This window comes from Wolbachia endosymbiont (group A) of Sphaerophoria taeniata, from assembly GCF_947250735.1.
GTDB lineage: Bacteria > Pseudomonadota > Alphaproteobacteria > Rickettsiales > Anaplasmataceae > Wolbachia.
Window position 1 is genome coordinate 346,029 of sequence record NZ_OX366344.1, and the last position, 115,343, is coordinate 461,371.

107 protein-coding genes, 4 tRNA genes and 11 pseudogenes (2 of these 122 cut by a window edge) are annotated in these 115,343 nt (G+C 35.0%); 81 read left to right on the forward strand and 41 right to left on the reverse strand.

Annotation, left to right across the window (positions count from 1 at the left end; translation table 11 throughout):
- Positions 1 to 499, forward strand: the 3' portion of a protein-coding gene (locus OOK84_RS01675) for a cell division protein FtsQ/DivIB (RefSeq protein WP_264732118.1). 260 nt of this gene lie to the left of the window's left edge; 499 of the gene's 759 nt are visible here — the last part of the coding sequence; its start codon lies beyond the left edge, outside the window; the stop codon is at positions 497 to 499.
- A gap of 581 nt (positions 500 to 1,080) precedes the next feature.
- On the opposite strand, the gene murB is transcribed toward OOK84_RS01675, so the two are convergent.
- From murB to OOK84_RS01690, 3 genes are read right to left on the reverse strand one after another with little or no spacing between them, the layout of a single operon-like run.
- The gene (murB, locus tag OOK84_RS01680) at positions 1,081 to 1,968 is read right to left on the reverse strand and encodes a UDP-N-acetylmuramate dehydrogenase (protein ID WP_253309144.1); all 888 of its coding nucleotides are present in this window, start codon (positions 1,966 to 1,968) and stop codon (positions 1,081 to 1,083) included.
- Complete coding sequence (gene hemC / locus OOK84_RS01685; RefSeq protein WP_264688058.1) at positions 1,959 to 2,837, reverse strand: hydroxymethylbilane synthase; 879 nt, start codon at positions 2,835 to 2,837, stop codon at positions 1,959 to 1,961. Before hemC ends, murB begins: the two co-directional genes overlap by 10 nt.
- A 39-nt stretch (positions 2,838 to 2,876) precedes the next feature.
- A complete protein-coding gene (locus tag OOK84_RS01690; RefSeq protein ID WP_253309142.1) occupies positions 2,877 to 3,089 on the reverse strand; it encodes a hypothetical protein in 213 nt (70 codons plus the stop codon).
- Between the two features lie 1,104 nt (positions 3,090 to 4,193).
- On the opposite strand from OOK84_RS01690, the gene secD reads away from it, so the two are divergent.
- Positions 4,194 to 5,711, forward strand: a complete 1,518-nt coding sequence (secD, locus tag OOK84_RS01700) for a protein translocase subunit SecD (RefSeq protein WP_264732539.1) — start codon at positions 4,194 to 4,196, stop codon at positions 5,709 to 5,711.
- Here secD and OOK84_RS01705 read toward each other — a convergent pair.
- Complete coding sequence (locus OOK84_RS01705) at positions 5,708 to 6,493, reverse strand: enoyl-ACP reductase FabI (protein WP_264732120.1); 786 nt, start codon at positions 6,491 to 6,493, stop codon at positions 5,708 to 5,710. The two genes, secD and OOK84_RS01705, sit on opposite strands and share 4 nt — an antisense overlap.
- 259 nt (positions 6,494 to 6,752) lie before the next feature.
- Here OOK84_RS01705 and OOK84_RS01710 point away from each other — a divergent pair, with 259 nt between their 5' ends.
- The 3 genes from OOK84_RS01710 (at position 6,753) to OOK84_RS01720 (ending at position 10,291) form a co-directional block, all read left to right on the forward strand.
- Positions 6,753 to 7,190 carry a hypothetical protein gene (locus tag OOK84_RS01710; protein ID WP_264732122.1) on the forward strand — a complete coding sequence of 146 codons (438 nt, stop codon included), beginning with the start codon at positions 6,753 to 6,755 and terminating at the stop codon, positions 7,188 to 7,190.
- A complete protein-coding gene (locus OOK84_RS01715) occupies positions 7,142 to 7,948 on the forward strand; it encodes a hypothetical protein (RefSeq protein ID WP_264732124.1) in 807 nt (268 codons plus the stop codon). The genes OOK84_RS01710 and OOK84_RS01715 overlap by 49 nt, the downstream gene beginning before the upstream one ends.
- Positions 7,949 to 9,103: 1,155 nt before the next feature.
- Positions 9,104 to 10,291, forward strand: a complete 1,188-nt coding sequence (locus OOK84_RS01720) for a hypothetical protein (RefSeq protein WP_264732126.1) — start codon at positions 9,104 to 9,106, stop codon at positions 10,289 to 10,291.
- 252 nt (positions 10,292 to 10,543) lie between these two features.
- Here OOK84_RS01720 and OOK84_RS01725 read toward each other — a convergent pair.
- From OOK84_RS01725 to mnmG, 5 genes and pseudogenes are all read right to left on the reverse strand, one after another.
- Positions 10,544 to 10,690 (reverse strand): annotated as a pseudogene (locus OOK84_RS01725) (transposase); the annotation flags it as partial.
- Between the two features lie 49 nt (positions 10,691 to 10,739).
- Positions 10,740 to 11,808, reverse strand: a pseudogene (locus OOK84_RS06815) (IS3 family transposase).
- 126 nt (positions 11,809 to 11,934) lie between these two features.
- On the reverse strand, positions 11,935 to 12,300 hold the full coding sequence (locus OOK84_RS01745; protein WP_264732132.1) for a hypothetical protein: 366 nt from the start codon (positions 12,298 to 12,300) through the stop codon (positions 11,935 to 11,937).
- 119 nt (positions 12,301 to 12,419) lie between these two features.
- Complete coding sequence (locus OOK84_RS01750; RefSeq protein WP_264732134.1) at positions 12,420 to 14,087, reverse strand: aminopeptidase P family protein; 1,668 nt, start codon at positions 14,085 to 14,087, stop codon at positions 12,420 to 12,422.
- A 5-nt stretch (positions 14,088 to 14,092) separates the two neighbouring features.
- Positions 14,093 to 16,114 (reverse strand): tRNA uridine-5-carboxymethylaminomethyl(34) synthesis enzyme MnmG, encoded by a 2,022-nt coding sequence (gene mnmG / locus OOK84_RS01755; protein ID WP_264732136.1) that lies wholly within the window; start codon positions 16,112 to 16,114, stop codon positions 14,093 to 14,095.
- Positions 16,115 to 16,522: 408 nt separating this feature from the next.
- On the opposite strand from mnmG, the gene OOK84_RS01760 reads away from it, so the two are divergent.
- From OOK84_RS01760 to OOK84_RS01790, 9 genes and pseudogenes are all read left to right on the forward strand, one after another.
- A complete protein-coding gene (locus OOK84_RS01760; RefSeq protein ID WP_264732138.1) occupies positions 16,523 to 17,611 on the forward strand; it encodes a Fic family protein in 1,089 nt (362 codons plus the stop codon).
- Between the two features lie 329 nt (positions 17,612 to 17,940).
- Positions 17,941 to 18,405, forward strand: a pseudogene (locus OOK84_RS06820) (RDD family protein); the annotation flags it as partial.
- A gap of 93 nt (positions 18,406 to 18,498) precedes the next feature.
- Positions 18,499 to 18,942 (forward strand): annotated as a pseudogene (locus OOK84_RS06825) (RDD family protein); the annotation flags it as partial.
- Positions 18,943 to 19,140: 198 nt separating this feature from the next.
- The gene (locus tag OOK84_RS01770; RefSeq protein ID WP_264732141.1) at positions 19,141 to 19,305 is read left to right on the forward strand and encodes a hypothetical protein; all 165 of its coding nucleotides are present in this window, start codon (positions 19,141 to 19,143) and stop codon (positions 19,303 to 19,305) included.
- 176 nt (positions 19,306 to 19,481) lie between these two features.
- A pseudogene (locus OOK84_RS06730) lies at positions 19,482 to 19,589 on the forward strand (hypothetical protein); the annotation flags it as partial.
- 45 nt (positions 19,590 to 19,634) lie between these two features.
- A pseudogene (locus tag OOK84_RS01775) lies at positions 19,635 to 19,856 on the forward strand (PD-(D/E)XK nuclease family transposase); the annotation flags it as partial.
- Between the two features lie 302 nt (positions 19,857 to 20,158).
- Positions 20,159 to 20,626 (forward strand): thioredoxin-dependent thiol peroxidase, encoded by a 468-nt coding sequence (bcp, locus tag OOK84_RS01780; RefSeq protein ID WP_264688477.1) that lies wholly within the window; start codon positions 20,159 to 20,161, stop codon positions 20,624 to 20,626.
- 16 nt (positions 20,627 to 20,642) lie between these two features.
- Positions 20,643 to 21,722: a DNA replication/repair protein RecF gene (gene recF, locus OOK84_RS01785; protein ID WP_264732143.1), complete on the forward strand. Its 1,080-nt coding sequence runs from the start codon at positions 20,643 to 20,645 to the stop codon at positions 21,720 to 21,722.
- Between the two features lie 301 nt (positions 21,723 to 22,023).
- Positions 22,024 to 22,371 (forward strand): annotated as a pseudogene (locus tag OOK84_RS01790) (IS110 family transposase); the annotation flags it as partial.
- A gap of 18 nt (positions 22,372 to 22,389) precedes the next feature.
- Here OOK84_RS01790 and OOK84_RS06735 read toward each other — a convergent pair.
- From OOK84_RS06735 to OOK84_RS01825, 8 genes and pseudogenes are all read right to left on the reverse strand, one after another.
- Positions 22,390 to 22,774: pseudogene (locus tag OOK84_RS06735) on the reverse strand (transposase).
- A gap of 217 nt (positions 22,775 to 22,991) precedes the next feature.
- Complete coding sequence (leuS, locus tag OOK84_RS01795; RefSeq protein WP_264732145.1) at positions 22,992 to 25,499, reverse strand: leucine--tRNA ligase; 2,508 nt, start codon at positions 25,497 to 25,499, stop codon at positions 22,992 to 22,994.
- A 12-nt stretch (positions 25,500 to 25,511) separates the two neighbouring features.
- A complete protein-coding gene (locus tag OOK84_RS01800; RefSeq protein WP_253310003.1) occupies positions 25,512 to 26,117 on the reverse strand; it encodes a murein hydrolase activator EnvC family protein in 606 nt (201 codons plus the stop codon).
- 53 nt (positions 26,118 to 26,170) lie between these two features.
- Complete coding sequence (locus OOK84_RS01805; RefSeq protein WP_264732147.1) at positions 26,171 to 26,506, reverse strand: MerR family transcriptional regulator; 336 nt, start codon at positions 26,504 to 26,506, stop codon at positions 26,171 to 26,173.
- Positions 26,506 to 26,811, reverse strand: coding sequence for an integration host factor subunit alpha (locus OOK84_RS01810; RefSeq protein ID WP_253307244.1), 306 nt, complete (start codon positions 26,809 to 26,811; stop codon positions 26,506 to 26,508). The genes OOK84_RS01805 and OOK84_RS01810 overlap by 1 nt, the downstream gene beginning before the upstream one ends.
- A 60-nt stretch (positions 26,812 to 26,871) precedes the next feature.
- Positions 26,872 to 28,053 carry an MFS transporter gene (locus OOK84_RS01815; protein WP_264732149.1) on the reverse strand — a complete coding sequence of 394 codons (1,182 nt, stop codon included), beginning with the start codon at positions 28,051 to 28,053 and terminating at the stop codon, positions 26,872 to 26,874.
- Positions 28,054 to 28,522: 469 nt separating this feature from the next.
- Positions 28,523 to 29,103 (reverse strand): annotated as a pseudogene (locus OOK84_RS01820) (winged helix-turn-helix domain-containing protein); the annotation flags it as partial.
- Positions 29,104 to 29,383: 280 nt separating this feature from the next.
- Entirely contained in the window at positions 29,384 to 30,811 is a 1,428-nt protein-coding gene (locus OOK84_RS01825; RefSeq protein WP_264688069.1) for a sensor histidine kinase, read from the reverse strand.
- A 65-nt stretch (positions 30,812 to 30,876) separates the two neighbouring features.
- On the opposite strand from OOK84_RS01825, the gene OOK84_RS01830 reads away from it, so the two are divergent.
- Complete coding sequence (locus OOK84_RS01830; protein WP_264732151.1) at positions 30,877 to 32,052, forward strand: aspartate aminotransferase family protein; 1,176 nt, start codon at positions 30,877 to 30,879, stop codon at positions 32,050 to 32,052.
- Between the two features lie 10 nt (positions 32,053 to 32,062).
- Here OOK84_RS01830 and OOK84_RS01835 read toward each other — a convergent pair whose 3' ends face one another.
- Positions 32,063 to 35,764 carry a DEAD/DEAH box helicase family protein gene (locus OOK84_RS01835; RefSeq protein ID WP_264732153.1) on the reverse strand — a complete coding sequence of 1,234 codons (3,702 nt, stop codon included), beginning with the start codon at positions 35,762 to 35,764 and terminating at the stop codon, positions 32,063 to 32,065.
- A gap of 120 nt (positions 35,765 to 35,884) precedes the next feature.
- On the opposite strand from OOK84_RS01835, the gene rimM reads away from it, so the two are divergent.
- The 3 genes from rimM to OOK84_RS01850 all read left to right on the forward strand — a co-directional run bounded on the left by rimM (position 35,885) and on the right by OOK84_RS01850 (position 37,724).
- The gene (gene rimM, locus OOK84_RS01840) at positions 35,885 to 36,391 is read left to right on the forward strand and encodes a ribosome maturation factor RimM (RefSeq protein ID WP_253307237.1); all 507 of its coding nucleotides are present in this window, start codon (positions 35,885 to 35,887) and stop codon (positions 36,389 to 36,391) included.
- A 62-nt stretch (positions 36,392 to 36,453) separates the two neighbouring features.
- Positions 36,454 to 37,020, forward strand: a complete 567-nt coding sequence (efp, locus tag OOK84_RS01845) for an elongation factor P (protein ID WP_264732155.1) — start codon at positions 36,454 to 36,456, stop codon at positions 37,018 to 37,020.
- 8 nt (positions 37,021 to 37,028) lie between these two features.
- A complete protein-coding gene (locus OOK84_RS01850) occupies positions 37,029 to 37,724 on the forward strand; it encodes an inositol monophosphatase family protein (RefSeq protein ID WP_264732157.1) in 696 nt (231 codons plus the stop codon).
- A gap of 118 nt (positions 37,725 to 37,842) precedes the next feature.
- Here the strand turns inward: OOK84_RS01850 and hemA are convergent, their stop codons facing one another.
- The 3 genes from hemA to htpG form a co-directional block, all read right to left on the reverse strand.
- Positions 37,843 to 39,051: a 5-aminolevulinate synthase gene (gene hemA / locus OOK84_RS01855; RefSeq protein ID WP_264732540.1), complete on the reverse strand. Its 1,209-nt coding sequence runs from the start codon at positions 39,049 to 39,051 to the stop codon at positions 37,843 to 37,845.
- Positions 39,052 to 39,122: 71 nt separating this feature from the next.
- Entirely contained in the window at positions 39,123 to 42,125 is a 3,003-nt protein-coding gene (locus OOK84_RS01860; RefSeq protein WP_264732158.1) for a lipase family protein, read from the reverse strand.
- Between the two features lie 37 nt (positions 42,126 to 42,162).
- On the reverse strand, positions 42,163 to 44,067 hold the full coding sequence (gene htpG / locus OOK84_RS01865) for a molecular chaperone HtpG (RefSeq protein WP_264732160.1): 1,905 nt from the start codon (positions 44,065 to 44,067) through the stop codon (positions 42,163 to 42,165).
- Positions 44,068 to 44,615: 548 nt separating this feature from the next.
- Between htpG and OOK84_RS01870 the strand changes: the two genes are divergently transcribed.
- Together OOK84_RS01870 and OOK84_RS06830 are read left to right on the forward strand one after the other, a co-directional pair.
- The gene (locus tag OOK84_RS01870) at positions 44,616 to 44,768 is read left to right on the forward strand and encodes a hypothetical protein (protein ID WP_264732162.1); all 153 of its coding nucleotides are present in this window, start codon (positions 44,616 to 44,618) and stop codon (positions 44,766 to 44,768) included.
- A 43-nt stretch (positions 44,769 to 44,811) separates the two neighbouring features.
- Positions 44,812 to 45,752 (forward strand): annotated as a pseudogene (locus tag OOK84_RS06830) (IS5 family transposase).
- 321 nt (positions 45,753 to 46,073) lie between these two features.
- On the opposite strand, the gene OOK84_RS01890 reads toward OOK84_RS06830, so the two are convergent.
- Positions 46,074 to 47,096 (reverse strand): IS110 family RNA-guided transposase, encoded by a 1,023-nt coding sequence (locus tag OOK84_RS01890; protein WP_264731025.1) that lies wholly within the window; start codon positions 47,094 to 47,096, stop codon positions 46,074 to 46,076.
- A 383-nt stretch (positions 47,097 to 47,479) separates the two neighbouring features.
- Here OOK84_RS01890 and OOK84_RS01895 point away from each other — a divergent pair, with 383 nt between their 5' ends.
- Both OOK84_RS01895 and ubiH read left to right on the forward strand, forming a co-directional pair.
- Positions 47,480 to 48,490: an Mrp/NBP35 family ATP-binding protein gene (locus OOK84_RS01895; RefSeq protein WP_264732164.1), complete on the forward strand. Its 1,011-nt coding sequence runs from the start codon at positions 47,480 to 47,482 to the stop codon at positions 48,488 to 48,490.
- Positions 48,491 to 49,050: 560 nt separating this feature from the next.
- On the forward strand, positions 49,051 to 50,199 hold the full coding sequence (gene ubiH, locus OOK84_RS01900) for a 2-octaprenyl-6-methoxyphenyl hydroxylase (RefSeq protein WP_264732541.1): 1,149 nt from the start codon (positions 49,051 to 49,053) through the stop codon (positions 50,197 to 50,199).
- Between the two features lie 120 nt (positions 50,200 to 50,319).
- Here the strand turns inward: ubiH and OOK84_RS01905 are convergent, their stop codons facing one another.
- Both OOK84_RS01905 and OOK84_RS01910 read right to left on the reverse strand, forming a co-directional pair.
- Positions 50,320 to 51,321 (reverse strand): gamma-glutamyl-gamma-aminobutyrate hydrolase family protein, encoded by a 1,002-nt coding sequence (locus OOK84_RS01905; RefSeq protein ID WP_264732166.1) that lies wholly within the window; start codon positions 51,319 to 51,321, stop codon positions 50,320 to 50,322.
- A gap of 90 nt (positions 51,322 to 51,411) precedes the next feature.
- A tRNA-Phe gene (locus tag OOK84_RS01910) sits at positions 51,412 to 51,484 on the reverse strand.
- Between the two features lie 79 nt (positions 51,485 to 51,563).
- Between OOK84_RS01910 and coaD the strand changes: the two genes are divergently transcribed.
- Together coaD and OOK84_RS01920 are read left to right on the forward strand one after the other, a co-directional pair.
- Positions 51,564 to 52,070, forward strand: a complete 507-nt coding sequence (coaD, locus tag OOK84_RS01915; RefSeq protein ID WP_264732168.1) for a pantetheine-phosphate adenylyltransferase — start codon at positions 51,564 to 51,566, stop codon at positions 52,068 to 52,070.
- Between the two features lie 68 nt (positions 52,071 to 52,138).
- Positions 52,139 to 52,330, forward strand: coding sequence for a zinc-finger domain-containing protein (locus OOK84_RS01920; RefSeq protein ID WP_006279326.1), 192 nt, complete (start codon positions 52,139 to 52,141; stop codon positions 52,328 to 52,330).
- Positions 52,331 to 52,354: 24 nt separating this feature from the next.
- Here OOK84_RS01920 and OOK84_RS01925 read toward each other — a convergent pair whose 3' ends face one another.
- Positions 52,355 to 52,981, reverse strand: coding sequence for a phosphatidate cytidylyltransferase (locus OOK84_RS01925; protein ID WP_264732170.1), 627 nt, complete (start codon positions 52,979 to 52,981; stop codon positions 52,355 to 52,357).
- Complete coding sequence (uppS, locus tag OOK84_RS01930) at positions 52,971 to 53,666, reverse strand: polyprenyl diphosphate synthase (RefSeq protein ID WP_015589050.1); 696 nt, start codon at positions 53,664 to 53,666, stop codon at positions 52,971 to 52,973. Before uppS ends, OOK84_RS01925 begins: the two co-directional genes overlap by 11 nt.
- Positions 53,667 to 53,872: 206 nt before the next feature.
- Here uppS and OOK84_RS01935 point away from each other — a divergent pair, with 206 nt between their 5' ends.
- Positions 53,873 to 54,052 carry a hypothetical protein gene (locus tag OOK84_RS01935; protein WP_264732172.1) on the forward strand — a complete coding sequence of 60 codons (180 nt, stop codon included), beginning with the start codon at positions 53,873 to 53,875 and terminating at the stop codon, positions 54,050 to 54,052.
- Between the two features lie 124 nt (positions 54,053 to 54,176).
- Here the strand turns inward: OOK84_RS01935 and frr are convergent, their stop codons facing one another.
- The 4 genes from frr to rpsB are packed head-to-tail and all read right to left on the reverse strand — an operon-like array spanning position 54,177 to position 57,176.
- Positions 54,177 to 54,734 carry a ribosome recycling factor gene (frr, locus tag OOK84_RS01940; protein ID WP_264732173.1) on the reverse strand — a complete coding sequence of 186 codons (558 nt, stop codon included), beginning with the start codon at positions 54,732 to 54,734 and terminating at the stop codon, positions 54,177 to 54,179.
- 7 nt (positions 54,735 to 54,741) lie between these two features.
- Positions 54,742 to 55,476: a UMP kinase gene (gene pyrH, locus OOK84_RS01945; protein ID WP_182182811.1), complete on the reverse strand. Its 735-nt coding sequence runs from the start codon at positions 55,474 to 55,476 to the stop codon at positions 54,742 to 54,744.
- A gap of 10 nt (positions 55,477 to 55,486) precedes the next feature.
- Positions 55,487 to 56,347 carry a translation elongation factor Ts gene (tsf, locus tag OOK84_RS01950; RefSeq protein ID WP_264732175.1) on the reverse strand — a complete coding sequence of 287 codons (861 nt, stop codon included), beginning with the start codon at positions 56,345 to 56,347 and terminating at the stop codon, positions 55,487 to 55,489.
- Positions 56,328 to 57,176, reverse strand: coding sequence for a 30S ribosomal protein S2 (gene rpsB / locus OOK84_RS01955; protein ID WP_264732177.1), 849 nt, complete (start codon positions 57,174 to 57,176; stop codon positions 56,328 to 56,330). Before rpsB ends, tsf begins: the two co-directional genes overlap by 20 nt.
- Positions 57,177 to 57,368: 192 nt before the next feature.
- On the opposite strand from rpsB, the gene OOK84_RS01960 reads away from it, so the two are divergent.
- The 4 genes and pseudogenes from OOK84_RS01960 to OOK84_RS06740 all read left to right on the forward strand — a co-directional run.
- A tRNA-Asp gene (locus tag OOK84_RS01960) sits at positions 57,369 to 57,445 on the forward strand.
- A gap of 137 nt (positions 57,446 to 57,582) precedes the next feature.
- The gene (gene yajC, locus OOK84_RS01965; RefSeq protein ID WP_264732179.1) at positions 57,583 to 58,029 is read left to right on the forward strand and encodes a preprotein translocase subunit YajC; all 447 of its coding nucleotides are present in this window, start codon (positions 57,583 to 57,585) and stop codon (positions 58,027 to 58,029) included.
- Positions 58,030 to 58,061: 32 nt separating this feature from the next.
- Positions 58,062 to 59,873, forward strand: coding sequence for a glutamine--fructose-6-phosphate transaminase (isomerizing) (gene glmS / locus OOK84_RS01970; protein WP_264732181.1), 1,812 nt, complete (start codon positions 58,062 to 58,064; stop codon positions 59,871 to 59,873).
- Positions 59,874 to 60,077: 204 nt separating this feature from the next.
- Positions 60,078 to 60,214 (forward strand): annotated as a pseudogene (locus tag OOK84_RS06740) (IS4-like element ISWosp8 family transposase); the annotation flags it as partial.
- 648 nt (positions 60,215 to 60,862) lie between these two features.
- Here the strand turns inward: OOK84_RS06740 and OOK84_RS01975 are convergent.
- Positions 60,863 to 62,761 (reverse strand): ankyrin repeat domain-containing protein, encoded by a 1,899-nt coding sequence (locus OOK84_RS01975; RefSeq protein ID WP_264732183.1) that lies wholly within the window; start codon positions 62,759 to 62,761, stop codon positions 60,863 to 60,865.
- Between the two features lie 117 nt (positions 62,762 to 62,878).
- On the opposite strand from OOK84_RS01975, the gene glpX reads away from it, so the two are divergent.
- Positions 62,879 to 63,796: a class II fructose-bisphosphatase gene (glpX, locus tag OOK84_RS01980; RefSeq protein ID WP_264732542.1), complete on the forward strand. Its 918-nt coding sequence runs from the start codon at positions 62,879 to 62,881 to the stop codon at positions 63,794 to 63,796.
- A 181-nt stretch (positions 63,797 to 63,977) separates the two neighbouring features.
- Here the strand turns inward: glpX and OOK84_RS01985 are convergent, their stop codons facing one another.
- Positions 63,978 to 64,478: a hypothetical protein gene (locus tag OOK84_RS01985; protein ID WP_253309092.1), complete on the reverse strand. Its 501-nt coding sequence runs from the start codon at positions 64,476 to 64,478 to the stop codon at positions 63,978 to 63,980.
- A gap of 183 nt (positions 64,479 to 64,661) precedes the next feature.
- Between OOK84_RS01985 and carA the strand changes: the two genes are divergently transcribed.
- The 36 genes from carA (at position 64,662) to OOK84_RS02165 (ending at position 85,501) form a co-directional block, all read left to right on the forward strand.
- A complete protein-coding gene (gene carA / locus OOK84_RS01990) occupies positions 64,662 to 65,753 on the forward strand; it encodes a glutamine-hydrolyzing carbamoyl-phosphate synthase small subunit (RefSeq protein ID WP_253309091.1) in 1,092 nt (363 codons plus the stop codon).
- A 114-nt stretch (positions 65,754 to 65,867) separates the two neighbouring features.
- Positions 65,868 to 65,949 (forward strand) — tRNA-Tyr (locus OOK84_RS01995).
- A gap of 4 nt (positions 65,950 to 65,953) precedes the next feature.
- Positions 65,954 to 66,024 (forward strand) — tRNA-Gly (locus OOK84_RS02000).
- A 78-nt stretch (positions 66,025 to 66,102) separates the two neighbouring features.
- Complete coding sequence (gene tuf, locus OOK84_RS02005) at positions 66,103 to 67,275, forward strand: elongation factor Tu (protein WP_264329094.1); 1,173 nt, start codon at positions 66,103 to 66,105, stop codon at positions 67,273 to 67,275.
- Between the two features lie 14 nt (positions 67,276 to 67,289).
- Positions 67,290 to 67,610 carry a 30S ribosomal protein S10 gene (rpsJ, locus tag OOK84_RS02010; RefSeq protein ID WP_096616846.1) on the forward strand — a complete coding sequence of 107 codons (321 nt, stop codon included), beginning with the start codon at positions 67,290 to 67,292 and terminating at the stop codon, positions 67,608 to 67,610.
- A 9-nt stretch (positions 67,611 to 67,619) separates the two neighbouring features.
- Positions 67,620 to 68,342, forward strand: coding sequence for a 50S ribosomal protein L3 (rplC, locus tag OOK84_RS02015; RefSeq protein WP_264732188.1), 723 nt, complete (start codon positions 67,620 to 67,622; stop codon positions 68,340 to 68,342).
- A gap of 2 nt (positions 68,343 to 68,344) precedes the next feature.
- Positions 68,345 to 68,959 (forward strand): 50S ribosomal protein L4, encoded by a 615-nt coding sequence (rplD, locus tag OOK84_RS02020; RefSeq protein WP_064124641.1) that lies wholly within the window; start codon positions 68,345 to 68,347, stop codon positions 68,957 to 68,959.
- Positions 68,956 to 69,243 carry a 50S ribosomal protein L23 gene (locus tag OOK84_RS02025; protein WP_264732190.1) on the forward strand — a complete coding sequence of 96 codons (288 nt, stop codon included), beginning with the start codon at positions 68,956 to 68,958 and terminating at the stop codon, positions 69,241 to 69,243. The genes rplD and OOK84_RS02025 overlap by 4 nt, the downstream gene beginning before the upstream one ends.
- Position 69,244: 1 nt before the next feature.
- A complete protein-coding gene (rplB, locus tag OOK84_RS02030) occupies positions 69,245 to 70,069 on the forward strand; it encodes a 50S ribosomal protein L2 (RefSeq protein ID WP_253309089.1) in 825 nt (274 codons plus the stop codon).
- 3 nt (positions 70,070 to 70,072) lie between these two features.
- A complete protein-coding gene (gene rpsS / locus OOK84_RS02035; RefSeq protein WP_006279181.1) occupies positions 70,073 to 70,357 on the forward strand; it encodes a 30S ribosomal protein S19 in 285 nt (94 codons plus the stop codon).
- 5 nt (positions 70,358 to 70,362) lie between these two features.
- Positions 70,363 to 70,713 carry a 50S ribosomal protein L22 gene (gene rplV, locus OOK84_RS02040; RefSeq protein ID WP_096616838.1) on the forward strand — a complete coding sequence of 117 codons (351 nt, stop codon included), beginning with the start codon at positions 70,363 to 70,365 and terminating at the stop codon, positions 70,711 to 70,713.
- Positions 70,714 to 70,752: 39 nt separating this feature from the next.
- Positions 70,753 to 71,367 carry a 30S ribosomal protein S3 gene (gene rpsC / locus OOK84_RS02045; protein ID WP_253309088.1) on the forward strand — a complete coding sequence of 205 codons (615 nt, stop codon included), beginning with the start codon at positions 70,753 to 70,755 and terminating at the stop codon, positions 71,365 to 71,367.
- A gap of 11 nt (positions 71,368 to 71,378) precedes the next feature.
- Positions 71,379 to 71,792: a 50S ribosomal protein L16 gene (gene rplP / locus OOK84_RS02050; RefSeq protein ID WP_250294844.1), complete on the forward strand. Its 414-nt coding sequence runs from the start codon at positions 71,379 to 71,381 to the stop codon at positions 71,790 to 71,792.
- A gap of 11 nt (positions 71,793 to 71,803) precedes the next feature.
- Positions 71,804 to 72,007: a 50S ribosomal protein L29 gene (gene rpmC / locus OOK84_RS02055; protein WP_006279350.1), complete on the forward strand. Its 204-nt coding sequence runs from the start codon at positions 71,804 to 71,806 to the stop codon at positions 72,005 to 72,007.
- Entirely contained in the window at positions 72,000 to 72,236 is a 237-nt protein-coding gene (gene rpsQ, locus OOK84_RS02060; protein ID WP_264732192.1) for a 30S ribosomal protein S17, read from the forward strand. Before rpmC ends, rpsQ begins: the two co-directional genes overlap by 8 nt.
- 13 nt (positions 72,237 to 72,249) lie before the next feature.
- Complete coding sequence (gene rplN, locus OOK84_RS02065; protein ID WP_006279348.1) at positions 72,250 to 72,609, forward strand: 50S ribosomal protein L14; 360 nt, start codon at positions 72,250 to 72,252, stop codon at positions 72,607 to 72,609.
- Positions 72,609 to 72,926 (forward strand): 50S ribosomal protein L24, encoded by a 318-nt coding sequence (gene rplX / locus OOK84_RS02070; protein WP_182182782.1) that lies wholly within the window; start codon positions 72,609 to 72,611, stop codon positions 72,924 to 72,926. Before rplN ends, rplX begins: the two co-directional genes overlap by 1 nt.
- A gap of 6 nt (positions 72,927 to 72,932) precedes the next feature.
- Positions 72,933 to 73,466 (forward strand): 50S ribosomal protein L5, encoded by a 534-nt coding sequence (rplE, locus tag OOK84_RS02075; protein WP_010962750.1) that lies wholly within the window; start codon positions 72,933 to 72,935, stop codon positions 73,464 to 73,466.
- Positions 73,467 to 73,482: 16 nt separating this feature from the next.
- Positions 73,483 to 73,791 (forward strand): 30S ribosomal protein S14, encoded by a 309-nt coding sequence (gene rpsN, locus OOK84_RS02080; RefSeq protein ID WP_264732194.1) that lies wholly within the window; start codon positions 73,483 to 73,485, stop codon positions 73,789 to 73,791.
- A gap of 21 nt (positions 73,792 to 73,812) precedes the next feature.
- Positions 73,813 to 74,208: a 30S ribosomal protein S8 gene (rpsH, locus tag OOK84_RS02085; RefSeq protein WP_064124654.1), complete on the forward strand. Its 396-nt coding sequence runs from the start codon at positions 73,813 to 73,815 to the stop codon at positions 74,206 to 74,208.
- A gap of 16 nt (positions 74,209 to 74,224) precedes the next feature.
- Positions 74,225 to 74,770, forward strand: coding sequence for a 50S ribosomal protein L6 (gene rplF, locus OOK84_RS02090; protein ID WP_264732196.1), 546 nt, complete (start codon positions 74,225 to 74,227; stop codon positions 74,768 to 74,770).
- 5 nt (positions 74,771 to 74,775) lie between these two features.
- Complete coding sequence (rplR, locus tag OOK84_RS02095) at positions 74,776 to 75,147, forward strand: 50S ribosomal protein L18 (RefSeq protein WP_264732198.1); 372 nt, start codon at positions 74,776 to 74,778, stop codon at positions 75,145 to 75,147.
- A gap of 12 nt (positions 75,148 to 75,159) precedes the next feature.
- Complete coding sequence (rpsE, locus tag OOK84_RS02100) at positions 75,160 to 75,672, forward strand: 30S ribosomal protein S5 (RefSeq protein WP_253309082.1); 513 nt, start codon at positions 75,160 to 75,162, stop codon at positions 75,670 to 75,672.
- Between the two features lie 3 nt (positions 75,673 to 75,675).
- The gene (gene rplO / locus OOK84_RS02105; protein ID WP_096616812.1) at positions 75,676 to 76,146 is read left to right on the forward strand and encodes a 50S ribosomal protein L15; all 471 of its coding nucleotides are present in this window, start codon (positions 75,676 to 75,678) and stop codon (positions 76,144 to 76,146) included.
- 3 nt (positions 76,147 to 76,149) lie between these two features.
- Positions 76,150 to 77,478, forward strand: coding sequence for a preprotein translocase subunit SecY (gene secY, locus OOK84_RS02110; protein ID WP_253309081.1), 1,329 nt, complete (start codon positions 76,150 to 76,152; stop codon positions 77,476 to 77,478).
- Entirely contained in the window at positions 77,475 to 78,116 is a 642-nt protein-coding gene (locus OOK84_RS02115; RefSeq protein WP_264732200.1) for an adenylate kinase family protein, read from the forward strand. Before secY ends, OOK84_RS02115 begins: the two co-directional genes overlap by 4 nt.
- A 59-nt stretch (positions 78,117 to 78,175) precedes the next feature.
- A complete protein-coding gene (rpsM, locus tag OOK84_RS02120; protein ID WP_264732202.1) occupies positions 78,176 to 78,544 on the forward strand; it encodes a 30S ribosomal protein S13 in 369 nt (122 codons plus the stop codon).
- A gap of 24 nt (positions 78,545 to 78,568) precedes the next feature.
- The gene (gene rpsK / locus OOK84_RS02125; protein ID WP_264732204.1) at positions 78,569 to 78,955 is read left to right on the forward strand and encodes a 30S ribosomal protein S11; all 387 of its coding nucleotides are present in this window, start codon (positions 78,569 to 78,571) and stop codon (positions 78,953 to 78,955) included.
- A 21-nt stretch (positions 78,956 to 78,976) separates the two neighbouring features.
- Positions 78,977 to 80,044 carry a DNA-directed RNA polymerase subunit alpha gene (locus OOK84_RS02130; RefSeq protein WP_253309078.1) on the forward strand — a complete coding sequence of 356 codons (1,068 nt, stop codon included), beginning with the start codon at positions 78,977 to 78,979 and terminating at the stop codon, positions 80,042 to 80,044.
- Positions 80,045 to 80,051: 7 nt separating this feature from the next.
- Entirely contained in the window at positions 80,052 to 80,480 is a 429-nt protein-coding gene (gene rplQ / locus OOK84_RS02135) for a 50S ribosomal protein L17 (protein ID WP_264732207.1), read from the forward strand.
- A 23-nt stretch (positions 80,481 to 80,503) separates the two neighbouring features.
- The gene (locus tag OOK84_RS02140) at positions 80,504 to 80,869 is read left to right on the forward strand and encodes a YraN family protein (RefSeq protein WP_264732208.1); all 366 of its coding nucleotides are present in this window, start codon (positions 80,504 to 80,506) and stop codon (positions 80,867 to 80,869) included.
- Positions 80,870 to 80,895: 26 nt separating this feature from the next.
- Positions 80,896 to 81,456: an ATP synthase F1 subunit delta gene (atpH, locus tag OOK84_RS02145; protein WP_253309075.1), complete on the forward strand. Its 561-nt coding sequence runs from the start codon at positions 80,896 to 80,898 to the stop codon at positions 81,454 to 81,456.
- Positions 81,453 to 82,994: a F0F1 ATP synthase subunit alpha gene (atpA, locus tag OOK84_RS02150; protein WP_264732210.1), complete on the forward strand. Its 1,542-nt coding sequence runs from the start codon at positions 81,453 to 81,455 to the stop codon at positions 82,992 to 82,994. Before atpH ends, atpA begins: the two co-directional genes overlap by 4 nt.
- Positions 82,995 to 83,003: 9 nt before the next feature.
- On the forward strand, positions 83,004 to 83,498 hold the full coding sequence (gene greA / locus OOK84_RS02155; RefSeq protein WP_264732212.1) for a transcription elongation factor GreA: 495 nt from the start codon (positions 83,004 to 83,006) through the stop codon (positions 83,496 to 83,498).
- A 6-nt stretch (positions 83,499 to 83,504) separates the two neighbouring features.
- The gene (ribB, locus tag OOK84_RS02160; RefSeq protein WP_182182755.1) at positions 83,505 to 84,149 is read left to right on the forward strand and encodes a 3,4-dihydroxy-2-butanone-4-phosphate synthase; all 645 of its coding nucleotides are present in this window, start codon (positions 83,505 to 83,507) and stop codon (positions 84,147 to 84,149) included.
- A 71-nt stretch (positions 84,150 to 84,220) separates the two neighbouring features.
- Positions 84,221 to 85,501: a M48 family metalloprotease gene (locus OOK84_RS02165; RefSeq protein ID WP_264732214.1), complete on the forward strand. Its 1,281-nt coding sequence runs from the start codon at positions 84,221 to 84,223 to the stop codon at positions 85,499 to 85,501.
- A 28-nt stretch (positions 85,502 to 85,529) separates the two neighbouring features.
- On the opposite strand, the gene OOK84_RS02170 is transcribed toward OOK84_RS02165, so the two are convergent.
- Together OOK84_RS02170 and fabG are read right to left on the reverse strand one after the other, a co-directional pair.
- The gene (locus tag OOK84_RS02170) at positions 85,530 to 85,865 is read right to left on the reverse strand and encodes a TrbC/VirB2 family protein (RefSeq protein ID WP_264732216.1); all 336 of its coding nucleotides are present in this window, start codon (positions 85,863 to 85,865) and stop codon (positions 85,530 to 85,532) included.
- 95 nt (positions 85,866 to 85,960) lie between these two features.
- Entirely contained in the window at positions 85,961 to 86,695 is a 735-nt protein-coding gene (fabG, locus tag OOK84_RS02175; RefSeq protein WP_253309071.1) for a 3-oxoacyl-[acyl-carrier-protein] reductase, read from the reverse strand.
- 266 nt (positions 86,696 to 86,961) lie between these two features.
- Between fabG and OOK84_RS02180 the strand changes: the two genes are divergently transcribed.
- The 6 genes from OOK84_RS02180 to OOK84_RS02205 all read left to right on the forward strand — a co-directional run bounded on the left by OOK84_RS02180 (position 86,962) and on the right by OOK84_RS02205 (position 95,966).
- On the forward strand, positions 86,962 to 88,482 hold the full coding sequence (locus OOK84_RS02180; protein WP_264732218.1) for an HlyD family type I secretion periplasmic adaptor subunit: 1,521 nt from the start codon (positions 86,962 to 86,964) through the stop codon (positions 88,480 to 88,482).
- A gap of 542 nt (positions 88,483 to 89,024) precedes the next feature.
- Positions 89,025 to 89,789, forward strand: coding sequence for a cytochrome c oxidase subunit II (gene coxB / locus OOK84_RS02185; RefSeq protein WP_264732220.1), 765 nt, complete (start codon positions 89,025 to 89,027; stop codon positions 89,787 to 89,789).
- A gap of 15 nt (positions 89,790 to 89,804) precedes the next feature.
- Positions 89,805 to 91,355 (forward strand): cytochrome c oxidase subunit I, encoded by a 1,551-nt coding sequence (gene ctaD, locus OOK84_RS02190; RefSeq protein ID WP_253309068.1) that lies wholly within the window; start codon positions 89,805 to 89,807, stop codon positions 91,353 to 91,355.
- A gap of 1 nt (position 91,356) precedes the next feature.
- Positions 91,357 to 92,244: a heme o synthase gene (locus OOK84_RS02195; protein ID WP_264732222.1), complete on the forward strand. Its 888-nt coding sequence runs from the start codon at positions 91,357 to 91,359 to the stop codon at positions 92,242 to 92,244.
- Positions 92,245 to 92,419: 175 nt separating this feature from the next.
- Positions 92,420 to 92,857 carry a ribonuclease HI gene (gene rnhA, locus OOK84_RS02200; RefSeq protein WP_253309066.1) on the forward strand — a complete coding sequence of 146 codons (438 nt, stop codon included), beginning with the start codon at positions 92,420 to 92,422 and terminating at the stop codon, positions 92,855 to 92,857.
- Positions 92,850 to 95,966, forward strand: a complete 3,117-nt coding sequence (locus OOK84_RS02205; RefSeq protein ID WP_264732225.1) for a YhdP family protein — start codon at positions 92,850 to 92,852, stop codon at positions 95,964 to 95,966. Before rnhA ends, OOK84_RS02205 begins: the two co-directional genes overlap by 8 nt.
- A 163-nt stretch (positions 95,967 to 96,129) precedes the next feature.
- Here the strand turns inward: OOK84_RS02205 and OOK84_RS02210 are convergent, their stop codons facing one another.
- From OOK84_RS02210 to OOK84_RS02225, 4 genes are all read right to left on the reverse strand, one after another.
- Positions 96,130 to 97,833, reverse strand: coding sequence for a hypothetical protein (locus OOK84_RS02210; RefSeq protein ID WP_264732227.1), 1,704 nt, complete (start codon positions 97,831 to 97,833; stop codon positions 96,130 to 96,132).
- A gap of 794 nt (positions 97,834 to 98,627) precedes the next feature.
- Positions 98,628 to 99,245: a hypothetical protein gene (locus OOK84_RS02215; RefSeq protein WP_264732228.1), complete on the reverse strand. Its 618-nt coding sequence runs from the start codon at positions 99,243 to 99,245 to the stop codon at positions 98,628 to 98,630.
- 150 nt (positions 99,246 to 99,395) lie between these two features.
- Positions 99,396 to 100,154, reverse strand: coding sequence for a twin-arginine translocase subunit TatC (tatC, locus tag OOK84_RS02220; RefSeq protein ID WP_264732230.1), 759 nt, complete (start codon positions 100,152 to 100,154; stop codon positions 99,396 to 99,398).
- Positions 100,151 to 101,248: a type I glyceraldehyde-3-phosphate dehydrogenase gene (locus OOK84_RS02225; protein ID WP_264732543.1), complete on the reverse strand. Its 1,098-nt coding sequence runs from the start codon at positions 101,246 to 101,248 to the stop codon at positions 100,151 to 100,153. Before OOK84_RS02225 ends, tatC begins: the two co-directional genes overlap by 4 nt.
- 446 nt (positions 101,249 to 101,694) lie before the next feature.
- On the opposite strand from OOK84_RS02225, the gene OOK84_RS02230 reads away from it, so the two are divergent.
- Positions 101,695 to 101,874: a hypothetical protein gene (locus OOK84_RS02230; RefSeq protein ID WP_264732231.1), complete on the forward strand. Its 180-nt coding sequence runs from the start codon at positions 101,695 to 101,697 to the stop codon at positions 101,872 to 101,874.
- A 480-nt stretch (positions 101,875 to 102,354) separates the two neighbouring features.
- Here OOK84_RS02230 and OOK84_RS02235 read toward each other — a convergent pair whose 3' ends face one another.
- Positions 102,355 to 103,377 carry an IS110 family RNA-guided transposase gene (locus OOK84_RS02235; protein WP_264731025.1) on the reverse strand — a complete coding sequence of 341 codons (1,023 nt, stop codon included), beginning with the start codon at positions 103,375 to 103,377 and terminating at the stop codon, positions 102,355 to 102,357.
- Positions 103,378 to 104,004: 627 nt separating this feature from the next.
- Between OOK84_RS02235 and OOK84_RS02240 the strand changes: the two genes are divergently transcribed.
- Complete coding sequence (locus tag OOK84_RS02240) at positions 104,005 to 104,538, forward strand: HK97 family phage prohead protease (RefSeq protein WP_264732233.1); 534 nt, start codon at positions 104,005 to 104,007, stop codon at positions 104,536 to 104,538.
- A gap of 163 nt (positions 104,539 to 104,701) precedes the next feature.
- Positions 104,702 to 106,225: a coiled-coil domain-containing protein gene (locus OOK84_RS02245; protein WP_264732234.1), complete on the forward strand. Its 1,524-nt coding sequence runs from the start codon at positions 104,702 to 104,704 to the stop codon at positions 106,223 to 106,225.
- Here OOK84_RS02245 and OOK84_RS02250 read toward each other — a convergent pair.
- On the reverse strand, positions 106,209 to 107,381 hold the full coding sequence (locus OOK84_RS02250; protein WP_264732236.1) for a CCA tRNA nucleotidyltransferase: 1,173 nt from the start codon (positions 107,379 to 107,381) through the stop codon (positions 106,209 to 106,211). The genes OOK84_RS02245 and OOK84_RS02250 overlap by 17 nt on opposite strands.
- Before the next feature lie 82 nt (positions 107,382 to 107,463).
- A complete protein-coding gene (locus tag OOK84_RS02255) occupies positions 107,464 to 108,417 on the reverse strand; it encodes an OTU domain-containing protein (protein ID WP_264732238.1) in 954 nt (317 codons plus the stop codon).
- Between the two features lie 118 nt (positions 108,418 to 108,535).
- Between OOK84_RS02255 and ychF the strand changes: the two genes are divergently transcribed.
- The 6 genes from ychF to OOK84_RS02280 form a co-directional block, all read left to right on the forward strand.
- On the forward strand, positions 108,536 to 109,630 hold the full coding sequence (gene ychF, locus OOK84_RS02260) for a redox-regulated ATPase YchF (RefSeq protein WP_264732240.1): 1,095 nt from the start codon (positions 108,536 to 108,538) through the stop codon (positions 109,628 to 109,630).
- Positions 109,623 to 109,817: a hypothetical protein gene (locus OOK84_RS06780; protein ID WP_410529701.1), complete on the forward strand. Its 195-nt coding sequence runs from the start codon at positions 109,623 to 109,625 to the stop codon at positions 109,815 to 109,817. The genes ychF and OOK84_RS06780 overlap by 8 nt, the downstream gene beginning before the upstream one ends.
- A gap of 488 nt (positions 109,818 to 110,305) precedes the next feature.
- Complete coding sequence (locus OOK84_RS02265) at positions 110,306 to 111,499, forward strand: ankyrin repeat domain-containing protein (RefSeq protein ID WP_264732242.1); 1,194 nt, start codon at positions 110,306 to 110,308, stop codon at positions 111,497 to 111,499.
- Positions 111,492 to 113,297, forward strand: coding sequence for a pentapeptide repeat-containing protein (locus tag OOK84_RS02270; RefSeq protein WP_264732545.1), 1,806 nt, complete (start codon positions 111,492 to 111,494; stop codon positions 113,295 to 113,297). Before OOK84_RS02265 ends, OOK84_RS02270 begins: the two co-directional genes overlap by 8 nt.
- Positions 113,281 to 113,889, forward strand: a complete 609-nt coding sequence (gmk, locus tag OOK84_RS02275; RefSeq protein WP_253308926.1) for a guanylate kinase — start codon at positions 113,281 to 113,283, stop codon at positions 113,887 to 113,889. Before OOK84_RS02270 ends, gmk begins: the two co-directional genes overlap by 17 nt.
- Positions 113,890 to 114,333: 444 nt before the next feature.
- On the forward strand, positions 114,334 to 115,343 hold the 5' portion of the coding sequence (locus OOK84_RS02280) for an ankyrin repeat domain-containing protein (RefSeq protein ID WP_264732243.1). Its footprint extends 1,504 nt past the window's final position; only the first 1,010 of its 2,514 coding nucleotides appear in the window; it begins with the start codon at positions 114,334 to 114,336; the stop codon falls past the right edge of the window.

The window sequence follows — 115,343 nt, forward strand, 5'->3', positions numbered from 1 at the left end:
ACCTATCCTGTATATATCACTTTCAAAACTTGCCGGTAGCATACAATCCGTAAGCAGATGGATAAAATACGTAGGAGTTCACAGAATTTTGCCCAATACCCTACATATTAATATAGATGAGCATAAACCTTTTGCTCTCTGGAAAGATAATAACAAAACCTCGGTAATTGATTTCGAAGGCAAAGTGATCGTAGATGACTATCCAGTAGATGATCTTGTTGCAATTACAGGACAAAACTCGTTATCAAACCTAGAATTTGTTAGAGATGTGTTAGAGAGTAAAACTCAATTAAGTGACCACATTTCTTCTTTTGCTTATATAGGGAATAGAAGATGGAATATCATACTTGATAACGATTCCACAGTGAAACTGCCTGAAGATAACCCTTCTAGTGCATGGGACTATTTAAACCACTTACACAATACAACTGATTTTACTTTCAGCGATTGGAGTATTATTGATATGCGTATTACTGATAAAATTTTTGTGAAGAGGTGATCTGCTGTCATCCAAGTAGCGGGATGACGAGCTTATCGTCATGCTGCCGCGAACCTTCATACCGCCGCGGTATCTCTTAGCCGCTAACACGTAGCGGGATGACGGTTGTCGTTTAGCTACAAACATTAAGAAACTTACCAAATGGAAAAAAAGGCAAAAGAAGCCCCGGTTAATATCTATTTTAAAACATTGGCGTTTTTTTTATGTTTTAAACACTTAATAACCGCGACTCAGCTTATATAGGTAAAAACCTAGAAATGTTGTGAAGACATAAGGTGCACATAGTGCAAAAAATTAAAAATAAGACGCCAACTACGTTGTTTTCTTGCTGTTTAATCTGCACAGATGAAGATAACTGAATACCTTCATTATCATAATAAGGGGGCCGGCGAAACTTGTCAAGCAAGTTTTTTCGTTTCTATAAATCTGGATTTCAGCGTTATGCGCTGGAATAACAACGTAAGGTAAATTTTTCAACATCCCAAAATTACAGAATTTAGTCTGTTTAATTAAGTGTGAAAGGTTACGATCATGCTGAGTCATTAGGAAAGATTAGAATATACAGCAGCTATAAAAACTGTTTAATAGCCACCCAAAACCCTTATTTCCCACTCAAGTTCAACATTAAATTTATCCTTCACTGCATCTTTTACTCTGTTGCCAAGGTTTTCCAAGTCAGATGCAGTTGCATTATCGTAATTGAGCAAGAAGTTACAATGTTTCTTAGAGATTCTAGCTCCACCAATATTTAACCCTAGGCAGCCAGATTTATCAATTAACTCCCATGCTCGGTAGTTTTTTGGATTTTTGAATATGCACCCAGCAGTTTTTCCTCTTATTGGCTGGCTTTTATTTTTTTTCTCAACAATTTCTTTTAACCTTTGCAATATAAGCTCATGCTCTGAGTTTACTCCTTTAAACTCAGCTTCAACAAAAATCCAATTTCCTTTTAAGCTATGTCCACGATAAAAATATCCCATTTCTTTGCTGGAGAACTCATATAGGTTTCCATCCTCTAGGTTCACTGCTTTTATGGATTGTACAACGCTTGCGATGTCACTACCATACGCACCTGCATTCATTTCTATTCCGCCACCAACTGTTCCTGGAATTCCAACTAGAAACTCGAGTCCACTAATTTGTTGCTCTCCTGCAAAGTAAGCAAGGTTCCTGAGCAGCGCAGCACCACCTGCAACAATGGAGTTGTTACCCTTACTTTTAATATATGCAAACTCCTTACCTAATTTTATTGTTATTCCTCGAATGCCACTATCTCGTACTATTATGTTGGATGTTGCACCAATAACGCTAACTGGCAGTTCAGTATTTTTAATCAAGTATGTTAAATCTTCAATATCACATGGTTTAAATAACACATCAGCTCGTCCACCGACGTTTAACCACGTCGCTTTAGACATTAAGATGTCATAACGATAGATTCCACGTACTTTAGGTAAGCTTATAAGCATTTTGATTTCAACTCTAGTCCTGCATCCATACCCATTTTCTCCGCATCTTCTATAAATGAAGTGCGCTCAGTGAAGTATATATTTTTTCCACTTGCTAACATACAACAAAGGTGTAGCATATTTTCGTTCACATATTCAGCCAAAGCTGCAAGTGGTGTAAAACATGAACCATTCACTGTCTTCATAAAACTGCGCTCTGATTTCACTCTTATAAAAGACATATTATTATTAATTTTCTCTACAAGATCGATAATTTTTACATCATTCCTTCTACATTGAATACAAATCGCTCCCTGTCCCACTGCACTTAACATAACTTTTGGTGGCAATACCTCTGTAATTAAGTGATTCTTTTCTAATCTTATGAGTCCTGCTTCAGCTAGAATTATTCCATCAAAACTTTGATTTTGCAATCTAGTTGTTACATTTCCACGTAGCGATATTATATTTAGATCTGGTCTAACATTTAACAACTGAACTTTTCTTCTTATTGAAGAAGTGGCAATAGTAGCCTGCTGTGGCAAAGACTCAAGGCTATTGTGTTTATGAGAAATAAACGCATCGCATGGACTTAGCCTTTCTAAAACACAAGGAATTGTTAAACCCCCTGAGAAAAACGCAGGCACATCCTTTAGCGAATGAACTGCCATATCTATATTATTTTCGAGCAATTCAGCCTCAATTTCTTTAATGAATAATCCTTTACCTCCTATTTCAGCAAGATTTGCGTTTGCATACTTATCTCCAGAAGTTTTTATCTTAACAATTTCAATAGATAAGTTAGGAAAAGAGTCCAGCAACTTTTGTTTTGCTTCCAAAGCCTGGGCAACTGCAAGCTTGCTTCCTCTGGTACCTATTTTGACTAGCATATGTATGACTGTTTGAATACCAAACCTTAACCTAATTAATTATTTAAACACTTTGGTAGCGTGTATTGCATGAACTTCGGTTACCATCTCTCTGATGTCATCCGAGTAGCTGACTACTTGGATCGAGTTTAATTCATCATATGAGCCTTTGCATTTATTGTACTTTAACTTAAAACCAAAAGCAACTTTGCCTTTACAAAATAATAACCTTTTATATGCATAAATAAGCTTACTGGATTCTAGTACTTGCATGACAGCAGTCCTACGTCATACCGCCGCGGTATCTCACATAGATCCCGCTAACAAGCAGCGGGATGACGGTTGTCAGGGTGTCATCCAAGTAGCCTCTTTCTTGTCATCCCAGTGCCCAGACACTGGGATCCAGAAAACTTAATTTTAACCAAGTGGCTGCATAATAAAGACTGGATCCCAGACTGGAATGACACCCTACTTAACCGTCATACCGCGATTCATTCGCGGTATCTCAGCCGCTAACAAGAGATCCCGCTAACACGTAGCGGGATGACGAATTACTATCTACACCGTCATACCGCCGCGGTATCTCTTAGCCGCTAACACGCAGCGGGATACTTAACCGTCATACCGCGATTCATTCGCGGTATCTCAGCCGCTAACAAGAGATCCCGCTAACACGTAGCGGGATGACGAATTACTATCTACACCGTCATACCGCTGCGGTATCTCTTAGCCGCTAACACGTAGCGGGATACTTAACCGTCATACCGCGATTCATTCGCGGTATCTCAGCCGCTAACAAGAGATCCCGCTAACACGTAGCGGGATGACGGTTGTCGTTTAGCCATAAATATTTAAGAAATTTACCAAACGAAAAAAAAGGCAAAAGAAGCCCTAGTCATTGTCTACTTTCAGTATTGGCCTTTTTTAAGTCTTAAACACTGCAATTTAGCTGCTTTTAAGTGCAGCTTACCTTAGTTCAAATGTTTAAGAAATTTACTAAGCAGAAAAAAAGGCAAAAGAAATCCCGTGTTAGCTAGTTGTCACTCTCTAATCCTGCAAATTGGCGTACTATACTGTCTTAAATGACTTATAAGCGCGTTTCAGCTTGTGTGGGTAAAAACCCAGAAATGTTGTGAAGACATAAGGTGCACATAGTGCAAAAAATTAAAAATAAGACGCCAACTACGTTGTTTTCTTGCTGTTTAATCTGCATAGATGAAGATAACTGAATACCTTCAGTTTCGTGATAAGGGGTCTGGCGGAGTTTGTCAAGGAAGTTTTTTTGTTTCTATAGCTACTTGGATAGGTTATTTGGGCAATAGAGAATTTTACAAAAATCTATTTTTAACTTACACTGCAATTTTAAACCTACAACTTATGTACAATAAGCTTATAGTCAAATCTTTTTCAGTGTTATGCATCTGTTTACTTGCTTTATACATAACACTGCCAAATTTCTTTGATAATAAGCTTTTTATTTCGAAAAAAAGAATAAACTTAGGCCTTGACCTGAAAGGAGGGGCATCTTTGCTTCTAAACATAGACTTAGACTTCTATTTTAAGGAAAAGCTAGGCATGCTAGCAGGTGAGATAAAAGAGACATTGCTAACAAAAAATATTGAATCTAACGTACAAAATAGCGAACAAGTAATTGTAACTTTAAATAATATTGATGATTATAAAAAAGCATCTGTGTTGATTAATGCGATAAATCCAAATTTAGAGCTAAATAGAAAAGATTCTTCAATTCTCATTTCGTATAAACCCCATTATAAAAATTCTTTGATCAGTGAAGTAGCTGCAGAATCAATAAACAATGTCCAGCGCCGTTTGGACAAACTTGGCACAAAGGAAGTCAGCGTTCAAAAACAAGGGCAGAATAAAATATTAGTGCAGGTGCCTGGAGTAGAAGACACCGAGCAGATAAAATCTCTGCTTGGCAAAACTGCTAAGCTAGCTTTTCATTTGGCAAACACTAACATAGCCAAGGTGCAGGATATAGATCACGAAACTACTGTCATGCTCAAGGATTCTTTAGGTAATTCTTATCCAATATTCCGCAAAACTGAAATAGGTGGCGATTCGCTGGTTAACGCATCAGTTAGATTTGGTCACTTAGGTAAACCAACAGTGCATTTTAAATTTGACAGCATAGCGAGTAAAAGATTCGCGAAAATCACTAAAGAAAATGTGGGAAAACCTTTTGCAATTGTTCTGGATAACACAGTCTTAACAGTACCTACAATACGTGAGCCAATTTTAAATGGAGAGGGAGAAATTAGCGGTAATTTCACTGAAAAACAAGCAAGCGAACTTGCAATACTTTTAAAATCTGGAGCACTGCCAGCACCACTTAAAATAATTGAAGAAAAAAACATTGGCCCAAGCCTTGGAGAAGAATCAATAAAGGCAGGGGAAATGGCAGCAACAATCTCTATTATAGCCGTGGCTTTATTTATAATTATCACTTACGGCAAATTAGGTATATTAGCTTCTGTTGCGCTTTTTTCTAATGTAATTCTTATATTATCAATTCTCACTCTGCTTGAAGCAACTCTAACTTTACCTGGAATTGCAGGTATTGCACTCACTGTCGGTATGGCGGTGGATGCAAATGTTTTAATATTTGAGCGAATTCGCGAGGAAATCAAATCTGGCAAGAGAGTGGAACGTGCTATTGAAGAAGGGTTTAAAAACGCTATAAAGACAATACTGGATTCAAATATCACAACACTCATTGCTGCAGGAATAATGTTCATTATTGGCAGCGGAGCAATTAGAGGCTTTTCTGTCACTTTATCAATAGGAATTTTATGTTCGATGTTTTCTGCAATCACATTCACAAAACTCCTGATAGAGTTGTGTATGAACCCGAAGGAACTAGTGCTTTGTTAGTCAACCACCTTCATTCCCACAACGTTATATCCTGAATCGACGTGCAAAATTTCTCCAGTAGTGCCACTACTTAAGTCGCTTAATAAGTATAACGCTGCCTTGCCAACATCCTCTATTGTAACATTGCGTCTAAGCGGAGAATTATTTCTATTCCATTCTGATATGAAGTGAAAATCGCTTATTCCAGAAGATGCTAAAGTTCTGATTGGACCAGCGGAAATTGCATTTACTCTGATATTTTGTGGCCCGAGATCACATGCTATATATTTTACACTTGCTTCAAGTGCTGCTTTACATAAACCCATAACGTTATAATTTGGCATAACTTTTTCAGCGCCATAATAAGATAAAGTAAGTAAACTACCACCACCTGACATCATTTTTTCAGCTCTTTGCGCTAAAGCAGTGAAAGAATAGCACGATATATGCATTGCATTGAGGAAGTTATTCAGTGAAGTATTGACATATTTACCATCTAACTCATTTTTATCGGAGAATGCTATTGCATGTACCAAAAAGTCAAGAGTACCCCATTTTTTCTCTATTATTTCAAAAGCGTTATCTATGATTTTTTCATTTGAAACGTCACAGTGTAATATTAGCTCCACATTTAATTCATCTACTATCGGTAATAATTTTTCTTTTACTATTTCGTTCTGGTAGGTGATTGCAAGTTCTGCCCCGTGCTCTGAGAGAGCTTTTGCTATACCGCATGCTATTGATCTCTTATTTATTATTCCAGTTATTAACCCCTTTTTGCCTTGTAATAGACTTGTCATCATAGAACTATCTGTTTTTTTATAATTTGGAGTATTAACTAGATAAAGTCAAGATATCAACTATGTTTTAAAACATTTTTTGCAGTAACTTGAAGTCTAATACCACTGTTAACAAAAAGGCAGCGATGAGAGTTTCTTAGATTGCTTTTTATTAAAAAAACAAAGCTTTATTAATTAAATATTATAGTTAATAATTACACTTTCTTGACAAGTAATTAAAATAGTGTTAAACTGCGTGCATAAAATAATTAATGAGGTTACGATGTTAAATGATATTATAAAACAAGCTAGTGGCTGGGATACGAAAGCACTAGCTAAGATATTTAGTAACAAAGAATTTCTTAAGTCAGTTGATGGTGATAAAGAAAAGTACCTAGCAGATCTGATTTCAGGATACGCTGTAACTCTGCCAAGAGAAATAATACCTGATATTGTTACTCTGGATGCTTTGTGTTTTACTTATAAAAAAGATCCTTCAATTTTACCGATTTTATTAAAATACCTTACTCATAAAAATTTACTTCAAGAAGCCAAAGATGATTTGGATAAACTAAATCAAAAGTTGCAAGGTGTAATGGATGAGGAGCTAAAAAAGCTACAGGACGAGCGGAAGCTATTGTGTGAAGAGACAGCTGAGTTATCTGGTAAGAAGTGGATGTTGAACAGGGTGAAGTGCTTGTTAAAAAGAGTGAAAAAATAACTGAAACTGCATCTAAGATCGAGGAAATTAAGTTATATAAAGAAGACATCAAAAACCTTTTTAACGGTAGTAAAACAAAATCAAATTCTTATCCATCCAAATATTTCTCTATACTAAATAGTGGGCTTATAGAGATAATGGAAAAAAAGCTAACAGCTTATGTTAAGGATAATACTGATATTGGAGAAACATATTCAAGTCTGAATAGTAAAGCGAAAAAAATTGAAATGTTAAACAATGTAAAAATTGTATTACTGTGTTCTTCCGCTATGGTTTGTGGAATGGCATGCATGCCATTTATTGCAGTTTTTTGTCAATCATGTGCAGGGCCTAGTGAATTCCACTACTCTATGCTTTATTTCTTCATTCATTACTCATTACCAATTCTATTTCCAATCGCTGCTACACTACTTGCACTGGCAGGTGCGGTTTACCTAGTGCAGAGGCACTATGAGCAAAGTTTTGAAAAGGAAATGCAAGACTTCATGGAAGGACCAAAGCGTGCAGAGAAAGCAACTAATGAAGATGTGAAGAAATTAGAACAAGAAGGAACAAAAGTAGGCGATGTAATAGATCTTTCTGGCAATTGTGAGATGAATGATAAGGTAGAACCTTCGGCACCACCTAAGCGGTCAGGATTGTACCCAGATCTTTCAGAAGAACTTTTAGCATCGTCATGCAATAAGAAAGATTCACAACCAAACAGTAATCTTGATTCTCCTCTACTTCCATCCAATACAATGCAGCAAGTGGTATAACTCAAAGCCAGAGGTTGCGATTGTAATAAAGACATAAAAAAAACGGACAAGTCAAGTAAAGTTACAAATGTAATTTTGCTTGACTATCCATTTATCACCACCTAAAGCAGCTAACAAAGCCATCTCATATGACATTTTGTCTATACCTAATTAAGCATATCAATAAGTAAGTAAATTTTAATATAATCTTATTATACTTATAAATATGCTGTATATAGGGAGAGTAGACCAGCGGACCTTCCCCACCAGCCTCTCACAGAACTGTGCATGAACCTCTCGACTCACACAGCTCCCATTATTCGGCCCTTGCTACTAATTATAGCATAATCAAGGACTCTGTTTTAATCAATTGCTCATCCCATTTCTGGTTGACAAATAATTAAAACTGAATAACTCAGCCCCTTCGCTCCATTTCCATTACAGAAACTTCTTCACTACTACGAGCTGATCCGCCCCTGTTTCTCGCGTCGGTACTCTCATCCTTAGAGATCAGCTCTTTGGACTTCTCCCTTATCATCGAAACGACAGGTTCCCGCAGTTCCACGCAATAGCCCAAAATAGATTCACGCCACCTCTATGCCGTACGCCACCTATCCGGTAAACAAGCTCCCGATAGATTTATCCCAGGTTACAAACAACCCCCTGGTTTTGAAGTCATTTAAAAGGTTTCGACACTTCATCAGTGGTTCACTTTCGTTCATCTCTCCATTCCTTACATGACATATAATTATGCCTTTTCCATAACGCTCACTACCTTGCCAAAGCAGCTTATAGTTGTTTGAAGCCTGCTCTTGTAAACCGGCTCCGAGGGGCCCACCCTCATCTATTGCGTAGCTTTTGCACTTAGTTTGCTCTTACTTGAACATTCTTTGTGTCTCTACGGCACACCTAACCCAAGAAAGGTTTTCCCACGTCATACCGCCGCGGTATCTCAACATAGATTCCGCTAACGAGTAGCGGAATGACGAATTTGTTGTTTTTCAAATCGTTGGTAAACCTAAGTCACTTTAGCTATAGCAGCCGTCTATCTTAGATTGCTTCTTATTAAAAAAACAAAGCCTTATTAATTAAATATTATAGTTAATAATTACACTCTTTTGACAAGTAATTAAAATAGTGTTAAACTGTGTGCATAAAATAATTAGTGAGGTTGCAATGTTAAGCAGTATTATAAAAGTAAAATTAGAGAAAAACTGTTGTCCTTTTGAGAAATTAGAAAACTTCTTTGCTAAAAGGGTATTTCATATAGATGATCGAAAAGGATTCAAAGATTCTTCAGTAAAGTTAGTTATCGAGTATCCCTACGATTCAACTTTAACTTTAACTCTACCAAGAGAAGCAATACCTAATTCTTTCGCTTTGCAGCTTTTATCTTCACTTTATAGAGGAAATGCACTAGCTTTACCTATTATATTAAAATACCTTGTTCACAGGAATTTATCTAAAGATTTTGATGAGATCAGTAAAAAATTACAGGCCAAAATGGATCAAGATATACAAGAAGCTCAGCTACAACACAATTCTGAAATTTCTAAAGAAATTGAGTTATGCAAAAAAGATATTTTAAATGTTCTGGATGGTGGTAAATCAGTATTGAGTGTTCAATTGAAGCAAAAATACTATTCTATACTAAAAAATGATGTTAAAGAATTAGAGGCTGAGATTTCAGAAGAACTAGAAGAGTATGTTAACAACACTAACATTCACGAAATATATCAAAGCCTTAACAGTAAAATAAAGAAAATAAAGCATTATAATAAAATAGTATATCGTACACTTTGTACTTCTGGTTTTGTCGCAATGTCTTTATTGATTGCTCCATTGATAGCATTTGATGTAACGACTAAAGGTGGTGGTTTTTTAGAGGCTCTTATGTATACAGCAACTCCATTTTTGGTTGTTGCAACGTTAGCACTTATAATAGCAGGTGTAGCTTACTTAGCAAGTTGTTATCTAGAGCATAGTTTTGCAAAAGAAATGCAAGACTTTATAGAAGGACCAAAATATGTAGATAAAGCAACTAATACTGAAGATGTGAAGAAATTAGAACAAGAAGAAACAGAAGTAGGCGATTATGGTAAAAAACCTTCGGCACCACCATACGATGGACCTAAGCAGCCAAGATTGTACCCAAATCTTTCAGAAGTACAACAACCACCATCATACGAAGAAGCTTGCTCTACCGTGCAACCGAAAGATTCACAACCAAGCAGTAATCTTGATTCTGCTGAGCCTGAGCAGCCAAAACTAGTTATGGATCTTTTAGAAAGTCTTCCAGAACAACTAAACGCAAAATTGGGTCCTGTTCTACGTCCATCTAATACAGCAAGAGGTGTAATTTAGGGCTAGAGGTTATGATTGTAATAAAGATATAAAAAAACGGACAAGTCAAGTAAAGTTACAAATGTAATTTTGCTTGACTATCCATTTATCACCACCTAAAGCAGCTAACAAAGCCATCCCATATGACATTTTACTTATATCTAATCAAGCATATTAATAAGTAAGTAAATTTTAATATAATCTTATTATACTTATAAATATGCTGTATATAGCTAACCTAAGTAAGGTTTCCCCGAGTGCTGAAAAACAAAATCAATAGCCGAATTGATATCGGGCCAAAAGCTTGGCAGCGCTTTTTTTTATGGCATGCTTGATGGCAAACCAGAACTTCTCAATTGGATTTAAATCAGGCGAGTATGGCGGCAAAAATAAAACTTTACATCCAACACTTTCTATTAATTTTCTCGTTCTTTCAGACTGACCTTACCCAGAAAAAGTAGAGAGAAAGTTAAGACGTTTTTGTCATGAGAATAAATTGTGCAGGAATGCAATAATTAATAGTAGAATGCCTACGTTGTTTGTTATAAAAGATTTCTATGTATTCAAATATGGCAGTTCTGTTTTGTTGAGCGAAAAGTATCAATAAGCAGCTCCCTTTTGAGTGAACTTTTCTGCAACAGAGTTATCGTAACAACAGCTCTTATGGCTCATGCTGGAAATGATGTTTTTTGTATTCAATAGAAATTGGTAATTTTGAGAGGTATACTGTGACCCTTGATCGCTATGTAACAGCAGATTTTTATCGGGTTTGCGCTTATTAACGGCCATCAATAAAGAGTCAATAACCAATTGTTTATTTATTGAGCTACTCATTAACTACCATACGTGAATATAGGTCAATTATTGCTGCCAACAACCTTCCTTAGTTTTTATATAAGTAATATCGTTTACCCAAACTTTATTTGGCTGATCAGTGGTGAATTTTTGATCCAATGTGTTCGGAGCCACAACTCGGTTGCTTATTTGCTGTTTTTTATTTTTGAACCTTCGTCTAAGTTTGGCTTTAATGCCATTTTCTTGCATAACACTTTGTACTGTTTTAATTTTTGCCTAAAGCTTTTAATTCAGCGTGAATTTTAGGGATCTGCATTTGGATGCTTTTTTTGAATATCTGCTAGAAGCCCATCTCTTGCTAATTCCTTACTGCTTTTTCCCTTAGCAACCCATTTATAATAACCACCAGCAGATATGTCTAAAACCCTACATAGTTCCTGTATTTTATAGCAATTTCTATATAAAAGAATACTTTACTCTTTTTGTTTGGTCAGGGCTTTTTTTTTAATGTCTCTTTCTCTTGTTACTCTTGCTAGTTCTTTTTTTAGATCAAATCTTTCTTTGTCATAAGGAGCCTTTGTCTGGAAATGCGTATGCTTCTGACATTTTTCCATCATATTTTCTTACCCATTTACTTAACATACTGCCATCTATGCCTAGATCTTTTGCTATTTTTTTACTTCTGTTTCTTTAACCAGCTTAACAGCTTCTAATTCGAATCCTGCTGCTTCTATTTGCCATATTTTGAAAAAACGTTTTATTTTACTCCAAAAACGTCTTAACTTTCTCTCTACTTTTTCTGGGTAAGGTCACTAGACACTTATGCAGCTGTGCATAGAATGACAGAAGAGACTTGCGTTAGATATTGTTTATTTACTTTCGATCTTTTCTATCAATTTTTTAACTAAGCCTCTTAGCTTTTTACTGGATTCATCAAGCTCTTGAATCTGCGAGCTATGCTCTTTCATTAGTTCCTTATAGTTACCTCTTATGTAGTCAATCATTTCCTTCATCTGAGCAATCATCTTGTTAACATCCATACTACCCAAATCAGGTACCATGCCAGGCATAGCCCCTTCTAACATACCGCCAGACATAAGCTGCTGGGACATTTGCATAAATGGTTTTAAAGTCTGATTAAGCAATTCAGGATCCTTGGCTAATTTTTCTATTTGCTCTTTGCAAGTATCCATATACTGCTTCATAAATTCATCTTCTTGTCCTTTGTCTATCATAATATGTCTACCTAAAAACACGTATTCTTTATTATATATCGTTTTTAAATTAAAAACAATACAAAATACCTATCACAATTGCATTAATACTTTTTAAACAATAAAAAATGCTCCTTTGCTTACAAATGGTCACATACCTTCTTTAACCATTCCTTATCTTTTACGCTATTTTCTAAGTTTTCATAGACAAATTGATGATAGCTATTTATCCATTCAATTTCATCTTTAGTAAGCATTTGCACATCTATTAGCCTTCTATCATATGGAATGAAGGTCAGTTGTTTGAAATGTAAAAAGCTATTTTCTTGTCTGTCGACATACATCAGATTTTCAATTCTTATTCCATACTCTCCCGGAATGTAATAACCAGGTTCGTTGGAAAGTATCATTCCTGGCGTGAGTTTCACTTTATTGCCCTTTGATATTGCTTGTGGTCCTTCGTGTACTGATAGGTAACTTCCTACTCCATGCCCTGTACCATGCATATAGTCCATTCCAAATTTCCATAAATGCGTACGTGCCAATATATCCAATTCTCCACCAGTAGTGCCAGAAGGAAAGATGACACTTGCTATAGCAATGTGAGCTTTCAATACTATTGTATAGTGGGTTATTTGCTCACTAGTCGGATTACCAACCACTACAGTTCTTGTCACATCAGTTGTGCCATTAAGGTATTGGCCACCAGAGTCAATCAAATATAGTCCACTTTTCTGAATTACCTTATTCGTCTTACTGCTTGCACGATAGTGAATTATTGCACCATTTTCATTAAATGCGGAAATTGTCGGAAAACTTGATTGCTTAAACAAATTCTGTTCTTTTCTGTATTCTAAAATCTTTTCTTCAGCTTCAAGTTCTGTACCAACATTACTTTCAAGCCAATGTAGAAAGTTTGTAACTGCCACTCCATCTCTGATATGCGCATTTATAGCCCCAGCTATTTCAGTTTGGTTTTTTACTGCTTTATAAATTAGACAAGGATCTTCTCTTTCAGCTACCTGTTTATCTTTTGTTACAGCCATGATACTCATTGGAGTTGTGTTTGGATCTATAACTATTGAATTTAGCTTGTGCAGCGAATTTTCTAGCTTACTAATATCAAAAATATTTATATGATTGCCTAAATTTGCTTCTATAGTTGAATGTTCTTTATCTTGAATAAACAAATCAACATTACCGCTTTTATACAATATAGCACGGCCCAATATACATGGAGTATATTTGGCATTTTCATTTCTTAAATTTAATAGCCATGAAATTGAATTTGGATCAGTTAAAAGCACTGCTTCAGCTTCTTTATCTATGCTTTTAGCGACTTTTTCACATTTATTCTTGCTACTTTCACCAGCATATTTAATAGAATGTAAAACCACTGCTTGTTTTCGATAGTCACTTTTTTTTCCAGCTAAACAGGGTATTAATTTACAGATATTCTCATACTTTCTTATATCTTCTATGGTAAAATATTGCAAATAGTAACCTAGTGAGGTGGTCAATGTTAAGTTTGCTTTTACCCATTCGCGTGGATCCTCTTCTTGTATATTATATACTTGAAAATTGCCCCGATCGAGCTGATTGCGAGCTTGTGTGATATAGCGTCCATCCGTAAAAAATGGGCACTTGTTGTCTTTTGTAACGATAAGTAGCCCATTTGTTCCTGTAAAGCCACACAGCTTTGTTAGCTCCTCTGAATACTCATTTAAATATTCATCTTTAGTATGCAACATAAATGCGTCAACATTTGTTTCACACATAAAAGAACGAAATTCTTCGATTTTTGACATATACCTCACGCAAAACTAGCAGCTACTTTCGTTTTCTTATTCCTAAGGTACACTAATATGCTCACTATCGCTGCGGGAGTGATGCCTTGTATTTGCTTTGCAATGCCAATCGTCGCTGGTTTTATCGTCTGCAACTTTTCTATTACTTCACTTGACAGGCCTTTAACTTGTGAATAGTTAAAATCAATTGGAATTTGAGTGTTAATTTCCTCTCGTAAAAACTTCATATCTGCTTCTTGTCTTATTAGATAAGGTTTGTATTTTGCTTCAATTTCAACTGCTTCGCATATTTCATTCTTAGTTATGCTACCCATTGCGGCGTCATTCCAGCGCGTAACGCTGCTTTTTTCCTGGATCCTAGTGTCAGCTACTCGGATGATATGAGAGTGTCCTGAGATGACGGAAGAGGATCCAGTATCCGTTGTGCAGCGCGTGATGCTGCTTAACTCCGGCCATATTTCTTGTAATTTATTCCAGTCGATGTTTGGATAGCTGAGTAAATCTAGTGCCGTTTTTCTTATCCCATCATAAGATATTTTAATACCATAAGACCTAAGCTGCTCAGGAGTAATCGTCAGACTCCCTAACTTCTCTTCAAGCTGCTTAATGGATTTAAGTTTATTCTGTAAAACAGAGTATCTCTCATGCGAAACAAGGGAAATATCATAACCTTTTTGTGTTAATCTTCTATCCGCATTGTCTGACCTGATAGCTAGCCTATATTCTGCACGTGAGGTAAATAATCTATAAGGCTCGATCACCCCTTTGGTGACCAAATCATCTATCATTACACCGATATATGAATCTGTGCGGTGAAGAACAAAGCTTTCTTTTTTTTCAGATGCAGAGAGTGCTGCATTAATTCCGGCGATAATTCCTTGCCCTGCTGCTTCTTCATATCCAGTGGTGCCATTAATTTGGCCAGCAAAATATAGACCTTTAATTTTCTTAGTTTCAAGAGTATGGCTTAGTTCTCGTGGATCAATATAGTCATACTCAACTGCATATCCAGACCTCAATATTTCTGCGTTTTCAAGTCCTTTGATACTCTTTATCATTTCATTTTGCACTTCAACAGGCAATGAATTTGAAATTCCGTTTGGGTATACAGTATCATCATCCAGCCCTTCTGGTTCTAAAAATATTTGGTGACTACTTTTTTCTGCAAATTTATTAACTTTAACTTCAATGGATGGGCAGTATCTTGGTGCAACAATGTCATCCAAATACGAAGAAGCTGACCTATGAAGATTTTCTCTAATTATTTTATGCGTATTTTCATTAGTATGGGTAATAAAGCATGATACCTGAGGTTGGTTAATTTTTTCTGTGAGATAAGAAAACGGCACAGGTGGGTTATCACCCACTTGTTCTTGCAATATTGACCAGTTTATAGTATTACGATCAAGCCTTGGTGGAGTTCCGGTACGCAGTCTACCTAATCTAAAATCATACTTCTTCAACGTATTTGCAAGTTCTACTGCAGACTTATCTCCCATTCTTCCTGAAGGAGTTGTTTGCTCTCCTATATGAATCACACCCCGCAGAAAAGTCCCTGTAGTTAGAACGACTTTACTTGTTGATATACGTTCACCTGAGCTTATCATTACAGCTTTAATGCACGGTTCTCCATTGCCATTACTTTCTATAAGAAAATTGTCAACTGACTCTTCTTTTACCGTCAAATTGTTATAATTTAGAATAATTTCCTGTATTGCCTGCTTATATAATTTTCGGTCTGCCTGTGCACGTGGTCCCCATACTGCTGCACCTCTGCTGCTATTTAAAATGACTGAGTGTATGCTTGCTTGATCGATTGCTCTTCCCATTATTCCATCAAGAGCGTCAACTTCCCTGACTACAACACCCTTTGCAACTCCTCCAATTGCTGGATTGCAGGACATTTCTCCTATAGTTGAAATTTTATGAGTTATAAGCAGCGTGTTTGCACCAAGGCGAGCTGCCGCAGCAGCAGCTTCGCACCCTGCATGACCACCACCTACTACTACTACGTCATATTTATGCATGCTTTTTTGAGTAATTCTACTCTACTAATATTCCGATTATCAACGGTTAATGTCAAATCTTGTTATTCCAATGTTACACACTGGAATAACAGAAACCTTACTTGATTAGCTTAAACTTTCTTCCTTCCCTTTTGAAGAAAAGTGCTCAAATTTATTAGCAGAATGGGGTGGATGCTATTGAAATTAAGCACGCTTCAGAGTGATTTTTTTTAAAATGTACAGTATTTCTGTGAACTCTCTCAAACAGCTAAGGGGTTATACAGGTCAGCAGACACGCAAAAGTTAAACTTGTGCCAATAAATGAAATAGATCAACTATCCAGAAAGTAATCTACAGTATTTAGATTTGCAAATGTTGCATTATCTGCATTTTATCAGCATAATATAGAAGTAATGTAATGCAGATATTATGCCGATAAAATTTACACCAAATTATACAATTACCTCCAAAATCGCTGGTTGTCTTATGAGGATTGAAGCAGCAAAGGAAAAAGTGTTACATTTACCACTCACTGTATCAATGCTTTCATCTCTTCGTGAAACTGCAAGGCTCTATACAACACACTACTCTACTATGATTGAAGGAAATCGACTTGAACCTAAACAGATTGAAGAGATTTTAAAGCATAAAGGTCACTTCCCAAGGTATAAGAGAGATGAAAATGAGGTTAAAGGATATTATGCAGCCTTAACTCGAATTGAACAATGGGCAGCAAGGAGAATACCCATTACTGAGAAAGCTGTTCAAACACTACATGCTCTAGTAATAGCAAGTGGAAAATCTAAAATAAAACCAACACCTTATCGTGATGGTCAAAACGTTATTCGTGATAGCCGTACACGTGCAATAATTTATATGCCACCTGAAGCAAAGGATGTACCAAAGCTCATGAGCAGTATGATTGATTGGATTCGTGACAGTGAGCAAGTGCCTTGCCCAATTATTGCAGGTATTGCGCATTATCAATTTGTAACAATTCACCCTTACTATGACGGTAATGGTCGTACTGCAAGATTGTTGACTACATTAATTTTACACCTTGGTGGATATGACCTAAAAGGACTTTATTCATTGGAAGAATATTATGCCAAGAATCTAGGAGCGTATTATGAAGCAATCAGTATAGGTCCATCGCACAACTATTACATGGGAAGAGCTGAAGCAGATATTACCAAGTGGATAGATTATTTTGTGGAAGGTGTGGCAATTGCATTTGAGAATGTTTTACAGCGTATAAACGAGGAAGGGCACAGAACTGACCAGACTGATCTTATACGTAAACTTGATCCTAAACAGCGTAGGGCTCTTGAGCTCTTTGGGGAATTTTCCATGATTACAGCTAGTCAAGTAGGCAAATTATTTAATTTTAAGCCTCGCACCAGTGCTCAGCTTTGTAAAAAGTGGGTAGAAATGGGATTTATTGAGGTTGTAGACTTTTCCAACAGAGGAAGAAAATACAAGCTTAGCAAGCAATATGAGGATCTGATTTCAAACTAAAAACTGTTTCTAATCTAGAATTCGGGTTAAAAGCACGCACTCAAGGCAAGTAGGTCATCGTAGGACATGAGTACTAGCAGAATGGGGTGGATGCTATTGAAATTAAGCACGCTTCAGAGTGATTTCTTTAAAAATATACGATATTTCTGTGAACTCTCTCAAACAGCTAAGCATACACGCAAAAGTTAAACTTATGCCAATAAATGACCTTACCCAGGTTGCTCGGTTGTAAGCAAGAGAAGACAAGGAAAGGAGCAGGTTAATCCAAACAATTTTACTATTATTTAATTGCTAGTCTGATATGTTAGGCAATCATGTTGGATACAAAAATGGATAACTATGCGGGAATTAATAAACGTGTTATAGCGTTTATAGTTGATCAAATAATATTTCCAGTCTTTTTTCTATTCATTTTGTCCATATCATCAGGTGAGCCCTTTACTGAACTTGTTAATGTTGTCTTCAGTTATACTGATACAGACTTTTCAGTGCAAGAAGGAGTATTAGGAATATTACTGCTTATAGTATTGGAAACATTAATGATAGCAAAACTTGGCTGGACTCCAGGAAAGTTATTATGTGGCATATACATAAAAGATGCAAATACACTTGAAAATATTGCTTTAATGCAAGTAGTGATAAGAAGCTCTCTTAAGATGCTTGTGTTCGCACCTTTCTGTATTTCTGAGTGGTTTTTAATATTACCAGTCTTGGTTTTAATATTCGCAGTATTTGATAAACGCAAGCAGTTCTTCCACGATAAAGTTGCAAAAACAGTAGTAATAGATTACAGACCTGAAAAATGCCACTTAAATTTAAACTGCGTGGGAATAACTAGGCGTGTTATAGCATATATTATTGATCGTTTTATTATTATTGGAGCCTCTTTGTTTTGTGTTTCTCTTGTAAAAACAACTTTCCACCCTGATAAATCTCAAATATTAATCATATACTTTTATTTATTTTTTTTCCTACCAATAGTGTTAGGAATATTTATAACAAGAAGACTTAGTGGCACTTTAGGGCAATTGTTGTGCTATATTTGCATTAAAGATATAAATACACTTAAAAATCCTACTCTAATACAAACAATAATTAGGTGTGTTTTGTTTGAAGTTATTAACTTCATATTGATTTCTATATTAATTATGAATACATTTTTTGATGCTCTTGATAAGTATACTTCTGAGTGGTGGTTTGACCCTTTATCAAGCTTAACCTTTATAGCTATAATACTAATTTTTACATCTGCAATATTCGATAGACGTAAGCAGTTTTTTCATGATAAAATTGCAAAGACAGTGGCAATAGATTATAAGCCTTCAAGCTGATTTCTTCTCCAGTTGTGGGTTTATACTTACTTTTTTTCTATTCAAATTCTAATCTGCATAAAATTTATTAAAAAGACTATTGACACTAAAAATATTCGTGTTATAGGTAAGGTCATATTTGGTATTTACATAAATTGTCTACGACCATTTAGTTTTACAGTGAGGGTAATTTTTTAGTTACACTTAAGGGAGGGTGAAATGGGTATAGGTCAACAACAACCAATTCGTGATACAGTTGATGAAGTTTGCACAGCGGCAAATAGCTTCATATATGATATTATCGCCGCAAATCAGAAGGATGATGCATGTAAACTTCTTAGTTTAGCGCTAAAAGTAAGGAAATTTTTGTTAAATGCTATTTAGGTGGGTTTGTAAATGCTCTTCGCAAGTATATTACTGGGGAACTTATAGATAAGTTTATAGAGCAGCTTATTGAGGAATATACAACTGAAGAACAACGCAAGGCTTTTATAAAAGAGGTTTGTGAGATTGTTTTAGATTCTCTTCCCACGTTCAATATTGAAGAGAGGTTTTTTCGGATATTAAATAAAAAGTATGACACAGAGGAGCATAGAAATAAATTTTTACACTTAGCCGCTGAGCAAGGTAATTTAGATGCAGCGAAATATTTTGTAGAAAAAGGGGCTGATATTAGTGCTAAGACCAATGGTGATGATACTCCTCTCTACAAGGCTGCATTTGTGGTCGAAATGCAGCTCGCTCGCGACAAGGGCTTTGAAAAACGCGCACAAGCATATGCTGGTAAAGTTTACTCAAGACAGTCTGGCAGATACACTAATTTAAAGAAGGTCTTCTTTATTGCGATTTCAAATTGTATTTTGTTTCCTAAGAAATCCAATTATATATCTAGCCATACTATAAGAGATGAGGAAACTAATGAGCATGACTTACAATGCTTAAGCTTAAAGCATTAGATGCTTTTTACAAGATACAAGGCAGAAACTTATCAATAAGCCCCCATCAAGAATCTTATCTGTTAGCTATATATAAAATTTGATACTCTGACTACAATATACTACTATAGATAAAAGTGTTATCAATGGAGCAAAGTATGGAATTAACAGTAGGAAATAATGTACCATACTACTATAATACCACGGAAGTGGTATTAATGGAGAGAGGTATGGAATTAGCAGTAGAAAATAATGCACCATATTACTATAATACCATAAAAGTGTTATTAATGGAGCAAGGTATGGAATTAGCAGTAGGAAATAATGCACCTGATTTTAGCTTACCAACAGATTCTGGTGAAAATTTATCATTGAGTGAATTTTTTGATAAAAAAAATGTAGTTCTTTATTTTTATCCTAAAGACGATACTCCGGGTTGTAGGATGGAGGCAAAAGGCTTTAGAGATAAAATAGATGATTTTTCTTCCCTTGACACAGTGATAATTGGTGTATCAAAAGATAGTGTTAAGCGCCACGCTAACTTCAAAGCAAAATATTCTCTGCCATTTTCCTTAGTTTCTGATGAGAATGCTGAAATGTTGGAAAAATATGGTGTTTGGGTAGAGAAAAGTATGTTTGGCAAAAAGTATATGGGAATAGAGCGCACTACTTTTTTAATAGATAAAAAAGGTAAAGTAGTGAAGATCTGGAAAAATGTAAAAGTTAGTGGGCATGTTGATGAGGTTCTGGAAGAAGTAAGGAGAATGTAAACTAAAGAATAGGTTAATGGCTACCCATTGCTACATAAAAAAGCTGAAATTACATAATTTTCGTAGCCACTCAAACTTTGAACTGGATTCAGATGATAGCTCAGTTGTAATAACTGGCGAAAATGGTATTGGTAAAACTAATATACTTGAAGCAATCTCGTTGCTTGCTAAAAGCAATGGAATGAAAAAAGCAAAAGCCAGTGAGATACAAAATAGATTCAGTAATGAAGATTGGGTAGTGCACTATGATTTTTTTAATGGAACGGATTTTAATTCAATTGGTATCGCAAAGAGTTTTGATAAGAAACTAATACAAATTGATGGAAAAACGCAATCAAGTTATTCATCTCTGTATAAGATATCCAATGTAATATGGCTGATTCCACAAATGGACTATGTTCTTCTTAATTCTCCAAGTGACAGATTAAAATTTTTAGACCGTATAGTTTCACTGTTTGAAGAAAAGTACACTTGCTGCTACATGAAATATAGAAAAGCTAAACATGAGCGAAGTAAACTATTGAGGGAGAACATTTTGAACAAAAACTGGTTCTCTAGTCTTGAAAACATAATGGCCGTTAATGCAGTTAGTATTTTACATATGCGATCGTCTGTTTTAAAAATATTACAAGATACAATTGATAACCATTCCAGTAAGCTTTTTCCGAAGGCAAGTTTGAAATTCAGCAGCCAGCTAACTTTGGACGATACTGCAGAATATTTTCAGAATCGTCTAAAGGAAAACAGAGAAAAAGATTCATTGACTGGTAGAGTAACCCTTGGTGTGCATAACGATAATTTTCGGGTTTTTTGTCAAAAAAGAAACGTACCAATAAATCTGTGCTCCACTGGAGAACAAAAGTTATTACTGCTTTCTATTATTTTATCCAGTGTAAAAGCAAGGTGTATTCATTACAATAAGGCACCACTTCTTCTACTTGATGATATAATGTCTCATCTGGATAAACATTACAGAAAGGCGTTAATAGAGGAAGTGTTAAGTATTCAATGTCAAACTTGGATAACTGATGTAAATCAAGATAATTTCAATAGCTATCTTTATTCTTTCAAGTTTTTTGAATTGTTAAGTAAATAAGTGACAATATTCTTCTGCAAAAGGAAAGAAATACTTACGTCCTTGGTCTTTTATTATATGACTGTGACCTTACCCAGATGATATGAATAAGTATTGCTTGGTTGAAAGCAAGAGAAGATAATAACTTTTCAGAGTGGATAGGTGGCAGGTTGGTACTTCTTTTGAGGCACTTTCTGCTCTTACATGGAGTGTAGGAAGAAGACCTCGTGACCCAGATTCTGCCACCGGCGAGGCTCACAAAATGTGATGACCTCGTATAGGAGTTTGGAACAACCGGTACTCTGATATATTGAAATATGCAATTGGAGGAAAAAATGCGTCACATTGGAGTTATACTAATAGCTTTACTGCTTGTTATCTGCAAGAAGGGAAGCCAGAGTATATTCAAACGTTTTGCTTAAAAGACTTGGATAATTTTATCGAAAATCTTCAAGAAACAGATAAAGTGGCTATAGAAGCAACAGGCAATAGCTGTTTCTTTTATGATGCAGTTTCACCTTACGTTAAGCGTGTGGTAATAGTCGCTCCCGGACAGTTTGAAGTTGTGCGCCGCTCTATACACAAAACAGACAAGCATGATGCAAGAGCTATTGCTTTCTTTCTAAGCAAAGATATGTTGCCTGAGGCAAGGCATAAAAGCAAACAATGTTAGCAGTTATAGTATTTTCTAAAACGAATGATAAACGTCTAAAATGGTATTACCAACTAAAAGGTGTAAGTCTGTACATTGATGCATTAGAGGTCTGAGGCGACTTTTGATGGTGTGCCAACAATGCTCTATCGGATTTAGATCAGGTGAATATGTTGGAAGATAAAGCAAATGACAGCCAAAAGACTCTATTAATGACTTTGTTTTGGGAGTTTTATGGAATGTAGCATTATCCATAACTATGGTTGTATTACGCTGCAATTGTGGTTCGCTCTAACCATACATTAAATACATCTTTATTACACCCTCCTGTGAAGGTCATTGGTGCAATAAACTTCTTTTCAATCCATCCACCTATTATACTCACTCTTTCCCGCTTTTTTCCTGGAACATCAGCATATATTTTTTCTCCTCTTGGAGCTCGTGCATATTCTCAGTATAGAATATATTATACCTTTATCATTCGCTTTTGAAAATACTATAAAACAGAAACAAAAGTGCTGTTTATTGCAGCTTTTGGGTAATTTAATGGTAAAAATTTTAGAGAGAAATTTTATACACTATCACTGATATTTTCCCTTAAGTTGACGCCATTGCCTGAACAGATACACTCGGATTTTTTATATAACTATATTTACTATCTTATTTGGTACAGCATATACAGTGCGAACTTTGCTTTGACCGATCTTACTGGACACAGAGTCTATCGCTATTTTCTTCAATTCTTCTTGAGGTAAGTTAATTGCTACCTTTATTGTTGTGCGTAATTTTCCATTGATTTGCACTGCTATAGTTACCGTATCGTCAACTAATAATGATTCATCAGCTTTTGGCCAAGGTTGACCTCCTATTTCTTGCCATAGGCTTTCAGCTAGATGTGGTATGAATGGTTCGATTACTCTGATTAATATACATATACCTTCATCAATAAGAGATTTTCCAGTTTTTACATCTATTTCAGCTATTAAATTCGTCATCTCACGAAATTTTGCCACTACACAGTTTAATCTGCAGTTTTCCAAGTCATCTGTAAGTCCGTGTAAGAGTTTATGAATTTTTTTTCTGTACTCTAGAAGTCCACCCGTAATACTTTCATTATCATAGTGTATATTTACAGGTCTCAGCTGCATGACCATACGCCACAATTTATTTACATAACGAGAACAACCTTCCACGCCATCATCGGACCATTCCATATCTTTTTCTGGAGGAGTGTCGGACAACACAAACAAGCGAGCAGTATCAGCACCATACTTTTCTATGATAAAATTTGGATCAACTGTGTTCTTTTTCGACTTGCTCATTTTTTCAACTTTGCCCACTTGAACCTTAGCTCCTTGTGCAATCAACTCTTTTGCTTCTGCGGGAAATAGCCACTTACCATTTTCGTCTTTATAAGTTGCATGGCAGACCATTCCTTGAGTGATTAAAGTAGAGAAAGGCTCTTTAATAGCAAAATAGCCACATTTGGTTAAAGCACGGCAGAAAAATCGTGAGTAAAGCAAATGCAGAATTGCATGTTCTATCCCACCTATATAATAATCAACAGGCATAAAACGATTACATGCATCTTTGTCTATTGATTTATCTTCACTACAGAATGCAGCAAAATACCAGGAAGACTCAAAAAAGGTGTCGAATGTATCAGTTTCACGCTCTGCTTGCTTTCCACATTTTGGGCAATCAACGAACTTCCAAGTTGGGTGCTTATCCAGCGGATTGCCACCACTTGTAAATTCTACATCTGCAGGTAGAACCACAGGAAGGTCTTTTTCTGGCACTTGCACAGTTCCACAATCTTTACAATATATTATAGGTATAGGGCATCCCCAATAACGTTGTCTCGAAATTCCCCAATCATGTAAACGATAGTTTGTTGTTTTCTCACCTATCCCTTTTTCTTTGAGCTTTTTAATGATTACTTCCTTTGCTCTACTTACCGTTAATCCGTTTAAGAATTCAGAATTGAACATTACCCCATCGCCAGTATACGCCTCCTTTGTCATCCCAGTGCTTCGACACTGGGATCCATTGTAAGAATTCTGGATTCCAGCGTCACGCGCTGGAATGACACCTAAGTGGGCTGAAGAAATAACGGGAATAATCGGCAAATTATATTTCTGTGCAAATTCAAAATCACGCTGATCATGTGCAGGGCAACCAAAAATCGCGCCTTCCCCATATTCCATCAACACAAAATTCGCTATGTAAAGCGGCAATTCCTTATCAAGAAATGGATGCTTGACGTTTAATCCGGTGTAAACTCCTATTTTTTCATCATTCTCCCCATTTGTTTTTATGTTATCGATAAAGTCCTGTATTTCTTTATTTTTTAAATCCTGCACAATAGGGTGCTCTGCTGCCACTGCACAAAAAGAAGCCCCAAATAAAGTATGAGGATAAGTTGTAAAAACCTTCAATTTCTTATTTAAGCCAACTACTTCAAACTCTATAGTTGCTCCTTCAGATTTTCCTATCCAACGCTCCTGCATTGTTTTGACTTTTTCTGGCCAATTTTTCAAACTTTGCAGGCACTTGAGTAAGTCTTCAGCGAAATCAGTAATCTTTAAAAACCATTGGGACAACTTACGTTTTTCAACAACTGCACCTGATCGCCACCCTTTTCCATCAACCACCTGTTCATTTGCAAGCACTGTTTGGTCCACTGGATCCCAGTTAACCCATGACTCTTTTCGATAGGCAAGCCCATGCTTTAAAAAATCCAGGAAAAATTTTTGTTCGTGTTTGTAGTAATCAGGCTCACATGTGGAGAGTTCACGCTCCCAATTATAAGAAAGACCTATAGATTTCAACTGTGTACGCATATTATCTATATTCTCTTTTGTCCATGTTTCAGGGCTAATATTATTGTCCCTTGCTGCATTTTCAGCTGGTAATCCAAACGCATCCCAGCCAATTGGATGCAAAACCTCAAATCCACGAGCTCTCTTGTAACGCGCTATCACATCCCCTATTGCATAGTTACGTAAGTGCCCCATATGAATTTTACCGGATGGATATGGAAACATCTCCAATACGTAACATTTCTCTTGTTCACTATTCTTGCTTACAGAAAAATCCCATTTATCTTGATAAAATTTTTCAACACTTTTAAAATCATATTTCATATAAATCCAAATTCAATTACAGTTCACATGCATCAAAGGATCAACCGCTTGGCCATTATGCCGTATTGTGAAACACATCTGTGGATCTTTATCTTGTGTGCTTGATTTACCTGCAGATCCAATCACTTGACCTTGCTTTACTTTATCACCAATTTCAACATGTATGTTTTTTAAATAGGAGTACACAGTCATGTAATTATCTTTGTGTTCTACTATAATTAAATTTCCATACCATCTCAGCCCTTTGCCTACATATACCACTTTGCCGGGTGCAGAGGCAACTACATTCGTTCCATTTTGAGCAGCAATTTTTATGCCATCCTTACACATTTCATCAGAAGAGGTAGCTGAAATAACTGTACCTTTAACTGGCATTACAAATTTGCAATTTACCCCCACGTTTTGTGCATTATTGTTATCTTTGTATATCCTGTTTATGATGGCTTTTCTATTTTCTTTTTTTATTAAAGGCTCCCTAATTAAATGGTACTCTCTTGTATATTCCAGCTCTCTTTTTCCGTAAAATTCTTCGCCTTTAAGCAGCACAGGTGCAGGTTTTTGCAGGCCACAGCCTATTAATATTGCTAATAATATAAGAAATGAAGCTATATGCCACATTTTAGATATATCAACTCTCACAAAACTCCAAAATTTTAGCGAGACGTAGTGTTTCACGCCTGTTCGTTACTTTCCTCGTTATTTATTTTACTAGTTAAATAATCCCTCAAATCGGTAAGTTCTTGCAACAAATTCTTTGGATCACGATTGACTTTTATATCATTACCAAATTCTTTTTGCACTCCTTTTATTGTATATCCTTTATCATATAGCATGTATTTTACTTTCTTTATGGCCTCTATACACTTAAGATCATATAGCCTTCTTCCTTTACGCTTTGTAGGCTTAATTTGATGAAATTGACCTTCCCAAAATCTTAAAACATGCTGTTCCAAATGTAGCTCTTCAGCTACTTCCCCAATCGTATAAAATAATTTTTCCTTATTCATTAATTATTGATTAATTTTTTTATAATTTTTGAAGGCCTAAAAGAAATTGAATTTCTTGCCTGAATCATCACTTTCTCTGATGTATTTGGTATATTTCCTGGTCTTTCCTTCTTTTTCTTAACCAAGAATGTTCCAAATGACGATATTTTTACTATTCCATCCTTTACCAAGCTTGTCTTTATTTCGTTCAATATATCATCTATTATCGAAGCAGAGTCTTCCTTTGATAATCCTATTTCTTGGTTTATATTTTCAGCTATCGTTGCCTTAGTTACTGTTGTGTCTTTTGTTGTAACGTGATCCATTATTGATAAATATTACAATACGTAAATATAATATAGCAATCGACTCGAGATTCAGCTACTTTATTTTTTAGGGTATGTCTCTTCTGTAGCATAATTTAAAATACTAGCAACTGCCAACATTACAAATATTGCAAAAAGCGCCATTTGATGATCTGTAAAAAGTGCTAGCATTGACACTATAATTCCTCTGACAATAAACATAAACCCATTGATAATGGATGATGATGTGCTAATGTATTTTCGTTTCACAATCTCGCTGCCGACAGTAAAATTAAGCATATGTCCTCCCGCAAAAAACCCGAACATTAACATACAAAAGTACACAACGTGGACTGTTAAGTGGCTGCACAACAAAATAATCATTGAAATACCTTGTAACAGAGCAAAAGCAGAGATTACATGCCTTCTATTTTTAAATAGATTTGAGATTCGATCTGCAATTGGAGCACCAACTGCAAGACCAAGCCATAGTATTGCGGTTGCTACACCTGACTCCACTGCATCAAGTTCTGAGTTGCTCAGTAACCTTGGAGCCCACAAGGTATTCAGTGCTAAAAATGTTCCAAAAGTAATAGCACCCACCACTGAAGTTATCCAGATATCTCTTAATTTTAGCACTGTGAGTACAGAGCACATTACTGTTCTTATAGAGCTTTTTATTGTGCATTCTTCTGAACTGCTTTCTAGAAGTGTGTTTGGACAAAAAAGCGTAAGTACAAATATCAACACACCAAATAGTATTATGCATACAATCAGATTCTTCCAATCTGCACCTTCGGCAAGCAAGCTAGAGAACAACATTTGAATCACCAAAGCGGAAAGACTTGAAATTGTCTGCACTAGTGAAAACATTAATCCAAATTGGGCAACGGAAAAACATATGCTACTTGTATGAGCAGCACCAATAAAACCAAATGATGCTCCAGTTGCAATCAATACTTGAGATAAAATCAAATGGGAAAAATTATCACTATTAATAAGGACAAAAAACCCCAAGATCATAGTTGATAACGAGAAAAAATAAATTTTTTTACTGGAAAAAACATTAAACGTTGCCCCACTAAAAAATTGTAAGATAGCAAAAGTCCAAGTATATACTGAGTTAGCTAGCGCAACTTGCGCGATTGTAAGTCCAAGTTCTTTTTCAAGATTCACACTTATAAAAGTATAAACTATCTGAATATTGCTGAATATAACAACCAAGTTACTAATCAGCCAAATGAACCAAGCTCTACTTTCCATAAGATTTATTTTTATAAGTAATCTATTAGAAATTTAACACTAAGTCTCTTTTTAAGCTATTGTTTCCTGAATAAGTGCTGGACTTGACTTTCTTTAGCTTTATTGTACAATTAAATAATTTTATTCTAGAGGTTGGTAATATGGCACCACAAGATAAATCTCAATTCAAAAAGTTTGACAATATATTAGCAAGAATAAGTGACACCATTGATTCTGGTAAGGGTGATTCTATTGAGATTTATGATGAAATAAAAAATTAGCTGAGAGAAGAACTTAATAATGTATATGAAGAATGGAAAAGTAGTGAATTTAATCCAAACTTCAGATTCAAATTAGATGATAGTTATGAAGTAGAAACAACGCTACTGCACATTGCCATTCAATGCAGGAAAAGTGCTGCGTGTGTACCACTAGTCCAATGCTTGTTAGATCAGGGAGCTGATCCCAACGTACAAGATAGTCCTTATAGTAGTCTTACCTTAACCTGTGTCCTAATGCCTTTTTTAAACCACCCGTGTCCAATCTTTGAATGTGTGCCAAACCGCGATTCATCGAAGAAAAACAGCTCTTTTTCAGGATACATGACAATAGTTTCATTAAGATTTTTTTTTAAACTCCTCTTGTTTACTTTTATCTTGTCCGTTATGCACTGGTCTTGGTGTGATATATGAGAATTTCATTCTTTGCATATTAAGGTGTACTGTAGACTTGCTAAACCAAACTTTTCCTGAATTCTTGTTCTCGTTTCTTTAATGGTAATGTTGGGATTTTCTTGTATCCATGCTTCAACTTGTTCAAGTTGGCTTTGGTTCAATATAGTTTTTCTACGGCGTTGAGGTGGAGCAAATAATTTTTCTTCTGTGCCAAACTTTAGGTCATGCAGTAAGTGCCTTTCTTGAAATGCAACATATTTTTGCTACGGCTGTTATACTATGCTTTTTTGCTGCAATTACAGCATTTAGTTTTTTTGCAACATATGCATTATTTCTTACTTTCTTCAGCATTTCTTTTGCTCACTTTTTCATCCAATAATTTTGATCTTAATGCCATTTAAACCTCGCTATTTTACTTACTCCAGTATGGCTTTTTTTCCATTATTGTCTATCCGTTAATTGTATAGCGGGAATTGGTATAACTAATTTACTTATCAACATATCCACTAACTATAATCTGTATACCGCTACACAGTTAGAAGTATTTTTTGATTTTACAATACAGCTTGAGATTCAATTTTTATAATTTTCTTGTTGACTAGCCAGACGGTACCTACCTTCTCGGCTTGCTGCTTTTGATAAAGTGTGGTTTTCAAGACCATATCAAATAGATCCTATTAAAAATCAATCGAATCTTCACATGTTTGTTCTTCATAAAAGAAGTTCAATGTTATCGTAGTACCAAGTTTTGCTTCACTTTTAATGTCGAAAGTCCCACCCATTAACTCTACTAATTTCTTGCTTAGCGGTAATCCGATGCCCGTACCTTCATTTCTATATCCCGAATCTGCTTGGCCAAAAACAGACATAACTTTATATATATCCTGCTGCATTATTCCTATTCCATTGTCATGAAACTCAATAGTTAATAAGTTTTTTTCTATATTTTCTTTTATCACCATTCTTATTAAACCATCTTTGGGAGTAAACTTGATTGAGTTTGATAATAAATTTATTATAACTTGTTTCATTCTCTTAGGATCTGCAATGACTAATAATTGTTTATTAGTCGTCTCTTTTTTTAAATTAATCCCGGCTTCTTTTAATTTAGGTAATAGCATATTTACGCATGAATCTATTATTTTGTTCAGGTTAAACTTCACTTTTTCTACTGTTAAACTACTTGATTCAGCTTTTGAAAAATCTAACACATCATTAATTAAGGTAAGTAAGTGTGTTCCTGCATTATATATATCGTCTGCATACTCCTTGTATTGAGAGTTATCCATTGAACCTAAAGTTTCATTTTTGATCAACTCCGCAAATCCAATAATAGCATTAAGAGGTGTGCGTAATTCATGTGTAACGCTTGCAAAAAATTTTAGCTTATTTGCATTTTCTTGCTCTAATGCCTCTTTTATCTGCTGTAATTCAATGTTAGTTTTATGTTGCTTGGCTAGCATTTGGGTATTAGAAAATTGCAAATAGAACATTATTAATATTAAAATTATTAATAATAAGCCCAAAAATGTTAAAAATAGGCCATATGCTATAACATAAGAATTATTGTAGTTTCGAAGAATCTTCAAAAAAAACGAAGGTTTAACGCTATTTTCATGGAATATAGGAAAAATAGAAGTTAATGTATTTCCTGTAGTATAAAATATTTCTTGGTTACTTAATAGTTCATCAATTTCATCGTTTGTAAGTAACTGTTCATAATCATAATCTTGAGTGTTAAAATTACTGAATATTATTCTGCTGTTTTGATCATACAGTATTAAGCTGAAATCCTTTACTTTGCTCACTGATTGTAATAATTCAGCACGAAGTTTTACCAGTTGGTTTATGTAGTCAAAATTTTTGTATTTAATGTGATGCTTTTCTATTAGTAAATAATGGTATTTTTTTATTATGCCATTTTCCAGTATACTTTTTAAGTTTACACTTGAATCACGGTAAGAAGAAAGGAAATTACTCCTTAGTAAATAATTACAATATATCACACTGAATAAAATCATAAAGATCGATGAGAGTAATGCAATAACTTTTGTGTATTTGTTTTTCTCCAGTGCAGAAAACATTGATTTACCTAGCTTATACATATTCTTCTTATTGTGAAACAACGGTTTTTATGTTATTAATAATAAAATCTAGCATATAATATTTTATGACAATTTCTCCTATTTTGCCAGTTTATTCTCCTGTTAACATAAATTTTTCTTATGGTAAAGGTATTTACTTGTATGATATTGACGGTAAGCGCTACGTAGATTTTCACTCTGGAATAGCCGTTAGTAGCTTAGGTCACACCAATTCGCGATTAATTAGTGCTCTAAAATTGCAAGGAGAAGAATTATGGCATATATCAAATACCTATAATATACCTGCTGCCAATAATTTTGCAGAAAAATTAATAAACAACAGTTTCGCTGACACTGTATTTTTCTCAAATTCTGGATCAGAGGCAGTAGAATGTGGGCTTAAGATTGCTAGGGTCTATCAAAACGGAAAAGGCAATAAAAACCGTCACAGAATTTTAACATTCCATGGTGCATTTCATGGAAGAACCTTCCTAACTTGTGCTGCAAACGATAAACAGAAATTTTCTGAATTACTGAGTCCCTGTATTGATTGGTGTGATAATATCGAGCCCAATATTGAGAGTGTAAAGAAAGCAATTTCAAGTGGTATAGGCGTTATATTAATAGAACCAATACAAGGGCAAGGTGGTATCAAAGTAATGAATGAAGTCTTTATGAAAGAACTAAGAAAGCTGTGTGATGAAAATGACATATTGTTATTTTTTGATTGCGTACAATGCGGTGCTGGTAGGACAGGAAAATTATTCGCATACGAACATATAGGAGTGGAACCTGATATATGTGCTCTTGCAAAGGGAATAGGAGGAGGCTTTCCGCTAGGGGCTTGTCTTGCAACTGAAAGGGCTGCTAAGTATATGGCGGTCGGTATGCACGGTTCCACTTTTGGTGGCAATCCGCTTGCAACCTCAGTAGGTAATGCTGTGCTCGAAGAATTGCTCAGTCCTGGCTTTTTGAAAAATGTTGAAATTAGAGGTAAGTATTTAAAAAATAAATTAGAAGACTTAGCAAGTAAATTTCCAATAATAGAAGAAGTGAGAGGGAAAGGGTTAATGCTTGGAATAAAGGTGAAAGCAAACAATAAAAAGTTTGCAGAAGAGCTAAGTTATCGCGGCTTGCTTACTGTTGGGGTAACATCAGATAACGTTGTGAGAATTTTACCTCCACTAATTATCACTGAAAAAGAGATTGATGAAGGAATTGAGATTCTTAGACAATACTTATCTGAAAAATCTTCTGATTAAGTGCTACGTATCAAGCAGATGCAGACACATAAGGAGATTTCTCTTCATGAGGTATTGGCTGTATCAGGACTGAAGATAGGTCAGTATCTATAGCATCAGCCATCTCGTTCATGTATTTTACCTTATCCTGCTCTCTTATCAGTGTAAGCTCATTCATATCACTTAGTGAGTCAAACTTTGTTGCATCCTCAAATATAAATGATTGTATGATGCTTGTCGGAGTACAGAAAAAAGCGTTATTACCAAGCGACAATGTTATGTCTAATAAATCCTGTACTAAATCGTTTCTAAAAACGCATTTTGACAACTCCCCTAACAGGATTGGTATTCCAAAAAGAAAAAATGTTCCTTTCACTAAATAGGTCGTTACTCCACATAATAATGCACCACACAAAAATGCTAGCGTTCCAAATGCTATGGAACCGCAAAGTGATGGCAATAGCATAGTATAGCCTAATGATATTTCATATATAAGCTTCACTGAAACTATAAGTCCGATGAATAGCATAGCTGTACCCAAAACCATCCTTTGTCCAGAACGTTCTGTCAAGTTCTTGCGCCACAATTCAGAAAAGTCATTGTTAACTTTTACTTTAAAAATATTATGGTTAGTTTTTAATTTAAGTCCTAAATCAAAATTTTCTCTAAGCTCTGGGTCAAGAAAATTTTCCCACTCTGAAATTACTTCATGACGCCATTTATGGCAACTTACAATCTCATCAATTACCATACTAATTTGATTATTGATCTTGTATAAATTGCTCATTTTATATGAACATCCACAATAATGCTTTTTTCTAAAGTCTGTGCAGCTTAAATTCTTTAAATCACACAAAAAGTCTTTAATTTCTTGTGCTGTTTTATTAGCATCATCTCCGTAACCTACGGCTTTCAAAACTGTTGCTAAGTGCTCATTTTCAATGCAAGCAACTGTTTTATCTAATGCGTGTATATATTGTTTGGATTGAAAATATGAGATGATTTTTTCTTTACACCTATCTCCATTGCCTTCGTACAAACTATTTTGTGTAAAACTATCATCATTTTCTCCGGCAATTTTTAATACATGACTTAACATATTTTGAGCCTTCACACTACTTTCAAAGTAGCAGTTTCTGATTATATGTACATATGCCTTTGCATTAGCATCTTCGGACTTGCCTACATTATACGCTTTAGCTAAAAAGACTAAATAATCAAACCCTGCCCATAGATAATACATGGACTTTACAATAGCACTTCCCACAGAAAATAGAACTGAGCGCGTGCAAGATAATTTACCGTTGTTTTTAATTCTGTCTTCATATGAACAAAGATATTTTTCTGTGCTTTTTAAAATCTTACGTAAATCTTCTTCTGTCTTTCCTACGTCAAAATCATTTATATCATGTACTTTTTCATACACCTCTTTCATCGAATCATCTGAAAATTTTTTCAGAGCTGCGTCATCGATATTTCCTAGTGCATCCATGTTTTCGCTAATATAGATCTCTATTTTTTCTCCAAGCTCTATTCCCATTCTATTTTTTATTAGTTTATTGTACCTATCAGTGGCTGGAAATAAAACCTTTTGACAAAAATCCTGCGGTGCACTTTTTAATTTTGCTAAAACTTTATCTACAAATAACTCAATTTTTTCACCTCCAGCAGCAAAAAACCAAGGTTGCCTGTTAGGATTGCGTTCTCTATTTCTTCCCAAATTCTGCAAAGCTTCTGCTGGATTGTTGAACTGACTAGTTGAATCTCTAAATATTGATGCAACGTGATTATACTCACTATCGAAACCACGGCCTTTTGACTCGTCTATAATTGTTATCAACGCATATTTAGCCAATGTACTTAAATCACCTTGGTCATAATTACAATAGTCAACTTCATATTCACCTTCGTCATTACGTGTTATTTTAAAAAAAGGTTTATTTGTCTCAATACCAAGATCATTTTTTCCAAGTCCTGCAAAAATACATTTATTTTTTTCACAGAAATCGCTGAGATTGTGTAGTGCACCTTCTATAAGATCATGTAGCTTTTGACTTAAGTGCCAATTGTCTACTATTAATCTACTTTGATCATCGTTGCTTGTTTTCAGTGCACTAATAACTGTATTTACCTGTGGTAAAAGCTTGTCCCTAGCGAATTGCTCACTAAAACCTTTTTCCTTTAAGAAAGCTATAATGCTGCCATCATTAGCAGTATTAATCTTATTTTTAACACCTTCTATTAATCTACCTAAATCTTCTCTTCTTTGTTTATCCAAAGCGGTGTTATCGCATCCCATTAAATACGAGAGTGTAAGATCGATCATTGAATGCATTACTCTGTATTCTAGATACTTAACAGTATCGCTAAAATCTACCTTGTCTTTCAATTTAGATATCTGTTCTTCCGTTAGACCGGGGTGTTGCTTTTTAATGCAGTTTATAAAGTTTGATTGACGTAATTTGAGTCTGTAATCTTTGTACAACATCCCTTCAGGCTGAAATTTATCATAAACTTTATAACGCGTACCATCTTCATATACCAAATTATCCTTACCTTGCAATGCAAAGCTAAGGTTAATTATGCTATTCACATCATCAACTAGAATAAGAGCATTTTCCCCAATTGGGCTTTGTACGTTCCACCTTACAGATTCCAGCAGATTATCAGAGTCAACAAGTTTATCGTAATTAAAAACTTCTTCACTCTCTTCAACGTATTCATGAGCTGGACTAGACTTTTCCCTAGTAAATAAGCTGCGCACGTTAGCAGCTAACCTAGAGAACAGTTCTTTTGACTCTACTCCAGTTATTTTGGTCAACACCCACCAAATTGGCAACATTACTATAGAAAATATAACGAAAGAAATTGTAAAGTATAGATTATTAATTAAAGCGGAATATAACCAATAATCTGAAGTTAGACCAATTATTGCAGCAACATTACTATTTATAATAGGGAATAATGTAATTAAAGGTATTATGGTAGCAGCAACATTCACCACGAATGCCCGATTGAATTTTTCTCTTTCATTAGTTTTTGCAATAACATTTACTGTTTTGATAGTGTTTGAAATGCAGCGTCTACTTGATCTAGTAGGGCTAATAACTTTTCCACATCTATTTAGGATCCTTTTCTTTGGTGTTGCAGTTAGGTAAGTCGTAGGATATTCCGCATCAAGTTTGCACATATTTTCAAAGGCCTGCTGCTTGTTAATGCTATCTGCTTCATCAACACTAACCCACAATTTAGGCTTTTCACCGTTTTGCTCTTCAAATTTTCGATCATTCTCTTGCTGTAAAAGCAGATCATGTGTTACTATAATTGTTGTAGGTTCAGTGACTTTCAGCGCATCTTTAATTTCTTGCACAGTTTTAGGTGTTTTAACATCTACAGTAAATGCACCATCTATCATTTTCTTAGCCTGTTCAACTAAATTACCATTTGGCACTGCAACTAAATGGTGATATCCTGCTTGAGCTAGCGCATGACTCCACAATCCAATATCATAAGTCTTGCCAAACCCAGTTTCTGCATCAATCGTAGTATTACAGTTAGTGATGGAAGAACTTTCTAGATGCTTTAGCATCTCTTCAACAACAGGTTTACGACGTTCTACTATTATAGATTCTTTGTCACTGAAGAGCTTTATAGATTCACCTTGTAGCTTACTATTAACTTCCTTTAAATGAGGGATAAGCTCTTTTATTTGATTAGTAATACATTGACTCATATCTTCCCACTATCAATACAATGTATTCCATAATACATTGTATTGATAGAATTACAATAAACATTTTTAGGTATTTTATGCCTTATAGACAAAAAATCCAACATTAGTTATCATCTTAATATGAACGACAATCTGGTATGCCTCGGAATGATTACTTCTCCTCACGGAATTAAAGGAGCTGTTAAATTAAAAACTTTTACCGAAAAACCTGAAAATATCTCCTTATATGGTGAGCTAATAAGTGGTGATGAGAATTATAAAATAGACTTAGTATCCGTCATAGGTGATAATCTAGTAATAGCTACAATCAGCGGAGTAAATTCCCGTAATGAAGCAGAGCTTTTAAGGAATAAGAAGCTGTATATAGAAAGAAGCAAGCTACCGAAGCTAAATGATGAGAATGAATTTTATCAAAGTGACCTTGTAGATATGGAAGTAAGGCTGGAAAGTAATGAATTATATGGCAATGTAAAATCTATATATAATTTCGGCTCAGGGGATATATTAGAAATTTTAGTTATCAGCACAAAAAAACGCATTATGCTGTCTTTTACCAAAGAAATGTTTCCGCACATAAACATGAAGGAGAGGTATATGGTGCTCAATATGCCAGAATTTATTGACTAATAAAGACTTTGATATTTATATAAAGCTATTTATAATTGTAAGATCGAACTGAAAATGTAATTATGGCAGAAAGAGCTAACGATATCAGACCAGGTCAGGTGTTGGAACATAACGGCGGATTATTTTTGGTTGTAGGTATTATGCATACTCAACCTGGTAAAGGTGGTGCATACATACAAGCCGAAATGAAAAACATTAAAACAGGAGCAAAACACTATGAAAGATTTCGCTCTGATGCAACAATCAGAAGGGCAATTTTAGATGAAGAGGAGTATGTTTACCTTTTCACTGAAGGAAACATTGTAAATCTTATGCATCCAAGTAATTACGAGCAAATCACTATAAATTTGGACTTATTGGGAGAAAAAAAGATTTATCTACAGGATAATATGAAAGTTAAAATAGTAACTTATCAAGACAAAATAATTTCTGCGCATGTACCTGATTATGTTACACTTGCTGTGAAAGAAACAGAGTCTGTTATTAAAGTACAAACTGCTACTGCTTCTTATAAGCCTGCAATTTTAGAAAATGGAATGCGCGTTAACGTGCCTCAGTTTATAAAAGAAGAGGATAAAATTGTAGTATATACTCCAGATGACAGCTATTATGAAAGAGTGAAAGAGTAAAAGGAAGAATGTCCATCTCATCACCACGAATTAATGTGATGCTTGATTCTGTGCGTAGTGCTTCCAGGCAGCTTATGCGCGATTTTAATGAATTGCAAATTTCTAATGTTAAATCAGCAGACTTCATTAATAAAACTTATTCAAAATCCAAGCAAACCATATACGATTGCTTGCACGACTACAAACGAGACTATGGGTTTATTTCCGAAGATGATACTGACCAAGAAATAAAAGATAACGGTTACACTTGGTTTATTATGCCTATAGAGGGCAGGGAGAACTTTTCTAGTTGCATGGTTTATTTTGCAGTATCAGTCTGTCTCATTCATAAAAATAAAGTTGTGGCAGCTGTAATTGATGCTCCGGCTCTTAGAGAAACTTTTTGGGCAGAAGAAAAGAAAGGTGCTTTTCTTGAGGATTTTAGATCTCGTCATATAAAAATGCGGGTGAAAAGCCGTGAAGGGGGTCTAATAGATGTAAGTGGTAATTTATTAAATAAATTGCTGCCTGGCAATAGTAATGTACGCTCCATCGGTTCAACAATTTTAGGCTTTGCGTACCTTGCAGCAGGAAGGCACAGAGGAGCAGTTTACTCTGGAGTTAACAAATATAAAGCCTTGCTCGGTAGACTTTTTCTGCAAGAAAGCGGTGGAAGGCTAACGGAAGACAACGGGCTAATCATTGCTGGAGATATAAAACTATAGCTAAAGTAATTTATGTTTACCTACAATTTGATAAGCGTAAAACTCGTCATTCCGCTACTTGTTAGCGGAATCCATGCTGAGATACCGCGAATAAATCGCGGTATGACGTAGGGCTGTACTAGCTATAGCATAAACAGGCTACAGAGATAGACAACTTCTCAAAAACTTTTACAAGAGATTCTGTTAAATGTTCTATCATTTCATCAGTATGATAAGGTGTAGGGGTAATACGGAAACGCTCAGTTCCTCTTGGCACTGTTGGATAATTTATATGTTGAACGTATATTCCATGCTCATCAAATAATAATTTTGATACTCCTTTGGATAACTCTGGGTCGCCAATTATTATTGGAATTATATGAGTTTCTGTTGGAATGAAGTTAATTCCTGTATTTCTCAGTGAGTTTTTTACTTTTTCAACGACTTGCTTTTGCTTTTCCCTTTCAATGTTGCTCGATTTTAGGTGTTCAACGCTTGCCTTTGCTGCCGCTGCTAAAACAGGCGACATAGCAGTGGTGAAAATAAATCCTGGAGCGGAACTTCTTATTACATCTACCAAGCTCTTTGAAGACGCTATATACCCACCCATCACTCCAAAAGCCTTCGATAGTGTACCTTGAATGACGGTTATTCTATCCATCAGGCCTTCTCTTTCTGCAATTCCGCCACCATGTGAACCATACATGCCAACTGCGTGCACCTCGTCCAAATAGGTGATTGCATTATGTTGATCTGCAAGATCGCATATCGCTTCAAGCGGCGCTATATCGCCATCCATTGAATATACGGATTCAAGTGCTATTATCTTTGGTGTTTTTGTGTCTACGGACTTTAACAACTGCTCTAAGTGATCAACATCATTGTGTTTAAATATATGTTTTGGTCTTTTTCCTGATTTTATGCCTTCTATCATTGAAGAATGGTTCTTCTCGTCTGAAAAAATTACTACATTTGGAATAATAGACGATAAAGTGCTAAGTGTTGTCTGGTTAGCAAGGTAGCCACAAGCAAAAGTTAAAGCAGCCTCTTTTTTATGCAAACAAGCTAAGGATTTTTCCAGTTCGACAACCTCTTTTGTTGTACCAGATATATTTCTTGTTCCCCCCGCACCAATTGATGAATTTTGAATAGCGGCAATAACTTTCTCATTTTGTGACATTCCTAAATAGTTATTACTGCACCAGACTATTACTTCCCTATTTCTTTCATAGTCCATAATGTGGGGGAGCCTACCTGGCAATGACGCAAAGTGCGTAAATTCACGGTAGCGCCCCTCATCTTTTATATCTTTGATTTTATTTAAGAATATTTCTTCGTAGTTTACCAAGTTTTTATTCACTAATAATTAATACAATTATAATAAATTATTAAACGATAGACTACTATATTTATTCATCGTCAGCTACAGCAAGGTGTACTTTTTTGCATATCATCATCAACCTTTTCGACCTTATCGTTTTCAATTAAGGTTTTAGGCCTATAGCAGTAGGTAACTATAGCTACAATAAGACAACAAGCTGCAACACCTGCTATTATTCCTGTTGTCAGTAAGCTAACACTAAAAGCAAAATATGCAGCAGGTGCAGCAGCCCCTGCAAGTATTCCAGCTACTGCGAACGTCCATGTAGCTACGGTAGGACACTTACTCTTTTGCGTATTTTGTGTTGCAGTAATACTTCCATTTCCTGGATTATTAGGCAGCTTGCCATTGGTTTTAGTATCATTCACCTGCTTAAATTTGTTGTTAGCTACTGAAGGTATTAGTGTTGGCTTCAGTGCCGGTGTTGGTTGTGGTGTTGGCGCCGGCGTAGGTATTGGAATTGGATTCGGTGTTGGTGTTAGGTTCGGCGTTGGCACCGGCGTAGGTGTTGGAATTGGATTCGGTGTTGGGTTCGGTGTTAGCACTGCTACATCTTCCCCGGTGCCAATAGCATTGCGAGTTCTATCATTAAGTGCACCATTCTTATACAAATCTGTAAGTACTTTTACTATATTTTGCAATCCTTCTGGACTTTCTTCGTTGATCACATTCAAATTAAAGGTAATGAAACCATTAGGGGCAGGAAGTTGGATTTCCGATATTCCATTGTTAAGAAACTCCTGTACCGTAAGCTTAAGTGTAAGCGGAGTAAAATCCTCTCTACCATGCTTGTTGAAAATTCCAATGGTATTGCGGGAAGCAAGCTGTTGACTACTTAAAACTGCAGATTGCAAATTCTGTGCATTTCTTGTTTTGAAAGTAATATTTCTTTCATGCGCAACTTTCAATGGAGTATAGCAAAAACTACCTTGTACCCTAATAGATTGAGGAGAATGCGTGTTATCTTCTGGCTGCTTGGTGGTAGTTTGAGTACCACCTTCTTGTTCAGGGATTTCGTTAGTTGATGTAGGTACTGGATCTCCTAGAAGACTATTGTCATCATTACTTGAAAAATCTATTAAATCTTTTTCTAGCGCATCATCTTGGTGCTCTTCAGGCACGGCTTTATCATGTTCACCATCATTTTGACTGCCTTGTGTAATTACTACAGACTCTTCTTCATCACTTCTAGATGTCAAAACATCCTCACTAACAGGAGTTACTTGATTACTTGCAGTAGCGCTAACATCATTTACTGATGATGCAGCAGCCTTAGCATCAATTCCAATGCTTTTGATCCTTTCTGTAAGCAAATCTCTAGTTTTTAAGAGTTTTTCTTTCTGAGCAATGCTTTTTTCCTTCTTAACAGAACCTAGACTGTTAGTCTTCTCCTTCTCTTGAATTTTAGTATTTACTCTCTCTAGGATACTCTTCAAAGTAAGTTCATCTTTTATACCATTCTTTTCTAGGTAATTCTCCATATCCTCAGGATTGTGGATAGCATCCAACAATCGCTGATCTAATTTCTGCTTTCCATCTTTTTTACTTTTAGGCATTTTACTCCTCCTATAATCATTACCTATAGTTTCTTCTATTGAAGCCTTTTCATTATTCATAATATTTTCTCGTTTGTCCACAATATTTTCTTGTGGTTGTTGACTCAATTCACTATTACTGCAGGTAGATCTCATTGCTAAACTACCACCTGCTACTAGATTATCACCAATTGAACTAAGAAATCTAACAGACATATTTTCAGTTCCACACAACTGCCTTAACTCCATACTGTTTCCATTATTGTTAATATAAAGAGGCACTTCGCCTCTTCCATTAATGTTACACTCTATATGAGACATTATTAAAGGATCTTCACTGACCATAGCATTTTTATGGCTTATTAAATCAGCAAACTCCATTTCTCTTTCAAAATAGCGTTGTTCCGTGTTTGAAATAGCATTGCGAAAAAGATAATAAGGTGTAGTTAAAGCTGTAGTGATTATATAATAAGGAACTGCAGCTACATAAGAAAAGTAATAGTATCTAGATCTATTACTATCTGATTGAAAATCTTCTGGTTTCATATCTTGAATGCAACCATAATAGGTGTCTGTTTCATGATAATACTTTCCTACTATATGGAGGTCTGTCACAAGGCAGTTTACTATCAAGTTACCTGTTTTTGTTTTTAATGGTTCACCTACATGTTTAAAGCCCATAGAGCCGGTTGGGAACATGGGTATTGGATCTGATAAATTAGTTACTCTAATGGTATTTTCTCCAAGAAGCCTTTCATAAATTTCAGCACCACGGGAGTCAAAAACCCTCGGAGAACCAAAAGTTGCAACACGAACATGTTCAGCACTCTTTACTTTCTTAAGATATAAAGCAGTTATAGTAGCAAGAGCGGCTCCCATACTATGGCCCGTACTATTAATTCTAAAGTCTTTGATTTCTGATTCTTGCTTTTCAATGTAATCGCTTAATACTTTATCAAGACTAGGCAACAAATCATAAAATGCATTATAAAAACCACTATGCATTTTCCCACCTTCAGGTAAAAATTCTTGAGTAAATGCTGCGCTTACATCAGTCATCACATCATCAAGGCCTTTAGTACCACGATAGGCTATGGTTATTTCTTTATCTTTTGTAAAAACAAAACCAACAGGCGTTCCATTTTTCTTATAATAAAATGGAATAATACCATAACCTTCGTTAATGAGTTCAGCTTTAGTTTTATATCTGCTATCTAACTTTTCGTCGTTATTACCATAGCTGATCTTACAGAAATTACACACCTCTAATAATTCCTGTTTACTAAACCCTGCAATTTGTATTTTGTCTAGATCACTAACCTCGATAATTTCATAACCATTCTCAAAGCTACTACATTGAAGTTTATCCTCGGGTTGACTTCTATCACCTGAAATTTCAGACTCTTCTTCTCCTTCAATACCTGAATCTCCAGAATGGCGGCGCTCCTTTTCTTCTGTATGATTTGCTGTTGGTGGCATAAGCCCACCAAATAAATTCCATCCCATGTTTTACCCCTAATTAATAGCTAAGCCAAGTATAGCATTAAACAGAAATCTTGCCAAGCAAATTATTAACTCTCTTAGCAAACAGACTTACATCATCCATCTCTTCACCTTCCACGATGCAAGCTTGGTAAAATAATAAATGAATCATGTCTTCCAATGTTGGGTTTTCACCATTTTCAGCGTGAGATTTCATTATGCTTTTTATTACAGGATGCTTAGTGTTAATTTCCAGTACCTTTGGCGTGCGGTAATTTAGCTGCTTTTGTTCACGCAAAAAACGCTCCATGCGAAGATCCATAGCTCCTTCATCAACCGCTAAACACACAGGACTGTCAGTCAGTTTTTTTGAGATTTTTACGCTTTTCACTGAATTGCCAAGAACCTTGGTGAAATATTGCAGTATAGAGTCCATATTTTCTTCAGTCTTTTCTTCATCTTGCTTATTTTCCTCATCTTTTTTATCTTCTTCTGAAGAGAATTTTTCCAAATCAACATCAGCGCGGGTCACAGACTTAAATTTTTGATCTTTATATTCATGAATCACGCTAGTCCAGAAATCATCAACTGGATCAACAAATAGGAGCACTTCTAGTCCTTTACTGACGAATCCCTCAAGTTGCGGACTGTTTTTCACTGAATCGAGGCTATTTCCGGTGAGATAATAGATATGCTCCTGCTCAGGCTTCATTCTGCTTATATAGTCATCAATGCTGACTAATTTCTCATCACCAGTGCTATGAAATCTGCAAATCGAGAGCAGTGCCTCTCTCTCATCAGTTGGCATAGCTTCACAAAGACCCTCTTTTAATACTGCACCAAAATTGGTCCAGAATTTTGTATATTCCTCTAAATTCTCTTTTGCCTTTTTACCAAGCTCTGATATCGCGCGTTTAGTTAAGGATTTTCTGATTTGCTCAACAACACGATTATTCTGCAGCGTTTCTCTGCTGATGTTAAGAGGCAAGTCCGGTGAATCAACAATACCTTTCAGAAAACGCAAGTATTGTGGTATGATCTGTACGTTATCTTCAGTAATAAATACCTTGTTTACATATAACTTCACAGAGCAACGTCTATCTGGATGGAATAAATCAAAAGGTTTAATGGAAGGAACATAAAGCAAATTTGTATATTCTATTGCACCTTCATTTTTATTATGCAATATCATCCAAGGCTCCCCTCCAACGTGAGCAACACTGCGGAAAAAATCATTGTGTTCCTCTTGAGTAACATCATTTTTTGGCTTAGTCCAAATTGCAGCCTTACTGTTTAACTTTTCACTTTTTCCTTCTTCATTTATGAATTCAACAGGAAAATTTATGTGATCAGAGTAAGTAGTGACAATGTTTTCAACACGAAATTTATCTAAAAACTCATTCTCTTCAGGACGCATAATGAGTGTAATTTTAGTTCCACGAGAAATTTGATTATCTAGTTTACTTATCGAATACTCTCCATCTCCCTTGGATTTCCAGACCCAAGACTCCTCCTCTCCAGCTTTTCTTGATTCTACTATTACTTCTGATGCAACCATAAAGCTTGAGTAAAAACCAACACCAAACTTCCCAATCAGCTCCACAGCTTGGCTTGAATCCTTGCTATTTTTAATCGCATCTAAGAACTTTTGCGTACCAGAGCTTGCAATTGTACCAAGGTTATCTATTAAATCTTGTCTGTTCATTCCGATGCCATTATCAGTGATATATAGCTCGTTCTTATCTTTATTGGAGCTAATAGTGATTTTTAACTCATCACTTGAATCTAGCAAATTTGAATTAGATTGAGATTCATAGCGCAATTTATCACATGCATCCGATGCATTTGATATTAACTCACGCAGAAAAATGTCCTTATTAGTATAAAGTGAATGAATCACTATATTCAGTACTTTCCCTACTTCAGCGTCAAATTTTAAATTTTCAGTTTCTTGTACGTTATGCATTTTGAGCTCCATTATTTGCCTACTACCCTAATAATCTAAGTATTGCACTGCAATCTTTCAAGGTCACGCACGCCAAAATTAATGTAGCCGCCATATTATGACACCCAATTTATGGGATCTCTTGCATAAAAATTCCTTGACACCCTTCGCCAGCCCCCTTATCATGGTACTGAAGGTATTCAGTTATCTTCATCTGTGCAGATTAAACAGCAAAAAAAACAACGTACTTGGCGTCTTATTTTTAATTTTTCGCACTATGTGCACCTTATGTCTTCACAACATTTCTGGGTTTTTACCTACACAAGCTGAAACGCGCTTATAAGTCGTTTAAGACAGTATAGTACGCCAATTTGCAGGATTAGAGAGTGACAACTAGCTAACACGGGGTTTCTTTTGCCTTTTTTTCTGCTTAGTAAATTTCTTAATGTTTATAATTTAGATTAGTTGCGGCTAAAAAGCAACTGAATCGCGGTTATTAAACGTTTAGAATAAAAAAACGCCATACTTGAAAGTATAATGTAAGTAATTAGCCAACCATGGGGCTTCTTTTGCCTTTTTTTTCACTTGGTAAATTTCTTAATATTTATAGCAACATGAACAAACATTTGAGAGTAACTTCTGCTAGTAGGGTGTCATCCCAGTGCGTGACACTGGGATGGCTTTGTTGCATCGCTCAAGTGAAAAGAACTGGCAGTTACTGACAAAATTCATTATAAATAGCCATTTAACTGTTGAAGAAAAAATATGCCACAAAAAATGAGAGTCAGTAACTGCCATGAATATAACAAATTTCTCCAAGAAAGAGGAAGCATTTTTTGTTATATCAATGACGCCATAGAAAATTGGTACGAGAATTGTCCAAAAATGCAGGGCGGCAACTATATTTATAGTGATAAAGTTGTGATTTTGGTGCATATAATCGTCAGTTTCTTTAGAATTGGTTTAAGACAAACAGTCGGGTTTATAAAAGGGTATTTGCAACAAATAGGAAGAGATTTGGCAGTTATCAGCTATTCACAAGCATCAAAAGAAACTTAATATTAAGATAAATGATTGCAGAATTGATAAAAATAATATGGAAGATATCGAAATTGCTATAGACAGTACAGGAATTAGTATATACAACAACACACAGCAAGGAAAATAGCACTGACAGAAAATATCGTGGCTATGAGCAAACGAGAAAATTGCACGTAATGTTGAATATAAACAACAAAAAAGCCATAGCTGTAAAATACAGTAACGGTGTCTACTCTGATCACTATGGAGCTTGTGATTTGCTAAAAGAAGTTGATTTTCAGCATGCCATAAAAGTACTATATGCAGATAGGGCATGTGATAGGCACAAGTTTTATAAGTTGTGTAACGAATATGATATAAAGACAAAAATTCCACCAATAAACAATGCGGCAGAACATCCAGAAATAGATTATATGTCTGACAGGAATGCTGCTATTAGGTTAATAAAATTATACGGTTAAGATGGCATGAAAGAATGGAAAAAAGAAGTAAATTATGGGAAAAGATCTTATATTGAAGGGTTTTTCTCAAGATTAAAGCAAATATTCGGATTTAGTTTTAGGAATAAATCTGAGATAAATCGAGAAAAAGAACTGCTAATCAAATGCTATTTGCTTAATAAATTCACTGATATTGGTATGGCTAAATTTGAGATAGTTACATGAATTTACCATAAATCACCATCTCATAAAGTGTGATGCAACAAAGCCATCCCAGTGTCACGCACTGGGATGACAGGAGATACCGTCTTGTTAGTCAACAAAAAAATTATAAAAATTTCCCAAGTTGCATCATAAAATCAAAAAATACTTCCAATTGTGTAACAGTACACAGATTATAGTTAGTGGATATGTTGATAAGTAAATTAGTTTTATACGCACAAAACAGATGAAGTTTACTTATCAACATATCCACTAACCAACAACATTCAATAAATTTGTGTAAGATACCACTTTACATAAGATAGATAGGAAGCATTTTTGATTTTAAAGTACTAAACCTTCAGTCAACCTCCTAGCCCTGTAGTTTTTGATATGGTTAGGATCAAAAGCACTTTTGGATGTCAGAATACCGAAAATGATATGGAGTAGCTTACGCATTGCAGCACCAACGATGGCCATATTATGCTTACCCTTTTCCTTTAATCTTTGGCAAAAGCTCATAATGATAGGATTGTGATTCTTAGCTACTATGGCAGGAAAGAAAAGTGCCTTACGTAATGTTTGTGAACCGGATTTACTTAATCTGGGTTTGGCATATACAGAGGAACCTGACGTCATATTTCGTGGTATAACTCCTGTATATGCTGCCAATTGCCTGGCATCTCTAAAAACCTCTATATCAGAAACTTCAGCTAAAATAGCTATTGCTGATTCTTCTCCTATGCCTGGAATAGTCAATAGAAGTTGAAAATTTTCCAACAATTCTTTGTGTTGATTTAATAGTTCACGTACGGAGTTTTTTATTGTTTCTATTTTTTGAGCTATATTCATTGCAAGGTCTTCCCAAGCATTTGCAACTTCTTTAGGCAGTCTCTCTTTTTTTTCTAAGTGGTTATTTACTAATGTTAACTCATCTTTTAACGCAACTGAGCAACGATAAAGATGTTTTAATTTTTTCATTTCAGGAGAAGGTGGTGTCCAACTAGAAGGTTCCTGTCTTTGGCAATAATCAGCAATAACTTCTGCATCGGTCTGATCATTCTTTTGTCGTATCAGCTTACTCCTTGCATAAGATTTTATGCAATAAGGATTTACAACACTTACAAAATGTCCAGCATTGTGTAGAAATTCAGCCAGTGCTTCGCTATAACAACCAGTAGATTCCATGCAGGTTTTTACTTTTTCTACATTATGTTTGTGTAGAAAATTCAGTAGACTTTGAAACCCATGATCATCGTTCTTAAAGCTTCTTTTTCTAATTTCACGCTTTCCTTTTTTGCTTATAAATGAGAGAAAAACATCAAAGCGATCTTTTGATATATCTATGCCCAAAAAGTTGTTGATCATATATAACCCCATACGTTACCATTAAAAATGAAAAGTAAGGCTAGTCTTGTGAATACAGAATTAGAACCATTCAGGTCTTTCTACGATACCGTCCAGCCTATACTTTTGAGAAGGGAATTCTTATCTCCTCTACAGATTTTATATCTAAGAAGAAGCACAGAGTTCCTCCCTTCTCCACCTAATGCTTAAGCTTAAAACATTAGATGCTTTTGACAAGATACAAGAAGGGGCTACTTGGATGACAAGAAAGAGGCTACTTTCATGATACTGTCATAAAGTGAACCAGTACTTGGCTTGTGTTCTAGGCAAAACCTGCTATAACATTTAACATACTGTTTCCGAAACAAATGTTCCGCACTGGGATCTGCTATGTAAGAGGTCTAATGATCAACGAAGAAATTGTAAGAGAGAACTTAAAAAAAGTCATAGAGCAAAAAAGCGGTAAAGATGTGATCGCTCTTGGCATAATATCCTCAATCATTATTAAAGGCGGGGACATTGGTTTTGCGCTTGAAGTTGCCGGTAACACGCAAGCAAACGAAGAATTAAGAAGAAATTGTGAGCAAGCTGTTAAAGCTATACTGGGGGTGACAAAAGTGATCGTGGTTGCTACTTGTCAAAAACAAACTGGGCAACAAAAAGCTAAATTACATATCGAAGGAGTGAAAAATATAATCGTTGTGGCCTCTGGTAAAGGCGGTGTGGGCAAGTCCACAGTTGCGCTAAATCTTGCTCTCTCATTAGCAAAGTTGAAACATAGAGTTGCGCTGGTTGATGCAGATATATATGGTCCTTCAATTCCTAAAATGCTTAGCACTGAAAAATTAAAGCCAGAAATACAGGGTGGAAAAGCAATACCTATAGAAAGGTATGGACTGCATACTATTTCAATCGGCTATTTTGTTGACAAGGATCGTGCAGCAATATGGCGCGGACCTATGATCACAAAAGCACTTTATAATCTGCTCATGGGAACAAAATGGTCCGATATAGAGTATTTGATAGTTGATACACCACCTGGAACTGGCGATGTGCATTTAAGTCTTATGGAAAATTTTAACTTAACCGGGGCGATAATAGTTTCAACTCCACAGGAGCTCTCTTTAATCGATGCTCGCAAAATTTACGATATGCTTAAAAAGCTCAGCGTACCGGTTATTGGAATTGTGGAAAATATGAGTTATTTCATTCAAAATGACTCAGAAATATACATATTTGGAAAAGACGGCGCAAAAAGAATGTCTGAGGAGCTGAGCATCAAACTCCTAGGCAGGATTCCTCTGGATCCACAAATATGTCATGCTTCTGATTGTGGAAATCCTTTAATGCTAAGTGAAGATTTGGCAGAGATTTATGAAGACATTGCTAAAGATGTTATAGCTAAAGTGGCTTAGGTTTACCTACAATTTGAAAAACCGTCATTCCGCTACTATTTAGCGGAATTTATACCGCGAATGAATCCACAACTGTACGAACATTGTCTACCAGAAGGGTGTCATCCCAGTGCTTGACACTGGGATCCAGGAATTTTATTAAGTATAAAAATAGCTGTTTTATGTTAAAATACAACGTTTTGATGATTATGGAAAGGCTGGATTCCAGACTGGAATGACATCATCCTTTTTTCTGAATTCCAGTGTCAGCTACTTCCATGACATCATTATAAAGTAAAATGAGATCCCAGTGTCACGCACTGGGATGACAAGAAAGGGCTACTGGGATTACAAGAAGAGGGCTACTGGGATGACAGGGGAGTTGCCTTTTTTCTACTTAGTTTGGGTTATGCAAGAAATCTAATATGATTACTTCTATGCTTAGCCATTTTCAAGACAGGTTCTAAGAGACTTAATTTGTATATAGGAAAACCTTAAAGTCTTTTACTCATAGTATACAAAGTTTGTTTAAACTATTTTCAAAATAGATAAAATATAATTTTACAATTAGCGTGAATAAAATGAATTACGATGTAATCATTTCAGGTGGTGGGTTGCTTGGTCTTATTACTGCAATTGGCCTCAGTTGTGACTCTGTGTCTGTAGCTGTGATTGAAAAAAATAGTCTACCACGTGTAGTAGATGACAACCGAGCATTTGCTATTTCTCAAGGCTCGAAAAAAATATTGGAAAAATTAGGGATTTGGCAGTTTATAGAAAGCGAAGCTGAGCCAATACTTGATATATGCATATTAGATGCGGTTACTGTGCATTACAATCATAAAATGGTTGGTGAAGAACCAATGGGTTATGTTATTAACAATGCTACTATATGGAATGCAATCAACAATAATTTTCTGAATAAACTAAATATATACTCTCCACATTCCTATAAAACAATTGCTTGTGATTCAGGATATGTGGAAGTTATTCTTGATAATAACCAGGAATTAATATCATCGCTACTTATCTGCGCTGAAGGCAAAAACTCTAAACTACCAGAGTTATTTTCTATACCGACAGTGAAATTTGATTATAAACAAAGTAGCATAGTATTTAATGTAAAGCATGAACTGCATCACCAAAACTTAGCTGTAGAGCGTTTTTTTCCTGGCGGTCCATTTGCAATTCTACCGATGAAGGGTGGCTATACTTCTTCGATAGTTTGGACAGAAAAATCTGGAATTTCAAAAATGCTAATGGATCTGTCTGAAGAAGAATTTATTATAGAGCTCAAAAAAAGATTTGGTTCTTATTTAGGAGAGATAAAATTAGAGGGTGAAAGAAAACTTTATCCTTTAAGTTTTGTTTTCGCAAAAAAGTTATATAAGGGTAGAGTTTTGCTTATCGGCGATGCAGCACATTCAATTCATCCAGTTGCAGGTCAAGGGCTTAATCTTGGAATTAGAGATGTAGAAAGTGTTATAAAGCACATAGTTGCTGCAAAAGCATCTGGTATTGATGTTGGCAGTAGTTATTTATTAAAGAAAATTTCACGTAACAGATACTTTGATAATTTTACAATGGCGCTTGCAACTGATGGATTAAATAGGATGTTCTCCAACAGAATATTCTGCGCTAAAGCACTAAGAAATCTTGGCTTGATTGCAGTTGAAAATTCAAAATTTCTCAAAAAAAGCTTCATTCGGCATGCTATGGGATTTATATAAACTACTATTTTATAGCTAATGCAAGTCATACCGCCGCGGTATCTCTAGATCCCGCTAACAAGCAGCGGGATGACGAATTTGTCGTTTATCAAATCGTTGGTAAATCTAAAGCTATAGCCATTAAGCACGATAAAGAAAATCATTTATAATCGCTATAGCAACTAGTGTAGACACTTGACGTTCCTTGTGATTTGATAAATAGAGGTTTTTATATGATTTTACAACAAGGGCTTCTGGATGACATTGAAAGTAAATATTACCGTGCTTATCTTCAATAGCCTCTATTACCCCATCACTGGAAAATGCTGCAACTTTATATCCAAGTAACTCCAATTTTCTTCTATTTTCTGGTGTATTACTTACTGCCCCTGAATGAGCATCTGGAAAATATGTTGAAAACCAGCCATTTTCATTAGGTATTAAGAATTTAGCTACTAATTCCGCTAAACGACTGTTTGGAACGATCTTTATCTGCTGGAGAGGTGCATCCTCTTTATGTGGATTAGGTGCTGATTTTAAATGAGATCTTCGCTTCTCTTCATCACTCACAACACTCACTACTTCAATTCCCTTTGCATTCATTATGCCTTCACATATGCCAAGTAAATGAATTGCAGGGTTATCATCCACTATTTTTGCAATTGCTTCAGTAACAAGCTGGCGACAAGGAGTGGGTGCTGAGTGTAAATTATCCGGAATAAATATTCTATTTATTTTGTGCTCTTTAATAAACTTTGCAACTTCAATTTTTATTCGGTCTAATGTCAGCTTCTTTGCCAATGTTTCATCTTGTTTTGCGAGATTAAGTGACTCTGTCTGAATTTTTTTAAGGCTAATTATCTTATTATAATCAATCAGTACAGTCTTAACCCCAAAGTTATTAAACATCTCGTAGATATTTTGAGATAGCCCAAGCTCATGTGCTTCTTCCGTTTTCAACAAACCAACAACTATGTCATTATTTACTGTATTTTCTGCCGTCAAGGCAGTTGACGCTGGTTCTTCTTTTCTGGTTACATGTTGAGATGCCGGTTTTTCACTAACGCCAGCATAAGTAATATTGCTTAATAATAGAACTATAATTAATAAGATGTTAAATATTCTACTATAACATTTATACATATAGTTTACCTTCTCAACACTTATATTAATACCATAACATATTATAGAACGTTTTATAACAAAAAGGCAAATTTGCCAAGAAAGAGAAGGTGGCCTGAGCAGGAATCGAACCAGCGACACAAGGATTTTCAGTCCTTTGCTCTACCAACTGAGCTATCAGGCCAACTGTATACTTTCATTTTTAGATAAAAAATGTTATTATGTCTATCAAAAGTTTTTAAAGTAGTTTATAAAAATAAAGGATGAACATTAATGACAAAATAGGAATCTACCCTGGCACATTTGACCCTATAACTTTTGGGCATATTGACATAATCAAAAGAGCGTGTAAACTAGTCGATAAATTAATAATAGGAGTTGCAGAAAACGTTAATAAGCATGTTGCCTTTGACACAAAGCTACGCACAAGCATGGCTGAAAGTGAAATCAAAGGGCTAGGAATTGATGCAGATGTTATATCTTTTAATGGGTTGCTAGTGAAGTTTGCCAAAGAGCAGAATGCTTCTGTTATTATTAGAGGATTAAGAGCAGTATCGGATTTTGATTACGAGTTTCAAATGAGTTGGGTAAATTATAAACTTCTTCCTGAAATCGAAACCATATTTCTTCCTGCTTCTGAAGATACTCAATTTATCTCATCAAGTTTTGTAAAGGAAATAGCAAGATTAGGAGAAGATGTTAGCAAATTTGTATCAAAAGGCGTTCAAAACGAATTGATTAACCTGAATAGGATAAAAAATGGAGAATAGTGCTTGTTGTTTTTTATTTCTGAATGGGTATATTCAATATGTAAAATGTTATAAGCTAAAGGAGTAGCATGTCAAAAGTGAGGGTTAATAATAGAAAAGTTTGTTGTCATGGTGATGAGAATGATGAGGGTTCTGGCCATCCATTAATATATTTAGATATGGGAGAAGAAGAGGAAATAGCCTGCCCTTATTGTGAAAAGACGTTTGTCCATGACTGTACTGTAGAAGCGGTTGGGGAGCTGACTAGGGATGAACTCTAATGGCACTTTATTTCTTCTGCAGACTTAGCTTATGTAAATAGCAAGAAGAGGGGCAGTAAAAATGAAACTATCCATACGATCGAGCACTCCTCCATGGCCAGGTATCATACTTCCACTATCTTTAACACCGTAAGCTCTTTTAACAAGCGACTCAGTGAAATCGCCAAGTTGCGCTAGAATAGCGATTGCAAGGCCAATGATTGGAGAATAAAAAATTGAAAATAGACCAAAAAATATTGATCCAAAAATTGTGCACACTACTCCAGCTAAAATCGCACCAAGAAGTCCTGTCCAAGTTTTTCCAGGGCTAAGAATTGGGCAAATTTTAGCTCCACCAAAATTCTTACCAAATAGGTAGGCAGTAATGTCAATTCCCCAAATGGTTAAGACGAACCATACTAATGCGTATTTTCCCTGTGGTAGGTTATATAAATATATTAATGAGGCGCTTGGTAGTGCAATCAATAATAATGCGAAAACGTATAAAATTTTGTTTCCTTGGGTTAGATTATACCATTCAAAAGAAGATAAAACTGCTATTGAAAAAATCAATAGGTAAAACGATAAATCACTGAAATATGTAGCAAAAGAAAATATGAATAATATTACTATTGAGGACAATATTCTAATTATAAAATTATTATCTACCATATTTTTTCTCTCTTTTTGTATAATCTTCTAATGCTTTGCTCAAATCTTGACAAGAAAAATCAGGCCATAAAGTATCACAAAAATATAATTCAGCATAAGCTGCTTGCCATAATAAAAAGTTGCTTAACCTTTTTTCGCCGCCAGTGCGAATTAATAAATCCAATTTTGGCAGATCTTTAGTATATAGAAATTTTTCAAATTCCTCTTCTGATACATAAGCAATATTTTCTTTTATAATATTGCTTATAGCTTGTGTAATTTCTTGCTTTGCTCCGTAACTGACTGCCACAGTGAGTAATAAACCATCGTTCTTATGTGTCATTTCTTCTGCTTTTTTAATTTGATCCAATATTTTACTGGATAACAGACTTAAATTGCCAATAAAATTCAACTTAATGTTACAGTTGCAAATGAAATTGACTTTATCTTCATTAGTTAAAACGGAGTAAAATAAATCAAATAGACAGTCAGTTTCGTTTTTGGGTCTAAGCCAATTCTCCATAGAGAATGCATACAAAGTTAAGTAGGGTATGGTTAGGTCCGTACAATACTTGGCAATATCGTATGCAACTTCACTGCCCTTTTTATAACCATCAATTTTTACCTTTCCTTGATTGTTCGCCCATCTACCATTACCATCCATAATAATTGCTAAATGTTTCGGTAAAGATTCTTGATTCAACATTTAAAGTTTACCTAAACCACCCGATATCATCTGAGTGCTTAACATATCACTGTACAAAAATAGTGATTTAGTAGCAATCTCTACTTGAAAGGTGTCATCCCAGTAGCCCTTTTTCCTGTCATCCCAGTGCGTGACACTGGGATCTAAGTATAAAAATATTTGCAAATTATGCAATGAACAACAGATTCTTGGGGCATATAATGTCCATGATGAAAATAAGATGTATCCCAGTGTCACGCACTGGGATGACAGGAAAGAGGGAAATGGATAACAGATTCTTAGAGCATATAATGTCCATGATGAAAATAAGATGTATCCCAGTGTTACGCACTGGGATGACAGGGAAAAAAGGCACTGGGATGACAAAAAAGAGGACACTGGAATGACATCATTTACTGTATAATACTGTGCAATATTGCAACGTTCATACAGTTGTGTGTCGACTACCTCCATGACACCTTTGCATATAATTTTTTCTTTTTCACTACTGAAGGTTTCTTTCATATTGCCTTAGTGATGCAATATATCCTTTTCTTTGATGGACAATTCACCATCAATCTTTTTTATATTATCATCAGTAATATTTTGTATTTCCTTCTTAGCACCATGAAAATCATCTTCTGAGATCTCCTTATTTCCCTTCATTTTCTCTATTTCTTCCATAACATCTCTGCGTATATTTCTGATGGCAATCCGCGCATTTTCAGAAAACTGATGCAATAATTTTACTAATTTTTCACGGGTTTCTTGTGTTAAATCCGGAAGAGCTATACGTATGGTATTGCCCTCAACAACAGGATTTAAATTCAAGTTGGTATTTAATATAGCATTTTTCACTTCACCTACAACATTAATATCCCAAACTTTAATTGATAGGGTTTTGTTATCTATAACTGAAACGCCTGCAACCTGATTTAACTTTTGATGTCCACCATAGATATTTACAACTATACCATCAAGCAACGATGCGCTAGCTCTACCAGTGCGTACGCCTTTAATATCATCATGAAAGGACTGAATAGTTTTTAGCATTCTTTCTTTTGTTTTAGCTTTTATTTCATTTAACATAAACTACCTACTGTTTACAATCTGAAACTATAGTATAAGTACCTTGACCCTTAATAATATTGACTATTTTTTCTCCCTTCAAAGAAAAAACTATAATTGGAATAGAATTCTCACGAGCAAGTGAAATTGCTGATGCATCCATAACTTTTAAATCACGAGTCAATAAATCCGTGTAAGAAAGCCTATCATACATTACAGCATCCTCATTTTTTTTCGGATCAGCGGAGTATACACCATTTACTTGTGTACCCTTTAGAATAACATCACAATTCATTTCAACAGCACGTAAGGCTGCAGCTGTATCTGTAGTAAAAAATGGGTTGCCTGTGCCTGCTGCAAAAATTACCACTCTACCTTTTTCTAAATGACGAATAGCTTTCCTTCTTATGTAAGGTTCACATACAGTGGCCATGGGTATTGCAGATAATACCCTAGAAGCTACTAAATTTTTTTCTAAAAAGTTTTGTAAAATTAAAGCATTGATTATAGTTGCAAGCATTCCAATATAATCACTGCTTGCTCTTTCACAGCCACTTAAAGACGCAGATGCGCCACGAAAGATATTACCACCACCAACAACAATACATACCTGAACTCCAAGCCTGTTAACATCAGCTATATCTTTGCATAATTGGCTTATTATTCCCATATCATGGCCAAAAGACTGTGACCCCATCAAAGCTTCACCAGAGATCTTCAATAACACTCTAGAGTATTTTACTTTATCTGCTAAGGAAGACATTTCTTGCCATTTAGTTTGCACTGCCCAAAACAAGTAACTTGTAATCAGATAATTTAATAGCACTCACCTCGCTTGATTTTATAAAATCAGAAACCTTCATTTTATCATCTTTTATGAACTTTTGTTCTAGTAAAACAACTTCTTCATAGTACTTAGCCATTCGTCCATCTACTATTTTTTTTGCTACTTCTTCAGGTTTATTTAAGCTCCTTACTTGCTCTTCAATTATAGAACGTTCATTTTTCAACTTCATTTGATCTAAATCATCTATAGACAAAGCTTCAGGCTTCATAGCAACTATGTGCATCGCTATTTGTTTTCCAATTTCCTGTAACTTTGCCTTATCACCGGGTGATTGCAATGCAACTAAAGCGCCAGTTTTACCTAAACCACGTACATCACCGTGTACATAACCAGCAACAACTCCATCCTTAGTCTCTAGGTAACAAAGCTTGCTCAACTCTAACTTTTCACCAAGAACTGACGTACCATTCATAATAGCTTCCTGCACTGTGCCAATGCTTTCATACTTGGCATTTTTTAACTCATCAACGCTGATACAGCGTTCTTGATGAGCAATTGATGCTAAATTTGAAACTAACTCTATAAATTTCTCATTCCTTGCAACAAAATCGGTTTCGCAATTGAGTTCAACCAATGCACCATAATTTTCAGTCAAACACATAGCAACGAGCCCATCTGAAGCTACTCTATCAGATTTTTTGTCAGCTTTAGCAAGACCTATTGTACGCAACTTATCAACGGCTTTCTTGATGTCACCATCACATTCTTCTAATGCTTTTTTACAGTCACTTAAGCCAAGCCCTGTCCTATCACGTAATTCCCTTATATTATCTGGATTCATCTTCATTTGTTACTACCTCCCTTTCTTCTTCTTTGTAAACTTTACTACGTTTCCTTTTAGTTTGCACAATACTATCTTCTTTTTCTTGAATAAACTCATCACCTTTTATATTATCAATCTTAACTCCAGATCTTGCTAGACTAGACTCTATTCCAGCTAATATAGAGTCGGTAGCTAATTTACAATAGAGCTCTATTGATTTTCTTGAGTCATCATTTCCAGGTATTAGATAAGTAATATCATCTGGATCAGAATTAGTATCAAGTATTGCAACTATTGGAATTCCTAACTTTTTAGCCTCCTTAACCGCAATATGCTCTTTATTAGTATCAATGATGAATAAGATATCAGGAATTGCTCCCATTTCTCTAATACCACCAAGCGCCTTATCAAGCTTTTGCTTTTTCTTTTCAATGTTCCCCAATTCTTTCTTTGTTAAAATGCTATCCTCGTCATTTAATATTTTCTCATATTGCATCAAGGTTTTTATCGAAGAAGAAACAGTGCCCCAATTAGTAAGCATACCACCAAGCCATCGATGATTCACATAATATTGACCACAACGAATCGCTTCACTTGCAATAATATCAAAAGCTTGAAACTTTGTACCAACAAATAGAATGCGACCACCTTGAGATGCAACGTTATATAAAGCCTTCATGGCCACCTGTAGCAATGGTAATGTTTTTCGCAAGTCAATTATATGTATACGATTTTCTTGATGCACTCCATATATGTATGGAGCCATTTTTGCGTTCCAGCGACTAATTTTGTGACCAAAGTGTACACCAGATTCGGCTAAATCACGCACAGTGACTTCAGGCAAATTTGTCATATATCATTCCTCCAAATAGTTTATCTTCCATGGCATAACCCTAATGGGACTACTTGTACAAGCCATGTGTGAAATTAAATTATTTACATAGTAATAGAAAAGACAGCAAAGCGCAAACAAAAAATATTGACAAAGGGCAACATGTTTATTAGCTTTAAAGTCGAAGCCCGAAAACGCTAAAAAGAAATTAGGGGGGGTGTAGCTCAGTTGGTTAGAGCGCATGCCTGTCACGCATGAGGTCGTGAGTTCAAGTCTCATCACTCCCGCCATAGTGGTTTTAGCATAATCTAAAATCCGCAATATTATTGCCGTTATTTAGAAACGTTTTCACCAGACTTGACATGGCATGGTATTGTAATTAATACTTAAATAGGTTTGTTTTTATCATTAACAATTAGGATTAAATATGCTCATTTCTGAAGTTTTTGCAGCAGATGCAACTAGCAATGCATCAAGTATCGGCGCATCTTTTGCTAGTTTTATTCCATTGATTTTAATATTTGTGGTATTTTATTTTCTCATTATTCGCCCAAACCACAAAAAACTAAAAGAACATAGAAAAATTATAGATCAAATAAAACGTGGTGATACAGTCATTACTTCTGGCGGGATAATAGGTGAAGTTAATAAAGTTGATGAGGCAAATGCACAATTTATAATAGAAATAGCACCAAAAGTTGAGGTGAAAGTCCTAAAGTCCGCTATATCTGAAGTTTTAAACAAAGAAACTCAAAAAGTGGAAGCTAAACCAATTGAAAAAGGCAAAATCGAAAAGAGTGATAAAAAGAATAAAAATCAACCACCAGAGGAAAGTAAAAAGGGAAAAGATGATAAAGGCAAAAATGCTGCATAACTTTAAAAGAAAGTTCATTTGGTGATCCATTTGTGTGCGGAATATTTGGTGTAATAAGTAGCGGTGATTCAGTAATACCAACTTTACTAACTGGGTTGCAAAAATTGGAATATAGGGGATATGATTCCTCAGGTATAGCAATCATAAATAACGAAGGCGAGATAGAAGTCAAAAAATCAGAAGGTAAAGTTAAAAGATTGTATGAAGTTGTTGATGAAAGCAAGATGTCTCACAGTACAGTTGGTATAGCACATACTCGCTGGGCTACACATGGAGTTCCAGGCCTTAAAAATGCTCATCCCATTCATACAAATAATGTTGTTGTTGCTCATAACGGCATAATTGAGAATTACAATCTGCTAAAAAAGGGTCTAGAAGAAAGGGGAATGTTATTCCATACTGATACTGACACAGAGATCATACCAAATATGCTAACCTTATATCTGGATGAAGGATTGTCGCCAGTTGATTCTCTATTTAAGTGTTTAAACAACTTACATGGCTCATTTGCCTTGGTCTTATTATTTGCAGAATATCCAGATGCCTTATTTGTTGCGAAGAGAAATTTGCCTTTAGCAATAGGCTATAACTGTAACACAGTGTTTGCTGCATCTGACTCTAATGCTTTAAGTGCATTTGTGGAAAGAATATCGTATTTGGAAGATGGTGACATTGCAGTGATAAAATCTAGTGGAGTTAGTATATACAACAATGGTACACAAGTTAAACGTAGTATAGAAAATAGTAGTCCAAGTGATTTTCTAATTAGCAAAAATGGGTATCCTAGCTTCATGTTAAAAGAGATTTTTGAGCAACCGCGTGCATTAAACAAAACAATAAATCAATTTTACAAGCAATATAAAGAGGTCAACAAAAAATTGTTTTCTGAGCGGAGTTACATTACTATAGTTGGATGCGGGTCATCTTATTTTGCCGGGCTAATAGCAAAATATTGGCTGGAAAGTGTCGCTCAAGTTCGAGTATATCTAGAAATCTCATCAGAATTTAGGTATAGCAACGTCAAGCTAGAAGAAGGCAGCATTGGGTTATTCATCTCTCAATCTGGCGAAACTGCAGATACCATAGAAGCGCTGCGTTATGCGAAATCACAGAAGCAAACAATCATTAGTATAACTAACACATTTAACAGCAGCATTGAAAAGATCTCAGATATTGTGTTACATACTCTTGCTGGGCCAGAAATTGGTGTTGCTTCAACAAAAACCTTTTCTGCGCAACTTGCAACTTTAGCATGCTTTGCCGTGGAGCTTGGAAAAATAAAAGGTATACTGGGTGGAGAGAGAATAAAACAGCTAAGCAGTGCTATCAATTCTATTCCCGAGTATGTTGAGCACGTTTTGAATGTGATGCAAATACAACATATATCGGGCAGTATATTAGAACACAATAACGTTATTTTAATCGGCAGAGGAAGTTCATACGGAGTTGCAATGGAAGGCGCATTGAAGATAAAAGAGCTTTCATACATTAATACCATTGGCATTGCAGCGGGAGAAATGAAGCACGGTTCTATTGCTTTAATAGACTCTACTGTGCTTGTTATAGCAATTATCCCTTATGATAGTTTATTCTTTAAAACGCTATCTAATATACAAGAGATTATTGCAAGAAAAGGCAAAGTAATTGCCTTCAGTGATAAGCAAGGAGCGCCATTCCTAAGGGGAGTTTGCGCAGATGTGGTGCAACTTCCAGACACTGATAATTTTATCTCTCCTATCATCTATAGTGTTGCTATGCAATTCCTTGCTTACTATACTGCAGCAAAAAAAGGGTTAGATGCCGATTGTCCAAGAAATTTAGCTAAGTCTGTCACGGTTGAGTAGTCCATTTAAAGTTAAAGCTAGACTTCTAATTAAGGTAACCGTTCACTCAATGGCGTCAACTTAAGGAAAAATGTCTGCGATTGTGTGTAAAATTTCTCTCTAAAATTTTTACCATTAAATTACCCAAAAGCTGCAATAAACAGCACTTTTATTTCTGTTTTATTTCAACAAAGAAGTCTAAAATGTGTCCTTTTTAGGTGAAACATGCAAAAAGGGAAAAATCTTATTTTACAAATTAAAAATACAATATACTCGAAAACTTTTCAGAAGATCCATTGTGTTGGAAAAAAAGTTTCACACGCACAAGAAAACTTCCTTTTACGACAGTATTAGACTTCCTGCATAACCAATAACGAACTTTTATTGGGAATAGAGACGAAAAAACCTACTTGACAAACTCCGCCAGCCCCCCTTATCATGAGTATTGAAGGTATTCATTTATCTTCAATCTGTGCAGATTAAACGACAACAGTATTACGTAATTGGCGTCTTATTTTTAATTTTTTGTACTATGCGCACCTTATGTCTTCACAACATTTCTAGCTATATAAGCTGAAACGCGCTTATAAAGCGTTTAAGACAGTATAGAACGCCAATTTGCAGGATTAGAGAGTGACAACTAGCTAACACGGGATTTCTTTTGCCTTTTTTTCTGCTTAGTAAATTTCTTAAACATTTAAACTAAGGTGAGTTGCATTTAAAAGCAGCTGAGTCGCGGTTATTAGACGTTTAAAACATAAAAAAACGCCAATGTTTTTAAATAGATATTAACCGGGGTTTCTTTTGCCTTTTTTTTCATTTGGTAAATTTCTTAAATGTTTATGGCTAAAGTAATTTAGGCCTACCGACAACCGTCATCCCGCTACGTGTTAGCGGGATCTATGCTAAGATACCGTGAATGAATCGCGGTATGACGTAGGGCTGTGCTAGTATAGATCCCAGTTTTAGCTACTCGGATGACACCCTTCCTAGTGGAGATTTTTCTCAAATCACAATGTTTGTGCAGTTTTTGGACTCACGTGTTCAACTTTTGGACTCACGTGTTCAACTTTATTTTTTTCCATTTCTCTATAGCTTGGTAATGTAGAATTTTTTACATGTAATCCGATATATGTTGCAACCAAAGCAGCTATAACACCACAAACCACCGCACCAGCCGCAAATGGAACCATTACAGCAGCAGCAATGAATAATCCTGTAATAACAACTCCAACAACATCTTTTGTTAATGAGGTGTAAAAATTTTCCTTGCTTTCTTTATATTTAGCTTCTTTTTCATTTGGCACAGAAAATTGAGCATTTGTGAGGTTGCTAGACTTATCATTACCGCTTGACATAGCGGGTGTGCCGGCGTTTGTTGATACTACAGGAGATACTGGTTTATTACTAACACTCCTACCGTTACCACTATTTGGTACAGTAGTTGGATTTGTTTCCTTTGTTAATATAGGAGACACTGTTGCCGTAGGTTTATTACTAATATTTTTGTTAGGTTCTGTTCTATTTTCTTCTACGCTTGGCGTAGTAACAACCTGGTCAGTTCCTGTTACTACAGGTGTTTCATCCTTGTTTACTGCTGATGCGCGTGTTTCTTGATCGTTCTGTATTAGCACTGTCGCTGCTACAGAATTCTTTTCTGCAAAAGCAGTGCAGAATGCATCATCTTTTAATTGTTGGTATAATCTGTACAATTCATCTTCAGGATTTAACTTTGATTGCTCTGCATTAATATTTCGCAGTAGCGTGCCTAGAATCTCAGCATTACTGTTATCAGTATAATGAACAACAGAGCATAATATAGATTTGTCTTCTTCAATTTTGCTAACGTAATACCTTCCTTCTTGACCGATTGCATTGATGATGGTCATTCCATTTTGTAAGAGAAATTTTATAACGTTCAAATTTTGATCTTTAATTGCATATTCTAGTACAGCATTTTTTTCACATTTGCTCTGAAGATTAATTCCCTTCCTTTTTAACCTTTTTTGCAAATCTTCAAAACTAGTAACTGTGCTATCCTGTTTTGTAACCCTATCTATATCAAGACACAGATTCCTAATGTCATCATTATTTAGCGTGAGACCAGTGCTTGTATTACTGACATTGGACTCCGCTCCATCAGGTGTGTTTTGCTTCTCTTTTTTGTTTATTGCTGATCTAAGTAGTGCAATTATTACATAATTTGAGAGGTATTTACAGTGATCAGAATTGTTGAAGTCCACTTTAAATTCAGAATCTATCTCAAGTGATGATTTACTTTCTTTAATCATTTCTAAAAGACTCCTTATACCATTTGCTGGTATACCTGTCATATGCTTTAAAAGCAACCTAACCTTTGGTAGATCACCATCTATGGAAGCATTACTCAGAGCATCAACCTTTTCTCCTTCAGTAAATCTCTTATTATCTAAAAGCACCTTCATAATGTCAATGTTCTCATTACAAGAAGCTGTGTTGAGAGCCTCCAGTATTTTCGCATGATCTATGTAATCTAAAAACGGCTCAAACTCTTGAACATTGCCTTGAATAATAGCACTATTTAAAGCACTAATTTTTTCTTCTTCTTCAAACTTACCACTATTCAAAAGTATCCTTACAACGTCAGCTTGTTTATTTATTGCAGCTGTACCCAACACAGTTCTGGAAGCAGTATCTTTAAAATCGATTCCAATGTTTAAATTTGTGAACAACTCAACAATCTTTAGAAATATACTGCGATCGCCGATAATACTAGGCCCTTCTGAACGGACAGCATAATAAAGCAAAGTCCAACCATTTTGATCTATTATTTCTTTATCTATTTTCTCCTTTTTGAGTTCCTTATCAAACTCCTCAGCAGTTATATCAGGATTTTGAGTTACAATTTCCTTTATCTTTTCATAAGTCATGTCAAATTTTACCACTATTACTATCTAATTTATTATGCAACTTTCCCACAACCAGTCAAGACATATTGCAGTTTCAAGTAGCATGATATATATTGAATATAGTTCTTAAAGCAAATGATGGAAGATTTAGCCTATAAATTAGTTAAAGTGACCGAAGCTGCAGCACTTGCTGCATATAAATTAGCAGGCTTCGGCGATGAAAAAAGGGCTGATCAGGTTGCAGTTGATGCAATGCGTACAGTATTAAATTCAATGGAAATAAATGGTACTATCGTAATTGGTGAAGGTGAGAGAGATTCAGCACCAATGCTATATATTGGCGAGAAGGTTGGCACTGGAAATGGTCCTGAAATCGACATTGCTGTTGACCCACTTGAGGGTACCACAATTTGCGCTCACTACAAACAGGGGGCAATGTCCGTTCTTGCTGCAACGAAAAAAGGTGATTTTTTACACGCACCTGATGTTTATATGGAAAAGATAGCAGTAGGAAAAAATCTCCCAGAGGGTGTAGTCTCACTAAAAAATAGCATTGAAAAGAATCTAGACAATTTAGCCAAGGCAAAAGGATGTAAAGTAAATGATCTTACAGTAACTGTACTTAACCGTGAAAGGCATGATGAATTAATAGTGAAAATCAGGAAGTTAGGAGCAAAAGTTAAACTAATAGATGATGGTGATGTTGCGGCCGTAGTTTCACTAGTAAATGGCAATCATGATATGTATATCGGCATAGGAGGAGCACCAGAAGGGGTGCTTTCGGCTGCAGCGCTAAGTTCAATCGGTGGACAGATGGAGGGAAGATTAATATTTGACACGGATCAGTTAAGAGAAAGAGCAAAAAGTCTGAATATTGATGACCCAGAAAAAATCTACACCGTAAAAGACATGGCAAGAGGTGAATCAGTGTTCATTGCAACTGGAGTAACAAGCGGAGAACTTGTGGATGGAGTTGAATTTAGTCATAACGTCTGTTCAACTAGTTCTTTAATAATTCTACCTAACAAGCTGATAAAGGTGCAAGTTATAAGTTAGGTTAATTATTTTTCAATATATGATGTAAGAGTTAAAGGGAGTGTTAAAATGTTAGATTCATTTTCTCAAGAAAAACTAATTGTACAAGAAGTTCCTCAAGACCGACATAAAAAGAAGGCTGAACCCTTTTCAAAACCTCCTATCTATTGTTTCTTAAACCACTCTGCTGAACGGAGACAGTTTAGGCTGTTATGCCTGGCGGCTTTGTTGGAATAAGTTTTTCAACATTGCTAACAATAAAATTGATTGTATCGTCAGCTACCTTATCGAATTTATCATTTATCTCTTTTCCTATTTTTTCATTTTTAACATATTCGTGTAGAGCTAAAGCAGTTATAGCTGCACATGCTGCAATTAAGCCAGTTTTTGCTATAATGAGCATTGATAATCCTCCTGCAAATATAAATGTTAATCCAATAGCTAGGTTTATAATTTTACTTTGTGTTGTTTGTTGTGCTGCCTGATTCTGATCTACTTTTTCTTTTTCAAGAGCGTTTGATATTGTTTTTGAGAAAATTTTTACCGCGATTGTTGCAATTGCGATCATAGCTAATCCTATGGCTATTTTTGCTAAGAGAAAAAATGATGGGAACACCATCGCAAAGAATAGTAAGCCAGCTCCTACAATTAGTAACTTATTTTTAGGTTGGATTTCATTTGATATAATAAACCTCCATTTCATAACTGCAGGAGTATACCTAATATAAAATACGGAGATAGTCAACATATTTTATGAAAGGGCACGTTAAAAGTTTTTTTCATGTTGTTCTTCGCCGCCTCGTGGTTAAATTTGGAATTTTAGAAAGAGTTGCGTATTATTTGAAATTCTTGTATACTGTTTTGAATCAGTTAAATAGATAATGAAGTGCAGGACGCAGTTTTAATTTTACAAGATGGCAAGTGCTTTTGGGGAAAATCAGTAGGTAAAAAAGGCAAGTGCATAGGTGAGGTCTGTTTTACCACTGGTATGACCGGTTATCAGCATACTATAACTGATCCTTCTTTTGCTGATCAAATTATAACGTTCACTTTTCCTCATATTGGTAACATTGGAATAAACCATAAAGATAATGAAGGAGAGAAAATTTTTGCAAGTGGTGTGGTTATGCGTGAACTTTCTTCTATGTCCCACCCTTCTTCATATATCAGTTTAAATGATTGGTTAGAGAAAAATAACGTGGTTGGGATATCAGGAATTGATACTAGAGCTTTAACGAGACATTTGAGAAAACATGGATCTCAAAGTGGAATGATATGCCCGTCAAGCGAGACGCATGTGTTGGACAAATTGAAGGAATACAAATCTGTAAATGGGATAGAAATAACCAATAAAGTCAGCTTGCATAGTAATTTTAAAAGTGACCTTAATGCAAAATATAGGGTTGTAATCGTTGATTTTGGCGTAAAAATCAGTATAGTTTCACGCTTAATAGAACTTGGTTGTACAGTTGAATTAATCAGACCAAGCACAGGTTTTGCTCAAAAAGTGTTGAGTATGAATCCAGATGGTATAGTGCTTTCAAATGGTCCTGGTGATCCGCAAGAAATAGGAGAAAGTGTAGTTTCAGAGATAGACATTATTATAAAATCTAAAATACCAATTTTTGGCATATGCATGGGTCATCAATTACTTGCGATTACTTTGGGAGCAAAGACCATCAAGATGGATATTGGTCACCGAGGGAGTAACCATCCAGTTTATGATGTAATTAGTGGAAAAGTTGAGATCACTAGCCAAAATCATGGTTTTGTTGTTGATTCAGCTTCTCTTCCAAGTAATGTTGAAATTACTCACATTTCTCTATTTGATAATAGTGTAGAGGGGATAATGATGAAGGATTACTTAGTCTTTTCTGTGCAATATCATCCAGAAGAAGCGCCAGGTACGCATGATTCGCATTATTTATTTAGACGTTTTATTGGCAATATTGTGTTGTATAAAATGAAATCTGCATGATTTTAATCAGGGTAGGTTTTATTGCTTGATTTTTTAATTTTAGGCGTTTAGTATTAAATACAATAAAAGCTTGAGTTAAGGTACTAAAATAGCGTTCTCTTAACAAATTTTTGTGGAGGAGTGACCGAGTGGTTAAAGGTAACAGACTGTAAATCTGTCCGCATTGCGTACGTAGGTTCGAATCCTACCTCCTCCATTGTGCGGGTATAGCTCAATGGTAGAGCTCTAGCCTTCCAAGCTAGTGACGTGGGTTCGATTCCCACTATCCGCTCTTTTTTTTGTTGTATTTTTATAAAATCAACATATTATTTATTGATGTATTTGTATTTTAGGTAGAAAAGTTTAAATTATGACAGCAGTAGTGGAAGCATTTGGAAAGCCGCATGTAAATGTGGGAACAATAGGACATGTGGATCATGGGAAGACAACGTTAACAGCGGCGATAACAAAGCATTATGGAAATTTTGTAGCGTACGATCAGATAGATAAGGCGCCAGAAGAAAGGAAAAGGGGGATAACGATAGCAACAGCGCATGTTGAGTATCAGACGGAAAAAAGGCATTATGCACACGTTGATTGTCCTGGACATGCTGACTATGTAAAGAACATGATAGTAGGTGCAGCACAGATGGATGCGGCGATATTGGTAGTGTCGGGGGTTGATGGGCCAATGCCACAAACGAGAGAGCATATATTGCTAGCGAAGCAGGTAGGTGTTGGATATATCGTGGTGTATATAAATAAAGCTGATGTTGCTGATGCTGATATGATAGATTTGGTAGAAATGGAAGTGAGGGAATTGCTGAATAAATACGGATTTCCAGGGGATGAAGTGCCTGTGGTAGTGGGGTCTGCATTGAAAGCGCTGGAGGATGACAGTAGCGAATATGGAAAGAAATCAATAGATAAATTGATGGAAAAGTTAGATGAGTATGTGGCGGTTCCACCAAGGCCTGTGGATTTACCATTTTTATTGCCAATCGAGGATGTATTTTCGATATCGGGGCGAGGAACGGTGGTAACAGGAAGGATAGAGAAGGGAGAGATAAAGACGGGAGAAGAGATAGAGATAATAGGTCTGAAAGCGACGCAAAAGACGATATGCACAGGTGTAGAAATGTTTAAGAAGTTGCTGGATAAGGGGAGTGCAGGACTCAATGTAGGAATATTGTTAAGAGGAACAAAAAGAGAAGAAGTGGAGAGAGGGCAAGTATTAGCAAAACCGGGGACGATAACGCCGCATAGAAAGTTTAGGGCGGAGGTTTATATATTAAAGAAAGAGGAAGGAGGAAGGCATACACCATTTTTTGCGAATTACCAGCCACAGTTTTATTTAAGGACAACGGATGTAACCGGGAGCATAAAATTGCTAGATGGGAAGGAGATGGTAATGCCAGGAGATAATGTGAGTGTAGAAGTAGAATTGCAAGTACCGATAGCAATGGATAAGGGATTGCGTTTTGCGATAAGAGAAGGCGGTAGAACTGTTGGTTCTGGTGTTGTTTCTGAAATTTTGGAGTGAGAGTAGTAACTAAGATGAAGCAAGATATATATATTAACATTAAGGCTTTCGATTGTTCTTTATTGGAGGAGTGTGTTCGAAAATTTGTTGATGAATTAAAGCGGTCCAATGCAAAATTATCTGGTCCGATTGCGTTGCCAAGAAAAGATTCTAAATTTATTGTTAATAGATCTCCTCACGTTGATAAAAAATCTCGTGAACAGTTTGAAATGAGAACTTCTAGGCGTTTGATTGTTTTACATGATCTTACTCCTACTATGATGCAGATGCTTACAGGTTTATCTTTTTCTGCTGGCGTAGAAGTGGATTTAAAAGTCAAGGAAGTTAAGGTTTAGGAGAAGGAAATGAAGAGAATAAATTCACTGAGGAGAATTGGTTTACTAATGATGAATATTGGTCATACTGCTATGTATTCTGACAATAGTCGCATGGCTGTAACTTTATTGCATCTCAGCGAAACTCATATTGTTGATATAAAAGGACAAGATAAATGTGGCTATAATTCAGTCATTTTGGGCACAGGAGATTTTAAAAATATAGCAAAACCTCAGTTGGAATATTTAAAGAAAAAGGGTATAAATAATAAATGTAAGTTATACGAAAGTAGATTAAATGACCTGTCGGGAATAGAATGTGGTAAAAAAGTGGGAATCAATCATTTTGTGGTTGGTCAATATCTTGATATTACGGGTTATTCTATAGGTAAAGGATTTGCTGGTGTGATGAAGCGGCATAACTTCAGTGGGCTTAGGGCATCTCATGGTGTTTCTATTGCTCACAGATCACAAGGTTCCACTGGTCAATGTCAGGATCCTGGTAGAGTATTCAAAGGAAAGAAAATGGCTGGTCATTTAGGTAACAGCAGAATAACTGCACAAAATATGAAGATATTATCCATTGATCATGAAAATAGTATAATTGCTGTGAAGGGTAATAATGTTCCTGGGTTTAAAAATTCCTATGTTTTTGTAAGAGATGCAGTTAAAAAATCTTTACATAAAGATGTTCCTTTTCCGGTAGGTTTACTGTTAGATGTAAATGATGATGCTAGTAATTTGGTAAGTTAGTTATGGAATGTAATTTAGTTAATCTATCTAATAATAATGTAGGTACTGCTCAGCTCAATCCTTTGATATTTTCTGCTAAGCAAAAATTGAGTATTTTGCATGATATAGTGAGATGGCAATTAGCGAAGAGAAGAGCTGGTACTCATAAAACAAAAGGTATCAGTGATGTCTCTGGTACAACAGCTAAACCTTATGGTCAAAAACGTACCGGTAGGGCAAGACAAGGGAGCTTGCGATCTCCTCAATTTAGAGGTGGTGGGATTATTTTCGGCCCTGTTGTGAGGAGTCATACTTATTCTCTTAATAAGAAGGTACGCAAATTTGGTTTAAAAATTGCTTTATCTCTAAAGTATTTAAATAATCAAGTGATTATTCTGGATAATTTAAATATTGATGTGAAGAAAACGTCTGAAATGTGTAAATGTATTAAAAATTTTAAATTTTCTTCCTTTTTGATAGTTGGTGATTATGGAGATGATTTGTTGCGTGCTGTTAGAAACTTGCATTATGTAGACTTAATCAAACCTATTGGGTTAAATGTCTTTGATATATTGAATCACGAATGCGTGATGTTGACAAAGGATACTTTAAAGCATCTTGAAGGTAGATTGTTATGATCAAATATAATAATATAATAAAATCTCCTATAATTACAGAAAAGGCCTCTTTTTTGATGGAGAAGTTTAATAAATATTCTTTGTATGTTTTTGTAAATGTAAATAAGCGTCAAATAAAGTTGGCAATAGAGTCTCTATTTGATGTTAAAATTTCTTCTATAAATGTTGTTAGAATTAAGCCTAAATATAGGCGTTTCAGGGGTGTGATTGGTTGTGAAAAACAGAAAAAGAAAGTTTATTTTTCTTTGATAGATGGTCAAAAATTAGATATAATGAGCGTTTAATATGGGTATGAAATTTTTTAATCCTGTTACTCCGTCTTCTCGTGGGACTGTGTTAGTAAGTAAAGTTGGTTTATCAAAAGATGAGCCAGAAAAGTCTCTTACATCCGGTAAAAAGTCCAGTGGTGGAAGAAATAATTATGGTAGAATTACAACTCGTCATAGGGGTGGTGGTCACAAAAAGAAGTATAGAGTTATAGATTTTAAGCGTAATAGAAGTGGTCAGGGTATAGTTGAAAAAATAGAGTATGATCCAAATAGAAGTGGGTTTTTAGCGTTAATATCATATAAGGAAGATGATATTAAGTCTTATATATTAGCTCCTCAAGGTATGAAGCCTGGTGATATTGTTACAGCTGGAAATGATGCTGATATTTTGCCAGGTAATTGTTTGCTACTCAAGTATATACCTGTTGGTTCTTTCGTTCATAATGTTGAGCTGAAGCCAGGTAATGGTGCTGCGATTGCTAGAGCTGCTGGTTGTTATGCGCAAATCGTTGGTCGTGATGGCCAATATGTTTTATTACGACTCAGGTCTGGTCAAATTAGGTTGATTTTATCTTCTTGCAAGGCTACTATTGGTGTAGTATCTAACCCTGACCATAAGAATAGAAAGCTGGGTAAAGCTGGAAGAAGTAGGTGGCTTGGAATTAGACCTACTGTGCGTGGGGTTGCAATGAATCCGGTTGACCATCCTCATGGAGGTGGGGAAGGAAAAACCTCTGGTGGTCGTCATCCTGTTACTCCTTGGGGTGTTGCAACAAAAGGAAAGAAAACTCGGAGGAAAAATAAATCTAGTGATAAGTATATAAAACAATTGAAAGGTTAGTTTATGAGTAGATCTGCGTGGAAGCCTCCTTTTTGTCATCCTTCTATATTAAAGTCGGTGAATAATGCTTTAAACAAGGGGTTTGTTAACATGGCTATAAAAGTTCATTCCAGGGCTTCTGTAATTCTTCCTAATTGTTTAGGTTTAAAGTTTGCTGTTTATAATGGTAAGGATTACATTCCTGTTAATGTTAATGATCAGAATATGATAGGTCATAAGTTTGGTGAATTTTCGCCCACTCGTAAATTTACTGGGCATAGTGGTGATAAAAAGGCGACAAGAAGGTAATTGATATGAAAAACAGAGATGTAATAGTTAAAGCTGGTTCTAGGGTTTTAAAATCAACTCCTCGTAAATTGAATTTGGTTGCTGGTTTAGTACGTAATAAAAAAGTTTCTTTTGCCACTGTGCAATTAAGATTTTGTGAAAAGAAAGCTGCGGGTCTTATAAGGAAGGTATTAAATTCTGCGATTGCTAATGCTCAATATAATTATGGATTGGATATCGATAATTTATATATAAAAGAAATTTCAATAGGTAAGTCTCTTACTTTGCGTAGGGTATGTCCAAAAGCTATGGGTAGAGCTAATAGAGTTAGTAAACGTTATAGTAATATAACTGTAAAATTGGGAGAAATTATATGATTCATAAAAATAGAAAATTAATAAGGAAAGTGCAAAAGTATGGGAAACGTTAATCCTAAAGGATTTAGGTTAAAAATAATTAATACTTGGTCATCTGTTTGGTATGCTGAGAAGGGTTATAAACAAGGGTTGCATCAAGATTTATCTATTCGCAGTTATATAAATGAATCTTTTAAGCATGCTGGTGTTTCTAAAGTAATTATAGAGCGTACAATCGATTTGGTGTCTGTAATAATACATTCTTCTAGACCTGGAGTGATAATAGGTAAGAAAGGCTCAGATATTGAGAAGATAAAGCAAAAAATAGCTGAAAAAGTAAAAAATAATGTGGAAGTGAATGTAGTAGGAGTTAAAAGGTCTGAAATAGATGCAGTTTTAATATCAAGCAGCATTGCACAACAGTTAGAAAAAAGGGTTTCATTTAGAAGAGCGATGAAAAAAGCTATTCAAAGTTGTTTGAGGATGGGTGCTAGAGGTATTAAAGTAAGTTGTTCTGGGCGCCTTGGCGGAGCTGAGATAGCTCGTACTGAATGGTATAAAGAAGGTCGTTTGCCTTTACACACTTTACGTGCTAATATAGATTATGCTTTTTGTGAAGCAAAAACTATATATGGTATTATAGGAGTTAAGGTTTGGGTTTATATTGGTAATTAAGGTATATTGAGATGTTTGTTCCCAAAAAGAGTAAATATAAGAAGGTATTTAAGGGGCGAATTAAGGGTAATACAAAAGGTGGTAGCACATTATCTTTTGGAGATTATGGCTTAAAAGCTGTAGAAGCAGGTAGGATTCAGTCTAAGCATATTGAAACTGCAAGGCGTGTAATATCTAGAACATTAAAACGCTCTGGTAAAGTGTGGATAAGAATTTTTCCTGATACCCCTGTTAGTAAAAAGCCGGCAGATGTACGTATGGGTAAGGGAAAAGGTAGTGTTGAATTTTGGGTGTTTAAAGCTAAGCCCGGTAGAATGTTGTTTGAGATTAGCAGTGATGTTCCCATGCATTTAGCAAGATTGGCGCTTGAAAAGGCAACCGCTAAGCTTCCTATGAAGTGTAAATTTGTATCTAATCATAATTAAATGGAGTTGCAATGGATATAGCTGACATTGAATCGAGGTCTTCACAAGAATTGCATGAAATTCTTGTAAATTTGAGAAAAGAGTTTGTTAATTTGGTTTTTCAAAAGAAGTTGGGGCAGTGCAACAATATTTCGCGTTTTAGCTTAATAAGAAAGAGCATAGCTCGTATTCTAACTACATTAAATAAAAGAAGAAGAGAGGAAAAGAATGCCTAAAAAGGTTTTTTGTGGTACTGTAACTAAGGCTAAGTGTGATAAGACTGTAAAGGTTTCGGTATTACAAGTGTATAAGGATCAGCTGTATAAAAAGGTTATAAAAAAATACAAGAAGTATACAGCACATGATGAGAATAATAGTTGTAAAGAAGGGGACAAGGTTTTAATACAAGAACACAAGCCTATTTCTACTACTAAAAAATGGGTTGTTGTTAATAGCTCACATTGAATAGGATATTTATATGATTCAAAAAAATACATTGTTGGAAGTAGCTGATAATTCTGGTGCGCGTGCAGTGCTTTGTATTGGTTTATTGGGTGGTAGAAAGTCTGCATCTATAGGTGACACAGTTATTGTATCTACTAAATCTATTACTCCAAGAGGGAAGGTTGAGAAGGGAAAAGTATATAGAGCAGTTGTGGTGAGGGTGAAAAGCCCTATTAGAAAATCTGATGGTTCTGTAATTCGTTTTTCTAGCAATGCTGTAGTTTTGATTAACGATCAAGGTGAACCACTTGGCACTCGGGTATTTGGTCCGGTAAAAAAGTTATCATCTGGTTCTTTTATGAAGATAATGTCATTAGCTGTTGAGGTTTTATAATGAGTGCTAAAATAAAAAGTGGTGACGACGTTATAGTTTTAACTGGTAGAGATAAGGGAAAAATTGGTAAAGTGATTAAAGTTGTGGCATGTGATGCTAAAAAGAAAGTAATTGTTTCTGGGGTAAATGTACATAAGAGACACACTAAACCAAAAGCTGGTAGTAGTGGTGGTATATTAAATAAAGAGTTAGCTATTGATATATCCAACGTTGCAACATTGGACCCTAAATATAAAACTCCAACTAGAGTGGGGTTTAAGGTTATAGACGGTAGAAAAGTGCGTTTTGCAAAAGTTTCTGGAGAAGTGATAGATTAGGTTGATATGTTTAAAGAATTGTATAAAGATAGCATAGTAAAGTCCTTAAAGGATAAGTTTAATTACGGCAATATCATGCAAGTGCCTAAACTTGTCAAGGTGTGTATCAATATGGGCGTTGGAGATGCTGCTACAGATAGTAAAGCAATAAATGAACCACTTGATAGCCTATATTTGATTGCTGGGCAGAAGCCTTTATCAACTTTTGCAAAAAAATCTATTTCTGGCTTCAAGATCAGAAAAGGTGCTACAGTAGGTTGCAAAGTAACTTTGCGTAGAGATAAAATGTATGAGTTTTTAGAAAGATTGATATATATTGCTTTGCCAAGGGAAAAAGATTTTAGAGGATTTAGTGTGAAGCAATTTGACGGTAATGGTAATTTTTCCTTTGGTATAAAGGAACATATCTCGTTTTTAGAAATAGACTATGATAAAATAAGTAAAATTAGAGGTATGGATATTAATATTATAACAAGTGCAGTTAGTGATAAGGAAGCAAAGGAATTATTACTGGCTCTTAAATTTCCTTTTTTTGATTAATTGAGAGGAGAAATATATGGCAAAAAAATCTATGATAGAAAGAAATCTTCGCAGAATAAAGCTGTGCGATCAATATAAAGAAAAAAGAGAGAAATTGAAATCTATAATAAATAATAAGAATTTGTCTATTGTAGAAAGGTTTACAGCTCAAAATAAATTAATTAAAAAATTGCCTAGAAGTTCTTCTAAAACCAAAATTAGAAATAGGTGTGCTTTAACTGGGAGACCAAGAGGAGTATATAGAAAATTTGGTTTATGTAGAATTGTTTTGCGTGATTTATGTTCTTTTGGGCAAGTTCCAGGGGTTACAAAGTCTAGTTGGTAAATATAATATAAGGAGTATATTGTGGCGTTATCTGATAGTATTGGTGATTTTTTAACAAGGATACGTAATGCTCAATTGGCAATGCATAGAACAACAAGAGTGTTGTTTTCTAAAGTGAATTCTTCTATACTGAAGATTTTAAAAGATGAAGGGTATATCCTTGATTATGAAAAGCAAGTTGTAGATAATTTACCTTCTTTCATTGTAAAATTGAAGTATTATGAGAAGTCACCTGTAATTAGTGACATAGTTAGGGTGTCAAAGCCTGGTTGTCGTTGTTATTCTAAGTACAAGGACATTTCTAAAGCATATAATGGTCTTGGTATTTTTATTATATCGACACCCAAAGGAGTGATGACTGATTATAATGCACATAAGTTAAAGGTTGGTGGAGAAGTTTTGTGTCGTGTGTTTTAAATAATAGGAGAAATTCATGTCTCGTATAGGTGCTGCTCCTATCAATATTCCTGCTAGTATTTCAGTTGAATATAATAATGGTAGGATGTTAATAAAGAGTGCTAAGGCTGAAAAAGAGCTTAGCTTAATCAGTGATGTTGTGTGCCGGATTGTTGATAATCAGCTACTCCTTTCTGTGGATCAAGATAAAGATGATTATGATGAAATAAAGCCTATGTGGGGCACTTATAGGAGTAATATTAATAATATTATTAACGGCATGGTTGATGGTTTTTCTGTTAATCTTGAGATTAATGGTGTTGGATATAAGGCAGAGTGTGATGGTAAGTATTTGACTTTGTATCTTGGTTATAGCCATAATGTTAAATATAAAGTTCCTAAAGATGTTGAGATTAAGTGCATAAAGCCAACTCACTTAGTAGTTAGTGGTATGGATAAGCAAAAAGTTTATATGGTGGCATCTGATATATGCAGGATTAGGAAGTACGATCCTTATAAAGGTAAGGGTATTGTAATAAAGGGTAAATTTATGTTGCGTAAAGTTGTAAGTAAAAAGAAGTAATTAAGATGAGAAGGTTATATAATTTTTTAAGTAACTATGAAAAAAGGAAGTTGCGTAATAGAGCGAAGCTTGACAAGAGCGCTGAACCTTTGCGTATATCAATATTTAAATCTAATAGGCATTTTTATGTCCAGTTAATTAATGATGTAAAAGGAGTAACTCTCACTTCAGCTTCTACTTTGGATGCTAAAATTAAGGATGTATGTAAAGGAAAAGTCAATGCTGAAACTATAAAACAGGTTTCTTCTTTAATGATTGAGCGCTTATCTGTTCTGAAATTAGAACAAAAGCTAGTATTTGATCGTGGAGCGTATAAATATACAGGATTAGTTTCTCAATTTGCTGAGGCTTTAAGAAGTTCTGGATTTGAGTTTTAGAAGGTTTTGAATATGGCTATAAAGAATTTACAAAATAATAATGATTTATCAGAGCTTTTAGTTTCGGTACGAAGAGTAACAACGGTTACCAAAGGTGGCAGAAGATTTTCATTTTCAATTTTGGTTGTTGTTGGTGATGGGAAGGGTAGGGTAGGATGTGGAATAGGTAAGCACGCAGAAGTTGCTGAAGCAAGAGTCAAAGCTGTAAATGCTGCAAAGAAATCGATGATTAGAGTGTACTTGCGTGAAGGTAGAACTTTGCATCATGATATTAAAGCTAAATTTTGTTCTGGTGAGATAGTTTTAAGAACCGCAAGAGCCGGAACAGGTATTATTGCTGGTGGAGCGATTAGATCAGTTTTTGAGGTGTTAGGTATAAAGGATGTGGTAGCTAAATCCACTAGATCAAATAATCCTCATAATGTTATATGTGCGGTATTTAAGGCTTTTGATAGTATGTTATCTCCTCGTCAGGTAGCAAGCAAAAGAGGCAAAAAGATTAGCGAGATAGTTGGAAACAGGTAAAGTATGAATAATGCTGTAAAATTAAACTCTATATTTACTAAGTTATCTAAGAAAAAGAAGCCTAAGTTGCTGGGTAGAGGTATCGGTTGTGGTAAAGGTAAAACATCCGGTAGAGGGCATAAAGGGCAAAAGGCTAGAAGTGGAGTTTCCATAAATGGTTTTGAGGGTGGACAACAGTCTATATATACTCGTTTGCCTAAAAGAGGTTTTAAGCCTATACGTAGGAACATATATTCTATAATTAATGTTGGCGATATACAGCGCTTAATGGAAGCTAAAAAAATAGTGAAAGACTCTGTTATAGATAAGGAGAGGCTGTATAGATTAGGTTTTATAAAGTCTATTAAGGATAAAATTAAACTTCTTAATAAAGGTAAGTTGAGCGAAAAATTTGTGTTTCATGTTGATTTTGCGTCAGAAGCTGCAAAAAAATCTGTAGCTTCAGTCGGTGGTAGTGTGGAAATACTATCGTAAATCATGGGCAATAAATCCGCATTTAATAGCTTGGATCCTACGTTGTTATATAAAGGCGATTTATTAAAACGTATATTTTTTACGCTAATAGCTTTAATTTGCTATCGCTTGGGTACTTATGTGCCTATTCCTGGAATTAATCTTGATGTAATTAATGATATATTTCCCAAAGAGGGCTCAGGTGTTTTTGGAGTATTTAATTTATTTTCTGGTGGTGCATTGGCTAGAATGACAATTCTAGCATTGAACGTTATGCCATATATAATGGCTTCTATCATTATTCAGTTGCTTTCTTCTGCGATTAAAGGAATGAAGGAAGTTAAGAATGATGGAGAGTCAGGCCGTAGAAAGATGAATTCTTATATACGCTACCTGACCATAGTAATTTGTGTATTTCAATCAATTCCAATTTTGGTTGGATTGGAAGGGATGAATAGGGAAGGGGTATTGGTTGTAATCGAACCTGGTGTTATGTTTCGTACAATAGGTGTTTTCAGCCTTTTAGGTGGAACTATGCTTTTAATATGGCTTGGTGAACGAATCAGTGCTAGCGGTATAGGCAATGGTATCTCATTAATCATTTTCACGGGCATAATATCAGAGTTACACAGCGCTTTGTCATCTCTGTTAACGTTAAATAAAAACGGTAGCGTATCGTTATTTATTATCCTTTTTGTTTTGGTATTGTTTTTTTTGCTGCTAGTCTTAGTCATTTTTGTAGAGTCTTCTTATAGAAAAGTTATTGTTCAACATCCTAAAAAGCAATTTAAAAGATTACATAATGACGATTTTACTTATATTCCATTGAAGATTAATTTATCTGGTGTAGTACCAACCATTTTTGCTAATGCAATTTTATTGACACCTATTTCAATTGCAAATTTCTATAAGGGGCACGCTTTTTCTGATTTTATTTTAAATTACTTTATGGCAAATAAAGTAGTATATATTGTAGCCTATTTGGTGCTGATAGTATTTTTTAATTTTTTCTATACCAATTTTATATTTAATCCAGAGGAAAACGCAGATTTTCTTAAAAAAAATGGTGGTTTTATACCTGGTAGAAGGCCTGGGAAACATACTTCTGATTACCTTCAAGATATAGTTTTTAAGTTGACATTCATTGGCTCTGCGTATTTGGTAGTCATATGTACTGTACCTGAAGTTATGAGATATTATTATGATATACCATTTATTTTTGGTGGGACGAGTTTACTGATTATAGTGAACGTTATTACTGATACTATTATGCAAATACAATCTTATATTTTTTCGAATAGGTACGATAGCTGGATAAAGAAATATGAGTCTAAAACGAGGAAAGTAAGATGATCATTACGATTTTTGGTCCTCCAGGTTCTGGTAAAGGTACTCAGTCAAGCTTGTTAATAGCAAAATATAATTTAAAATTAATTTCAGTGGGGGATTTATTAAGGAATATTATATCTGATGGCAGTGAGTTAGGTAAAAAAATAAAGGGTACCGTGGAATCTGGTAATTTAATTCAAGATGAAATTATATGTGGATTATTGCATGACCAGCTTGCATTAATGGATGATAATTGCTTATTAGATGGTTTTCCGAGAAATTTAAACCAGGCTCATTTTTTGACTCAAGTTTTGCAAGAAAAATATAATAGGGATGTTGATATTGTAATTGAACTGCAGCTTGACGATAATATTGCAATCGATAGATTAAAAAATCGTCTCGCGTGTTTGGACTGTAAAAGCATATATAGTGTATCTTCTTTTAAGAGTACTACTTGTGCTAAATGTAAAAGTACGAGGTTAGAGAAAAGAATTGATGATGCTGATATGTCTGCAATTAATAAGAGAATAAGTGAATATCACCTTCAAATGAAAGGTTTACGCGAGTATTATAAAGGTAAATTATTAACAATTGACGCTAATTTGAGTGTTGATGAGGTAACGCAAGAGATTGAAAGTAAAATTTCTTGTAATTTGGTTTGACTCTGAGTTGTTTTATGGTATAAATTAAGAGTTGTTATTAATAAAGTATCGAGGTACCAGTGGCACGTATTGCAGGCATAAATATTCCAGTGAGGAAATGTGTTCCTTTTGCATTAACTTATATATATGGTATAGGTATTGCTACTGCGAATGTAATTTGTCACGCTTGTGAAGTTGATAAGCGCAAACGTGTTTCAGAATTACGAGATGAAGATATAGAAAAGATCAGCAGTTTCGTTAGACAAAATTATGTTATAGAAGGTGAGCTCAGAAAAGAAGTGGCTATGAACATAAAATCTTTAGTGGAAATGGGATGCTATAGAGGAGTGAGACATAGAAAAGGTTTACCTGTGAGAGGACAAAGGACTCATACTAATGCTAAGACTCGTAAAGGTAGATCTCGGTTGCCTATTGCTGGGAAAAAATAAAATTTATTATTATTGTGAGTTTTAATGAAAAAAGTCAAAACGGTTGGTAAGAGTACAAAGGAGTTTATTACTGGTGTTGTTCATATTCGTGCAACTTTTAATAATACTTTTGTAAATGTAACTGATGTTCATGGTAATACGCTATGTCAAACTTCTGTGGGTGCATGTGGTTTTTCAGGTTCGAGAAAATCCACACCTTATGCTGCAGGTAAGGCTGCGGAGGCTGCTGCGAAGAATGCAATGGAGAGATTTGGTATGAAGGTTGTCTCTGTAATAATTCGTGGTCCTGGCTTTGGTACCGAAGCTGCGGTTAAAGCACTTCAGAGCTGTGGGTTGACTGTGACTTCAATTGCAGATAAAACCGCAATTCCTCATAATGGGTGCAGGTTAAGAAAAAAAAGAAGAGTATAGGATATTTGAAAAGGTTGTTTTATGTATTATAATAATAATGTTTCTCTCTGTAGCAATTTAGATAAATTGATTAAACCTAGTTCAGTTAAGGTAATATCAGATGATTCAAGTGAAAAAGGTGATATAGTCCTAGAACCGTTGGAAAGTGGTTTTGCTTTAACATTAGGTAATGCATTAAGACGTGTAATGTTATCTTCTCTTAAAGGTAGTGCTGTTTATGGAATAAAAATTGAAGGTATAACTCATGAGTTTACTTCAATTCAAGGGGTAAGAGAAGACGTAACTGATATAGTATTAAATATGGGCATGTTGAGTTGTAAATTAAATGGTGCTTCTAATAAATGCTTAAATTTAAACGCTAAAGGGCCTTGCCAGGTATTAGCTGGGATGATAGAAACTGATGATCAATGCTCTATTGTTAATAAAGATTTGTTAATATGTACGCTGGGGCAAAATGTAGAGCTTAACATGACCATATATGTGGCTAGCGGAAAAGGTTATCTTCCTGTAACTAAGTATAAAGAAAATGAACTTTTGAAGCTTATGAGTGAACAGGATTTAATTGGTTTTATTCCAGTTAATGCTTTGTATAGCCCTGTCAACAGGGTTTCGTACAGGGTAGAGAATAGTCGTGTTGGCCAAGTGACTGATAAGGATAAGCTGATATTGTCAATTGAAACTGATGGTACAATCTCTCCAAGTCAAGCTGTTGACTCTGCTGCAAGAATATTACAGGAGCAACTTCAGCCCTTTATTAGTTCTGATGTAAGTTATAAAAAATCGCAGGTTTCTTCGTCTAGTGGTGCTAAAGATTTGGGTTATGACCCTGTCTTATTGCGTAAGGTAGATGAAATGGAATTATCTGTCAGGTCTCATAACTGTCTGAAAAACGAAAACATCACTTATATAGGTGATCTTGTGCAAAAGACAGAAGGTGAAATGTTAAGAACTGCTAATTTTGGCAGGAAGTCTTTGAATGAGATTAAGGCAGTTTTGGCTAATTTTGGCTTGTCTTTGGGTATGAATGTTCTAAACTGGCCGCCTAAGGATATAGATGAGTTGGCTAAACAACATACTGATGAAGATTAGGTGATATATGAAACATGGAATAAAAAAACGTAAACTATCTCGTTGCACTGAACATAGATTATCGACGTTAAAGAATCTATCTATCTCATTAATTAACCATGAGCAGATTGTAACTACTTTACCAAAAGCTAAGGAAATTCGTCCATATGTCGAAAAGTTTATTACAATTGCTAAGAATAAGAATACTTTACATGGTAGAAGACTTTTGCTTTCACGCCTTCATAATAGTAAGTTAGCAGTTGATAAGTTATTAAACGTCTTAGCCAGCCGTTATCAAGATCGTAAAGGTGGGTATTCTAGAATAATAAAATTTAGCACTCGAAAGGGTGATTGCGCTTCAATGGCAGTGATAGAACTGGTTAATAGGGATATTGCAGCAAGAGGTAAGGTTTATAGTAAAAATAGAGAAGGAGGCAAAGTAGTTACACAAAGTTAATTGTTATCATAATTGTTCTTCTTATGGTAAGTAGGTTACGCTACTTTGTAGGTTACTTTGGCGAATTGTTAGTTTTGGCATATTTAAAGCTGAAATGGTATAATGTTATAAAACGCCGTTACCGTTGTAAGTTCGGTGAAATTGACTTAATTGTATCTAAAAAAAAGGAGCTGATTTTTATAGAAGTTAAAACAAGTTTACTTGGAAAAGAAATACCGATATCTCATCTTCAATGTCAGTCTATTATAAATTCTTCTAAGTATTTCTTAATTACAAACCTTAGTTTTTTAGATTATTCAGTCAGATATGATTTATGTTTTCTTTCCTTAAAGAGAGGACCTGTTTATATAAAAAATGCTTGGATTGAAGAATGGAAGGTTTGTAGCTGAATTAATTTAGATTTACTGGATTTAATATGAAAAAGACCCAATACAATAATTTAGTTTCATCTTACGCTAGAGTGCTGTTTCATGTCTCAGGAAGCAGGTTAGGTATTATAAGGAAAGAAGTAGAATTTTTATTGGCTTTTTTTAAGGATCAACGTGATGTTTTTGTGTACCTATCTCATCCTATGATTTCTTTTGCACACAAAAAAGAAGTGATGCTTTCTATAAATGAGCACTTGAGTGAAAATTTAGTAAAATTTATTATGGTTATATTTGCAAACAAACGCTCTAGTTTATTGATCCTTATATTAGAAAAATTCTTAAGTCTTGCAAAAGAAAATGAAAATGAATTCGAAATTACTATAAAGTCAGCAGAAGCTTTAAAGGAATCTGATATAAAAATAATTACTGAATCTTTGAGCTTTCTTGGTAAAATAATAAAAGTAAGCAATGTGGTTGACCCTTCTATACTAGGTGGCTTCGTAGTTAGGTATGGTTTTAATTTGATCGATGCTTCGCTAAAAAGTTACTTAGATAGGTTAGTTGACTTAAGTAAAATGGAAATATTAAAAGTAAGGAATTTTGTATGAAGAACAGTATGAATGTTTCTGAGATAGCAAGTGTAATAAGGGAAAAAGTTGAGACGTTTGATAATCCTATAAAGCGGGAAAATATAGGTGAAGTAATTTCAGTAACAGATGGTATCGCATTGGTTTATGGGCTGGAAAAAGCAAAATTCGGTGAAAAGGTATTTTTTGCAAGCGGTGTAGAAGGAATAGTTCTTGATTTAGATCATGATACGGCTGGAATAGTTGTGCTTGGTAATGACCGTGATGTGAAAGAAGGGGACGTTGTAAAATGTAGTGGTGATGTTGTGCAGGTGCCTATAGGGCATGAATTGTTAGGGAGAGTTGTAAATGCGTTGGGCCATCCTATAGACGACGGTGGGGAAATTAGAGCCAAAAACAGAATGGATATAGAATCTAAAGCGCCAGGCATTATTGATCGTAAGTCTGTGCATGAGCCACTGCAAACAGGAATTAAAATTATAGATTTGCTAATTCCAATAGGTAGAGGGCAGCGTGAATTAATTATTGGCGATAGACAAATTGGTAAAACTACTATTGCGCTTGATACTATTATCAATCAGAAGAAGATTAACGATGAGGTAAACGAAAATCAAAAAATTTACTGTGTTTATGTTGCTATTGGACAAAAAATTTCAACAGTAGCAAAAGTGGTAAATAAGCTGAAAGAAAGCGGAGCATTAGATTATACAACTGTAGTTGTGGCTAGTGCATCTGACTGCGCGCCTATGCAATTTTTAGCACCTTATGCTGGTTGCACTATTGGGGAATTTTTCCGTGACAATGGAATGCATTGTTTGATTATATATGATGATTTATCTAAGCATGCTGTGGCATATAGGCAGATGTCTTTATTGCTCAGACGTCCTCCTGGTCGTGAAGCTTACCCTGGAGATATATTCTATGTACATTCTCGCTTGCTTGAAAGAGCTGCTAAAATGTCTGATAAAAAAGGGCAGGGGTCTTTAACTGCTTTGCCGATTGTCGAAACTCAAGCTGGTGATGTATCTGCATATGTGCCAACAAATGTTATTTCAATTACCGATGGGCAGATCTTTCTTGAGTCTGAATTATTTTATAAAGGATTTCGACCTGCAGTAAATATAGGTTTGTCAGTTTCACGGGTTGGTTCTGCTGCACAACTAAAGTCTGTGAAGAAAGTTGCTAGTTCTATAAAGCTAAGCTTAGCTCAGTATAGAGAATTAGAAGATTTTGCAAAATTTGGTTCTGATCTTGATGCTAGTGTTCAATTATCCTTGAATAAGGGTAAATATCTTGTCGAGTTATTAAAGCAAAAACAACATTTACCTATGTCAATAGAAGAGCAAGTAGTGCTGATGTATATTTTTTCTAACCTATATAATCAGTTAAGTAAAATACAAATAAGTTACATTAATAAATTTGAACATGATCTTATTAATTATTTTCATACTGTACACCCTGGGGTTTTAAAAAAGTTGTCAAATGACATGAGTGATGATATAAAAGGTGATATTTTTAACATTGTGAGTAATTTCGTTACTCAATTTAATTGCGTTTAGGTGGTGATTATGGCTTCATCCATTATTAATAAATTTCCTATGACGAGGGAAGGTTTTGAGAATATGCAAGCCGAACTTGAAAAATTAAAGGAAGAAAAACCTTCTGTGATACAGGATATTTCTGATGCTCGTGATCAAGGTGATTTGTCTGAAAATGCAGAGTATCATGCAGCACGGGAAAGGTTAGGTTTTATTGAAGGCCGTATAATGGAGATAGAAAGTAAGCTCTCACATGCGGAAGTAATAGAAGTAAAAAATTTGTCTGGTGATTCAGTAATGTTTGGTGCAACTGTGACATTAAGCATGTTAAGTGATAATAACGGTGAAGTGGAATATGTTTATAAGGTTGTAGGCGAATATGAAGCTGATGTTTCAAAGCAGTTAATATCTACTAGTTCACCACTCGGGAGTGCCTTAATCGGCAAAAAAGTCGGTGAGTATGTGGAAGTGACAGTGCCAAATGGAGAGAAATTGTATAAAATAGTTAAGATTGAATTTAAGTAAATTATTATGGTACAGGCCACTTATGCTTCAATGAGTCTACCCGGTATTTCTTCTGTGGAAGATGTATTAGAGGATGCTCGTTCCGGTAAATTATTCATTTTAGTTGATGATGAAAGTAGAGAGAATGAAGGTGATTTGGTTGTCTTAGCTGAAAAAGTAAAACCAGAACATATGGCTTTTATGGTTAGGTACGGTACAGGGGTTGTGTGCTTAGCAATGACTAAATTTCACATGAAGAGGTTGGGCCTTAATTTCATGGAAAAGAAAAATATTGGTGAAAATCATACCGCATTTACTACATCAATTGATGCACGTTATGGCATTACAACCGGTGTTTCAGCAGAGGATAGAACGAAAACTATACATGCTGCTATCAACAAGGATGGCACTCAGGATGACATCATAACTCCAGGTCATGTTTTTCCTGTAATTGCACATAAAGGTGGGGTGGCACAACGTGCTGGTCATACTGAAGCGAGTGTTGAAATGGCGAAGTTAGTAGGGTTTGATCATTCAGCAGTTATTTGTGAATTAGTGAATGATGATGGCTCTATGATGCGCTTACCTCAGTTACTTAAATTTGCTGAACAACATAAAATTAAGTTAACTACCATCGACAAACTTATCAGTTACGTTAAAAAATTAAACTAGCGTTTATAAATTTGTATAATTTAAGTGTTAAAATATAGAATTCCTATAAATTATACAAGCACAGAATTTCCATGTTTAGAATTGCTAAGTTTTTGACCTTATTGTTCTTTTTTGCATATTATAATAATGCTTACTCTATTAACATTATTAGAGATAGTGAAGTGGAAGCAATAGTGAAAGAGCTAGCGCAACCTTTATTTTTCGCTGCAAACATTGATAGTGACCGAATGAAAGTTTTTATAATTAATGATAATTCGATTAATGCTTTTGTAATTAACAACAACAGTATCTTCATTCATTTAGGACTTTTACAATACTCGGCTAAACCTTATGTCCTGCTTGGTATATTAGCACATGAGATTGCTCACATATCTGCTGGTCATATATTGCAAATGAGTAGTGCTATGGGTTATTTTCAATCGATAGCAATGATTAGTTATATGGTAGGATTAGTTTCTAGTATTATCATTAACCCTCAGGTTGCTGGTGCAATTTTGCTTAGTGGTGTAGCACTCAGTTCAGGGCTATTTTTTAACTATTCTCAAGAGCAAGAAAGTATAGCAGATAGCTATGCTTTAAGGTACCTTGATGAATCTGGCTATGATAATTCAGGTATGAAAGAGATTTTTGATTATTTTAAAAGTATTGAGCATGAGAACACCGAGGAATATTTCCGCACTCACCCACTTAGTGAGAAACGCATATTTGCTGTACAAAATTATAAGGTCAAAAACAACGTAAAACCAATTTTTGCGGATAAGTTACTAAAGTTTGAGCGTGTGGTTGCAAAGCTAGACTCTTTCTTTGCTCCTATTCATGTGTTATCTAATAAATATGAAAATAATTCTGAGTATGTAAATGCTATAGTTTGCTATAGGCAAGGAAAGATAGAAGAGGCTATTGCTAAAGTTAATTCATTGATTCAAGAGTCACGCAATGACCCATACCTATATGAATTAAAAGCAGAAATGCTATACAAGGCCGGAAATTTAAGTGAAGCAATAAAAATGTATGAGGAATCGCTTAGGTATTTATCTGAGAAAAACAGTTATTTAGTGAAACTTGCATTATCTCATACTTTATTATTACACGGTGATGCAAAAAAGGCGATTTTTTACCTGGAGCAGATTTTGAATGTAGAACCAAATAACGCTTTTGTCTGGAAATATTTAAGCATTGCATATAAATGTGAAGCTGATACGGCAATGCATTATTTTGCCTTGACAAAAAAGGCTTGTATTGAAGGTGATTTAAAGCAATTTACAAAATATGCTGAGCTAGCTGTTAAAACTCTACCAAAAGATAGTCCTTATTTGTTGCAAGTTGAAGATATGAAGCAATTTAATGGATAACAAAAAAGCATTTCTGCACTTTTATGGGTTATTTTCCACACTTTTCCAACATAGCTTTTGCTTCATTACTTACGTTGGGCATAATTTTCGTTATGATAGTTTTAGCGCCAAAAAATACACCACAGAACATGCCTAGAGCGAAGAGGGCTGGCCACGGCATCCTGCCAAATATTGCAAGCAAAGCTGCACCAATTATTACTACCGTCATAAGTGGACCGCCTATTCCCCAAACGTAACCAATAATATTGCATATTACTTTAGTTGTGTCATCCATATCAGGATCAGTGGTAGCTGCATAACCTGAGAAAGAGAAAAGTAATACTACACAAAAAACACTAAAAAATCTTTTTATTATAGAGCTCATTTTCTTGCCTTTAAATAACAAATTAACGCAAACGCAAACCTACACATATTTTTATTTTAAAGTAAAAATTATAATTTGTCTATACATAAGTGTTGCTACATAAATAACCCACCATTAATGTTAAGCACATGCCCTGTTATATATTTTGCTTCATCACTTGCTAAAAATAATACCCCTGCTGCTATTTCTTCCCCTGTTCCCATTCTTTTCATTGGAATATTATCTAATATTTTTCCCTTTTGTCCTTCATTTAAAACTTCAGTCATTTTAGTATCTATAAACCCAGGAGCAATACAATTTACTGTTATATTACGACTTGCAACTTCTTTTGCTATAGATTTGCTCATAGCTATTATTCCAGCTTTAGACGCTGCATAATTTGCTTGCCCGGCGTTTCCTGTCAGCCCTATTATTGAGGAAATATTTATAATTCTTCCCCAATTATTCTTAATTAGTCTCTTACATGCTTCTCTACTCAGCTTAAATGTAGAGCTCAAGTTAATATCAATTACTTTTTGCCATGCTTCATCTGTCATTCTCAATAATAAACTGTCTCGCGTAATGCCCGCATTGCATATAAGCCCGTCAAAGCCTTCCATCAACTCACTTGCTCTATTTACTAGTTGATTTACTTCCTCAGCATTTGATAAGTCACAAGGGAGTATGTGCATATTTTTTTCATATTGTTTAGCAACTTCTTCGAGCACTTCTTTTTTTGTGCCAGAAATACATAAAGTTGCTCCGGCTTTGTGCATAATTTTTACAATTGCTTGCCCTATTCCGCCTGATGCGCCAGTGATCAGGAACTTTCTACTTTCCAATCTAAACATAATAACTTTATATTATCTTAATTCCTAACAGAATATCGACTGGTTGGCAATAGATTTCTTACATAATATAAGTAACTCAGATATTCACAAAATAAAGGAAAAGTTATAATAAAGTTAAACGTCAAAAAATTTTAAAAACATAGTTGATGCAGGAATTGTTACTAAATAGTTTATTCTGGTGCTCTGCAGTCTAAATGGAATGCCTAAATTATAGATTCTTTGTTTTTGTGTGTTATCTTGAGTTAACACAAATTCACAGTAGTATTATGATAAGTAAGTTAAAAAAGCTTAGCGCTGGATTTTCTTTGACAGGCCTGATTGGCCATAGTGATAATATAAATATGCAAGGAGCAAAAAATAAAAAGAAGAAGTACCCAAAATTTTTGGATAAGACGTTTGCATTGATTGATGCAGTGATAAATTTTATTTTAAAACGCGAAAGTAATAACGTAAATGAAGTTCTGAGAGTAACATGGGGACCACTATTTTTTGGTCTGGTAGTAATACTCATCTTTTTTGGGATAGGTGGTATTTGGTCGGCTATAGCTCCAATTGACGGTGCGGTGCATGCAAGTGGAGAAGTTATTGTATCTTCAAATAGGAAAATAGTTCAATACTTGGGCGGAGGAATAATAAGCAAAATTTTAGTCAAAGAGAGCCAAGCAGTTAAAAAAGATGAGCCTCTAGTTTTGTTGAGTGATGTTAACGAGAAGGCGAATTTAAGTATTATCAAAGAGAAGCTCTTATCATTTTTAGCAACAGAAGCAAGGCTTATTGCAATCAGAGGAGATTTAGACACGCTCGAGTTTCCTGATGAGGTTAAAAAATTATCTCACGATGAACTTGTAAATAAAGCGATAAAGAATCAAGTAAAGTTGTTCAACTCTCAGAGAAAGAGCATATTGGGAAAAACAGACATACTGCAACAACGTATAAAGCAGTTAAATGATGTATTAGCTGGGCTAAACTTTCAACTAAATGCAGCTCATAAGCAATATGACTTGATAACTGAGGAGTTGGAAACAAAAAGACAATTACTTGATAGTGGCCATATAAGCAAACCACACATTTTAGCTTTAGAAAAACAGTTTGCTGAAATTGAAGGCAGAGTTGGACATTACCGTTCTGCAATATCTCAAGTGCAGCAAAAAATTGGAGAGAACGAATTAGAAATTATAAACGTGAGAAATGATTCTCAAGAAAGAGCAAACGCTGAACTTAAGGAAGTTAGTACGTCTATTGCAGACTTGAAAGAGAGGCTGATGGTTGCTGAAGATTCATTAGCACGTACAATAATTAAATCCCCTCAAGATGGGATAGTCACAGATATAAGATACCATACTGAAGGTGGTGTTATACAATCTGGAGTTCCAATCATGAGCGTAGTGCCATCGGATGATGACCTAATAATAGATGCTAAAATTCAGACCAGAAACATAGAAGAGGTACTGTCAGCACAAAAGAAAGATAGCAACATAGTCTCTATTGATGGGCTAGAAGGGCTAAAGGTTAAAGTCCGGCTGAGTGCTTACAGTGCACGTCGTTTAAGTTTAATTAGTGGTATAGTAAGCCATATTTCTCCTGATGCTCTTGATGATCCAAGACTAGGGCGTTATTATTCAGTGCGCGTGGTGATACCAAAGTCAGAGCTTGCTCAGTTTAAAAACGTATACCTATACCCTGGTATGCCAGCAGAAGTGTACATAGTTACTCAATCCCGTACTCTTTTATCATTCTTGTTTACACCTATAATTGCAACAGTCGATAGGTCTTTTATAGAAAGGTAGCTCTATTTGGCTTCTCTAAAGATTTCGTTTACAGAATCTAGTAACTCAGCTATGCAGAATGAAAAAAGTTTGTATGGTATACAAATATAGTGTGTTTTTTTATAATTATTTTCTATAATGCGTAAACCTTTGGTCCAAGCTGTAAATGCTACCATAGGCATTAAAAGTTAATTAACAAACTGCAATGTATAATAAAATAAAGGAACTTGTAAGATTTTGATCTTGCAAATTATAAACTTGTCATAAAGTTTAATAGTGTCTGTTACTGCTTTTAGGTGTGAGGCTAGAGGGTTATTAGCAGTAACAGACACTATAAACTTATTATAGAATTTACTTAAAGTAAATACTTAATTTAAAATATTATAATATTTTTCCTTACAATAGATTTATGTAAATGCTTTTTTCCTCAAATTAGTATTGTACTATTATACTTATTGAATGCTAAAAAATTATTAACCATCACTAATCTCTATTTGCATAGTAAGTTTATATATACTATTATACAGTATATCATTTAGTTTTATAGCAAACAAACAAAAGATATGGTGAAGTTATTTGCACTATTGATAATATTTTACTCAAATATATCTGTTGCCTCTGCTCCTACTTCCTGGCAATTTGGATTTCCTGCTCCTGCAACTGAAGTAATGGAGGCTGTAGTTAGGTCACATTCGTTTGTAATGGTTGTGATGGTTGCAATAATGCTTTTTGTGTGGGCGCTGCTTGCTTATGTAGTATTTCGCTTTCGTAAAAGCAAAGTGGCAAACGTAAGCCAAACTAACCACAATGTCCTTTTAGAAATTGTTTGGTTTGTTATACCAACGATTATTGCTGGTATATTAGCCTTTGAAAACGCTAAATTACTGAAGCTACAGGAAGAAATACCGAAAGCTGATATAACACTGAAAGTTATTGGCCATCAATGGTATTGGAGTTACCAATATCCAGAATATCAAGGTGTGTCATTTGATAGTTATATTAAGGGAAAAGAAGACTTTATCGAAGGAGATTTAAAGCTATTCTCTGTTGATAACAACATCGTTTTACCCATTAATACTAACGTTCGTTTACAAGTTACAGCAGGAGATGTGATACACAGCTGGGGAGTACCGGCTTTCGGTGTAAAAATTGATGCGATACCAGGTAGGCTGAATGAGGCGTGGTTTAATATCAAAAAGTCTGGTGTTTATTACGGGCAGTGCTATGAATTGTGTGGTCAAGGCCATGGATTTATGCCAATTGTTGTTGAAGCAGTAAGCAAAGAAGATTTTAATAAGTGGATTGAAAATAGAAAATTAGTGAGTTAAATTTGGAGTATAGATATGAGTGACGTACCAAAGGGCATAAAGCGTTGGTTGTTTTCCACTAATCATAAAGACATAGGGACACTATACATTATTTTTTCCATATTAGCTGGAATTATTGGTGGATTATTATCGGTGATTATTCGCACTCAGCTAATGCACATTAATATACTTAACAATAATTATCAATTATATAACGTAATGGTTACAGGGCATGCGTTGATAATGGTGTTTTTTATGATAATGCCAGCCCTCATGGGAGGATTTGGTAACTGGTTTGTACCTCTCATGATTGGCGCACCAGATATGGCATTTCCTCGTATGAATAATTTAAGTTTTTGGTTATTAGTGTCATCTTTTATTTTGCTCATTCTCTCAGTGTTTATTGGTGAAGGTCCAGGTACAGGTTGGACTTTATATCCACCTTTATCACAGGTAATGTCCCATCCAAGTGCAGGAGTTGACATTGCTATACTTGCACTTCATGTTGCTGGTATGTCGTCAATTGTTGGGGCGATCAACTTTATAGTTACTATATTTAACATGCGCACAAAAGGAATGTCATTAACTAAGATGCCACTGTTTGTTTGGTCTGTCTTGCTAACAGCATTTATGTTGATTGTTGCCTTACCAGTGCTTGCCGGTGCTATAACTATGCTTCTTACTGATCGCAATGTTGGTACTTCCTTTTTTGATCCTGCCGGTGGCGGAGATCCTGTGTTATTTCAACATCTATTTTGGTTTTTTGGTCATCCAGAAGTTTACGTAATTATTTTTCCTGCATTTGGCATCATAAGTCAGGTTGTATCAACTTTTTCTCACAGACCTGTATTTGGTTACATAGGGATGGTTTATGCTATGATAGGTATAGCAGTATTTGGCTTTATGGTGTGGGCTCATCATATGTTCACTGTTGGGCTTAGTGCTGACGCTGCTGCATTTTTTAGCACTACCACAATTTTTATCGGTGTTATAACTGGTGTAAAAGTCTTTAGCTGGATTGCAACTATGTGGGGTGGAGCAATTGAGTTTAAGACCCCTATGCTATTTGCACTAGGTTTTATTTTTATGTTTGTTGGCGGTGGCATAACGGGAATAATTCTTTCTCATGGTGGAATAGATAAGCTTCTGCATGATACCTACTATGTTGTTGCTCACTTCCATTATGTCATGTCACTTGCTGCATTATTTGGAGCTTTTGCTGGCTTTTATTATTGGATTGGTAAAATGTCGGGTAAACAATATAATGAGCGCTTAGGTCAAATCCACTTTTGGCTTACTTTTATTAGTACCAATATCACTTTTTTACCTCAACATTTCTTAGGATTAGCTGGCATGCCGAGGCGTATACCTGATTATCCTGATGCGTTTATCCCTTGGAATTATATATCCTCAATTGGCTCATATATGTCCTTTGTTTCAGTTATGTTTTTTGTGTTTATAGTTATACATCTCTTTAAATGGGGCAAAAAAGCTGGAGATAATCCTTGGGAAGGTGACACCTTGGAATGGACAGTATCTTCACCACCGCCTTTTCATACTTTCGAAAAGCCACCAGTGGTAAAATAGAATGTACACAAGTGTTTTGCTAAATGTTGAATCAACAATACTGGATTTTTGGCGTTTGCTGAAGCCAAGGATAATGTATCTTGTGGTATTTACTGCAGTTGCTGGTATGGTTACTGCACCAGGTAGTATGCACCCTTTTCTAGCACTAATATCTCTTATATGTGTTGCTCTTGGCTCAGGATCTGCAGGTGCTATAAATATGTGGTATGACAGAGACATAGATCTGCTCATGGAAAGGACAAAAAACCGCCCTATACCCTCAGAAAGAATTCTTGCAGAAAGTGCGCTTGAATTTGGTATAACTCTTGGAATATTGTCAGTATTTATCATGGCAATAGCAGTAAACTATATTTCTGCTGCTTTGCTTGCAGTTAGCATATTATTTTACGTTTTCGTATATACAATTTGGCTAAAAAGGCGTACTCCACAGAATATCGTTATCGGTGGTGCAGCAGGTGCTTTTCCTCCAATGATTGGCTGGGCAGCTGTGACTAATTCTGTCAGTTGGGAAAGTTTCATTTTATTTTTAGTAATTTTTATGTGGACTCCACCACACTTTTGGGCCCTATCTTTAAATAAGTCTGAAGACTATGCAAGAGCATCGATTCCTATGTTCAATATTGTTTATGGTCCGGAAAAAACAAGAAAATATATATTAATTTATAGTGTGTTGCTGGTATTAACCAGCTTGCTTCCAGCTCTATTTTTGAAAAAGGCTTTACTTTATCTAAGCATGGCAATTTTTGCAGGTTGCATCTTTATTTGGTACGCTATATCAATTCTCAGATTCAAGAACCACAACTCACAGAAACAAATGTTTTCTTATTCAATTTCTTATCTATTTTCCCTATTCGCCAGTATTATTTTTTGTTCTATTGATTTATTTTAGTTATGAAAGAACGGCAGAAGCATAAAAACTATTTTTTACTTTTCCTTTTGGTAATGCTCGTTGTCACACTTTTTTTTGTTTCTATAATAAAATTTAAAGGTGCAGCTTAAACTACCTTTAGAAATTGTGCTTTCATAAAAGCAACTATATACTTTGTTAACCGATATAAACAAAGATGAGTAAGAAAGAAGTGACAATATACACGGATGGGGCGTGTTCTGGTAATCCTGGAGCGGGAGGATGGGCAGCTATCATATTATTTCAAGATTATAGAAAAGACATTTATGGTAGAGAAGAAAATACCACAAACAATAAAATGGAGTTAACAGCGGTGATCAATGGGCTAAAAGTATTGAAATTTTCTTGTAATATTAATTTATATACGGATAGTCTTTATATTAAGCATGGCATAACAGAGTGGATAAATAAGTGGAAAATGAATGGCTGGAAAACAAGTAATAAAAAATCAGTAAAAAATATGGAATTGTGGAAAGAGCTAGACAACGTTGCTTCACAACACGAAATTGATTGGAAGTGGGTTAAAGCACACAGTGGCAATAAATATAATGAGGAGGCTGATATTTTAGCAAGAAAAGCAATAATCGATGCTTAAAAAAATTACTATATTATTTTCCGTAGCTTTATTGTTCATATTGTGCTTCTTTATTTTTTTAAAGCCTTTAGAAATCAATATTAATTATATTAATTTTTATGTTAAACATAAAATATCAAAAATATTTGTTGGCTCAAGCGTTAATATGGAGAATACCTCAGTTGTTTGGCAGAAAGATGGCAAAGATCCGTATTTAGTCATTACAGATTTGGCAATAGCAAACCCTAATTTTACTATAAAAGTTCCTGAGCTTTTTGTACATTTTAAGTTAAGTTCCTTATTTAAAGCTAGCACAAATCTCTCTCAGGTTTCAGCTGATAATGTGCATGTATGTATCAAGAGAGAAGAAACTAATGTTAATCCGCAAAACTCATTAGACCTTTTGGATAATCATTATTTAAATAGTAACCGCCTTCCTTCGGTGTCATTCCAGCGCGTGACGCTGGAATCTAGAAAAAAAGAAACAAGTAGTCAAGCTACTTGGATGACAAGGACGAGTGCTGGAATGACAGGGAAGAATTTTAAGATGACAGAAAGCAGTGCAAAAAATCTATTAAAAACAATAAGGGAATTTTTTTTTGACTTAAATGCGGATTCAAAAATTGAATTTACTAACATCGCTATTGATAAAAGCACAGAAGATGAATTTTTTATTGATAAATTATATATAGGGAAGGGGGAAGATTTTAATGTTTTAGATATTCATGTGAATACAAAAGATGGAAAGGGATTTTTGGATGATTTATCAATTACAATAAAAAATCGCAACAATTTGCTAAATGTATACGGGACATTTTATAATCTAAAATTGGGACTATTGAGCGAGTTTTCTACATTAGTTAAAAGCTACAATTTGGACAAAAATATAGGATTCAAAGGAAGCTTCTCCGTGAAAATTGATAAAAAGGATGAAATTGTAGATGGAAATATATACGTATTGAATACAGAAAATTATTTGAACAAAAATTTGGCCTTAACTAATGTAAATATAAATTTAACATATAGTGACGGAATTATTAGTGTAAGAAACTTCCATTTTAAGTTAAATGACACGTATCTCTCTTTAATAGGCAAGATGAACTTTAGTACAAGTCATGCTTTGCTTAGAATTAATATTAGCAAGTTTGCTGCAAAGGATTTATGTACTTATGTACCAGATGGTGTAGTGAATAGTAAATTTAGAAGCTGGTATTGTGATAATATTAATGGGGATGTTTTAAATACCATTGTAAGTTTCAATGGCAAAATTAACAATTTGGTTGATGACGATCTGTCAGACATTGTAATTGTTGCTGATATAGAAAATGGTAGCGTAAAATTTGATGAAGATTTTGAGCAAGTAAAGGAATTAAAGGGTGATTTGATCATCAAGAATAACGATCTCAAAATTACTGCAAATAGCGCTAAGTTTCAGAATTTCACTATTAATGGTGGTGATATTGAAATGAAATCTCTCAATAAGGAAAATTCAGTTCTAACCATTAATGGCCAAGCTGTAAGTGATGCGTATGGTTTATATGAGCCTATAAGATTTAAGCTGGATGATGTGGTGAAGGTTGAAAGGGATAAAGTAAGTGGAATGGCAAAATCTGTATTTAATTTTCGCATTTTTAATCTAAATGCTGATGACAAAAAAGTAGACTTCTCAGCAAATTTTCATTCTGAAATTGACAATTTGGCCGTCTATAATGCAAGTCTTGGTAAATATGACATTAAGCTTAGTTTTGGCAGTGACTTTATAGATTTAAATGGTAGTGGTATGGTGAATAACACACAGCTATTATTTGACCTGAAAAGTAGCAATAGGAATGAAAGTTTTGCCTGGAATTTGACCGGAGATTTACCCGCTCAAATACTTGATTTTGATGAAAATATAGGTGGCTATGTCAATACAAATATAGAATTGGTAATAAATCAAGATAAGACGGGACATGTTAATGGTAATATGGATTTATCAGAGCTTGAATCACGTTCAAGTTATTTTGGGTGGAAAAATCGTTTTGAAGATCACAATAAAGTTTTGTTCTCTGTAAAATTAAAAGGTGCCGATGAATTGTTAATAGACAAATTAGATGTTATAGGAAATGACCTAGATATAAAATTCAGCGGAAGAGTAGGAAATGGAAATTTATATTTAAATTCTAGTAGTTTTAAATTGCCTGATAATGATTTTAGTATAGAAATTGAATCAGATAAGGAAAAAAATGCCATAACTATTTATGGTGAGAAAATTAATTTGAGTGATATTTTAGGCTTGCTTGGCAAAAACAATAATGGATTAAACAAAGATATGGAAATTAGTATGAATGTTGACAATGTAATTATGAAAGAAGGCGTCGTTATCAAAAATGCTAAGCTGAATGTAACCTGTACTAAAGGTAATTGCAATGGAAGTCAATTTACAGGACAGTTTCTAGATGATAGCAGCAACATACTAGCGGAATACAGTGGAATAGGGCTCGAAATATATGCGGATAATGCAGGTATACTTTCGCGTTCCTTAGGCATTAGTAAATCAGTCAAAAATGGTAAACTTTCTCTTTATCTATCTCCTCAAAGAGAAAATGAAGAACATTATGGCATGTTATCTATTAGTAATTTTTATATCAAAGATGCTCCACTACTCACTACTTTATTATCGATGTCTTCGCTTCCTGGTATTGTAAATGCTATAAAGGATGAAGGTGTATACTTTTATAAATGTAATGTACCTTTCTCATACAAAGATGGCTCTGTCGAAATTGAAGAATCTTGGCTTGAAGGGGCGGAATTAGGCATTAGCACTAGCGGTAAGCTCGACATTAGAAATTATAAATTCCAAGTTGAAGGACAGGTAATACCAGCATATTCAATTAATAAATCTTTGTTAAAAATTCCTATAATTGGGAAACTTCTTACTGGCGGGAAAAGTAGGGGAATCGTTTCAACAGACTATAAAGCAAGTGGTGATGACAAAAACAATAACGTATCTGTTGATCTTATCTCTTCGCTAACTCCAAACCTATTAAAGAGGTTATTGGGAGTGTTTGATCGCATTATGACAAAAACTAACGAAGCTGTCATCGGTGGCTTAAAAGGTGGTGTGAAAAAGAAATTTGGTTCGACATGACCAAAAGGGAAGTTGTTTAACAAAATTATGGACAAAAATGCAAGAATTTCAGAATGATCCACCTGGTCTTTTATCCAGTTATTTAAGTACCCTTTATCGCCTCCCATATCTGCAAAGTTATAAATACAACTAGAAGGGTAGGGGATAAAAGTTCGTTATTTCACTATATTAGGTCATCATGTTGGTGATAATCTGAGTAATTGCCTACGTAATTTTCGTCAGCATCGTGATTAACATCAGGTTTAAGCAAAGAAAGATTATCATCGGATTGTTCTTCTGATAAGTTAAGCAAAGAAAGGTTGTTATCAGATTGTTCTTCCTCTTTAGACTCAAATAACCATGAAAAGAATGATGAGATAGAATCAATAACGGATTTAATTGCTGGAAAAATAATACTGGATAAGAAGTTACTGGGTTGCTGAGTGTCTTGCTGGTTACTTTTTTCCTCTTCTACATCTACATTACTTTGCTCTACTTCATTTGATTTTTCCACCTCTTGTTCAGGTTTACTTCTGCTTATATCCTCTTTGGGTTCTTTTCCTGATTCTGGTTCAGGCTCTTTTCCTGGTTTTGGATCTGTGTCATCCACATCTTCTTCAGACTTACTTCTGCTTATAAGTGTCTTATCTAACCATTCGGACATATTCTTGTCTGGATTATGAAAATACATTCGACTTATCTCCTTATTTTCATCAACGTAAATCGATAAAGCTGTATTCTCATTCCCCAATCCATCACATTCACTAACGAGCGATTCATGAGAGTTCTTTATATCTTGAATAAATTGAAATTTCTCTTCTTCTGAAAGGTCCTTGCGGTATATACTATAAGTTGTATCTTTATATTTAAATTTAAACATCGATCCACGATCTTCATATTCATCTAGTCCAGAATTCTTGACACGTTGTATAATTTGAAATTTCTCTTCTTCTGAAAGATCCTTGCGGTATATACTACCAGTTGTATCTTTATATTTAAATTTAAACATCGATCCACGATCTTCATATTCATCTAGTCCAGAATTCTTGACACGTTGTATAATTTGAAATTTCTCTTCTTCTGAAAGATCCTTGCGGTATATACTACCAGTTGTATCTTTATATTTAAATTGAAACATCGATCCATGGTCTTTATATTCATCTACACCCATCTGCTTGCAAATAGCTTTATAATTTTTTTCTTCTACTTCAAGTCCAATTGCATTTGCCATCAGCTGATTATTTATACGGTCTAACTCCTCTACTTTTGCTTCGGAAAGCTTAAATTGAAACACATGACCGAATTCATGAGCTAAAACGTTGTCCGTATAAACATCTTTATAGAGTAATACGCTTTCTCCATTTGTCATCCCACCAGAAGTATTGAGCGAAGATTGACTCCGTGAAAACCCAGGAACCAAAGTGCCATATCCCCTATAATCATCTCTATTATTAAAAACATAGGTATGCACAGTCACTTGAGTATCACTATCCATACAAAACTTTGCTTTATATGCCTCATAGGCATTTTGAATATCAAGCTTCATTTGCTCCTGCTCTTGTTGCGATACATTGTCATAATGTATTACGCAATTCAACTTTCCGTATTCAAAATTAAATTGATTAGGCAGCACATCTTGTACTCCTACGTATTTTGTATTCTCACTAAAGTTTTTTGATTGTGCAGTTTTATATAAATTATTACGGTATGTAATAGAGTTTCCATTAGGCAGCTTAGGTATCTGCGCAATCACTGTTCCATTACTATCATAGAAGAAAATATCAGAATCACCAATCCTAAAATCCGTTATAGCTTGCCCACAAGTGCCATCGTTTGCACAATCGTGATTATCTTTCTTATAAAACCATGCGTTAGTGTATTTTCCCATTTTGATACCTCACTACCAAACCTTACTATATTATTATCTTGGTAAAAATCATAATAATTCGTTAACTTGTATTTTAAATCTGTATATCAAATGTACTTTTCTCGTAAGGTGCCAATTGTGAAGCTAATGAACTTTATTTGTTTAAAATTTTGCTGAAATAGCTCTTTTTATACTATGTTTTATATAGCTAAACTGACTTAGATTTACCGACAATTTGAAAAACGACAAATTCGTCATCCCGCTACTAGTTAGCGGAATCTATGCCGAGATACCGCGAATGAATCGCGGTATGACGGTTCGCGGCGGGATGACGATAAGCTCGTCATCCCGCTACTTGTTAGCGGCTGAGAGATACCGCGGCGGTATGAAGTAGGAAAACCTTTCTTAGGTTAGCTATAGTTCGCTATATTATGTGATTTTATTTTTAGCATTGCTTTTTATATTATGTGATTTTATTTTCCATAATTTATATTATGTAATTTTCAATGCTAATAAAACTACTTCCTAACCTTTTAAACAGCAACTTGTCGAACCTCCAGATTAGTACTTAAGAGAAAGTGTTAAAGTATCTCTTTAAGTATTATATATTAGTATTTGGAGATCATACTTATTATAGATCTCCAAAGTACTCATAACGCGTAAACTATGTATTCCACTGGGTTATCAACCAAGTTATTCACAATGCCGTGAATAACCTCAATATATGCTTAAATAAGAAAATTGGTATTTCGGTAAAAGACAAGGAAGAAGGCTTCTTCCTTCTACTGTTTTTAACTTAACTATATGGCGAATTTCTAAGCAGGTACCTTTTCTTTTTCTTCTTGTTCTTGTGCGTGAGCTTCTTCTAGTCTACCACTAGGTTTTAATACTGCATACGTAATACCACCAGCAACAATTCCAACTGCCAGCGCAGCAGCTACAGCTATACCAGCTATAGCCAATATTGATAATTGAGCACCGGCAACACCACATCCACCACCGACTACCAATGCAGCTATAACACCACAAATGATACCAATTCCTATTGCTTTATTAGTTACTTGTTTAGTTTCTATCTCATGTTTCTCTTTCATTTTATCATTAAAACCTTTGGCAAAACCCTTGGCAAAACCCTTGGCAAAACCCTCGAAAAAATCCCAAAGTTCATCAAAAAGCATTTGCTCTTCTTCAGGCGGCGTCCCATCAAATTTTACAACGTTGGGGAATTCAATATTTATAATCTCAACATTTAATAGGTTTTTAGTATATCTTTCACCATTTTTGAACTCTATGGTTGTACCACGAGCACTAAGAACTGCTAGTAAATCATCTTTTGAAACTCCTTGTAGAATTTCAGCAACGTTACCATGATCTTTTATTGCGTTCTGTAACCGATCATATAATTTCCTTTGTTCTTCTGTTAAACCAAACATACAATTACTCCCATAAGTCTACTAAGTTTAATTATTGCATATTTTATGTAAAAAATCAAATACACAAAGTCTTATTAGTAATGATCACACACGCTTAAGCAAGAAAAAGGTGCTCGTGCTCGAAAAAGAACGTTACAAATACATATTTATTCAATCCTTTGCCTTCTTCTCAATATACCTACATATCAAAATGGACAATTCATATAGAATCAGCATTGGTATTGCAAGCCCTACTTGGCTTAATACATCAGGTGGAGTTAAGATTGCAGCGATAATAAAAATTACCACTATCGCGATTCTGCGTTTATTTGACAAACTTTGTGTAGTGAGTAACCCTACTCTCACCATCAATGTGAGTATTACTGGAATTTGAAATGCAGTGCCAAATGCAAACATAAATTGGAGAACGAGTTCTAAATATTCGCTAACTGATGGCATAAACTCTATCGGTATATCGAAGGATTTACCACTGTGTTCGAAGTTGATAAAAAACTTCCAGGCTAAAGGAAATATATAGTAATAGACTACAGTAGCTCCCGTTACAAATAAAACCGGGGTTGCAATTAAGTATGGCAACAACACTGCCCTTTCACTTTTATATAACCCAGGTGCTAAGAACATATAGAATTGCCATGCAAACACAGGAAAAGAAAACAAAAGTGCGCTCATTATTGCGACTCTAAGATACACAAAAAATGCCTCTGTTAAGTCTGTGTAAATTAAAGAAAAACCTTCGCTATCTTTTGTTGCTTCTATTAAAGGTGCAAGTAAAAAACGGTATATATTTTCCTTAAAGTAGTAACAAAAACCAAAAGTAACGCAAAAAAATAGAAAGCAAAAGATAACTCTTTTTCTGAGTTCCGCAAAGTGCTCACAAAATGAAGCATATTTGTTTGGGTTTCCATTCATACTTTACTATGGCTCAATAATGCTATGTCTAACATTCTCAGCGAAAAAGCCCACTCATTGTCATACCACGCTGCAACTCTACAGATGTCGCCTGTAACATATGTACCAGTTGAATCCACAATTGCGCTATAAGGGTTATGCACAAAGTCTATTGAAACTAAAGGTTCCGTGCATATAGAAAGTATATTTGACATTGGAGAACCCTCTGTCATCCTAGTACCCTCTGATGTCATCCGAGTAGCTGACACTGGGATCCAGAAATTAGATTCCAGCGTCACGCGCTGGAATGACGTAGAGGAGAGAGCTGCATCCTTAAATATTTCATTGATTTCTTCAACGGTCGCTTTCTTATCAGTCGTAAATTTAAAATCAACCATAGAAACATTGCTAACTGGAACTCTGACGGCAGTGCCATCTAGCTTTCCCTTTAATTCAGGAATTACAGAACTGATTGTTTTTGCTGCCCCGGTTGTAGTTGGCACCATAGATAATCCGCAAGCCCTTGCTCTGCATAAGTCTCTATGATTGCCATCAAGAACATTTTGATCATTCGTATAGGCGTGTATAGTAGTCATAAAGCCACTTTTTATACCTAGATTAGAGTGTAGGACTTTCACAATCGGAGCAAGGCAATTTGTAGTGCAAGAACCTGCTGATATTACTTTATGCTCTTTTTTGAGCATATCATTATTCACACCATAAACTATAGTTACATCAGCATCTGTAACTGGAGCAGAGACAATCACTTTCTCTGCATTGTGCCTTATTGCTTCTTCACGCTTGTTAAATGCACCAGTACATTCAAGTATTACATCAACATTCCAAGGAATATTTTCAGGGCTCCGTTCTCTATATAAAGAAAATTTTCTGCCATTTATAGATAGCCAATTTTGAGACTCATTAAAGTCAATATCACCACTGAATTTGCCATGAACAGAATCATATTTAATCAAATGTGCATGCTGCTTTGCACTGAGCGATCCATTGACAGCTACAACTTCTATTTGTTTGCTATATTCTTCTATTTCGAAAATAGCACGCAATACGCCTCTGCCTATTCTACCCAGACCATTAATTCCTACACGAATCGTCATCTCTTCATTCAAAAAATTTAATTATAGAGGATATCACTTGATATTTCATTCTATTCTTTTGCTTTTCTATCGATATGAACATTATAGCAAGGAGACAGGGCTAAAAAATTGCTTTACAAACTCCGCCAGCCTCCTTATTGTAGTATTAGGGGTATTTCTGACTCAAAACTTGTTTTTGACCTGCAGGCTCAATGACAAAATTCAGTAAAAAACTTAGGGTATTTTTTGGCGGATTACATAAAATTATAGCGGCTGCATGTCTTTTTTATTTTTTCTACATTCAGCCAAATCGCGCTTATTTTAAGCGTTAGCACATTATTACAGCGCCACTTACAGTAATATAGAGTCAAAACTCGCACCACGGGGCTTCTTTTGCCTTTTTTTCGTTTGGTAAATTTCTTAATGTTTGTAGCTAAAAGAGCCCAAGAGAGGTGTCATCCCGCTGCTTGTTAGCGGGATCTATGTTAAGAGATACCGCGAATGAATCGCGGTATGACGTAGGACTGCTGTCATCCCAGTGCCCCTATGATGTCATTCCAGTCTGGAATCTAGCCTTTATTATTTGGTTAAAATTAAGTCTTCTGGATCCCAGTGTCAGCTACTTTCATAACATCATCATAAAGTAAAATGAGATCCCAGTGTTAGCTACTTGGATGACAGGGGAAGGTATTAGGATGACACCGTCATAAGGTGAACCAGTGCTCCTTTTTTTGTCATCCCAGTGCGTGACACTGGGATCTAGCGAACTTTGCTCGTAAACGAACTTAATGGATAAATACCAAACTTTACACTAAAACATAATACTATAGCGGAATTACATGCAAAATGGATCCCAGTGTCTGGGCACTGGGATGACAGGAGATACCGTCTTGTTAGTCAACAAAAAAATTATAAAAATTTCCCAAGTTGCATCATAAAATCAAAAAATACTTCCAATTGTGTAACAGTACACAGATTATAGTTAGTGGATATGTTGATAAGTAAATTAGTTTTATACGCACAAAACAGATGAAGTTTACTTATCAACATATCCACTAACCAACAACATTCAATAAATTTGTGTAAGATACCACTTTACATAAGATAGATAGGAAGCATTTTTGATTTTAAAGTACTAAACCTTCAGTCAACCTCCTAGCCCTGTAGTTTTTGATATGGTTAGGATCAAAAGCACTTTTGGATGTCAGAATACCGAAAATGATATGGAGTAGCTTACGCATTGCAGCACCAACGATGGCCATATTATGCTTACCCTTTTCCTTTAATCTTTGGCAAAAGCTCATAATGATAGGATTGTGATTCTTAGCTACTATGGCAGGAAAGAAAAGTGCCTTACGTAATGTTTGTGAACCGGATTTACTTAATCTGGGTTTGGCATATACAGAGGAACCTGACGTCATATTTCGTGGTATAACTCCTGTATATGCTGCCAATTGCCTGGCATCTCTAAAAACCTCTATATCAGAAACTTCAGCTAAAATAGCTATTGCTGATTCTTCTCCTATGCCTGGAATAGTCAATAGAAGTTGAAAATTTTCCAACAATTCTTTGTGTTGATTTAATAGTTCACGTACGGAGTTTTTTATTGTTTCTATTTTTTGAGCTATATTCATTGCAAGGTCTTCCCAAGCATTTGCAACTTCTTTAGGCAGTCTCTCTTTTTTTTCTAAGTGGTTATTTACTAATGTTAACTCATCTTTTAACGCAACTGAGCAACGATAAAGATGTTTTAATTTTTTCATTTCAGGAGAAGGTGGTGTCCAACTAGAAGGTTCCTGTCTTTGGCAATAATCAGCAATAACTTCTGCATCGGTCTGATCATTCTTTTGTCGTATCAGCTTACTCCTTGCATAAGATTTTATGCAATAAGGATTTACAACACTTACAAAATGTCCAGCATTGTGTAGAAATTCAGCCAGTGCTTCGCTATAACAACCAGTAGATTCCATGCAGGTTTTTACTTTTTCTACATTATGTTTGTGTAGAAAATTCAGTAGACTTTGAAACCCATGATCATCGTTCTTAAAGCTTCTTTTTCTAATTTCACGCTTTCCTTTTTTGCTTATAAATGAGAGAAAAACATCAAAGCGATCTTTTGATATATCTATGCCCAAAAAGTTGTTGATCATATATAACCCCATACGTTACCATTAAAAATGAAAAGTAAGGCTAGTCTTGTGAATACAGAATTAGAACCATTCAGGTCTTTCTACGATACCGTCCAGCCTATACTTTTGAGAAGGGAATTCTTATCTCCTCTACAGATTTTATATCTAAGAAGAAGCACAGAGTTCCTCCCTTCTCCACCTAATGCTTAAGCTTAAAACATTAGATGCTTTTGACAAGATACAAGAAGGAGGCTACTTGCATGACATCATCATAAAGTAAAATGAGATCCCAGTGTCACGCACTGGGATGACATTATAGGGGCTACTGGGATGACATTATAGAGAGGCACTGGGATGACACCCTGACAATCGTCATCCCGCTGCTTGTTAGCGGGATCTAGAGGTACCGCGGCGGTATGACGGTTCGCGGTGGCATCTCGTTATCCCGCTGCTTGTTAGCGGGATCTAGAGGTACCGCGGCGGTATGATGTAGAAGCTATACTTTTATAACCCAGTGTCCAATCTGGATTCCAGTTAGCGTTTTTAGTAACTAAGAAAAGTGCTTCCCCTTTTTAGAGAACTGCATATAATAGATTTGACATTGCAGTGCATTGTGCAAACAAAATTCCCAATACTACAGGAGGCTTTATGAATAAGAAATTTCTCTATTCACCATTGTCAATAAAAAGCATAGGAGAAAACGTTGTATTTTCTGGTTATGCTAGCGTTTTTAATATAGTTGATAAACAAAATGACCTGATCTTACCCGGAGCATTTAAGGAAAATTTAAACAGAAATAAAATAAAACTCCTTTGGCAGCACAATCCAGGTGAACCTATAGGTAATATTATAGATATTTGCGAAAATGATGTTGGCCTGTATATAACCGCACACTTACTTTTGGGCATCCAAAAAGCAAAGGAAGCGTACTTAATGCTCAAAACTGGAGTAATCAATGGACTTTCCATCGGCTATATACCTATAGAGTATGATGTTGATCATAAAAGCGGAGCTAGAGTGTTAAAACAAGTGGAATTATGGGAAGTCAGTTTGGTCACTTTTCCTGCAAACTTAGCTGCTCAGGTAATCAATGTGAAAGATCAGAACAATGAACAGGAAATGTTAGCAAGAGCGATAGAAAAAGCAAATGCTGTACTTACAGACATGTACATTTCTGCTTAAAGTGTATTAGGCGGGCAAAGACTTTACCATAATTTGATACCTGCGTTAGTATTTATTTAACATTTATACTAATATATATAACTTTACTACTGTTAAAATTTTCTGTAAATCGAAGTTAAAAAATAAGGTAATTTTATGCTAAATACTAACAATAAGGTTAATTATGAAATTAATGTTAAACGAAAGGAAAAAAAATACAGTTGGTCTACTGTATTTGCTTGGTGAACGCAAAATGCATGAGGAAAGTCAGCGTGAGTTAGAACGCAAATTAGAGAGCTTGGGAAGTCAATTAAGAACTGCTGAAGTAGAGAAAAAGAGCTCAGAAAATGAGGTTGCTAGGTTGCAAGAACAAGTGCAGATCTTAGAAGGAAGTAAAGAATGGGAGTTAGCTGGAATAGGTGATACCTTAAATAAAACTTCTTTGAGCGTGATGGAATTGTTAGCGCAGCAACTACCACTAAATAATCAAGAGCAACAACTACAGGGAAAAAAAGTTGACTTAGAAGATAAATTAAAAATTTTAATCAGTCAGCTAAACGCTACTGAAGAAGAAAAGCAGATCTTAGAAGGAAATAAAGCTGAAGAAATAGAAAGACTAAAGGCAGAATTAAAGAAAGAATCAGATGAAGCGTTACAAGAAAAGCTTGCAGAACAAGAGAAGTTGATTAAGCAGTTACAAAAGGAGCAGCAGCAAGTAGAAGATCAATTGAAAGCTGATATTAAGAAACTACAGGGAGAAAAAGAAAACATGGAAGAACAATTAAAAATAATGCAACAACAACTGTTAAATAATCAAGAACAACAAAAGTTGGAAGAAAAGTTAAAGGATGTTGATAAAAGGTTAGAAGATATTGATGAAGAAACTCAAAAATCACAAGGACAAACAAAAACTAAAGCGTCAGATACAGTGAGTTTGGTAAGCGCAGCATCTACTGCAAAATCAACTACTGAATCAACTCTTTCAAAATTACGAAACTTGCCCAATAAGCTTTTTGGGGATAAGAATCTCAATAACTTTTTATCTAGGAAAAACGAGGAGTTAAAAAAAGGTTTTCCTGAATTTAAAGAAAAGCACTTTTGCCATAACGTGCTTGATGAAACCATAAAATCTCTATCAAATAAAAATAGTGGAAAATTTGAAAGTAAAGAATTACTTAAATTATTAGAAAGTAATTTAAAACAATCCGCAAGGGAGATCATAGAAGCCAAGGTTAAAGAAGTTGTCAACAAACATTGCATTGAAAAAAATATAGGTAAAGAACTACGAGATGACACGTTAAAAGCCAAGTTGTTAACTTCTGTTAAGCAATGCATGAAAAAATTAAATTTTAACGAAAAAGATGCAGTTGCAACTAGAGATTCTATCTTGCACAGCTTTAATAGCAAAAATAATAATAATAACGACTTAGGAAAATTACTTAAAGAAATTGTTGTGAAAGAGCTAGTAGAAGCTAGAATGAGATTTTTTTCAGATAAGATTCAAGAGTTACAACTGACATCAAGCATAAGAGATAAATTTTTATCTCCAGATCAGAAAATGTGTAATCAAACTCAAGGAGGAGTAAACGAATACCAATTAACAGAAAAAGCTAAAAAAGAATACACACCTAATTCCTCGATGAGTCACACTAATATTGCAAGCATACATTCATTGAACAGTCGGAAAGCAGTTAGAGTAGGCTCTTAGCATAAAGCACCAGCTCCTCTTTTGTTAAAGTGTAGGAGCTGTCTTCCCAATGTTGTTTTAGCAATTCCAAGCTCCTACCTAAACTTTTTCCTGGCTGGTGACCTATACTTATTAAATCATCGCCAGATAAAGGAAATTTTGGAATATTGAATGTATTAGCAAACGAAATGTATTTATCAACATTTTCTCCAGACTCAACACCACAAATTTTTACTAAATCACAATATAATTCTCTACCAAATAAAGATATGTATTTTTTTTGCTCTTTTTCTGAAAGTTCTGTTTTGATATCGTTGGATAGTAAAAATAGCAGCTTTTTCTTTTGCTTGTTTGAAAGACGTAAAAATTTGCTTACATATTCTCCAAGACTTAGCCTGTCATTTTTGGTGGTCCTAAGGAGTAACGCTAATTTTACTAGTGCATCAGTGCCGAAAAGAAGTGACGAAGACAGAATTTCGCATTTTACTTCTTTTGGGATAATCTTTTGCAAAACATCAGATTCTTGGATGCTCTTAAGTGTTGGAAAAGGATCATTGCACTCCAGCAATTTAAGTATTTCATCTCTTATTCTCTCTCCAGAGAGGTTTTGGATCATATGCGAATGCTTTTTGCATACGCTTAGTATTTCATCACTCAAATCTCCGACACATATTTTTGCATGAAAACGAAATGCTCTTAAAATACGTAGATAGTCTTCTTTAATTCTATCTTCAGCGTTGCCTATAAAGTTTAACCTTCGCGCCTTTAAATCCTCGATACCACCAAAGTAATCATATATATGGCCATGCTTATCTGCATATAGAGCGTTAAATGTAAAGTCACGCCTTGAAGCATCAGCTTGCCAATTATTAGTAAATTCTACTTTCGCATGCCTGCCATCACATTTCACATCATGCCTTAGTGTTGTGATCTCAAAAGATCTTTGATTTAGAACCGCAGTTATAGTCCCATGTTTTAAGCCAGTTGGAATAGTTTTTATATTACGGAGCTTTAGCGCTTTCATCACCTGATCAGGAAGCAAATTGGTAGCGAGATCAATATCATGGACATCACGCTGCAAAATTGAGTCTCTCACACACCCGCCGACAAGCCTAGCCTCACCACCAAATTTCTCTATGGCATCGATGATTAAACTAGTTTCATGGTCAACTTGCATTTAGGTTAGTATGTACTGCAAGTTCATATTATATGAAATGCTTGCAAAAGCCCTATATAAAAATATACAGGGCTATGAAGATTTACTTTACAAGTATTGGTTGCTGCTGATGAAATGGTTGTTCTGCCATCGATTCCGTACCACATCTTGAACTTAGTAAACTTGAAGGGTTTTGCTCTTCATAGCGCTCTATGCGCTGCTTTATATCACTAACGCACTGCTCTACAACATCACAAATTTTTCCATTAGCATTTTCTGCCAATAACTCATCAAATCTCTTTTCAACCTCTGCTCTCTCAGAGATATCCTTTGAAACGTTACAATATTCCAAGATCTCATCTACCTGAAGTTTTTTTGCTAATAGGAAATCTTTTTGTTCTTGCTCTTGTTTAAGTTTGGTTTCCTCTTGCAGTTGTTTTGCTAAACTTTTGTTTATATCAAGCAATGGTTCGAAATGAGCATAGCCTTTGTTTATTACATGCAAAACACTACTGTCGTCGTAATTAACTTTATTGTATTCACCTGCATTTTTTGAACCTGAATTGTCTATTAATTGATGCAAGAACGGGTCTTGTTGATTGTCAGCAACACGGAATGGGTTACTCTCTACAACATGCAATTTCACACCATACTTTCCACAAAGTATTCTGCCTTCAACTTCAGGATCACCCCATCTATTGTTGTCCATGATATTTGCTGTATAATCACTTGCAGTCTCATTACGGCGCTGGCCATCATTATCGTAACTGTTAGCAGTAGAATGTACAAACCATTCTGGCGGATTGTTTTGTGCAAATTCCTTGCAGTCCACCCGTAGCTGTTCAACAGTAACCTTTATCTCTTTCTGCTGCTCTAAACTTTGTCTAAATGAATCAAAAAAGCAGCTTCCATTACCAATTGCTTGCCCTACATAAAAATTGTCAGGGTGAGGATTACTATTTAAAGAAGCTATTTCTTGCCCGGAGCTCTTGAGCCTTTTCGGACTTTCAACACCGTGAAAATCACTTAGTAGCTTCTGTTCCCTAGATTGAAGCATAATTTTTACCTTAATTTAAGCTATATATTACTATACCAACAAAACTGTCAATAAGTAACTAATTAAGTATAGCAGAAATTCTTAAATTGTGCAATAATTATGGCTTTAAATAGCAAATATGAGCTTTAACTGTGGTATAGTTGGGTTACCAAACATAGGAAAATCAACTTTATTTAATGCACTTACAGAGTCAAGTGCAGCCGAAGCTGCAAATTATCCTTTTTGCACAATCGAGCGAAATATAGGCAAGATTTCGATAAAAGATCAGCGTTTGAAACAAATCGCAGCAATTGCCGGTTCAGAGAAGATAATTTATAATCAATTAGAAGTTGTGGATATTGCAGGTCTTGTAAAGGGCGCAAGCAAAGGTGAAGGACTCGGCAATAAATTTTTAAGCCATATCAGAGAAGTTGATGCCATCGTGCATCTGCTCAGGTGCTTTACGGATGACGATATCAGCCATGTACACAGTAAAATAGATCCAATATCAGATGCTGAAGTGGTGGAAATGGAATTAATCCTAGCTGATATTGACAGCATAGAAAAAAGGCTTCCTCAATTGGAAAAGAAAGCAAAACAAGGTGATAAAGAGCTAAAGAGACAACTTGAATTAATGCAAGAGGTATTAGCTACTTTAAAACTCGGTAAACCTGCAAGAAGTTTGGAAAACATGGACGAAGCCGAAATGAAGTCACTTCAATTGCTGACAACAAAGCCCGTTATGTACGTTTGCAATGTTGAAGATACAAATGTTATAACTGGCAATGAATTATCTCAAAAGGTAGAGAGAATGGCAGAGGAAAATAAAAGCAAATTTTATTGCATTTCAGCAAAACTTGAAGCAGATATTGCAAATCTTGATAGTGAAGAGGAAAAACAGAGTTTTTTATCAGAATTTGGCTTACAAGAATCAGGCCTTGATGGAGTAGCGCGTATTATGTATGAAGTGCTGAGTATGATAACTTTCTTTACTGTGGGCCCCAAAGAAGCACGGGCATGGCCAGTAAAAATAGGATCAACAGCTGATAAGGCAGCAGGTGTAATCCACACTGATTTTGAGAAAGGCTTCATAAAAGCAGAAACTATAAGCTTTGCAGACTACATAAAGTATGGAAGTGAATCAGCTTGCAAAGACGCAGGAAAAATTCGCTTTGAAGGCAGAGATTACGTCGTGCAAGATGGTGATATAATGCACTTTAGGTTTAATGTGTAGTTTATTATGCAGCCACTTATTTAAAGTTAAGTTTTCTGGATCCCAGTGTCTGGGCACTGGGATGACAAGAAAGGGAGCACTGGAATTTTTGTTTCAATATTTGTACATTAGCCATGCATCTGAACAGATACCTCCCCTAAACGGATACACTGTAGAAGGAGAGTTTCTTCTCCCCAGTAAAGACTAGATTCCAGACTGGAATGACAGCAGTCCTACGTCATACCGCGATTCATTCGCGGTATCTCTTAGCATAGATCCCGCTAACAAGTAGCGGGATGACGGTTGTCAGGGTGTCATGCAAGTAGCTGACACTGGTTCCTTTATGACGGCAGTGCTCGACACTGGAATCCAGCTTTTAATACAACCCCTCACCAAAAATATTGTGTTTTAACATAAGGTTAGCTACTTTTATACTCACCAACTTAATCTCTAATCAAAATTCCTGGATCCAAGTAGTCAGGGCACTGGGATGACATCCTCCCTAGCGGAGATTGCTCTCAAATCACAATGTTCGTACAGTAAGCACTGACCACTTTGCTTCAATATTTGCGATGCCCCTGAACAGATACAAAAAATCTATTGTTTTTTTATAAATTAAATCCTAAGGCATTTTTTACTGTAGATTAATCATTTGATTATAGTATCATCTTAATTAAGCTTATGCTTGGAATATTTATGAAGAGTATTTTATACTTTGTATTATTAGTTGTTGTATTTGGATCACTGAGTCTATTTGCTGTAAAGCAATTTGAAGAAAAGAAAATTGAATCAGTTCATAAAAACGAAAATGTAGGTGTAAGGAAGCAAGATAGCACAAATCAAAAAGATGAGTTGAAAAGCAACGTCGATGCTAAACAAACACAAGAGGCTGAGAGCAAAAGAGTAACCGATAAAGAGAAGCTGCAACACAACGAGAATAAAGCTTCTGTGGTTGAAAAAACTATAAGTGAAGGTGAAAGGATTGATAAAGATTTGCCAAATGGCCAGCTAGAAGAAAGTACAGGCGAATTTGCTCGAAATTTACCAAATGTGGCCAATAAAGAAGTGAATAAAGATTTGAAACCAGAGCCTTTGCCTTTAAGTGCTGATTTAAATGAGAATACAACTGACCCGCAAAAAAATCTACAAGCTGATCAGAAGATTGATATAAAAGATAATGAACTTTCAAAAAGTGATGCGAGTCAATTATTAGAGGGAAAAAAAGAAAAAGTAGAGAATCAGTTTGAAGAAAAAAAAGTGAAAGAAACAAACAATAATTCTAAGGACCGCAATAGAGTAAAACCTATAACTAAAAAAGATGAAGAAGAGCAAAGTGAAAAGAAAAATTTACAAAAATGGACAAAGCTAAACAGAGAACCAATAAAAGAATGGGGTCATAAAGATATACAAAGCAAGTCAATATATAAACGACAATATGATAGCCTTAATGAGCATCTTCCTACAACTGTATTTATTGATGATTACAGTAAGCAATTTTTTTACTGTATTAAGAAGAACAACTTAACTTGCTTAAGGGGAATAATAAGCAAGTTAGAAAAAATTGGATTAACAACTCAAGAGATACTAAGGTTTAGAAATAAATTGGGTGATACTCCTCTCATTTATTCAGTTAAACAAGGTGAGGTAGACATAGTGCGCTTTCTCTTATTACAAGGCGCTGATCTTAGAGTAGTTAATAATAATTTTCAATCCCCAATTGATATAGCAATCGAAAAAAAGCAGATCAATATAATAAATGCGATTGCCGAAATGATGCCACACCTTTTGGAGGATAGAAAAATAGACAATAAAGAAAGCTCAGCAATTTACGATTGGGCTGTGAAAACGAAAGAAAACAATGAGTCGCAGTGCGATAAGCAAGATGATTAGATTTTTGATATTAATTTTAGTTGGTCATTTATGTTATGGAAACGAAACAAATGATGAAAAAAATCAGATTAGTGATTTTTTAAACGCTCTACATGATGCAAAATACGTATCTTACAGTAAAAAAGACTTTGCTGAATTTTTGGTGCAGTGCCACAAAGAGGGCGTGCCAGAAGATTTTAAGAAAGGTTTTGGCTCTAACTTAAATGGAGCTAATTTTAGCCAATTGTACCTAAGTGGATCTGTTTTTGATGGAGTAAGTCTGATTGGTGCTGATTTTTCTAACACCGATTTATCCGACGTGTCTTTCATTGATGTTGATTTACGTGGTGCTAATTTCTCCAATGCTAATTTACGTGGCATTAAAATAAAAGGTACAAATTTGAGTTTTACAAAATTTGTTTCTGCAAACTTAACAGATATCGTATTTGATCAGTCTCATGTTAGTTATGCTGATTTTATCAGTTCCGATCTCAAAAAAGTAAGTATGCACAACGTAATTGGTTTGCATACTAATTTCTCGAATGTGCAAATGAATCTTTCCAACTTATCAAACTCGAATGTTAGCTACGTAAATTTTAATGATAGTGAAATAAACGATACTGTTATGCAGAAAAATAACCTTGATAATGCAAGTTTCTTTGGAGTGGATGCATATAAATTAAAGATACAATTTTCTTCATTAAAAAATGCTAACATATATGGTGCAGAGTTAAAAGAATCAGACTTTACAGGTAGCAATCTTTCCGATGCCTGCCTTAATTCTTCTATCATAATTAACAGTAACTTCGACGAAGCTAATTTAAGCAACACACAAATTTCCTATGTGAATGACGATAATTCAAGTTTTGTTCAATCTATACTAAATGGTTCCAAGATAAAACATGTATATGTTTCTGGAGCAAGTCTTCAGGATGCTGATTTATCCAATATTGATTTTAGTTTTAGTGAACTGCATCAAGTTAATGTCTCTAATGCTGACATTCGTCACGGAAAGTTTCATAATACTAAAGTTGCGAATTCTGACATGAATGGCTCATTTTTTGACCATTCACTATTCACCTCTGCGAAGATAGAAGATTCAGACCTTTCTACAACTTCAATGTATAAGATAAAAATCCAAGACTCTCAAGTTTATAACAGTACACTTTTTCACCATAATATTGATTCCAGTGAAATAGAAAATTCAACATTCTTTAATTTATTAGCTGATAATTCGAGCTGGTCCAATTTAAAAGTAACTAATTCAAATTTTATTGAAAGCGATTTCAGATCTTCTTTGCTTCACGCTAATGCCTTTAGGAAAACTAGCTTTTTTCTTAGCAATTTGAGCAATTCAACAATTAGTGATATGTCTTTTCACTCTTCAAGCATATATAAAAGTTCAGTTGCTGATGCTCATTTAACAGATTGCAAGTTTGATAATTCAATTTTGATTGACAATCAAGGGCAGAAAAAACTTGCAGGGTTAGAAAATGCTATAACTTCAATTGGAGATTTGCAAGAGAAAATATCACAGGGTGAAAAATTTAATGTAAATTATTCTTACTTTGAATTTAAGAATATGAATTTAGAAAATGCTGATTTTTCTAATTCAACATTGAGTAGAGCAAAGTTTGTAAACGTTAATTTGAATAAGGCAAATCTTGAAAAAACCGATTTGCGCTATACTGTCTTTGATAACTCTTCTCTCATTGGCACCAACTTATCAAATTCTAATTTAGAAGGTTCTAGCTTTTTAAACTCTGATCCAAAAAGCGCCATATTAAAAAATGCAAAGAAAAATGACCATAAAAAGTGAGGGCATATTATTGGTTCTATCCTCTCCTTCTGGAGCTGGAAAAACTACTATATCAGAAAAATTACTTGAGCGATCAACTAATTTAGTTAGGTCTGTTTCTACGACTACGCGCAAGCCTCGCTCTGGCGAAATAAATGGAAAAGACTATTTTTTCGTTACCGAAGAAAAATTTCACGAGTTATGCGAAGCTGGTCAGATGCTTGAATACGCCAAAGTTTTTGAGAATTTTTATGGTATACCAAGAGATTTTATAGAGCAAAACTTAAGCAGTGGAATAAGCGTTTTACTAAGCATAGACTGGCAAGGGGCATTTCACTTATTCAAGCTCATGAGAAAAAAAGTTGTAAGTGTTTTTATACTTCCCCCTTCAATGGAAGAGCTGAGGTTACGCCTGCAAAAGCGTAATAGCAACAGTGCGGATGAAATAGAGCGCAGATTAGCCGAAGCTCAAAAAGAGATAAGCAAACGTGATAAATATGATTATGTAATAATCAATGATGATATTGATAAAAGTGTAGAAGAGATAAGCTCCATACTAAATAAAGAAAGACTTAAAAAACTAAAAGAAAAACCAAGTCTGGAAGATTTATAAAAGCATCGATCTGCAGCTATAGTTTCTTATCCTATAGCTATACCGCCGCGAACCGTCATACCGCGATTCATTCGCGGTATCTCAGCATAGATTCCGCTAACACGTAGCGGACCGTCATACCGCCGCGGCGCTAACGAGTAGCGGAATGACGGTTTTTCAAATTGTCGTAAGTCAGTTTAGCTATATTTTAGCCAGTAGCACGTTTTGCAGTTACTCACTTTAGCTATATTTATTATTTTTTAAGATTAAATGGTTAAAATAGTAGACAACTGTTCAAGTGAGGATTTGACTATGATAACAGATTTTCTAATAGAAACTAGTTTTCTGCCTTTCCACCTATATTTTGATCACATATACAACGTTTAGCTCAATTTAAAAGTCAAACTTCTTGGTTGTTAGTTTAGTGCTGACAACTTAAATAGCTTTTAATACTGGGGTTTTAGTATGGGTATAGATCTAAGCGCACTAGCTACTAATGCAGATAAATTAGACGAATACATAGATAAAAATAAAAAGCGAGAGCAGGATAGAAAAGACGAGCAATTGTATGGCACTATAGAGAGAAAGGTAAAAAAAGAAAAACACAAGCGTGAAAAACCAAGAGGTCAAGATGGAACCCTCAAGAAGTGCAAAAGGTTATTTGAGGAAGGTGCTAGCTCTGAAGTATTAACTAAATTAGAAGAATCACTTAGAGAACAAGAAAAATATTATAGGTATTATGTCCAATGCTTCCTTCCAGTGCTAGATGAAGTAATAGAACGATCGAAAAAAACACCAAATGAAACAAAAGAGCGAGTAAAGCAAGCAATTTCAGAAATTACTTATAATAGCAAATATTGTTTTACCCACAACCAAAATGATCGTAGGGACAGTGAAACAGAGAGTCGCTACGGTAGCGATGTTGAAGATGATCATGAAGTAGAAATAAGCAACGGAATAACGAATAATAATGTTCAATTACTAAAAGCGATCAAAAATGGAAATAACAGGAAATTTAGAAAATATCTAAAAGATTGTACGGATATTAGCAGCATAAAAGATGAAAAAGGAAATAATATTTTACACCTTATTGCATCGCTCGAAAAGAAACAGAAATGCAAGTTTCTGGGTATCCTAATAAAAACGGTCACCAAGGAAGATTTAGCACAACTCATTAATAGTGAAAATCAGGACGCTCTTCAGGTGGCACTAATTAACAAGATAACAAAAGAAAAACATGAGTTTCATACAATCCAAGATAACGATAACACACTTAAGTTTCTTACAAAATTGTTAGAGCATGGAGCCAGCTCTGATAATTTAGGATTATCTACAAAAAAATTACAAGACTTAAAAGAAGAGCAAAAGACATACTATCGTAATTTCTTAGAAAAATTAGCAGAGCAAGGAAAGAACTCTAAATTAAAGCCAGAAATAAAAATCAATACAGAAGCAAAAATTAAAGAAATTATACC

What these genes read in the sequence shown, in the direction of transcription:
- OOK84_RS01810 (WP_253307244.1), bottom strand. Translation starts at nt 26,811, where the DNA reads ATGGATCACGTTACAACAAAAGACACAACAGTAACTAAGGCAACGATA.
- rnhA (WP_253309066.1), top strand. Translation starts at nt 92,420, where the DNA reads ATGAGTAAGAAAGAAGTGACAATATACACGGATGGGGCGTGTTCTGGT.
- OOK84_RS01975 (WP_264732183.1), bottom strand. Translation starts at nt 62,761, where the DNA reads ATGACTTATGAAAAGATAAAGGAAATTGTAACTCAAAATCCTGATATA.
- OOK84_RS02245 (WP_264732234.1), top strand. Translation starts at nt 104,702, where the DNA reads ATGAAATTAATGTTAAACGAAAGGAAAAAAAATACAGTTGGTCTACTG.
- OOK84_RS01800 (WP_253310003.1), bottom strand. Translation starts at nt 26,117, where the DNA reads ATGTGGCATATAGCTTCATTTCTTATATTATTAGCAATATTAATAGGC.
- OOK84_RS02170 (WP_264732216.1), bottom strand. Translation starts at nt 85,865, where the DNA reads ATGAGCTCTATAATAAAAAGATTTTTTAGTGTTTTTTGTGTAGTATTA.
- rpsJ (WP_096616846.1), top strand. Translation starts at nt 67,290, where the DNA reads ATGAAGCAAGATATATATATTAACATTAAGGCTTTCGATTGTTCTTTA.
- OOK84_RS01750 (WP_264732134.1), bottom strand. Translation starts at nt 14,087, where the DNA reads ATGTCAAAAATCGAAGAATTTCGTTCTTTTATGTGTGAAACAAATGTT.
- coaD (WP_264732168.1), top strand. Translation starts at nt 51,564, where the DNA reads ATGAACATTAATGACAAAATAGGAATCTACCCTGGCACATTTGACCCT.
- OOK84_RS02235 (WP_264731025.1), bottom strand. Translation starts at nt 103,377, where the DNA reads ATGATCAACAACTTTTTGGGCATAGATATATCAAAAGATCGCTTTGAT.
- OOK84_RS01895 (WP_264732164.1), top strand. Translation starts at nt 47,480, where the DNA reads ATGATCAACGAAGAAATTGTAAGAGAGAACTTAAAAAAAGTCATAGAG.
- ychF (WP_264732240.1), top strand. Translation starts at nt 108,536, where the DNA reads ATGAGCTTTAACTGTGGTATAGTTGGGTTACCAAACATAGGAAAATCA.
- rpsS (WP_006279181.1), top strand. Translation starts at nt 70,073, where the DNA reads ATGAGTAGATCTGCGTGGAAGCCTCCTTTTTGTCATCCTTCTATATTA.
- OOK84_RS02255 (WP_264732238.1), bottom strand. Translation starts at nt 108,417, where the DNA reads ATGCTTCAATCTAGGGAACAGAAGCTACTAAGTGATTTTCACGGTGTT.
- ctaD (WP_253309068.1), top strand. Translation starts at nt 89,805, where the DNA reads ATGAGTGACGTACCAAAGGGCATAAAGCGTTGGTTGTTTTCCACTAAT.
- OOK84_RS02165 (WP_264732214.1), top strand. Translation starts at nt 84,221, where the DNA reads ATGTTTAGAATTGCTAAGTTTTTGACCTTATTGTTCTTTTTTGCATAT.
- rpsN (WP_264732194.1), top strand. Translation starts at nt 73,483, where the DNA reads ATGGCAAAAAAATCTATGATAGAAAGAAATCTTCGCAGAATAAAGCTG.
- bcp (WP_264688477.1), top strand. Translation starts at nt 20,159, where the DNA reads ATGGAATTAGCAGTAGGAAATAATGCACCTGATTTTAGCTTACCAACA.
- OOK84_RS02210 (WP_264732227.1), bottom strand. Translation starts at nt 97,833, where the DNA reads ATGGGAAAATACACTAACGCATGGTTTTATAAGAAAGATAATCACGAT.
- OOK84_RS02130 (WP_253309078.1), top strand. Translation starts at nt 78,977, where the DNA reads ATGTATTATAATAATAATGTTTCTCTCTGTAGCAATTTAGATAAATTG.
- yajC (WP_264732179.1), top strand. Translation starts at nt 57,583, where the DNA reads ATGCTCATTTCTGAAGTTTTTGCAGCAGATGCAACTAGCAATGCATCA.
- efp (WP_264732155.1), top strand. Translation starts at nt 36,454, where the DNA reads ATGGCAGAAAGAGCTAACGATATCAGACCAGGTCAGGTGTTGGAACAT.
- rplF (WP_264732196.1), top strand. Translation starts at nt 74,225, where the DNA reads ATGTCTCGTATAGGTGCTGCTCCTATCAATATTCCTGCTAGTATTTCA.
- pyrH (WP_182182811.1), bottom strand. Translation starts at nt 55,476, where the DNA reads ATGTCTTCCTTAGCAGATAAAGTAAAATACTCTAGAGTGTTATTGAAG.
- OOK84_RS01985 (WP_253309092.1), bottom strand. Translation starts at nt 64,478, where the DNA reads ATGAAATGGAGGTTTATTATATCAAATGAAATCCAACCTAAAAATAAG.
- OOK84_RS02140 (WP_264732208.1), top strand. Translation starts at nt 80,504, where the DNA reads ATGGTAAGTAGGTTACGCTACTTTGTAGGTTACTTTGGCGAATTGTTA.
- tsf (WP_264732175.1), bottom strand. Translation starts at nt 56,347, where the DNA reads ATGAAGATGAATCCAGATAATATAAGGGAATTACGTGATAGGACAGGG.
- rpsC (WP_253309088.1), top strand. Translation starts at nt 70,753, where the DNA reads ATGGGAAACGTTAATCCTAAAGGATTTAGGTTAAAAATAATTAATACT.
- OOK84_RS02205 (WP_264732225.1), top strand. Translation starts at nt 92,850, where the DNA reads ATGCTTAAAAAAATTACTATATTATTTTCCGTAGCTTTATTGTTCATA.
- OOK84_RS02115 (WP_264732200.1), top strand. Translation starts at nt 77,475, where the DNA reads ATGATCATTACGATTTTTGGTCCTCCAGGTTCTGGTAAAGGTACTCAG.
- murB (WP_253309144.1), bottom strand. Translation starts at nt 1,968, where the DNA reads ATGCTTATAAGCTTACCTAAAGTACGTGGAATCTATCGTTATGACATC.
- leuS (WP_264732145.1), bottom strand. Translation starts at nt 25,499, where the DNA reads ATGAAATATGATTTTAAAAGTGTTGAAAAATTTTATCAAGATAAATGG.
- gmk (WP_253308926.1), top strand. Translation starts at nt 113,281, where the DNA reads ATGACCATAAAAAGTGAGGGCATATTATTGGTTCTATCCTCTCCTTCT.
- rpsQ (WP_264732192.1), top strand. Translation starts at nt 72,000, where the DNA reads ATGCCTAAAAAGGTTTTTTGTGGTACTGTAACTAAGGCTAAGTGTGAT.
- OOK84_RS01760 (WP_264732138.1), top strand. Translation starts at nt 16,523, where the DNA reads ATGCCGATAAAATTTACACCAAATTATACAATTACCTCCAAAATCGCT.
- OOK84_RS06780 (WP_410529701.1), top strand. Translation starts at nt 109,623, where the DNA reads ATGTGTAGTTTATTATGCAGCCACTTATTTAAAGTTAAGTTTTCTGGA.
- ribB (WP_182182755.1), top strand. Translation starts at nt 83,505, where the DNA reads ATGGTACAGGCCACTTATGCTTCAATGAGTCTACCCGGTATTTCTTCT.
- rplX (WP_182182782.1), top strand. Translation starts at nt 72,609, where the DNA reads ATGAGTGCTAAAATAAAAAGTGGTGACGACGTTATAGTTTTAACTGGT.
- rplC (WP_264732188.1), top strand. Translation starts at nt 67,620, where the DNA reads ATGAAGAGAATAAATTCACTGAGGAGAATTGGTTTACTAATGATGAAT.
- rplP (WP_250294844.1), top strand. Translation starts at nt 71,379, where the DNA reads ATGTTTGTTCCCAAAAAGAGTAAATATAAGAAGGTATTTAAGGGGCGA.
- rplB (WP_253309089.1), top strand. Translation starts at nt 69,245, where the DNA reads ATGGGTATGAAATTTTTTAATCCTGTTACTCCGTCTTCTCGTGGGACT.
- OOK84_RS01690 (WP_253309142.1), bottom strand. Translation starts at nt 3,089, where the DNA reads ATGCAAGTACTAGAATCCAGTAAGCTTATTTATGCATATAAAAGGTTA.
- glpX (WP_264732542.1), top strand. Translation starts at nt 62,879, where the DNA reads ATGGAAGATTTAGCCTATAAATTAGTTAAAGTGACCGAAGCTGCAGCA.
- OOK84_RS01935 (WP_264732172.1), top strand. Translation starts at nt 53,873, where the DNA reads ATGATGAAAATAAGATGTATCCCAGTGTCACGCACTGGGATGACAGGA.
- recF (WP_264732143.1), top strand. Translation starts at nt 20,643, where the DNA reads ATGGCTACCCATTGCTACATAAAAAAGCTGAAATTACATAATTTTCGT.
- OOK84_RS01850 (WP_264732157.1), top strand. Translation starts at nt 37,029, where the DNA reads ATGTCCATCTCATCACCACGAATTAATGTGATGCTTGATTCTGTGCGT.
- ubiH (WP_264732541.1), top strand. Translation starts at nt 49,051, where the DNA reads ATGAATTACGATGTAATCATTTCAGGTGGTGGGTTGCTTGGTCTTATT.
- rpmC (WP_006279350.1), top strand. Translation starts at nt 71,804, where the DNA reads ATGGATATAGCTGACATTGAATCGAGGTCTTCACAAGAATTGCATGAA.
- greA (WP_264732212.1), top strand. Translation starts at nt 83,004, where the DNA reads ATGGCTTCATCCATTATTAATAAATTTCCTATGACGAGGGAAGGTTTT.
- rplQ (WP_264732207.1), top strand. Translation starts at nt 80,052, where the DNA reads ATGAAACATGGAATAAAAAAACGTAAACTATCTCGTTGCACTGAACAT.
- OOK84_RS01925 (WP_264732170.1), bottom strand. Translation starts at nt 52,981, where the DNA reads ATGGTAGATAATAATTTTATAATTAGAATATTGTCCTCAATAGTAATA.
- OOK84_RS01710 (WP_264732122.1), top strand. Translation starts at nt 6,753, where the DNA reads ATGTTAAATGATATTATAAAACAAGCTAGTGGCTGGGATACGAAAGCA.
- rpsK (WP_264732204.1), top strand. Translation starts at nt 78,569, where the DNA reads ATGAAAAAAGTCAAAACGGTTGGTAAGAGTACAAAGGAGTTTATTACT.
- OOK84_RS02225 (WP_264732543.1), bottom strand. Translation starts at nt 101,248, where the DNA reads ATGACGATTCGTGTAGGAATTAATGGTCTGGGTAGAATAGGCAGAGGC.
- rpsB (WP_264732177.1), bottom strand. Translation starts at nt 57,176, where the DNA reads ATGACAAATTTGCCTGAAGTCACTGTGCGTGATTTAGCCGAATCTGGT.
- OOK84_RS01835 (WP_264732153.1), bottom strand. Translation starts at nt 35,764, where the DNA reads ATGAGTCAATGTATTACTAATCAAATAAAAGAGCTTATCCCTCATTTA.
- OOK84_RS01705 (WP_264732120.1), bottom strand. Translation starts at nt 6,493, where the DNA reads ATGATGACAAGTCTATTACAAGGCAAAAAGGGGTTAATAACTGGAATA.
- OOK84_RS02265 (WP_264732242.1), top strand. Translation starts at nt 110,306, where the DNA reads ATGAAGAGTATTTTATACTTTGTATTATTAGTTGTTGTATTTGGATCA.
- coxB (WP_264732220.1), top strand. Translation starts at nt 89,025, where the DNA reads ATGGTGAAGTTATTTGCACTATTGATAATATTTTACTCAAATATATCT.
- OOK84_RS02270 (WP_264732545.1), top strand. Translation starts at nt 111,492, where the DNA reads ATGATTAGATTTTTGATATTAATTTTAGTTGGTCATTTATGTTATGGA.
- rplV (WP_096616838.1), top strand. Translation starts at nt 70,363, where the DNA reads ATGAAAAACAGAGATGTAATAGTTAAAGCTGGTTCTAGGGTTTTAAAA.
- OOK84_RS01770 (WP_264732141.1), top strand. Translation starts at nt 19,141, where the DNA reads ATGGGTATAGGTCAACAACAACCAATTCGTGATACAGTTGATGAAGTT.
- rplE (WP_010962750.1), top strand. Translation starts at nt 72,933, where the DNA reads ATGTTTAAAGAATTGTATAAAGATAGCATAGTAAAGTCCTTAAAGGAT.
- atpH (WP_253309075.1), top strand. Translation starts at nt 80,896, where the DNA reads ATGAAAAAGACCCAATACAATAATTTAGTTTCATCTTACGCTAGAGTG.
- frr (WP_264732173.1), bottom strand. Translation starts at nt 54,734, where the DNA reads ATGTTAAATGAAATAAAAGCTAAAACAAAAGAAAGAATGCTAAAAACT.
- OOK84_RS01815 (WP_264732149.1), bottom strand. Translation starts at nt 28,053, where the DNA reads ATGGAAAGTAGAGCTTGGTTCATTTGGCTGATTAGTAACTTGGTTGTT.
- OOK84_RS01825 (WP_264688069.1), bottom strand. Translation starts at nt 30,811, where the DNA reads ATGTATAAGCTAGGTAAATCAATGTTTTCTGCACTGGAGAAAAACAAA.
- OOK84_RS01805 (WP_264732147.1), bottom strand. Translation starts at nt 26,506, where the DNA reads ATGAATAAGGAAAAATTATTTTATACGATTGGGGAAGTAGCTGAAGAG.
- rpsE (WP_253309082.1), top strand. Translation starts at nt 75,160, where the DNA reads ATGGCTATAAAGAATTTACAAAATAATAATGATTTATCAGAGCTTTTA.
- rplN (WP_006279348.1), top strand. Translation starts at nt 72,250, where the DNA reads ATGATTCAAAAAAATACATTGTTGGAAGTAGCTGATAATTCTGGTGCG.
- OOK84_RS02180 (WP_264732218.1), top strand. Translation starts at nt 86,962, where the DNA reads ATGATAAGTAAGTTAAAAAAGCTTAGCGCTGGATTTTCTTTGACAGGC.
- OOK84_RS01860 (WP_264732158.1), bottom strand. Translation starts at nt 42,125, where the DNA reads ATGGGATGGAATTTATTTGGTGGGCTTATGCCACCAACAGCAAATCAT.
- mnmG (WP_264732136.1), bottom strand. Translation starts at nt 16,114, where the DNA reads ATGCATAAATATGACGTAGTAGTAGTAGGTGGTGGTCATGCAGGGTGC.
- fabG (WP_253309071.1), bottom strand. Translation starts at nt 86,695, where the DNA reads ATGTTTAGATTGGAAAGTAGAAAGTTCCTGATCACTGGCGCATCAGGC.
- tuf (WP_264329094.1), top strand. Translation starts at nt 66,103, where the DNA reads ATGACAGCAGTAGTGGAAGCATTTGGAAAGCCGCATGTAAATGTGGGA.
- OOK84_RS02250 (WP_264732236.1), bottom strand. Translation starts at nt 107,381, where the DNA reads ATGCAAGTTGACCATGAAACTAGTTTAATCATCGATGCCATAGAGAAA.
- secY (WP_253309081.1), top strand. Translation starts at nt 76,150, where the DNA reads ATGGGCAATAAATCCGCATTTAATAGCTTGGATCCTACGTTGTTATAT.
- rimM (WP_253307237.1), top strand. Translation starts at nt 35,885, where the DNA reads ATGAACGACAATCTGGTATGCCTCGGAATGATTACTTCTCCTCACGGA.
- htpG (WP_264732160.1), bottom strand. Translation starts at nt 44,067, where the DNA reads ATGCATAACGTACAAGAAACTGAAAATTTAAAATTTGACGCTGAAGTA.
- rplR (WP_264732198.1), top strand. Translation starts at nt 74,776, where the DNA reads ATGAGAAGGTTATATAATTTTTTAAGTAACTATGAAAAAAGGAAGTTG.
- OOK84_RS01920 (WP_006279326.1), top strand. Translation starts at nt 52,139, where the DNA reads ATGTCAAAAGTGAGGGTTAATAATAGAAAAGTTTGTTGTCATGGTGAT.
- OOK84_RS01890 (WP_264731025.1), bottom strand. Translation starts at nt 47,096, where the DNA reads ATGATCAACAACTTTTTGGGCATAGATATATCAAAAGATCGCTTTGAT.
- OOK84_RS02195 (WP_264732222.1), top strand. Translation starts at nt 91,357, where the DNA reads ATGTACACAAGTGTTTTGCTAAATGTTGAATCAACAATACTGGATTTT.
- rplD (WP_064124641.1), top strand. Translation starts at nt 68,345, where the DNA reads ATGGAATGTAATTTAGTTAATCTATCTAATAATAATGTAGGTACTGCT.
- atpA (WP_264732210.1), top strand. Translation starts at nt 81,453, where the DNA reads ATGAAGAACAGTATGAATGTTTCTGAGATAGCAAGTGTAATAAGGGAA.
- OOK84_RS01905 (WP_264732166.1), bottom strand. Translation starts at nt 51,321, where the DNA reads ATGTATAAATGTTATAGTAGAATATTTAACATCTTATTAATTATAGTT.
- secD (WP_264732539.1), top strand. Translation starts at nt 4,194, where the DNA reads ATGTACAATAAGCTTATAGTCAAATCTTTTTCAGTGTTATGCATCTGT.
- OOK84_RS02215 (WP_264732228.1), bottom strand. Translation starts at nt 99,245, where the DNA reads ATGTTTGGTTTAACAGAAGAACAAAGGAAATTATATGATCGGTTACAG.
- OOK84_RS01830 (WP_264732151.1), top strand. Translation starts at nt 30,877, where the DNA reads ATGACAATTTCTCCTATTTTGCCAGTTTATTCTCCTGTTAACATAAAT.
- rplO (WP_096616812.1), top strand. Translation starts at nt 75,676, where the DNA reads ATGAATAATGCTGTAAAATTAAACTCTATATTTACTAAGTTATCTAAG.
- OOK84_RS02240 (WP_264732233.1), top strand. Translation starts at nt 104,005, where the DNA reads ATGAATAAGAAATTTCTCTATTCACCATTGTCAATAAAAAGCATAGGA.
- tatC (WP_264732230.1), bottom strand. Translation starts at nt 100,154, where the DNA reads ATGAATGGAAACCCAAACAAATATGCTTCATTTTGTGAGCACTTTGCG.
- OOK84_RS01745 (WP_264732132.1), bottom strand. Translation starts at nt 12,300, where the DNA reads ATGATAGACAAAGGACAAGAAGATGAATTTATGAAGCAGTATATGGAT.
- OOK84_RS02025 (WP_264732190.1), top strand. Translation starts at nt 68,956, where the DNA reads ATGATCAAATATAATAATATAATAAAATCTCCTATAATTACAGAAAAG.
- OOK84_RS01720 (WP_264732126.1), top strand. Translation starts at nt 9,104, where the DNA reads ATGTTAAGCAGTATTATAAAAGTAAAATTAGAGAAAAACTGTTGTCCT.
- uppS (WP_015589050.1), bottom strand. Translation starts at nt 53,666, where the DNA reads ATGTTGAATCAAGAATCTTTACCGAAACATTTAGCAATTATTATGGAT.
- hemC (WP_264688058.1), bottom strand. Translation starts at nt 2,837, where the DNA reads ATGCTAGTCAAAATAGGTACCAGAGGAAGCAAGCTTGCAGTTGCCCAG.